Source organism: Haemophilus sputorum CCUG 13788 (assembly GCF_000238795.1).
GTDB classification, from domain to species: Bacteria; Pseudomonadota; Gammaproteobacteria; order Enterobacterales; family Pasteurellaceae; genus Haemophilus_A; species Haemophilus_A sputorum.
Window position 1 is genome coordinate 1 of record NZ_AFNK01000001.1, and the last position, 95,381, is coordinate 95,381.

Here is a 95,381-nt window from a genome sequence, read left to right on the forward strand (position 1 = left end):
GCGGGGTTTTTGTTTTTTAGGGGCGTTTTAGGGTTATTTAATTCTACTGTAGAGAGAGGCTAATTATTGCATTCTACTAGAAGGTGAAAAGCAATCTTTTGCAAAATGTTTTAAAAATCTTACCGCTTGTTATTGAGTAGTGAAAGAATTCGCACAATACAAAGTGGAATTACACCCATACACTGTGCGTAAAGATGCGTTACCTGAATTCTTCACTGACGTAAATCAAATGTACAATGCGTTATTGAATAAATCAGGTGCAACCAGTGTATTCACCGACTTCCCAGATACTGGCGTTGAGTTTTTGAAAAAACAAAAATAATACGTAAGTAAAAGTAATAAAAAGAGCGGTTAAAATTCGTTGTGATTTTGACCGCTCTTTTTATTAATTGATAAGGCTAATTTCCTAACTCTAATAATCTAGTCATTAAATTATCATATTTTAAATTACTTAATCTTTCTTCTAAAACATCAATCAAATCATTCAAGGATATTTCTTTAACCAAGATATTATCACTATCTTTGATTATTCTAGTTTTATTTTTAGTAATGATCCACACTTGCTTATTGTTAGTTGTGTTGAGACTAATCTCTTTAGTATCTATAGTTATTTGAGTCTTATTTAACCTAGCAATATAATTTTCTATCTGATCTTTTTTGTAATCCTGATAATACTCGGACAATGTACAATCATAAAGAACTTCAAGAGCCTTAATTTTAAAGAAACCATCTGCATTTCCTGCTTGCTTAGCTCTTGGATATTGATATGTATCAGTCAACCCTAGTAGCTTTAATATTGTGAAACAATAATCTTCAAAGACATATGGATCTGAAATCAGATTAGCATTATCCCTTACTGTCTTTATGATGTTATGTATTGTTTCCATTAAAGTAATATTCGTTTTTCCTCCAACTAATGAATTATCTTTTCTTATATTTATTGCAGATAGAAAGCCATCCTTGCCAACTCTAATCTCAAAAAAAACAATATCATCCTTATTTAGAGATGAAAAAGATAATCCATCAATGAGATTAGCTCTTTGGAAATATATATCTCTCTTTCCATCTACGCTAAGAATAAATCCACTTTCTTTTTCTACATTAATTATTTTTATTCGGCTCTGCTGAATATCAATAGGAATCGTACTTTCTATGCTATTCGCATAACATTGTTCACCAGATATATTGGGAATAAAACTAACTTCCATTCCTTCTGATAGTTGTTCAAAACTAATACTACTTAAATTAGACTCTATAAAATAAAAATCTTTTTCAGAAACCCCCTCTACTTTATGAATAAATCCAGAACGTTTATTCGCCAATAATTTCTTAATTTTCCCTTGAATTCTTTTTGACATAAATAGTCCTTATTAATAGAAAGATGGATAAAAATTATTTCCTAATAATATAATCAAAAACCATCCTAATACAACACCCAACATACCTAAAACCCGAATTTAAGCAATCATCCTTGGTGCTCACATTTTGGATAGCATGAATTATTCTCTACACTGGAATATACGATACATGATTCATCAATTTTTTAATAATAAAAAAGCTTGCCTTTTATCCCGGCAAGCCTTTTAAATAAACTAATTAAGCAAATTGCTTTTTATTCTCTAAATAACGTTTCGCACATTCTGCTGCAGCAACTAAGCCGCCTGCCATCATAATAATATCTTTAATCACGAGTCGGCCAGCACCTGAGAGATATGGGAAGCCATAATTAGGTGTTGGGAAGTCCCCACCTAAATTCGGCACCCAGGTTTCTGGCGTAAATATCAGGAACGACAGCGTGACTATCGACATGCCAAAGGTGAGTAAGCCTCCGAATAAACCTAATGTTGGAGACCAAATGCCCGCTAATACTAAAATACCAATTGTCACAATGATTGCGCCAATAATATAAGAAGCCGTATAGGTGCCGTTGGCTTTATGCCATTCGATATTTTTTGCGACCATTTTGCCTTCAGGGTTTTTATATAAGGTATATTCTTTCACTAAAACACCCTTATCATTTGTCACTTCATTTGCACCGTTTTTGTAAAGGAAACTTAAGAAAGGACTATTTGACACAAAGTGTGCGATACCATCTGCCTCATATTGGCAAACTTTTAAACCTCCAATCCAAACCATCACCACACAAATCGCAATGCGGATAAAGTTAATAAATTGACGTTGCAATGGCGCAACAATATTAGCTAGCAATGTAACTAATGCACTCATTCAGAACTCCTTATATAGTTCAATTGATATAACAGGCATAATGCCCAAGAATTTTTATATAAATACTTTATATAAATCATTAACAATATTACTCTCTAATATTGTTGGCATTTTTTTATTGATCAGATTTATGCAATAAAAAAAGAGATACCAATTTCTTAGTATCTCTTATTTTTAATTAATTTTCTGTGATCAATTTCACATTATTTGAAATTCACTCTCGCATTTCTAAAAATTCGCATCCAAGCGCCATCTTCAGACCAATCTTCTGGATACCATGAGTTGCTCACGGCACGGAATACACGCTCTGGGTGTGGCATCATTGCAGCAATACGACCGTCCACGTTAGAAATGGCAGTAATCCCTAATGCCGAACCATTCGGGTTGGCTGGATAGGTTTCCGTCACGTTTAAATGGCTGTCGATATATTGTGCCACAATCAAGTTTTGGGATTGAAGTGCGGTCAAGTTTTCTGGTGTTTTGAATTCTACGCACCCCTCACCATGAGCAACCGCGATTGGCATATGTGAACCTGCCATGCCTTTAAACCACAATGAGTTGGTGTCGTTGATTTTCACCATCGCAGCACGGGCTTCAAAACGTTCTGATTTATTACGTACGAAACGTGGCCAGTTTTCTACACCTGGGATAATTTCTGCCAGGGTGGAGATAAGTTGACAGCCGTTACATACACCTAATGAAAGGGTGTTTTCATTGGCGAAGAATTGGCTGAATTGATCGCGTAATTGTGGATTAAACAAAATGGATTTCGCCCAGCCACCACTTGCACCTAATACGTCACCGTAAGAGAAGCCACCACAGGCCACCATCGCATTGAAGTCGTTTAAGTTGTAACGACCTGTCATTAAATCGCTCATGTGAACATCAATCGCGGCAAAGCCTGCACGGTCAAAAGCGGCTGCCATTTCAACATGACTGTTTACGCCTTGTTCACGCAATACGGCTACTTTAGGTTTCGCGCCTTTGCTGATGTAAGGCGCAGCAATATCTTCATTCACATCATAGGTTAAGTGAGCAGATAAACCTTTGTTATCTGTTGCTTTTTTCGCTTCAAATTCTTGGTCAGCACATTCTGGGTTATCGCGTAAGCGTTGCATTTGGTGAGTGAGTTCTGCCCAAATACCGCGTAATTCAGAGCGTTTTTCGCTTAATAGTTTTTTACTGCCTCGTGTGATTTCAAAACGATCTTCTGAGCTTACAGAGCCGAGTTCATGCGTTAAACCAAGCAAGTCATGGGCTTTTAATACCTCACGCACGGCGCTTAATTCACTTTCTGATACTTGGATTACCGCACCTAATTCTTCGTTGAATAACACAGCTAAATCATTATCGCCTAATGCAGAGATATCCACATCTACACCGCAGTTACCCGCAAATGCCATTTCAGCAAGGGTGGTGATTAAACCACCGTCTGAACGATCGTGGTAAGCCAATAATTTACGCTCAGCCACCAATGCTTGCATTGCATCAAAGAAGTTTTTCAGTTTAGCTACGTTTACCACATCAGCTGGTTTGTCACCTAATTGCTTATACACTTGCGCAAGTGCGGTCGCGCCTAAGCGATTTTTTCTTTCGCCTAAGTCAATCAACAATAAGCGGCTAGCGCCTTTGTCTGTGCGTAATTGTGGTGTCACGGTTTTGCGGACATCTTCCACACGGGCAAAAGATGAAATCACTAAAGAAAGCGGTGCGGTAACTGATTTTTTCTCACCGTTTTCTTCCCAAGTGGTTTTCATCGACATAGAGTCTTTACCCACTGGAATGGTAATGCCTAATGCTGGGCAAAGTTCTTCGCCCACCGCTTTCACTGCTTCATATAAGCCAGCGTCTTCACCACCATGACCCGCTGCAGACATCCAGTTTGCAGAAAGTTTGATGCGTTTAATATCGCCAATGTTGGTGCCCGCAATGTTAGTAATGGATTCAGCCACCGCTAAACGTGCAGAAGCACCAAAGTCTAATAACGCTACTGGTGCACGCTCGCCCATTGCCATGGCTTCACCGTGATAGCTGTCTAATGATGCAGTTGTGACGGCCACATCAGACACCGGAATTTGCCATGGGCCGACCATTTGATCGCGCGCCACCATACCGGTTACCGAACGGTCACCAATGGAGATTAAGAACGTTTTTTCAGCCACCACCGGTAAGCGTAATACACGATGGAACGCTTCTTTTAATTGAATATTTTCTGTTGCAAGCGGTCGATTTTCGACAGTTTTTGACGAAACCTCACGCATCATTTTCGGGGTTTTGCCTAATAACACATTCATTGGCAAATCAATTGGGTTATTGTCGAAATGGCTATCGTGCAAGGTTAAGTGTTTCTCTTCCGTTGCCTCGCCAATGACCGCAAACGGCGCACGCTCACGTTCACAAAGTGCGGTAAATAATTCAAGTTTTTCTGGCGCAACCGCTAAGACATAACGTTCTTGCGATTCGTTACACCAAATTTCTAATGGCGACATGCCTTTTTCATCGCAAAGGATGGAGCGTAAATCAAATTTACCGCCACGTTCGCCATCGTGCACCAATTCAGGCATCGCGTTGGATAAACCACCCGCACCCACATCGTGAATAAAGAGAATTGGGTTTTCATCACCTAATTGCCAGCAGCGGTCAATCACCTCTTGGCAACGGCGTTCCATTTCTGGGTTTTCACGTTGAACAGATGCAAAATCTAGATCTTCTTTTGATTTACCGCTATCCATCGAAGACGCAGCCCCACCGCCTAAACCGATGTTCATGGCTGGGCCCCCTAATACGATCAATTTCGCACCAACTGGAATTTCACCTTTTTGAACGTGTTCGCCACGAATATTACCGATACCGCCCGCTAACATAATCGGCTTGTGATAACCACGCACTTCTTCACCGTTGAAGCTGTTGACTTTCTCTTCATAGGTACGGAAATAACCCAATAACGCAGGGCGACCAAACTCGTTGTTAAATGCTGCACCACCTAATGGGCCTTCAATCATAATATCTAAGGCTGAAGCAATACGGTTTGGTTTGGAGAGTGGATTTTCCCAAGGTTGTTCAAAGTTTGGAATGACGAGGTTTGATACGGAGAAACCGGTTAAACCTGCTTTTGGTTTTGCACCACGACCCGTTGCACCTTCATCACGAATCTCACCACCCGAACCTGTTGCAGCACCAGGGAATGGCGAAATCGCGGTTGGGTGGTTATGGGTTTCCACTTTCATTAAGATATGTGCATCTTCATTGTGATAGCGATATTGTCCGTCTTGATCCGCAAAGAAACGGCCGACTTTTGAGCCTTCCATTACCGCAGCATTATCTTTATAAGCTGAAAGCACGAAATCAGGGGTTTTCTCAAAGGTATTTTTAATCATCTTAAACAGGGATTTATCCTGTTTTTTGCCATCGATAATCCAATCCGCATTAAAGATTTTATGGCGGCAGTGCTCAGAGTTGGCTTGCGCGAACATATAAAGTTCAATATCGTGCGGATTGCGCCCTAATTGGGTGAAGTTTTCCACCAAATAATCAATTTCATCTTCTGCCAGTGCCAAGCCTAATTCTACGTTGGCTGTCACTAAGGCTTCACGTCCGCCTTTTAAAATATCCACCGTTTTAAACGGTTTCGGATCTTGATGGCGGAATAAAATCTCAGCATCTTGCGGATTGCGCACCACGGTTTCCATCATTCGGTCATGTAAAAGTGCGGTTAATTTTTCTGTTGTTTTTTCATCAAGCGGTTGGCTTAACTCAAAATAATATGCCAAACCACGCTCAATGCGCTCTACTTCATTTAAACCACAGTTATGCGCAATGTCCGTTGCTTTAGAAGACCAAGAAGAAATCGTGCCAACGCGTGGAATCACGATAAAGGTTTCGCCTTTGGCTTCATGCTCTGCCAAGGTTGGGCCGTAATGTAACAATGCTTTTAACTTAGCTTCTTGCTCGCTAACAAGCGGTCGATTTAATTCCACAAAATGCAAATATTCCGCGTAAACAGATTTTACCGGTAATTGATTTTGTTGGAATTTTTGCATTAAGCCTTGAATACGGAATTCAGAAAGGGCGGGTGAGCCACGAAAAGTTTGAAACATACGGGTACCTTTGAGTTGTGTTTGAGATGATAATCTTGGCTATTATAATGGATAACGCAAACGTTTGCATTGAGAAATTAGCGCTTAATCACGCGGTGAATGTTGCTGGCTTGTGATAAAGGTTAATGAGTTGTTGTCAGCTAATGTAAAGATTGTCTTTTTGTGCAAATTCAAGTTTGATTAAGGCATAAAACCTCCGTAAAATTGAAATTGAAAACGGTTCGTAACGCTGTTTCAAAATACTTCAATTGATAAAAGAGGATGTAATTATGGCATTATTCACAGAAGCATCTAAACGTCGCTATGGTATAGCGGTATTTGTTGGTATTGTGGCAGGGATTATCTCTGCATTCGTAAAATGGGGTGCTGAACACCCATTCCCACCACGTAGCCCACTCGATTTATTCACCGCGGCATGTAAAGACCCATCACAAGCATTAGAAGTTTGTTCGCGCGCATTCTTAAACCCCCCGCATGTTTTCTTACGTGATTATCTAGGTATTGATCCAACAGAAGCAGCATTCACTTTTGCTGATCATGCATTTAACTGGATTGGTGTAACGCACATGATTTTCTCATTAGTTTTCGCAATCAGTTATTGCATCGTGGCTGAAATCTTCCCGAAAATTAAATTCTGGCAAGGTATCGGCGCGGGTATCATCGCAAACATCTGCGTACACTACATTACTTTCCCTGCGCTTGGTTTAACACCACCAGTCGCAGAATGGCCATTATATGAGCACATTTCTGAATTAGTCGGTCATATTTTCTGGTTCTGGACAATTGAGGTTATTCGTCGCGATTTACGTAACCGCATTACCGGAGAACCTGATCCTGAAGAAGCAACACGTTATCCAAATGCTTAAGAGTTAAAATGGCAAAAGTTAAGGGGATGAGTTAATCATCCCCTTTTTTGTTTGATTTCGTAGATGCTAATAATGTTCTACTTGTTCCGTTTGCTGGATACGGGAAATGACAGGTTGCGCGGCATCACTCATGAAATAATCATAAGTGCTAGCTGGCACCATTTTTTGCACTTGAGCAAAATCGCCTGTTTTAATGCATTGACGCACTTTGGAGGCGCTAATGATTTGGTTAGCGCTACTTTGGCGGGGAATGACTACGCATTCAATGCCATGTTCAGGTAGTTTTTGCTGCATGATTTGGTTATAGAGATGAGTCACTCGGCTAAAAGGTTCTTCGCCTACATAACGGCGTTGAATACCAAGCGTTTTTGCGATTTGGCTGAAAATTTCTAGATCAAGCAAGGCATTGCTTTCAATGACGGCATTTTCATTTTCTTGGAAATAACTTGGAAAAGTTGCGCTGCTAATAATGTAATCGCCGCTGTCATGGCAAATTACGTTTGCTAAATGTGAAACACCTTGTTGTACGAGCATTTTTCGGACTGAAAATGGGACAAGGCTTTGATCTTCACTAACAATAAAGAGATGTACCCAATCATTTTCTAGCGCTGCTTGTTCAACTAAAAATTGATGACCAAGTGTGAATGGGTTTGCGTTCATTACAATGGCTGTAATGCGTTGGTTAGGTTGCATTTTTGGGCTGCAAGCGGTGAGATTTTGCAAATAATCTGCAAAACCTGACCGCTTGTTTTCCATAAAGACAATTTGATTTGGAATACGGGTGATTTCATGAAAACTTAGGCTTTCAAAAAATTTTGCCGTATCGCATTTGGTATAAAGAAAAATATGCGGATTGCCACGTGCGAACTGTTCGTCAATCAGATGTGTGACGACAATGTTCATTAGCCCTTCACCTTGATGTTGTTGGGAAACAGCTAAACAGCGCAAGCTATTGGCAAAACAGCTACCGGTTGCCACAATGTCGCCTTCTTCATCATAAACTGCACAGGTGTAGTCTAGATTCGGATCGCGTTTTAGCCCCTCGGCTTCGAGGAGCTTATCTACGGCAAGGTAACCTTTTTGGTCGTTATCGAGCAATTTGCCAATCGCGTAATCCGTCATATTTTGCCTTGTTTTACTCTAAACCAACTAATTTCCAGCGGTTATGAGACACGCCTTCAATTTTGCCTTTTTTCACGTTAGTGATGTAGTCGATCATCATGTTTTGGATAGTGCCTTTTTCACGGCCCATTGCCACTTTAGATTCCCAAAGTACAGGAATTTGTTGACCTTCCCAAATACCCCCTTTTTTGGTTAATTGACCGAAGCGGTAAGAGTTCATACCTAGTTTGATTTTCATATCGTCAGTCACAGGTGTGCCATCTGCTAATTTCAGATCAACAATTTTTTCGCCGCTTGGTTTACGTAAATCAATTTGATATTGCACGCCACCGAAAATATCGAAGGTAACATATTTAGATTTTTTACGTTCTGCGTTATAGCGATATTCAGTATCACCTGGTTGAATGGTATCGAAGTAATCAGCTGACCAGTTCATGTACTCTTTAAGTTGTTTACCAGTCACTTCATATACGGTCACATCACCACCTGCATAGCGGTAGTTAAAGATGATGTCTTTTTTCTTGATATCGCCTTTATCCATACGCGCTTTTTCGTGGTCGAATGCGAAAGAAACAACATCGGCATTGCTGTAGTGGCGCTCAACATCGGTAATGAATGAAGATAAACCCGTATCTTGTGAGAACGCAATTGAAACACCGTGTTTTCTCTCTTGTGGCACCATATCAATTGCCGTTTCACCGATTTTTACGTTGTTTAGACGGCGTAATTCTTCGTGGTATGGTTTGTAGATTTCAACGATTTGTGCATCCGCTTCGTAATCTTTTACAGGCACGGTTTTCGCTTGTTTAGAAACTAATTTCACTTTGCCGTCTTTATCCACATCAAAGCTTAAATCTACTTCAGAAACTACAGTACCGTAGCGGTGTGGTTCAGTGATTACCGTTTCTTTAATGGTTTCAGAAGACACGTTTTTGTGCATATGGCCTGCAATAATCACATCAATACCATCGACATTGTTGATTAAGTCTGCTACACCAGTATCTGGAATGTTATTTTCGTTTTCGATACCCATGTGAGCTAATACGACGATCGCATCTACACCTTTTTCTTTTAATGCTTTGATTTGCTCTTTGGTTTCTTCAGTTGGTGAGCTGAATTTCATGTCTTTTAAGTTGCCGGTATCTTCTTCAAATTTTGCCGACATTGGTGTACTTAAACCGATAATTCCTAATTTCACACCATCTTTTTCAATAATAGTAGTTGGCTCAACATAGCGTTTACCACTGTCTTTGTAGTAGAAGTTCGCGGTTAAGATTTTTGCTTTAATATCTTTTAAAATTTCATCTAATGCGGTCATGCCGAAGTTGAATTCGTGGTTACCTAAAATGAAAATGTCATAGCCCATAGCATTTAATACTTTCGGCACAGGGTTATCTTTGTAGTATTTTTCAGTTTTAGCGAATACTTCAACTTGGTTATCTTGAATCGCATCACCGATATCAACCAAGATAAGATCTGGATGAGCTTTACGAGCTTCTTTCACGTAAGTTGCAATTTGCGCATAAGAGCCAGATTTGTCTTCCACGTCTGCACCATAAGACCATGGTACGATACGACCGTGAACATCTGATGTCCCTAAAAATTTAAAATTCACCTCTTTGGCAACTGCCACAGAGACTGCTCAAAGGGTAAATAATGTTGCTAATAATTTTTTCATTCAAAGTTCCTTATTAGAATTAGAAAAACCGAAAGTTCGGTTTCGCTAGTTTAGCTGAAGGCGACCTAATAACCAATATCTCATATGGGAAAGCGGTCGAATTTTGCGAGAATTTTACTGATTTAAGGCTGTGCAAGGCATCATAGTTGGCTGAAAGAGAAGCGCAGTTTTTTAATACATCGAATATTTTAAATATGGAGGTAATTATGACCCAAGTTTTTATTACGCATGGTTATACCGCAAACGGGAATAAGCATTGGTTCCCTTGGTTAGAGGAAGAACTGGCTAAGTTAGGCATTCCTTGTAAGCGGTTAAATATGCCAGATAGCGAACATCCGACGCCTGAAGCGTGGTTAGCACATCATCAGCAAGAAATTGTTCTTACGCCTGAAACAATTCTTATCGGGCATAGTTTAGGCTGTATTGCGAGCTTAAATTTTCTCGCAACAGCGCAGAAACCGATTAAGGCATTGATTTTAGTTTCGGGTTTTGGTGAAAAATTACCACATTTGCCGGAATTAGATGCGTTTGCAAATTTTTTCCAAAATCTGACCGCTTGCGTGCCAAGTCAGTGCCACGTTATTGCAGCGAGAAATGATAGCATTGTGCCTGCGGAATTTAGCCAGCGTTTAGCAGAAAACTTACAAGCAAGTTATTTGTGCTTGCCTACAGGCGGCCATTTTTTAGATAGAGAAGGCGTGACAACACTGCCTGAAGTATTAGATTTAATTCGAAAAATTGAACAAATTTAATAAGTGTGAAACGGATCACATTTTATTTTTTAAAATAAAGATATAGTAACAAGAATGTTAAGAAAACGTTATCGTAAGGTGCATATGAAGTAGTCATGCGTAATTTATTGAGAGCGATTCTTAATACACAAAGTCAATTTTGAGGTAGATCAGAAAACACCTCTTTTTATGTAATAAATGGGGCGCGAAAGCTCATTTTAGTGGCAGAATAGAACTAATTCTTAAACGTGAAGTTCAATTTTTTGGAGTGAATATGCAAAGTGTTAATTTTGATGTAGCAATTATCGGCGCCGGTGGTGGCGGTTTACGTGCTGCGATTGCAGCAGCGGAAGCAAATCCGAACCTTAAAATTGCGTTAATTTCAAAAGTTTACCCAATGCGTAGCCATACAGTGGCGGCAGAAGGGGGTTCAGCAGCGGTCATTAAAGACACCGACTCTTTTGATAACCACTTTAACGATACCGTGGGCGGTGGCGACTGGTTATGTGAACAAGATGTCGTAGAATATTTCGTTGAGCATTCCCCAGTGGAAATGACCCAATTGGAGCGTTGGGGGTGTCCTTGGAGCCGTAAAGACGATGGTGATGTTAACGTTCGCCGTTTCGGTGGGATGAAAATTGAGCGTACTTGGTTCGCGGCAGATAAAACAGGCTTCCACATCTTACATACACTTTTCCAAACTTCAATTAAATATCCTAATATCGTCCGTTTTGACGAGCATTTCGTACTTGATATTCTAACTGACAACGGCGAAGCGCGCGGTTGTGTTGCAATGAATATGATGGAAGGTACATTAGTTCAAATCAATGCAAATGCAGTTGTTATTGCAACAGGTGGTGGTTGCCGTACTTATCGTTTCAATACTAATGGCGGCATCGTAACAGGTGATGGTTTATCTATGGCATATCGTCATGGTGTTGCATTACGTGATATGGAGTTCGTTCAATATCACCCAACAGGCTTACCAAACACTGGCATTTTGATGACCGAAGGTTGTCGTGGTGAAGGTGGTATCTTAGTCAATAAAGATGGCTATCGCTACTTACAAGATTATGGTCTAGGCCCTGAAACTCCAGTGGGCAAACCAGAAAATAAATACATGGAATTAGGCCCACGTGATAAAGTTTCTCAAGCATTCTGGCAAGAGTGGCGTAAAGGCAACACATTAAAAACCGCTAAAGGCGTGGATGTAGTGCACTTAGATTTACGTCATTTAGGGGAAAAACACTTAACCGAACGTTTACCGTTTATTTGTGAGTTAGCACGTGCATATGAAGGGGTTGACCCAGTTCATCAACCGATTCCGGTTCGTCCAGTTGTTCACTACACCATGGGCGGTATCGATGTGGACATTAATGCAGAAACCTCAATTAAAGGTTTATTCGCAGTAGGTGAGTGCGCATCTTCTGGTTTACACGGTGCAAACCGTTTAGGTTCTAACTCATTAGCAGAGCTTGTCGTGTTCGGTAAGGTGGCAGGTGAAAATGCTGCTCGTCGTGCTTCAGAAGCTAAACCTGCAAACCAAGCACACCTTGATGCACAAGCACAAGATATCGTAGCGCGTTTACATGCGTTAGCTAATCAAGAAGGTAACGAATCTTGGTCACAAATTCGTAATGAAATGGGTGATTCAATGGAAGAAGGTTGCGGTATTTATCGTACACAAGAAAGTATGGAAGCAACCGTCAACAAAATTGAAGAGCTTAAAGAACGTTATAAACGTGTGAGCGTGAAAGATAAATCAAGCGTATTTAACACGGATTTACTCTATAAAATTGAATTAGGTTTCATCTTAGATGTAGCGCAATCTATTGCATGTTCTGCTGTTGAACGTAAAGAATCTCGTGGTGCGCACCAACGTTTAGATGCGACAGAGCGTGATGATGTGAATTATTTAAAACACTCATTAGCTTTCTATAATGCAGAAGGTAAACCAACAATTAAATACAGCGATGTAAAAATCACGAAATCACAACCGGCAAAACGTGTTTACGGTGCAGAAGCTGAAGCACAAGAAAAAGCGAAAAAAGCGGCTCAGGCTGCAAAATAATGGAGGGTAACAAAATGGCAAATGTAAATACAATGACCGTCGAAGTGTTACGCTACAACCCTGAAGTGGATAGCGAACCGCATTTAGACAAATACCAAGTCCCTTATGATAGCCAAACTTCATTATTAGATGCACTCGGTTATATTAAAGATGAGTTACAACCTGAGCTTTCTTATCGCTGGTCTTGCCGTATGGCAATTTGTGGTTCATGTGGGATGATGGTAAATGGCAAACCAAAATTAGCTTGTAAAACGTTCTTACGTGATTACAGCGGACATATGCGTATTGAGCCACTACAAAACTTCCCAATTGAGCGCGATTTAGTTGTGGATTTAAGCCACTTCTTAGATAGCCTTGAAGCGATTAAACCTTACATCATTGATAATAAAGCACCAGCGCTTTCAGGAAATCCGGCACCGGATGCGGAATTGAAGAAAAGTCGTACCAAACAAACACCTGCACAGCTTGAGAAATATCGTCAATTCTCAATGTGTATCAACTGTGGTTTATGTTACGCCGCTTGTCCGCAGTTTGGTTTAAATCCTGAATTCTTAGGTCCTGCAGTATTAACGCTTGCTCATCGTTATAACTTAGATAACCGTGATAATGGCCGTGCAGAGCGTATGAAACTGTTAAGCAGTAAAAACGGTGTTTGGAGTTGTACTTTCGTGGGTTATTGTTCAGAAGTGTGTCCGAAACATGTAGGGCCGGCATCTGCAATTAACCAAGGTAAATTGGAAAGTGCAAAAGATTATGTAATTTCAATGATCAAACCAAAAGGCTAGGGGGAAATATGACAGCAACAACAAAACGCAAAGTCTATGTGCGTGAAATGAAAGCAAATTGGTGGCAAAAACTACCATTTTACAAAATGTATATGGTGCGTGAAGCAACCTCAATCCCAACGGTTTGGTTTAGCCTAGTCTTATTTTATGGTGTGATTACTTTAGGTAGAGGCACTTTTGCAACAGATTTTGTTAGCTTCGTACAAAATCCAATTGTGATTGTCTTCAATCTCATTTCATTAGCAGCCATTCTTTATCATGCTGCAACCTTGTTTGAAATGACACCACAAGCAATGCCAATTATGGTTAAAGGACAATTTTTACCAATTAACTTCGTGAAAAAAGTGTTCTGGGGCATTACTGGGGTAATTAGCCTTGTTGTCTTAGTATTAGCTTATATTTAAGGGGGAGATATGAGTAATAAAGTATTTGATACCAAACGTTCTAACGAGCCACCTGTTTGGTTATTATTCAGTGCTGGCGGCATGGTTAGCGCACTATTTTTCCCAATCTTGATTTTAGTATTAGGCGTTTTACTTCCGCTTGGTTTAGTTACACCAGACAATATCATTGCTTTTGCACATACCGGTATTGGTAAATTAGCGATTTTAATGTTCACTATTTTCCCAATGTGGGCAGGTATGCACCGTATCCACCACGGATTACATGACTTAAAAGTGCACTTCCCAGCGGGTAACTTAGTATTCTACGGATTATCTGCTATTTTTACCTTAGCAATTATTTGTTTAACGTTAAGTTTGTAATCTTACAAGCGGTCTAAAAAACATAAAGCCTTGCAAATTTTTGTTTGCAGGGCTTTTTTGCTTTTTGATTGAATCAATTTGATTTAGAATTTGATTTCTTGATACAGAAAAGGAAACACCATGAAAAAATTGATTATTGTGGCATTGCTTGCAGGGTTTGGTTTAACCGCTTGCGGCGTAAAAGGCCCGCTTTATTTTCCTGAAAAAACAGCAGAACAGCCTACACAAACAGCATAAATTGATCATCACAAGCGGTCGAATTTCGCAAAAGTTTTGCAAAATTTGACCGCTCTCACAAACACAACGGAAATCCAATGAATCATTTTGAATATAAAAACCAACAACTTTTTGCCGAAGAGGTGGCCATTGCAGACATTATTAAAGCGCATGGTACTCCTGCTTATATTTATTCCCGTGCTACGCTAGAACGCCATTGGCATGCCTTTGATAACGCATTTGGCGAGCACCCGCATTTAATTTGCTTTGCCGTAAAATCTAATTCTAATATTGCATTACTCAATGTCATGGCAAAGCTTGGTTCAGGCTTTGATATTGTCTCACAAGGTGAATTAGAGCGCGTGTTAGCAGCGGGTGGCGATGCTTCCAAAGTGGTGTTCTCGGGTGTGGCAAAATCACACAGCGAAATTGCACGTGCTTTAGAAGTCGGTGTGCGTTGTTTTAATGTGGAATCAATTCCTGAACTACATCGTATCAATGAAGTGGCGGGAAAAATGGGTAAAGTTGCGCCAATTTCTCTACGTGTGAATCCAGACGTGGATGCAAAAACGCACCCATATATTTCTACTGGCTTAAAAGAAAATAAATTCGGTGTTAGTGTGCAACAAGCACGAGAAGTGTATCGTTTAGCAAAAAGCTTACCGAATGTGAAAATTACCGGTATGGATTGTCATATCGGTTCACAATTAACCGAGCTTCAACCGTTTTTAGATGCGACCGATCGCTTAATTGTTTTAATGGAGCAACTCAAAGAAGACGGGATTGAATTGCACCACTTGGATTTAGGCGGTGGTTTAGGTGTGCCATATCATGGCGAGCAGCCTCCGCATCCTACCGAATATGCGAAGGCATTGTTGGAAAAACTTAAAGCTTATCCAAATTTAGAAATCATTCTCGAACCAGGGCGTGCGATTAGTGCGAATGCAGGGATTTTGGTCACAAAAGTGGAATATCTGAAATCAAACGAAGATCGTAATTTTGCGATTGTAGATACTGGAATGAACGATATGATTCGTCCAGCCTTATATGAAGCGTATATGGAAATTACAGAGGTTGATCAATCACTTAATCGCGAAGCTTCCGTTTATGATGTTGTTGGACCGATCTGTGAAACCTCTGACTTCTTAGGGAAAGCGAGAACCTTATCTGTCTCAGAAGGCGATTACGTAGCAATGCGCTCCGCTGGGGCTTATGGGGCTGCGATGTCATCAACCTATAATTCTCGCCCACAAGCGGTCGAAATTTTAGTAGATGGTGCAAAAGCGCACTTAATTAAGGCAAGAGCGGATTTTGCGGATTTGTGGCGCTTAGAGCGATTATTACCGCAAGACTAATCAGAGTAGAATAGAAAGGCGTGATCAAATATCACGCCTTTTTATTGTAATGAAGCTGATGTGCTGAATAAATAAAAAAACGGGAACCATAAGTTCCCGTTTTTAAGTTATCTTGAAGATTATTGTTTCTCAACTTGGTTGAATTCAAGTTCAACTGGCGTTGCACGACCGAAGATAGATACAGACACTTTAACGCGGCCTTTTTCGTAATCCACTTCTTCCACCGTACCGGTAAAGTCAGCGAATGGACCTTCAGTAACACGTACATTTTCACCAGGATGATATTCATTACGGTGACGTGGTTTTTCAGCTGTTTCTTGAACACGGTTAAGGATTAAGTCAGCTTCTTTTTTAGAAATTGGTGCGGGTTTATCTGCAGTTCCACCGATAAAGCCCATTACACGAGGTACACTGCGCACAAGTTGCCAAGTGTAGTCGTTCATTTCCATTTCAACTAATACATAACCCGGGAAGAATTTACGTTCAGTTTTACGGCGTTTACCACCTACGTTTTCAACGATTTCTTCGGTTGGCACTAATACTTCACCGAAAGAATCTTCCATTTTGTGAAGTTTGATATATTCACGTAAAGTAACTGCCACACGGTTTTCAAAACCAGAAAAGGCTTGTAATACATACCAACGTTTTTTTGCCGGTTCGCTAGAAGTTGTTGTTTCTAATTCGCTCATTTTAATGCCTTATTATAAGTTGGTTAAAAATGCGACCAATCGAACGATGATAGAGTCGATACCCCATAACACTAAAGAAACCACTACACACATCGCAATTACGATTAAGGTTGTTTGGGTCGCTTCTGGACGGGTTGGCCAAATAATTTTACGTAATTCGGTACGAGACTCTTTAATAAAGTGAATGGTTTTTTGACCTTGATTGGTAAGCGCAGCGGCTGCTACAGCGCCTGCACCTAATGCTACTAACGCTAATACACGTACAACTAATGAAAGTTGTGCGGCAAAGTAAGTATTGCCTACTGCTGCAACGATAATTAACGCTACTGCGATAATCCAAAGCAAGGTATTTGTGCCTTTGCTTTTTTCCCCTTTATCTTGAACTTGTTCAGGGGCTTTCTTTTTAATTTCTGTCGCCATATAAAACCTAAAATGATGTAAGAGAAAATATCTAATTTTTAAAAGCGTATGATTCTATCATTTCATGACCGATTTAGCACGATCTTTCTATTCGATTTCACACTAAAATTAAAGGCTGAATCTGTATTATATAGATTCAGCCTCAGTTTAATTACACCGTGTTTTATTTTTTACGGGTATGTAAGCCTTTTTTCTCTAATTGGCGGTAAATCCACCATTGTTGTACTAAGGTAATACAGTTAGAGGTTAACCAGTAAAGCACTAAGCCTGCAGGGAAGAACAGGAAGAATGCAGTAAAGATAACCGGCATAAACATCATCACTTTTTGTTGCATTGGATCAGCAACAGGGGTTGGTGACATTTTTTGTAATAAGAACATTGAGCCACCCATCAACAATGGGAAAATGAAGTATGGATCTTGGGCTGATAAGTCATGAATCCAACCGAAGAATGGTGCATGACGTAATTCTACAGCTTCCATGAATGTCCAATATAACGCGATGAAAATTGGCATTTGAATCAGAATCGGTAAGCAACCACCCATTGGGTTTACTTTCTCTTCTTTATACAATTTCATCATCTCTTGGCTCATACGTTGACGGTCATCACCAAAACGCTCACGCATTTCTTGGATTTTCGGCTGCAACATACGCATTTTTGCCATTGAGGTGTATTGCGCTTTAGTAAGTGGATAAAGTAAACTTTTTACCACGATGGTCACTAAAATAATCGCGATACCCCAGTTAGACACAACTTTTTGAATCGTTGTTAATAACCAGAATAATGGTTTCGCAATGAACCATGCCCAACCGTAATCGACGGTTAAATCAAGATGTTCTGCAACTTCAGCCATTTCGTGTTGGTTTTTCGGGCCAGTCCATAAAGCAGTTTGGATGGTTGCTTCGTTGTTTGGAGCGATTGTGGTAATTGCGCCACGGTAACCTATATTCGCAAAGCGTTTATCTTCAGAGATACGTGTAAACAAGGTCATATCTTGGTTTTGTGGTGGTACCCACGCAGAAGAGAAATAGTGTTGTAATAATGCAACCCAACCGGTTTTACTTTCAATAGATAAACCTGATTTTTCCATATCTTGGAAACTATATTTTTTGTAGTTGGTTTCCGAAGATGAGTAAGCGCCGCCAGTATAGGTTGGCATAGCTAAGTTGCCAGAGTTTTCTACGATAGTATGTTTTAACTGTCCGTAAGGCTGAACTTCAATCGTTTCCGCACTGTTGTTTTTCACGTTGAAATCAACGCCTACGTTATAGCTGCCACGTTTTAAAGTGAAGGTTTTGGTATAAACCACACCATCTTTCTCAACGGTTAATGGCACACGAATTTCATTTTGACCATCGGCCAATTTAAAGCTATCTGCGCTTGCTTGATATTGCGCACGACCTGCATTGGTATCGATCCCGTTTTTACCCACTAAACCACTTTGTGCGATATAAGTAAGGTTGCTGTTATCTTGTAACAACTCAAATGGGGTGTTTGATTGTAATTCAGCGTTAAGTTTTAATAAGTCAGAATCAACGACATCACCGCCTAGCGTGTCAACGGTTAAACGTAAAACATCGCTTTCGATGGTAATAGTTTTTCCTTTGCTCACCATATCTGAGGTGGTGGAGTCAGAAGAACTAGACGCCGGCACATCGCCTGATGATTGTTGCGCTTGGACTTGTGCTTGCTTCTGGGCTTGGATTTCAGGGTTGAATTCCTGCTGCCAGGTCGTAAATAATAGAAACGACACCAAGAACAGTCCCATGACCAATAAACTACGATTTGAATTCATGTGGAATTTCTCTTAAGTAAAGGAATGGATAAAAGAATAGCATTCTATAATAGGTTGTTCATATCTCCAACCGCCTTTTTAAACAGCGGTCAGATTTTCAAAGAATTTTGCAAAAAATTCACAAAATCTTACCGCTTGTCTAACACTTTTACCGATAAGCGGGAAATGGCACAAAGGTTGCCTTGTTCATCTTTGGTTTCAATTTGCCAAACTTGCACTTCTCGTCCAACTTTTAATGGAAAGGCGCGAGCAATCGCTTTTTCGCCCTCTTTGATGGATTTTAAATGGCTAATGTTTAATTCCATTCCCACCGCAATTTGATTTGGTTCGCAAAGCAATAAGGCACCTGCATTGGCGACGGTTTCTGCTAAGGCTGCAGAAACACCACCATGTAATACCCCAAATGGTTGTTTGGTGCGTCTGTCAACGGTTAATTCAGCGGTAATGTCTGAGGCGCCGATTTCTGTAAAAATAATCCCTAAATGTGCGACGGCTGTGCCTTCACATAGAGATGTTAATTGTTCTGGGGTAGCGGTTTGTTTCCAAATAGGCGTCATTTTTTCCTCTTTAAAATTGAATAATCATAAAACGCCCCGCAAGATTGCGGGGTGTTGAAATCGTTAGCTGATAATTTCTAGCAATGCTTGGACTGGGTGTTTAATGCCCTGATGCACCATACGTTTGACTTGTGAGCGGCAAGAATAACCAGTCGCTAGGCAGCGATTCATTGGTTTATCTGCCATTTTGACTTGCCAAGATTGCGCATAAATTGCCTTCGACATTTCAATATGCGCAGTTTCATGCCCAAATGTACCTGCCATGCCACAACAGCCAACATTTTGATTGATAAGCGTTTCCCCAAAATAGGCAAAAATTTGCTGCCAATCTTGTGTGGCACTTGGTAATTCAGTCGATTCAGTACAATGTGCAAATAAATGCCATGGCAAGCGGTCAGATTCTACGGCTTTTTTACTGACGTTGAGCGTTTCATTTTGAATGACGGATTTTAACCATTCATGGGCTAATTGCACATGGAAATTCCCTCGTTCTGCTTTGAGAATATCACGATATTCATCGCGATAGAGCAAGGTTAATGCTGGGTCAATCGCCACCATTGGCAGACCTAATTTTGCGACTCGATTTAAGAATTCTGCTTGGTTTTTGGCTGTTTTTGCAAATTGGCTTAAAAATCCTTTAATGTGTTGCGCTTTGCCACTTGGATTAAATGGTAAGACGATTGGGCGGAAACCAATTTTCTCTACAAACTTCACAAAATCGGCTACCACTTTAGCATCGTAAAAAGTCGTGAAGGGATCTTGTACAATTAGTACAGTTTTGCAATTTTCTGCAGAAAATTGACCGCTTGCAGCACGTTGTTCCAACGCTTCTAATGTTTCACCCTGATAGCCAATTGCTACTAATTGCTGGCGCAAATTCGGTACAGATAATGCTGGTAAGTAAGTCATGCCAATGAGTTTATTAGCAGCGACTTCTGCAAGCTGTGTTGTACTAAAGAAGTTAAAAAAGCGCGGGGCTTTCGCCATGATAGGCGCAATAAATTCTAAATTTGATACCACATAGTCTTTTATTGGACGGAAATAGCGCTGATGGTAAAGCTGATTAAATTGGCTGCGGAATGTTGGCACATCAATTTTAATCGGGCATTGGCTTGCGCATGCTTTACATGCCAAGCAAGTATCCATTGCAGCTTTTACTTCATGTGAAAAATCGTATTCTTGCTTTTTCTTCAATGAATGGCGGATTTTGGCAACAAAATCGGTTAGTTTTAACGAATTTTTGCTGGAGTCAAAAATTAACGTTTGTGGATCAACACCTTGCTCGGCTAATAAGCGCAACCATTCTCGAATCATTGCTGCACGCCCTTTAGGAGAAAAAAGACGATTTCCTGAAACTTTCATAGAAGGGCACATTGTGCTGTGAACATCAAAGTTAAAGCATAAGCCGTTTCCGTTACAACTCATCGCGCCTTTAAACTCATCGCGCACCTCAATTGGAATCGTGCGGTCGTAATCTGCGCGCATGGTCGAATCAATTGGATACAGGGTTTCGGCTGAATCTAGCGGCGTACAGATTTTGCCCGGGTTTAAGCGGTTGCTGGGGTCAAAGAGGGTTTTGATTTGGCGTAGTTCTCGCCAAAGCTGCTCGCCAAAGAAGCGCTCACCATAGTAAGAACGCATTCCTTTGCCGTGTTCCCCCCAAATTAAACCACCATATTTGGCAGTCAGTTCGACGACCTGATCTGAAATCATCTTAAAGGTTTTAACTTGTGCTTTATCGCATAAATCCAGCGCAGGGCGAACATGTAAAACTCCTGCATCAACGTGTCCAAACATTCCGTAGGCTAATTGATGACTGTCTAATAATGCACGGAATTCGCTAATGTAATCGGCTAAATGTTCAGGTGGCACGCAAGTGTCTTCAACAAAAGGAATGGGTTTCGCCCAACCTTTAGCATTGCCTAATAATCCCACTGCTTTTTTACGCATTGTGTAAATTTTCTCAATTGAAGCTAAATCATCACAGCATTGGTAACCAATAATGCCTGCTTCATTTCGAGCAATTTTGTCATCAAGCGAACGACATAATTCGGCAACTTGTGCTTCAATTTGAGCAGCATCGTGTCCTGCATATTCGACGATATTGATGCCTAGAATCGGGTTTGCCTCGTCTTCTTTTAATAAGTCTGAAACGGAGTGCCAAATAATGTCTTGTTTAGCCAGATTAAGCACTTTGGAATCGACGGTTTCTACAGATAACGCTTTTGCTTCTAGCATAAAAGGTGCAGCGCGTAATGCAGCATCAAAAGAGTTATATTTAATATTGATTAACGTGCGATATTTTGGAATAGGTAATAAATTTAATTTGGCTTCACAAATAAATGCAAGCGATCCTTCAGAGCCTGTCAAAATACGGGTTAAATTAAATTGACTCTCATCTTCATTAAATACATTTTTTAAATCATAGCCTGTTAAAAAACGATTTAATTGTGGCAAAGAAGAGAGCACTAATGGGCGTAATGTTTTGCAGCGAGAAAATATGGTTTCATGTAATTTTCGCCCGTACTCGGAAAGATTTAATTGGGTTAAATTTGCAGAAAATTGTTCAGAATTGATCGCTTGCGTTTCTAATACCTCTCCGTTAATTAACACAGATTTGAGTCCTAAAACGTGGTCGGAGGTTTTGCCATATTGTAATGAGCCTTGTCCTGAAGCATCAGTGTTAATCATTCCGCCTAATGTAGCACGATTGCTAGTGGATAGTTCAGGAGAGAAGAAGAGACCGTATGGTTTGAGATATTGATTTAATTGATCTTTTACGACACCAGCTTGAACACGAACCCAACGTTCTTCAACATTAAGCTCTAAAATTTGATTCATATGGCGTGAAAGATCAACGATGATATTTTGGTTCAATGATTGCCCGTTAGTGCCCGTTCCACCACCTCTTGGCGTGAACGTTAGCGCGCTAAACTCTGTTTTTTGCGCTAATTTCGTTAAAATTACAACATCAGCGATTGATTTAGGGAAAAGTAAGGCTTGCGGTAATTGCTGATAAACACTGTTATCTGTTGCTAAAGAGAGTCTATCTGAATAGCTAGAGGCGATATCGCCACTGAAATTTTGTGTGCGCAGGCTTTCTAAATAAGCGCTAACTATGGGATCTAAAGATGGTGTTTGCGAGAGTCTAGGTATCATTATATTTATTCCGAATAATAAATTTTGCTAAATATTAACAAGAAAAACGTAGATTGAAAACGAAAGTAAATAAAAGGCTGACTTTTGTCAAAGTTGTCATTTTGAGCTTAAATTTAGTTAAAAAAGACATTTATTTCAGATTTGTTTAGTAAATAACATTGATTTTATGTGATTGGGTACCCATAATAAGAATATTCTTGCTCATACTTTCATTATATGGAGAGTACAAGAATGTGATAGATGGTATATATGCCATTTATTTTTAGTGGCAGAATCTGTCATATAGGTCTCTTTATTCTCTAGTGAGATGGGAGCTTTCAATATTATCAATCTATGAAATATAGAGGATCATCCAAATGAAAAAAACATTAGTTGCATTAGCAGTATTAGCTTCAGCAGCAGCAACCGCAGCACCGCAAGAAAATACTTTCTACGCGGGTGCTAAAGCTGGTTGGGCATCATTTCATGATGGCATCAAACAATTAGATGCAAAAGATGGCGGTAAATACGGCATCAATAAAAACTCTGTAACTTACGGTGTATTTGGTGGTTACCAAATCTTAAACCAAAACAACTTTGGTTTAGCTACAGAAGTAGGTTATGACTATTTTGGTCGTGTTCGTGGTCACCAAAATACTAAAGCTGGTGGTGAGAAACAAACTTTCAAACATTCAGCACATGGCACAACTATTTCTTTAAAACCAAGCTATGAAGTATTACCTAACTTAGATGTTTACGGTAAAGTAGGTATCGCATTAGTAAATAACCGTTACAAAACAGTGAATGTGGTAACTAAAGCGCCAACAAAAACTCACCGTTTCCAAAGTTCTTTAATTTTAGGTGCGGGTGTTGAATATGCAATTCTTCCTGAGTTATCAGCACGTGTTGAATATCAATGGTTAAATAATGCAGGCAAAGCAAGCCAAGCTACTTTAAACCGCATGGGTGCAACAGACTACCGTCCTGATATCAGCTCAGTATCTGCTGGTTTAACATACCGCTTTGGTCAAGGCGCTGCACCAGCACCAGTAGCTGCGCCACAAGTTGAAACTAAAAACTTCGCATTTAGCTCAGATGTATTATTTGCATTTGGTAAAGCAAACTTAAAACCAGCTGCAGCACAAGCATTAGATGCAATGCAATCTGAAATCAATGCTTCAGGTTTAGGTAATGCAGCAATCCAAGTAAATGGTTACACTGACCGTATCGGTAAAGAAGCAGCAAACTTAAAACTTTCACAACGTCGTGCAGAAACAGTAGCGAACTACATCGTTTCTAAAGGCGCACCAGCTGCAAACGTAACTGCAGTAGGTTACGGTGAAGCGAACCCAGTAACTGGCAACACTTGTGATGCAGTTAAAGGTCGTAAAGCGTTAATCGCATGTTTAGCACCAGACCGTCGTGTTGAAGTTCAAGTACAAGGTACTAAAGAAGTAACTATGTAATAGTTAGTTCTTAACGGACTTAGCTAAATAAGAAAAACCCGCATTCTTGCGGGTTTTTCTTTATAATGGAGTTCTATCAGCTGGTTTGAGTGATTTATATCAATAAAACGCCCGAATTTTAATCAAATCAATAAAAATTGTTTGATTTTCGTTTTTTTTGTTTGATAGAATGTAACTGTAATAAGGGCTTTTACATATTTCTCATGTTGAGGAATTGAAAAAGGTAATATTCGGCTCATTATGAGCAGTTTTTAGATGACGAAATTGAAATAGAGGATCATCAAAATGAAAAAATCATTAGTTGCATTAGCAGTATTAGCAGCTTCAGCAGCAGCAACAGCAGCTCCACAAGAAAATACTTTCTACGTTGGTGCTAAAGCAGGTTGGGCGGCATTCCACCACGGCATTAAACAAATCGACGACAAACACGCGACCGATGCTCGTTATAATGCTAACACTAGCAAATTCGGTATCAACCGCAACTCTGTAACTTACGGTGTGTTCGGTGGCTACCAAATCTTAAACCAAAACAATTTTGGTTTAGCAACCGAATTAGGTTATGACTACTACGGTCGTGTTCGTGGTAACGACAGAGTTAACAATAGCGATGTTCGTGCTTACAAACACTCTGCACACGGTCTAAACTTAAGCTTAAAACCAAGCTATGCAGTATTACCTGACTTAGATGTTTACGGTAAAGTAGGTGTTGCATTAGTTCGTAACGACTATAAATTCTACGATGTAACTGGTGCAGGTAATCACTCTAAATACCACAACTTAAAACCATCTTTAACTTTAGGTGGTGGTGTTGAGTATGCAATTCTTCCAGAATTAGCATTCCGTGTTGAATACCAATACTTAAACAAAGCGGGTAACTACTCTAAAGCAGTTCGTAAAGCTGGCGGTCAAGATTTCACTAAATACAGTCCAGATATCCACTCAGTATCTGCTGGTTTAACATACCGCTTTGGTCAAGGTGCTGCTCCAGCACCAGTAGCTGAGCCACAAATCGAAACCAAAAACTTCGCATTTAGCTCAGATGTATTATTTGCATTTGGTAAAGCAAACTTAAAACCAGCTGCAGCACAAGCATTAGATGCAATGCAATCTGAAATCAATGCTTCAGGTTTAGGTAATGCAGCAATCCAAGTAAATGGTTACACTGACCGTATCGGTAAAGAAGCAGCAAACTTAAAACTTTCACAACGTCGTGCAGAAACAGTAGCGAACTACATCGTTTCTAAAGGCGCACCAGCTGCAAACGTAACTGCAGTAGGTTACGGTGAAGCGAACCCAGTAACTGGCAACACTTGTGATGCAGTTAAAGGTCGTAAAGCGTTAATCGCATGTTTAGCACCAGACCGTCGTGTTGAAGTTCAAGTACAAGGTACTAAACAAGTAACTATGTAATAGTTAGTTGCTAAAGAACTTAGCTAAATAAGAAAAACCCGCAGTAATGCGGGTTTTTTTATGCTCTTTTAACCTGAACGCGTTATTATAGAGATCTTCAACGTCGTTTATTTAATCATTAAGGAGAGGCTTATGTTTATCACAAGCTCAGCCATTAAAAATGGTGTATTTGAAGATAAGTATGGAAAAAGAGGGAATCAATTTAGCCCAAATGGTATGCCAACCTATTCTATTCCATTTGAGATTCATCAAGCACCAGAAAACACACAATCTTTTGTTGTAGTACTAGAAGATAAAGATGCAATCACAGCCAGTGGTTTTGTTTGGATTCATTGGTTAATTGCTGATCTTAAACGAACAAAGATTGAAGAAAATGAAAGCCAAACTGCAACCGATTATGCGCAAGGAGCAAATTCTTGGGCGAGTAAATTAGGGCAATTTGATATTCAAGAAGCCTCATTTTATGGAGGAATGGCGCCGCCAAATTGTTTACATCGTTATGAACTGATTGTTTATGCGCTAGATACAGAGCTTAATTTATCGTCTGGCTTCCGTTTTAATGATCTCCATTTTGCGATGCAAGGTCACATTTTAGCTCAAGCTAGCATTATGGGAACTTATGATGTTTAGGTAAGCTAACTAAAAAGGCATACACATAAAGTGTATGCCTTAACGTATTTGATATTTCCTGATTACAGGATATTTTTGAACTGTTCTAATGTAGCTTTTGGCCAAACGCTAGATTGTACTTCACCGATGTGTTGTTTACGAAGTAAGAACATCGCTAGACGAGATTGGCCGATACCACCACCAATAGATAGAGGTAATTTACCGGCAAGTAAATCTTTATGCCAATCCATTTCTAAACGAGATTCATCGCCAGTTAATGAAACTTGTAAGCGTAATGCTTTTTCATCCACACGAATCCCCATTGAAGAGAGCTCAAATGCAGTGCCTAACTGTTCGTTCCAAACTAAGATATCGCCATTTAAGCCTTTGTAGCCGCTTTCAGATTCAGTTGTCCAGTCATCATAATCTGGAGCACGACCATCATGTGGTTTACCATCAGATAATTTGCCACCGATACCAATCAGAAATACGGCACCAAATTCTTTACAGATTGCATTTTCGCGCGCTTTGCTGCTTAAATCTGGATAGCGTTTGACTAAATCTTCACTGTGAACAAAGGTAATTTGTTTTGGTAAGATGGATGGAATATCAAAACGCGCTTCTACTGCTAATTCAGTTAAACGAATCGCTTTATAGATTTCATTCACGGTTTCTTTTAAATATTCAAAGTTACGACGACCAGTCGGAATCACTTTTTCCCAGTCCCATTGGTCAACATAAACTGAGTGGGTTGCATCAAGAGAATCTTCATCTGGGCGTAATGCTTTCATGTGTACGAATAAACCTTCGCCTTCTTGGAAACCAAAGCGCGCAAGGGTATGGCGTTTCCATTTTGCTAAAGAATGAACCACTTCATAAGTCGCGTCCGGAATACATTTCACGTGGACTTGTACTGCTTTTTCAATTCCTGAAAGGTTATCTTGCATGCCGTTGCCGACTTCGCTCAGAATTGGGCCTTGAACTTCAATAATGCCGAGTTTATCAATTAAATATTGGGTAAAAGTGTTTTTAACAAAGCTAATTTCGTTTTGTTGTAAGATAAATGATTTTTTCATTGTTGCTTTCCTTTTGATAATTCATTGTCCATTAAAATGGTATGCACGTAATTTAACGGATTTCTTAAAAAACTCAATAGAAATTCAATAAAACTCTTTTTGTGTTATATAATATCTAAAAATAATTTATATTTTTTATATTTTATTTAAGTTTTTACAAAAGTGGAGGAAAATTTGACCGCTTCTCAACTTAATAAGCCTGTGCTCGATGCGTTAGATCAGCATATTTTACGTTCGCTAATTCAAGATGCTAAAACACCATATGCAGAAATCGCACGACATTATGGGGTGAGTGCTGGGACTATTCATGTGCGTGTGGAGAAAATGCGCCAATCTGGCGTCATTGAAGGAACAAAAATTAAGATTAACGAGCGCAAGCTAGGTTATGACGTTTGCTGTTTTATTGGCATTATTTTGAAATCAGCCAAAGATTATGAACAAGTTATTGCTAAACTGAATGCATTTCCTGAGGTGGTTGAGGCATATTACACCACGGGTAATTATTCGATTTTTATCAAAGTCATGACGCATACCATTGAAGAGCTGCATCAAGTATTAGCGGGTAAGATTCAAAGCATTGATGAAATTCAATCGACTGAAACCTTGATTTCTATGCAGAATCCGATTTTGCGTGATATTCAGCCTTAACAAGCGGTTTATTTTGATGAAAGATTTGCAAATGTTAACTTTTTGTTATTGATAATTGTATTTTAATTTGTATTTGCTATTGATTCTATCGAATCTATCGGCTTTTCAATAAAAAGTGAGGGCGTATAATGATGCCATCAGAAGATGAGAGACTGATAAAACATCAATTCATAACAATAGAGGAAACAAAATATGTCAAAAACAATTATCGGCTTAGATAAAGCACAATCATCAGAATTAGCAGCAAAATTAAATGAGTTATTAGCTACTTACCAAGTTTTTTATACCAATGTACGTGGTTATCACTGGAATATTAAAGGCGTGAATTTCTTTGAATTACATGCAAAATTTGAAGAAATTTATACGGATTTGGTTGAGAAAGTGGATGAAATTGCAGAGCGTATTTTAACTTTAGGCTATACACCGAATAATGCTTATAGCCAATACTTGAAAGTTTCACGTATTCAAGAAGATATCGCTATCAGCACTGCGCAAGATTGCTTAACTGGCACCTTAAAAGGTTTAACTGTGTTACTTGAGCAACAACGTGAAATTTTAAATTTTGCTGGTGAGGCAGAAGATGAAGGTACTGCATCTCAAATGAGCGATTATATTAAAGAGCAAGAAAAATTAGTTTGGATGTTCCAAGCTGCTTGCCAAACTTGCCACGCTTAATCGAAATCAATCCCGCCCCGTGCGGGATTTTTGTTAGATAAAAATATGATCTTCATCACACTTTACAGTTTCGTAGCTTGCGAAGTGTGATGTAACCTTTTATAGTTCCATGCCATAAGTCGGGGTGCCGAAAGGCTGAGATAATACCCGTGAACCTGATTCAGTTAGTACTGACGTAGGAAACTTACACCTTATTTTCAACCGTGCCTGCTTTCCTTTCAGTATGATTTCTTTGGAGGAAAAGCATGTCATTTCATTATTTAGAACAAATCCGTCAAACCAATCCACTCATTCATTGTATTACCAATTATGTTGCTGCAAATTTTACGGCTAATGGATTATTAGCGATCGGCGCATCTCCGTTGATGTCAGCCAATGTGGCTGAAGTTGCAGAGATTCAGCAATTTGCAAAAGGGTTATTGCTTAACATCGGCACACCAAATGGGCCAGAAAACATTGAAGCGATGATTCTTGCAGGCAAAGCGGCAAACAAAGCAGGGATTCCTGTTGTGTTAGACCCCGTGGGAAGTGGCGCAACAAGCTATCGCCGTCAAGTGGTAGAAAAATTGCTATCAGAAGTTAAGTTTGCGTTGATACGTGGAAATGCTGGCGAAATTGCGCCTTTAGCGCAAATTCAGTGGAGATCAAAAGGCGTTGATGCAGGTGCTGGCGAGGCTGACTTAGCTGAAGTAGCGAAACAAGTAGCACAACAATATCACTGTATTGTGGCTATTAGTGGTGAAACTGATTTTGTCAGCGATGGTCAACGGGTTGCGAAAGTCCAAAATGGGACACCGCTATTTCCTAAAATTACTGGTTCTGGCTGTTTGCTCGGTGCAGTCTGTGCTGCCTTTTTAAGTGTTGCACCAGCATCTGCTTATTTTGATGCCGTGGTGGAAGCAACAACGGTATATGCTGTTGCGGGAGAATTCGCTGCCCGTACTTTAAATCGCACACAAACAGGGGCTTTTGCGGTGAAATTTTTAGATCAGTTAGCTGAAATCAACATGACTTTGGCTGAGCAACAAGGGAGAGTCATTTATGCGTAATTATCCTCAAGCTTTAACTATTGCAGGTTCAGATAGTGGTGGCGGTGCTGGGATTCAGGCGGATTTAAAAACCTTCCAAATGCGAAAAGTGTTTGGCACTAGCGTCATTACTGCTGTGACGGCACAAAACAGTACTGGTGTGTTTGATATTCATGCAATTCCGCTTTCAACGATTGAAAGTCAGCTTAAGGGAGTCGCAAGCGATTTTGATATTCGCGCCTTTAAAATTGGCATGTTAGGCACCGCTGAAACAATAGAATGTGTAGCCGCATTCTTGCAAGCTCGTCCATTTGGGCAGTTAGTGCTAGATCCTGTGATGATTGCCAAAGGTGGGCAACCTTTGTTACCCAATAGCGCAGTAGCTGCACTTAAGCAGCATTTGTTGCCATTAGCTGATGTAATTACTCCAAACCTGCCAGAAGCTTATGCGCTCACAGGCGTGGAGATCGTCGATTGCAAAAGTGCGGAAAAATCTGCCCGCTTGTTACAAGCACAAGGGGTGAAAAATGTGGTAATTAAAGGAGGGCATCTACAAGATTCGCATAGTGAGATTTGTTTTGATTATGTATTTAGCGAGTCTGGCGATTTCACTTTACAAAGCCCGCGTTTTGATACTCCGCATACTCATGGCACAGGCTGTACTTTTTCTGCTTGTATCACGGCAGAATTGGCGAAAGGCTACTCATTAGATACCGCAATTCGCACGGCGAAAGCTTATATTACGGCAGCCATTAGCCATCCGTTAAATATTGGACACGGCCATGGGCCGACTAACCATTGGGCATATCAAGATGAATAAAATGAAAACTATTTTGCCAGTCTATTTTATCGCTGGCACGCAAGATGTACGTCATTTAAGTGGCGACCCTGCACAGAATTTATTGTCTGTGCTGAAGCAGGCTTTGGAAGCAGGAATTACTTGTTTTCAATTTCGCGATAAAGGCGAACATTCGTTGGCTAATCAACCTATTGCGCAAAAAGCGCTCGCGCAGCAATGTCAGGCATTATGCCGTACTTTTAATGTACCGTTTGTGATAAACGACGATGTAGCATTAGCACTTGAGTTAGCCGCAGATGGTGTTCATGTGGGGCAAGGTGATATGCCGATAGAAACAGTGCTTGCTCGCACGCAAGGAAAAATGTTCGTAGGGCTTTCAACGCATTCATTAGAACAAGCGCAACTGGCGCAAGCCAATCCTCACATTGACTATATCGGGGTGGGTCCAATTTTTCCAACGCAATCGAAGAAAGACCAAGATCCCGATGTTGGGCTTGATTTTGTCGCCTATTTACGCCAAGCGGGGATAACGAAACCGATTGTCGCAATTGGGGGAGTGAATGCAGAGTCTGCTCCGTGTTTATTAGGCGATGGCGCAGATGGTGTTGCTGTCATTTCAGCTATTGCGCAAGCAAGCGATATTGCTGCAGTCGTTAAGTCATTGAAAGGCTAACAGTGGCAATTTTAGATACAGAAAAGGGGCGGAAATCCGCCCCTGATTGTTTGACAAGCGGTCAATTACAATAAAATATTTGCAAATAATAGACCGAAGGCTAAACAGAATGCCATGCTTAATAAGCCTGGTAACATAAAGCTGTGGTTGAAAATGTATTTACCGATTCTGGTTGTACCGGTGGTATCAAAGTCGATAGATGCAATAATCGGACCATAGTTTGGAACGAAGAAGTAACCATTTACTGCCACAAACACCCCAATTAAAACAGGTGCTGGAATACCTAATGAAATACCAAGTGGGAATAAGGTTGCTACAGTCGCGCCTTGGCTGTTAACTAATACAGAAAGCACAAATAATGCAAAAGCAAACGCCCATGGTGCAGTATGAACTAAACCTTCCACTAAGCCTTTTACTTCAGTCATATGTGCTTGCATTAACGTATCACCTAACCATGCGATACCGAAGATAGCGATTACTGCACGCATCCCTGCATGGAATACAGAACCTTTAGTGATAGCAGTACCATCTGGTTTGCAAGTCATAATAATCAATGCACCGATTGATAACATGATGATTTCAATAGTATGAGCCATACCCATTGGTTTGCCATCAAATACTGGGCGAAGAGAAGGCATTGCACCCATGATTACTACTAATAACGCACCAAATAAGAAGAGTGAAACAGAAACTTTTGCAGTTTTGCTGATTTCGATTTCTTTATTGCTGGTTTGAGAAGCAAAAATATCTGCGTATTTTGGATCGCTTAAACGACGTAAATATTCTGGGTCATCTTTTAATTCTTTCCCCATTTTATTCACAAAAATACATGCAAGGAAAATCCCTAATAATGTAGATGGGATAGTTACCATCAATACATCACCTAAGTGAATACCTTGTGGTTCAAGGAAAGCGACAACTGCTACAACCGCTGCTGCAATAGGACTTGCTACAATCGCAAATTGTGATGCGATTACTGCCATAGAAAGTGGACGTTCTGGACGAATACCATTGTGACGGCTCACTTCAGCGATTACTGGTAATACAGAATAAGCTACGTGACCTGTACCAGCTAATACGGTGAAAGTCCAAGTTACAAGCGGTGCAATAAAGGTAATATATTTCGGATTACGGCGTAAAATGTTGGTTGCGAGTTTGATCATATAATCTAAACCGCCAGCAGCTTGCATCGCTGCAGCTGCAGAAACTACCGCCATAATCATAAACATTACATCAATCGGTAAACCTGCTGGTTTAAGTCCGAACCCGAAGGAGAGAATAGCTAAGCCTAAACCGCCAAAGACCCCTAAACCGATACCACCTGCACGTGCACCGACTAAGATACACAACAGGACGATCGCAAATTGCAAGAGAAACATTCCTGACATTATTTGATTACTCCATTGTAAATTAAAAGAAAAGACCTCATACTTATTGATCATATCAACATTAAAAAAATAAATAAATCTAATCATCAGGATTAGATTTAATAAAAGTCAAAAAATAAGGAAAAATATGCAATTTTCTAAAATGCACGGGCTTGGCAATGATTTCATGGTTATTGACGGCGTCACCCAAAGCGTATTTTTGACCGATGAGCTGATTCGCAAATTAGCCGATCGCCATCGCGGAGTAGGCTTCGACCAGCTGTTATTAGTTGAAGCACCTTACGACCCTGATTTAGATTTCCACTACCGTATTTTTAACGCTGATGGCAGTGAAGTTTCTCAATGTGGCAATGGCGCACGTTGCTTTGCTCGCTTTGTAAGCCTCAAAGGATTAACTGATAAGCAAGATATTAAAGTCAGTACCGCAAATGGCAAAATGGTATTAAGTTTGCAAGAAGACGGACAGGTACGCGTGAACATGGGCAAACCGATTTGGGAACCGGCAAAAGTTCCATTTATTGCCAACAAGTTTGAGAAAAACTACTTGTTGCGTACTGAATTGCAAACCGCGATTTGTGGCGTCGTATCGATGGGAAATCCGCATGCGGTGTTGCAAGTTGAAAATGTGCAAACAGCCCCAGTCAATGAGCTTGGCCCATTATTAGAAAATCATGAACGTTTTCCAGAGCGAGCGAATATTGGCTTTATGCAAGTGGTGAATCGTCATCATATAAAACTACGCGTTTTTGAACGTGGTGCGGGTGAAACACAAGCCTGCGGTAGTGGTGCGTGTGCGGCGGCTGCGGTCGGCATTATGCAAGGCGCATTAGATAGCCCGGTACGCGTAGATTTGCCTGGCGGTACGCTTATGATTGAATGGCAAGGCGAAAGCAGCCCACTTTATATGACAGGTGATGCGGAACATGTTTACGATGGCTTTTTAAAACTCTAATTTATCGGTGACAAGCGGTCTGATTTTTGTCAAATTTTGCAAAAATCAGACCGCTTGTATTATTCAGAAAAAGTGAGATTAAATTATAAAAACATGGTGCTCAAATTTTCGTAAAACCTTGACGAAAATATAGAGAATTTACTATAATACACAACCATTTTTGCAATAGATTGTTGGCTGACGAAAATCGTCAGCCTTTTGTGCTTTATAAAAATCGGCTGATTTTGTCATTTTAATCGCTGATATTTGCAAAATCCTCATCCGATTTAACCGCTTGCAGTAGTGATTTTTGACTGCAAGAGAGGAAGTCGGAAAATGACACTTCGTACCCTTTTAATGCCACTTCCAGCTGAGTCTTCTCATTTGGATTGTGAATCTCAACCATAACAAAAAATCAGAGGCTATCTAACAATGGCATACTCCTATTCCGAGAAAAAGCGTATCCGTAAGAGCTTTGGCAAACGCCCTCAGGTTCTGAACGTACCTTATCTATTAACTCTCCAACTTGATTCTTATGAAAAATTCATTCAGCAAGATCCAGAAGGACTACAAGGTTTAGAAGCGGCATTCCGTTCTGTATTCCCGATTGTAAGTAACAACGGTGCAACAGAATTACAATACGTTTCTTACGAACTTGGCGAGCCAGTATTTGATGTGCGTGAATGTCAAATTCGTGGTACAACCTACGCCGCACCATTACGCGTAAAATTACGTTTAGTGACTTTTGACCGTGAAGCCGCAGCGGGCACGGTAAAAGACATTAAAGAACAAAACGTGTATATGGGCGAAATCCCATTGATGACTGACAACGGTACTTTCGTTATCAACGGTACTGAGCGTGTTATCGTTTCACAATTACACCGTAGTCCGGGTGTGTTCTTTGATTCTGACAAAGGTAAAACCCACTCTTCAGGTAAAGTGCTTTATAACGCACGCATCATTCCTTACCGTGGTTCTTGGTTAGATTTCGAGTTCGATCCGAAAGATAACTTATATGCGCGTATCGACCGTCGTCGTAAGTTACCTTCAACTATTATCCTTCGTGCATTAGGTTATACCACTGAAGAAATCCTTTCGATGTTCTTCGAAAAAGTGAAATTTGAAATTACTGATGATAATAAACTTCAAATGGAACTTGTGCCTGAGCGTTTACGTGGTGAAACCGCGTTATTCGACATTGAAGCAGATGGTAAAGTTTATGTAGAAAAAGGTCGCCGTATTACGGCTAAACACACTCGTGATTTAGCAAAAGCGGGCGTAACCAAAATTGACGTACCAGTTGAATACATCGTTGGCAAAGTGTCTGCTAAAGATTACGTTAATTTAGAAGATGGCGAAATTGTTTGCGCAGCAAATATGGAAATCTCTTTAGAGATGCTAGCAAACCTTGCGCAAGCTGGTTACAAAGAAATCGAAGTGTTATTCACGAATGATTTAGATCACGGCCCATATATTTCTGAAACATTACGCGTTGACCCAACTTATGACCGCTTATCAGCATTAGTGGAAATCTACCGCATGATGCGTCCGGGCGAGCCACCAACAAAAGAAGCGGCAGAAGCGTTATTCGACAATATGTTCTTCTCAGCAGATCGTTATGATTTATCTGCAGTAGGACGTATGAAATTCAACCGTTCTTTAAACATTCCTGAAGGCGAAGGCACTGGCGTATTAAGCAATGAAGACATCATCCGCGTGATGAAAAAACTCATTGAAATCCGTAACGGTCGTGGCGAAGTCGATGATATCGACCACTTAGGTAACCGTCGTATTCGTTCAGTAGGTGAAATGGCTGAAAACCAATTCCGTATTGGTTTAGTGCGTGTAGAACGTGCTGTACGTGAGCGTTTATCTTTAGGCGACTTAGATGGTGTAACTCCACAAGATTTAATCAATGCGAAACCAATTTCAGCAGCAGTGAAAGAGTTCTTTGGCTCATCACAACTTTCGCAATTTATGGATCAAAACAACCCGCTTTCAGAGGTTACCCATAAACGTCGTATTTCAGCATTAGGCCCAGGTGGTTTAACGCGTGAACGTGCAGGCTTTGAGGTTCGAGACGTTCACCCAACTCACTATGGTCGTTTATGTCCGATTGAAACCCCAGAGGGTCCAAACATCGGTTTGATTAACTCACTTTCTGTATATGCGCGTACCAATAACTATGGTTTTTTAGAAACGCCATTCCGTAAAGTAGTAGATGGTCAAGTAACAGAAGATATCGAATACTTATCTGCAATCGAAGAAGGTAACTATGTTATCGCACAGGCGAACTCAAACTTAGATGAGAATTTCCGCTTTACCGATACTTATGTCACTTGTCGTGAGCAAGGTGAATCAGGTTTATACAAACCGGAAGAAGTTCACTATATGGATATCTCAACCCAACAAGTGGTTTCTGTGGCAGCGGCGCTTATCCCATTCTTAGAGCACGACGATGCGAACCGTGCGTTAATGGGTGCGAACATGCAACGTCAAGCTGTTCCAACATTACGTGCGGACAAACCATTAGTTGGTACTGGTATGGAAAAACCAATCGCACTTGACTCAGGTGTAGCGGTTGTTGCTAAACGTGGTGGTACAGTTCAATACGTTGATGCTTCACGTATCGTGGTGAAAGTTAACGAAGATGAAACCATTCCGGGCGAAGCAGGTATCGATATTTATAACTTAATTAAATATACCCGCTCAAACCAAAATACTTGTATCAACCAAATTCCTTGTGTGAATTTAGGTGAGCCAGTAGCACGTGGTGAAATCTTAGCTGATGGTCCTTCAACAGACTTAGGTGAGTTAGCATTAGGTCAAAACATCCGCGTGGCGTTCATGCCTTGGAATGGTTATAACTTCGAAGACTCAATGTTAGTGTCTGAGCGTGTAGTTCAAGAAGACCGTTTTACCACCATCCACATCCAAGAGTTATCTTGTGTGGCGCGTGATACCAAATTAGGTTCGGAAGAAATCACCGCAGATATTCCAAACGTGGGTGAATCTGCGTTAAGCAAATTAGATGAATCAGGTATCGTTTACGTTGGTGCAGAAGTTAAAGGTGGCGACATCTTAGTTGGTAAAGTAACACCAAAAGGTGAAACCCAATTAACCCCAGAAGAGAAACTTTTACGTGCAATCTTCGGTGAAAAAGCATCTGATGTAAAAGACTCTTCATTACGTGTACCAAATGGCACATCAGGTACGGTTATTGATGTTCAAGTCTTCACTCGTGATGGCGTACAAAAAGATAAACGTGCGTTAGAAATCGAAGAAATGCAACTTCGTGAAGCGAAGAAAGATTTAACTGAAGAGTTAGAAATTTTAGAAGCTGGTTTATTTACCCGTGTACGTAGCCTCTTAGTAGAAGGTGGCGTTTCAGAAGCGGAATTAGATAAAGTTAACCGTGAAAAATGGTTAGAACAAACGCTTGAAGATGAAGCGAAACAAAACCAACTTGAACAACTTGCAGAACAACACGAAGAGTTACGTAAAGAATTTGAGCGCAAACTTGAAATCAAACGTAACAAGATTATCCAAGGCGACGATTTAGCGCCGGGCGTGTTGAAAGTTGTAAAAGTTTACCTTGCGGTGAAACGTCAAATTCAGCCAGGGGATAAAATGGCGGGTCGTCACGGTAACAAAGGGGTTATCTCAAAAATTAATCCAGTTGAAGATATGCCGTATGACGAAAACGGTCAACCAGTTGAGATCGTATTGAACCCACTGGGCGTTCCATCTCGTATGAACATCGGTCAGATTTTAGAAACCCACTTAGGCTTAGCAGCAAAAGGTATCGGTGACCAAATCAATGCGATGATCAAACAGCAACAATCAGTGGCGAAATTACGTGAATATATCCAAAAAGCGTACGATTTAGGTCACGGTTCACAAAGTGTTGATTTAAGCACGTTTACTGATGAAGAAGTGATGCGCTTAGCAGAAAACCTCCGTAAAGGTTTACCGCTTGCAACACCAGTATTTGATGGTGCACATGAAAGCGAAATCAAAGGCTTATTAGAGTTAGGTGGCTTACCAACTTCAGGTCAAATTACCTTATTTGACGGGCGTACCGGTGAGAAATTCGAGCGTCCAGTAACAGTAGGTTACATGTATATGCTCAAATTGAACCACTTAGTTGATGACAAAATGCATGCTCGTTCAACAGGTTCTTATAGTCTTGTTACTCAGCAACCGCTTGGTGGTAAAGCACAATTCGGTGGTCAGCGTTTCGGTGAGATGGAGGTTTGGGCATTAGAAGCATATGGTGCTGCTTACACACTTCAAGAAATGTTAACCGTGAAATCGGATGACGTGAACGGTCGTACGAAGATGTATAAAAACATCGTAGATGGTACGCACTATATGGAACCAGGTATTCCAGAATCGTTCAACGTAATCACCAAAGAAATCCGTGCATTAGCGATTGATATGGAATTGGATGAGGCGTAATTAGAGATTAACGGAGAAAGAAAAGCGCCCTTCTTTAGCAAAGAGGGGCTGTGGGAGATTTAATAGCAATGTGAAATTTCCCAATGTACTCCGTTTTGATTACTGCCAAATCTCCCCTAACTCCTCTTTACTAAAGAGGGGGACTGGAACAAGCAGTCAAATTTGCAAAAAATTTTACAAATCGAACCGCTTGCAATCGAAAAAATTTTATAAGGTGGGCGAAGCCTGCCAAGCAAAACAACCTCAAACTAGGGGCAAAAAGTGAAAGACTTAGTTAAGTTTTTAAAAGCACAATCTAAATCAAACGATGATTTTGATGTAATTAAAATTGGTTTAGCCTCACCAGATAAGATCCGTTCTTGGTCTTTCGGTGAAGTAAAAAAACCAGAAACCATCAACTACCGTACCTTCAAACCTGAGCGTGATGGTCTTTTCTGTGCGCGTATTTTCGGGCCGGTAAAAGATTACGAATGTTTATGTGGTAAATATAAACGCTTAAAACACCGTGGCGTAATTTGTGAAAAATGTGGTGTTGAAGTTACTCAAACTAAAGTTCGTCGTGATCGTATGGGTCATATCGAATTAGCTTGCCCAGTTGCGCATATTTGGTTCTTAAAATCATTACCGTCCCGTATCGGTTTGATTTTAGATATGCCATTGCGTGATATTGAACGCGTACTTTATTTCGAAAGCTATGTAGTGACCGAACCAGGCATGACCGATCTTGAAAAAGGTCAGTTATTAACTGAAGAACAGTTCATGGACGCAGAAGAGCGTTGGGGTGATGAATTCGAAGCGAAAATGGGTGCAGAAGGTATCCAAGCATTATTACGCGACATGGATTTAGAACACCAATGCGAAGTGATGCGCGAAGAGTTACAAGAAACTAACTCTGAAACCAAACGTAAAAAAATCACGAAACGCTTAAAATTATTAGAAGCTTTCCAACAATCTGGCAACAAACCAGAGTGGATGGTAATGACTGTATTACCAGTGCTTCCACCAGATTTACGTCCATTAGTGCCACTTGATGGTGGTCGTTTCGCAACTTCAGACTTAAACGATTTATACCGTCGTGTGATCAACCGTAATAACCGTTTAAAACGCTTATTAGATTTAGTAGCGCCGGATATCATCGTACGTAACGAAAAACGTATGTTACAAGAGTCTGTAGATGCATTATTAGATAACGGTCGTCGTGGTCGTGCAATTACCGGTTCTAACAAACGTCCATTAAAATCTTTGGCAGATATGATCAAAGGTAAACAAGGTCGTTTCCGTCAAAACTTATTAGGTAAACGTGTTGACTATTCAGGCCGTTCGGTAATTACCGTAGGTCCATACTTACGTCTTCACCAATGTGGTTTACCGAAAAAAATGGCATTGGAATTATTCCGTCCATTTATTTATTCAAAATTAGAATCTCGTGGCATTGCATCAACAATTAAAGCTGCGAAGAAAATGGTTGAGCGCGAAGAGCCGATCGTATGGGATATTCTTGCAGAAGTTATCCGCGAACACCCAATTTTATTAAACCGTGCGCCAACGCTTCACCGTTTAGGTATTCAAGCGTTTGAACCGATTCTTATCGAAGGTAAAGCAATCCAGTTACACCCACTTGTTTGTGCGGCGTTCAACGCGGACTTCGATGGTGACCAAATGGCGGTTCACGTACCATTAACACTTGAAGCACAGTTAGAAGCACGTGCGTTAATGATGTCAACTAACAACGTACTTTCTCCAGCGAGTGGTGACCCGATCATCGTTCCATCTCAAGACGTTGTATTAGGTTTGTACTACATGACGCGTGAGAAAGTGAATGCGAAAGGCGAAGGCATGTACTTCTTAGACCCACGCGAAGCTGAAAAAGCTTACCGCACTGGTCAAGCAGAATTACACGCACGTGTTAAAGTTCGTGTGACTGAATATGAGAAAAATGAAGCAGGCGAATTTGAGCCAAAAACTTCATTAGTGGATACCACGGTAGGTCGTGCCATTTTATGGATGATCGCACCAAAAGGTATGCCATATAAACTCTTTAACCAAACATTAGGTAAAAAAGCGATCTCTAAATTGATCAACGAATGTTACCGTCGTTTAGGCTTAAAAGAGTCTGTATTATTAGCTGACCATGTTATGTACACTGGTTTTGCATACGCGGCACGTTCTGGTGCATCTGTTGGTATCAACGATATGGTGATTCCGGCACAAAAAGAAGAAATTATTCGCGCAGCAGAAGCAGAAGTTGCAGAGATCCAAGAGCAATTTAACTCGGGTCTTGTGACGGCAGGTGAGCGTTATAACAAAGTGATCGATATTTGGGCTGCAGCAAACGAACGCGTTGCAAAAGCGATGATGGAAAACCTTTCTACGGAAGAAGTGGTTAACCGTGAAGGTAACTTAGAGAAACAAGCCTCTTTCAACAGCATCTTTATGATGGCGGATTCAGGTGCGCGTGGTTCTGCGGCACAGATTCGTCAGTTAGCAGGTATGCGTGGCTTGATGGCACGTCCAGATGGTTCGATCATCGAAACGCCAATCACGGCGAACTTCCGTGAAGGCTTGAACGTTCTTCAGTACTTTATTTCAACCCACGGTGCGCGTAAAGGTCTTGCCGATACCGCATTAAAAACAGCGAACTCAGGTTACTTAACCCGTCGTTTAGTTGACGTGGCACAAGACTTAGTTATCATCGCTGATGACTGTGGTACATCTGAAGGTATCGTGATGACACCTCACATTGAAGGTGGCGACGAGAAAGTGCCATTACGCGAACTTGTATTAGGTCGTGTAGCAGCAGAAGATGTATTAAAACCGGGTACAAATGAAGTGTTAATCGCACGTAACACATTAATTGATGAAAAATTATGTGACGTGATCGATGAAAACTCTGTAGATAGCATCAAAGTACGTTCTGTTGTAACTTGTGATACTGACTTTGGTGTGTGTGCGAAATGTTACGGTCGTGACCTTGCACGCGGTCACTTAATCAACCAAGGTGAAGCAGTAGGGGTTATCGCGGCACAATCAATCGGTGAGCCGGGTACACAGTTAACCATGCGTACGTTCCACATCGGTGGTGCAGCATCTGCAGCAGCGAAAGAATCTAGCGTACAAGTGAAAAACAACGGTACGATTAAGTTAAGCAATGCGAAATTCGTTACAAACAAAGACGGTAAGTTGGTATTAACTTCACGTAATACTGAATTAACTGTTATCGATACTTTCGGTCGTACTAAAGAAAACTATAAAGTGCCTTACGGTGCAGTGTTATCGAAAAATGATGGCGCAGAAGTAACCGTTGGTGAAATCGTTGCAAACTGGGATCCGCATACCATGCCGGTTATCTCAGAGGTGGCAGGTCGCATCCAATTTAGTGACATCGTAGATGGCTTAACCGTTACGCGTCAAACAGATGAATTAACTGGTTTATCATCAATCGTTGTTCAAGATGTGGGTGAACGTGCAACAGCAGGTAAAGACTTACGTCCAGCATTACGCTTAGTGGATAGCAATGGTAATGACATCTTAATTCCAGGTACCGATGTTCCAGCGCAATACTTCTTACCAGGTAAAGCGATTGTGACGTTAGATGATGGTGTTGAGATTGGTGTGGGTGAGGCGTTAGCGCGTATTCCACAAGAGTCTGTAGGTACCAAAGATATTACCGGTGGTCTTCCACGCGTGGCAGACTTATTCGAAGCACGTAAACCGAAAGAGCCAGCAATCTTGGCGGAAATCTCAGGTATCGTTTCATTTGGTAAAGAAACCAAAGGTAAACGTCGCTTAGTGATTACTCCAGCAGAAGGCGAAGCATACGAAGAAATGATTCCAAAATGGCGTCAGCTCAACGTATTCGAAGGCGAAATGGTACAACGTGGTGATGTGATTTCAGATGGTGCAGAAACACCACATGATATCTTACGCTTACGTGGCGTACACGCAGTAACCGACTACATCGTTAACGAAGTCCAAGAAGTTTACCGCTTACAAGGGGTAAAAATTAACGATAAACATATCGAAGTTATCGTTCGCCAAATGTTACGTAAAGCCGTTATCACTAACGCTTACGACAGCGAATTCCTTGAAGGGGAACAAGTTGAAGTGGCACGCGTGAAAATTGCAAACCGCAAACGTGCAGAAGAAGGCAAACCATTGGTAGAGTTTGAACGTGAATTGCTTGGTATTACCAAAGCATCACTTGCAACTGAGTCATTTATCTCAGCGGCATCGTTCCAAGAAACTACCCGTGTGTTAACTGAAGCAGCGGTGGCAGGTAAACAAGACGAATTACGTGGCTTGAAAGAGAACGTTATCGTAGGTCGTTTAATCCCAGCTGGTACTGGTTTTGCATATCACAAAGCGCGTGCAGAAAAACGTGCCGCGGCAGCAGTAGGACAAGCGGTTGATTTTGCAGAAACTTTTGCAAATCCAACCAACAGCTTTGCTACTGATGCTGACATCGAAGCCGAATTTGAATTCGTTGCGGATGATGCAACCCAAAGCCTTGCTGCGTTATTAAACGCAGAAATGGAATCGGAAGAGTAATCTATAAGGTGGACTAAAAGCCCACCGTTAAGAGATAGAAAAGCCCTCAGAGCTTAAAGTCCTGAGGGCTTTGTCCTATATGCCTTATAAGAGTGAGCATAAGTCGGAATAATAGTCTATACGTTCATTATCTATTTCTAGGGTTTTATCTAGTAGTATAAAACTAGTTGAGATTAGATTATCTAATGGTAGACTTTTAAATAAACAGCGATGTCGTATAAATTGGCTGATTAGACTTACTAAAAAATGTCCTTTAATAAAGTGAAAAGGAACTTTCTCTATATTAGATATGTTTTCTTTTATGTAGTGTTCATTATTTATCGTGTTTTCTATAAACATTGATATTTTTTGATTATCTAATTCATTAGAGTTCCTCTTAAGAAATCTATCACATGAATTACCTAGTACCTGAATACCTCTTTGCTCAAATTGAAGAATAATATCTAGCTTAATTAATTCCTGTAATTGATCGTGTATGTTTTGTGACCAGATGTTAATTTCCTTCTTGGATATTTTCCCTCTAGAGTAGTTTTCAATTATTAAATCTAAAGCAATTTTAGAGAATAAACAATTTTCAATAGAATGCCCATAGGTATATAGGATATTCTTATGAGATGTTTTTTTATTGTGATATTCTAAATAATCAGAATCTCGAGCAACTATAATAGAATTATTTAACTTACCTGATTTTATTTGCTCGATTTTTTCATCTAGAATACTACATCCCGTGATATTTTCCTCATATCTAAAGCTGAAAGTTTTTCTTTTAGAGAATATAGAGAATATTTTTCCCCAAAAGAATTCATCATTTTTATCCTCAACATAAACGATATAATCTGTTTCAGTAAATTCGGATAAGCTATTTTCTGCATCGAGAGAGTATTCTAAATCATCTTTCATGTATAAAGCCTGTCAATTCACGAATGTCATTCATCTTAATAATTTTACTTTTATGTTTACCTGCGATTTCAGGTGAATGTGTTGCAACAATTATCTGAGCATTGGGATTTAAAGCTAAAACAGAAGAAATAATTTCTCTTTGCCATTCGATATGTAAAGATATTTCTGGCTCATCAGCAAGAAAGATACAACGCTCTTTTCTTTGTAATAATGTTTCGATTAGTAATATTAATAATTGTTTTTCTCCAGAGGATAGCTTAAATAGTGATATTGGCATTTTATCATTTTTAACAAAGTTTAATTCTCCTTTGTTTAGCTTGAAACGTTTATCTGTAAATTTAGATAGAGTGTCTAAAAATAAGTTATTGTTAGAAAATATTTTCTCATTTTTTGCCTCTGCTTCACTAGATAATTCTATGATTTTATCAAATATTTGTTTTGTTATAATTGCTTGGGATGGAATTTCAAAATCATCATTAATCCCGCTTTTTTTCTTAAACAATTCTATTGTTTCAATTTCATCAAAAACGGTATTAATGTAATTGTCTATTTTATGTTCTGTATCCTTGTCATTGAATCCAAAACGCTTATAAGTTCTTTTTAATTTTTGTCTTTCACTTTCCTTATTAGCAATACGTTTAATTGCCCTTTTATTGGTGTCTAGAAGAGATAATAGAACGTCTTTTTGTAGTTGCTCTGATATGGTTTGAGACTGTTGAGTAAGTTCAAGTTGATATTTACTAAATTGAGATAGTAATTCATCTAAATAGTAATCTACGGATGATGAAATTCCTTTTTTGTATAATTCATTTTTGTCTCTTTCGTATTTATAATTGTTTTTATTTCTATAGACTGATAGAGAATATAATTTTACATATTGATTCATATGTTCTTGTAAGTCGATATAACGCTCTTGCATCCTTTTTCGAATAAATAGACTTCTTCCCTCACTAAGGATTGGAAGTGTATATTCTCTACTATCTATTTTATATGTGATTGTTGGTATTCTTTCTTCATCTAAGTCATTCTTTATAATTTGTATAAATGCAGTTCTATGGGTGTTTTCTAATGTTATATTTATTTCTTGAAATTCACTTTCACTTAATTCAAGCATGTCAATAGATAAAGCAGCATGTAGAATGTTCATAAAAGTAGTTTTTCCAGATCCGTTTCTACCTATAATAATATTAATATCATCATTGAATTTATTATTACAAGTATATTCTTCCCAGAATCCTAAAATTTTTATAGATGTAATTTTATAATCAGACATACTATATCTCCATAATATAAACTTTTATTTATTATATCATTTAAATAATATTTAGACAGTGTTTAATATAATCTAGTCTAGTCATCCCAACTTATTTTGCCAATCCTCTGAACCTCTTTTATATTATGGTTTACCAACACAGCATTTATTGCCAAAGCATGACAGGCAATCCATAAGTCATTACTGCCAATCAGTGTACCTTGCTGTTTTAAGATATTCGCACATTTCGATATCTTGGATAAACAACAGGAATACGTTGCGTGATTTTGTTGATTTTCTCTAGTGCTTTTTCAGGGTTCGCACTACCATTCGCACCTTTAAGTAACTCGGCATAAGTCACAAAACTCATCACTAGTTGATCTGAGGAATTAGTTGAGCCACTTTTTGTGTAACTGAAAGCAGTCTATTTTTCATTAAATAAATCAAAATATTGGTATCAAGTATATAAATCATAGTGAACCACGCTCCTGTGGTGGCGCAAGATCTCGATTTTCTAACGCCTTAATAAAATCTTCATCAAATCCTTCAAATAAAGCCAAAAATTCCATATCTGCTTTAGGTTTAAACGGTCTTAAAATAATATCGCCATTTTCCCCATGTAGAATTTCTACAGTATCCACATCGAAACGAAAATCGACAGGAATTCTCACTGCTTGGCTGTTGCCACTTTGAAAAACTTTTGTCATCATAGCATATACTCCGTATATATTTATTTTTATCAGTATATACAATATAGCGCGATTTTATAAAAAATAGTCAATATTATAATTCTTGTAATTTAAAATACAGGAGGCTTCTATGTCCATCTCAACCAATTTCTCCCGTCTCCCAAATATGCCTATCACCTCCGCAGTTCTAACCCAGCTTGCAGAGCAACACTACCACGCGTATTTATCTGCTGAACAGGTCAAAACACTTTGTGAGCAATTTCAACTTTCTCAAATTGACTTTGCTTTAGCTTGTTTACCCGTTGCAGCGTGTTATTCCAAAGCGCCAATTTCTGAATTTTATGTAGGGGCGATTGCTATTGGCGAGTCTGGAAATTTTTATTTTGGGGCGAATCAAGAATTTGAAAGCGTCTCTATTGGGCAAACTGTTCATGCTGAACAATCTGCTCTGATGCACGCTTGGCAGATGGGTGAGAAGCGTATTACAGATGTGGTAGTCAATTACACGCCATGTGGGCATTGTCGCCAGTTTATGAATGAGCTAAATTCAGCACCAACATTGCGAATTCATTTGCCGCATAGTCAAAATAATGCGCTACATAGCTATTTGCCAGATGCGTTTGGCCCTCGTAATTTGAATATTACCGATTGTTTATTTGATGGGCCAACTCCAACAACACAACCTGCTAATTTGACGGAAGCAGCGATTGAGGCGGCTCGTTCAAGTTATGCGCCTTATAGTCATTTACAAAGCGCTGTTGCGTTACAAGCCGGGGAGCGTATTATTACAGGACGTTATGCGGAAAATGCGGCGTTTAACCCAAGTATGCTGCCGCTGCAAAATGCGCTGAATTTCTACCGCTTGCAAGGGGAAACAGCGCCGATCTCGCGAGTTGTGTTGGCAGAAAATCAGTCAAAATTAAGCACGAAAGAGAGTACTTTTGCATTGGTGAAAGCAGAATTAGGCTTAGAAGCGGAATACATTGCTTTTTAATTCTTTTACAAGAAATTAACGAAATCAGACCGCTTGCATTGTAAGCAAGTCTGAATTTCTGTATAATCTCTATCCTTTTGGTAAATGAATTCGCAAATTTCTGGAGAAGAACATGGCTCGTGTGACTGTTCAAGAAGCCGCTGAAGTAATCGGCAACCGTTTTGACTTAATTTTAATTGCAGCGCGTCGCGCAAGACAACTTCAACTTCACGTTCGTGAGCCGTTGGTGGATGAAGAAAATGATAAACCAACGGTCATTGCGTTACGTGAGATCGAACAACGCTTAATTAACCGTGAGATTATGGATCAAATCGAAAATAACGATGCGATTCAACAAGATATTGCAGAAAAAGAAGCGATTTCTTTCCTAGCGGATGTTCAAGCGAACGCTGAGTAAATTATATTTCATCAAAAATATTGATAATGGACAATAAATAGTCTTGCAAGCGGTCGGAATTTCCGTCAAATTTGCGACATTGATTGTCCATTTTTTTATCTTATAAGAAGTAAGAAGGTGTCCCGTGTATCTTTTCGAACCTTTAGAACGCATTATTAAAGGCTATTTGCCAGCAGAAAAAATTGAGTTAGTCAGACGTGCTTTTGTCATTGCGCGTGATGCACACGAAGGGCAAACTCGTTCAAGTGGTGAGCCATATATTACTCATCCGGTGGCGGTAGCATGCATTATTGCAGAAATGAAGCTTGACCATGAGGCGGTAATGGCGGCACTTTTGCATGATGTGATTGAAGATACACCTTACACTGAAGAACAGTTGGCGAACGAATTTGGTTCAAGCGTGGCGGATATTGTGCAAGGCGTGTCGAAATTAGATAAGCTAAAATTCCGAACACGCCAAGAAGCACAGGTAGAAAACTTCCGTAAGATGATTTTGGCGATGACCAAAGATATTCGTGTGGTGCTGATTAAGCTCGCAGACCGCACGCATAATATGCGCACATTAGGTTCATTACGTCCAGATAAACGCCGCCGTATCGCTAAAGAGACTTTAGAAATTTATAGTCCATTAGCGCATCGTTTAGGTATTGAACATATTAAAAACGAGTTGGAAAACCTCTGTTTGCAGGCAATTTATCCGCATCGTTATAACATCTTAAAAACGGGAATTGAGATGGCGCGTAGTTCGCGTCAAGATTTGATTGCGAAAATCACCCATGAAATTGAGAGCCGCCTTGCAGAAGTGGGTATTCCTGCACGAGTGTATGGACGTGAAAAACATCTCTATGCGCTTTATCAAAAAATGCTACGTAAAGAGCAGCATTTCCACTCGATTTTAGATATTTACGCTTTCCGTATTGTGGTGGATACCGTCGATAATTGCTACCGCGTGCTTGGACAAATGCATGCATTGTATAAACCACGTCCTTACCAAGTAAAAGATTATATTGCAGTGCCGAAAACTAACGGATATCAGTCTTTGCAGACTTCAATGATTGGGCACAAAGGTGTGCCGATTGAAGTGCATATTCGCACCGAAGAGATGGATCAAATGGCTGAACTGGGTGTGGCAGCATTCTGGCAATATTCGGAAGATAAATCGCATTCAACCAGTGTACAACAACGTGCGCAACGCTGGTTACAAAGCATTGTTGAATTACAACAAAGCGCGGGTAATACCGAAGAATTTATCGAGAGTGTGAAATCTGATTTATTCTCAAACGATATTTATGTCTTTACACCAAAAGGTCGAATCGTTGAATTACCAGCACGTGCAACAGCATTAGATTTTGCTTATGCAGTACATTCAGATATTGGCGATTGTTGTGTGGGGGCGATTGTTGATCATGCGCCTTATCCAATTTCTCAACCGTTACAATCAGGACAAACCGTAGAGATTTTAACCGAGCCAGGGAAGCATCCACATCCGTCTTGGTTGAAATTTGTGGTAAGTAGTAAAGCAAAAGCGAAAATCCGCCAAGCACTTAAACATAATGGTGAATGGTTGGAAGACGAGCAAGCGGTCGAAAAACCGGAATTTATTGAAACGAATATTGTATTGGAAATTAAAGATCAGCCGGGAGTATTGGCAAGTCTTACCAACACTATTGCGGCTTCAAACAGCAACATTGGTGAAGTGGTTAGTCGCCCAATGGAAAACGGAAATTATAAAGTGAGCCTCCGTATTGCTGTAACTGACAATGCGCATTTATATGTGGTTATTCAAAAATTGGCAAAATTAAGCGGTGTAGTAAAAGTCTCAAAAGCTTGATTAAAATTGGATTAAATAGATAAAAAATGGCAAGTGGAAACACTTGCCATTTTGTTTTTTTGAATTTCGAATTATTCTGCTTTTTTTCGACCTACGCTGAATAATAAAATCATTATGAGGCTTAATATAAAGCCAGCACCGGCACCACCGCCAATCCATTTAATATAATCAAACGGGACAGCCTCAATTTTAGGCATTTGTACAAAACGGAATGCGACTAACTGATTATCAAGCGGAGAAACAGATTGCATCATTTTCAATTTGTTTTCCCATGAAGCGTCAATTTTAGATTCAGCTGCAGCTTTGACTTGTTGGAAAAGTGCTTTCCATTTCGCCACTAAATCTTGGTTGAGCTTCTCTTTGGTTTTCGTGTTAATAAAACGAATGTAATCCCCAATTAAACTTTCAGCTTGTAGCGCATTTAGTGAGCTAACACTGAGCGTGTCATTTGTAAAAGAAATAGATTTTTCGACCGCTTGTACTAATGTAGCAACCGATTTATTTTCTAATGCAGCTTGTTGTTTGATTGGTTCATATTGCGTTAAAAATTCCTGACGAAGTTGAGCGTCATTTACCATCTTCTGGAATTCGGCATAACTTTGCGCGCCAGTTTGAGCCTCAATTTTACTTAAATCGGCGGCATTTTCTGCACCGCTGACTAAACTATAAGTCGATGATAAAGAAAGATAATTACCAAGTTCAGCGGTTTTTGGTGCTTCAAATTTAGTCACGGCTTGCCATTGTGTAGGTAAAATAAGGCTTGCACCGTATCCCACACCAGCACCTACTGCGGTAAGTAATAAAATGGCAAAAAATTGACGAAACATAATTTAATTCTCCTGAATTTGTTTTTTTCTTGCGCGGCGTTTCATACGGCGCACAAAACGAGTAATTTTCCAAGCGCGAACGATAGAGTAAGCATAAAGGAAGAACAGTAAAATGAAGCCTAATACCATCATCGATTGGCTCCAGTAATAAATTTCACCCATAACACCAATGGTTGCACAAATGGCGGCCCAGAAAACAATCACGGCAAGCGCTTGGCGTGAAGTCAATCCCGCGCGCATCAATAGGTGGTGTAAGTGCAAGCGGTCTGGTCTGAATGGGCTTTTACCTTTTTTAAGACGGCGGAAAATCACCGCAACCATATCAATTAGAGGCACAGCAATGAGCCAGAGTCCAGTGATTGGGCTAATGGCATGACCTTGACCTTGAGTGCTTAATAGCAACATCCAAATAATAGTAAAGCCGATTAAAGTACTTCCCGAGTCTCCCATAAACACTTTCCATTTTGCACCGAAAACGCTGAGGTTAAACATTGCATAAGGAATGAGTGTAAGGATAATTGCTAAACACCAGTAAGCGATAGCATGTTCTTGGTTTATCCACATCAGCGCACCAATACCAGCAAAGCTCACGCTAGATAGACCGGCTAATAAACCATCAATACCATCGACCATATTAAAGGCGTTAATTACGCCAATAGTGATGAATACCGTAAAAATTAGGCTGAAAAAGCCAAGTTTAATGCTAAAAGGTGCGATAATCTGCCCAAGGCTTTCGAGTTCCAGACCACTATAAATCATAGCGCCTGCAAGTATGGCTTGGATACCTGCACGTAGTGCGGGGCTGATGTCAAAACGGTCGTCAAGTACACCGATAATCAGCAAAATGGTCATAGAAAGCAGGTAAAGTCCAGGCAGCGGAAGCGTGTCGGCTTGGAATGCATAAAAAGTAAGAGTGCCAAGAAACAGCGCAATGCCCCCAATGAGGGGAATAAAACCTTGGTGGCGTTTACGAAAGTTTGGTTTGTCAATCAATCCAACTTTTTCGGCAACGGGACGCATAAAAATTAAAGTCGCAAAAGAAACGACGACTACCGCTAAAAAAGTGAGCCACATATTCCGTTTTTCTCATTAATGATTATTATGAAAATAGGGCGTCCAGCATAGCATAAAGGGCAAAATTTAAAAAATTCTTTTAGGCAAATTATAGGCTTTTACGTAAAATAGCGGTTAAATTTTAAGATTATTTTGCAAAGGGAAAATTATGTCAAAATCAGCACAACTATTTGAAAAAGCACAAAAAGTCATTCCTGGTGGAGTAAATTCACCTGTACGTGCATTTAAAGGCGTCGGTGGCACACCTGTTTTTATTGAAAAAGCAGAAGGTGCTTATATTACCGATAGCGATGGTAAAAAATATATCGATTATGTTGGTTCATGGGGCCCAATGGTGTTAGGGCATAACCATCCGGCAATTATTGATGCGGTTTTAAAAGCTGTGCCAAATGGCTTAAGTTTTGGGGCACCAACAGAAAGTGAAATTACCTTAGCAGAATTGGTCTGCAAATTAGTGCCATCTATTGAATTAGTTCGTATGGTTAGTTCAGGAACTGAAGCCACAATGTCAGCCATTCGTCTTGCTCGTGGTTATACAGGGCGCGATAAAATCATTAAGTTTGAAGGGTGTTACCACGGGCATTCAGATTCTTTATTAGTAAAAGCAGGTTCTGGTGCTTTAACATTAGGTCAACCAAGTGGCCCGGGTGTGCCAGCAGATTTTGCTAAACATACTTTAACTTGTACCTATAACGATTTAGATTCAGTTAAACAGGCATTTGAACAATATCCGAATGACATTGCTTGTTTGATTATTGAACCTGTGGCGGGCAATATGAACTGTATTCCACCAAAAGCAGGATTCTTACAAGGCGTGCGTGAGTTATGTGATCAATATGGTGCCGTTTTTATTATTGATGAAGTGATGACTGGTTTCCGCGTGGCATTAGGTGGCGCACAATCTTATTATGGCGTGAAACCAGATTTAACTACGTTAGGCAAAATTATCGGCGGCGGTATGCCAGTAGGCGCTTTCGGCGGTAAAAAAGAGATTATGGAATTTATCGCGCCAACGGGGCCGGTTTATCAAGCGGGTACACTTTCAGGCAACCCAATTGCAATGGCAGCAGGTTTGGCATGTTTAACGGAATTATCAAAAGCAGGCAATGAAGAAAAATTGGCTGCTCAAACTAAAACCTTAGCTGAAGGATTAAAAGCTTTAGCAGACAAACATGGTGTGCCATTTACTGTGCAATATGTTGGCGGAATGTTTGGTTTGTTCTTTACAGAACAACAAGAAATTACGGATTTCCAATCTGTGATGAAATGCGATGCTGCAAAATTTAACCGTTTCTTCCACTTAATGTTAGAGCAAGGTGTTTATTTAGCACCATCTGCTTTTGAAGCGGGCTTTATGTCGCTTGCGCATACAGATGCAGACATTCAAGCGACTCTAGAGGCGGCGGATCGCGCATTTGCACAGTTGAAATAACGACAAGCGGTTGAATTTTGTAGAAGTTTTGCAAAATAAAATCGTGATGTGAACCGAAAATCTCCATTGAATCTTAATTTAATGGAGATTTTATTTTTTAAAAGTTGTCGAATATGGCAGTTTACTTCAAGTTTTCTCCAAAAATTGCTTAGTTTTTGTTACAATTCTCCCCATTTACGATTTTAAATAGATTGACAGAAATTATGACGAATATCAGTACTTTTAACCGAACTTGGGCGCGTGTCATTTTAAACGCATTGTTACGCTATGGCGTCAAACACATCTGTATCGCACCGGGTTCTCGCTCAACACCTTTGACTTTAGAAGCAGTATTGCTTCAACAGCAACATCAAGTGACTTGTCATACGCATTTTGATGAGCGTGGGCTTGGCTTTTTTGCATTAGGGATGGCAAAAGCGAGCAATGCACCGGTCGTAGTCATTACGACTTCTGGCACGGCAGTGGCGAATTTATATCCGGCAGTCATTGAAGCAAGTCTTACCCAACATAAACTGATTGTGATTTCTGCGGATCGCCCACAAGAGTTAATCGGTTGTGGTGTAAATCAAGCAATTGAACAACCTGGGATTTTTGCAAATTACCCCGTGGCGACTTTAAATTTACCGAAAGCAAGCCCAGATTATGCACCAAATTGGTTAGTTGGAGCTGTGGAACAAGCTTGTGTCACGCAAAACCAACAAGGTGGTGTTGTGCATATTAACGCGCCTTTTGCAGAGCCACTTTATGAGGCGGATGAGTCAGCCATTGGAACCAATCCGTGGTTAAGACCGATTATTAGTTGGTTAAGCAATCCAGAAGCGAAATGGATTGATAGTCAAAAAATTCAAAGCGAAGTTTCTATGCATGCTAACTGGGATTACTGGCGCACCAAGCGTGGTGTGATTATTGTCGGTAAATTGCCAGTTGAACAAGGGCTAGGGATTAGAAACTGGGCGGAAACCCTCGGTTGGTGTATGTTGACCGATGTGCAATCTTCGGTAGATGCGAGTTTGCCATATGCTGACATTTGGCTTTCAAACAAAATTGTGTTTGATAAATTACAACAAGCAGACATCGTCATCCAATTTGGTACGCAAATTGTCAGTAAACGCGTCAACCAGTTCTTAGAAGCATTTAAAGGCGAATTCTGGCAAGTCGATGAGCATCCAAGCTATCTCAATCCATATTCGCATCAGCAAACGCGTTTTATTTCGAAAGCGCATCATTTCTTGCGTGTTCATCCACCGCTTCGTCAGAAACCGTGGTTGTTTGAACCGTTAGCGTTATCTCAGTTCTGCGGTAAGTTTATTGAAAGTCAAATTGGTGGCGCATTAAATGAAGCTTCACTTGCGCATCACATTCAAGATGTGTTAGCCGTAAATGGTAACTTATTCTTAGGTAATAGCTTATTTGTGCGTTTGGTTGATGCTTTATGTAAATTACCAGAAGGCTACCCAGTTTATACCAATCGTGGCGCAAGTGGCATTGATGGGCTAATTGCAACCATGGCTGGCGTGGCGGTTGTGAGTGAACGTCCGACTGTGGGTGTGGTAGGTGATATTTCTGCCTTACATGATCTAAATTCGTTAGCGCTACTGAGCCAAGTGCAACATCCTAGCATTCTGTTTATTGTGAATAACAGTGGTGGGGCAATTTTCGATATGTTGCCAGTTTCACCAGCAGTTAAAGACCCTTATTATCGCTTATCGCATAATTTAGAATTTGCGCAAGTTGCGGCAATGTTTGGGCTTGAATATATCCGTCCATTTACTTGGGCAGATTTGAAAGTCAAACTGAAACAGGCTTACGGACGTAAAGGGGTAACTGTCGTTGAAATTAAAGTGAATGAGAATGACGGCAGCAACTTGTATAAATCGCTGTTAAAACAAATTTCACAGGCGGAACTTGCCTAATGCTTGCCTATCAATGGCATGCAGAAACTGGGCAACCTATGGTATTTTTACATGGGTTGCTTGGTTCTCAACAAGATTGGCAAGCGGTGCTCACGATTTTGCAAAACTTTCCGCAAATCCGACCGCTTACTATCGATCTTCCCTTACATGGCAAGAGTGTGCAGACACATTGTCATAGCTTCGAACAAGCTCGGGCATTATTGCACCAAACCCTTTCTCAATTGATTCAAGAGCCGTTTATCTTAGTGGGGTATTCGCTAGGTGGACGATTGGCGTTGGATTATCACCTTAATCAGCCAAATCCTTATTTACAGCAGAGTTTTTTAGAAGGCGCGAATATTGGGCTAAAAACGGACGCTGAACGAAATGCGCGTCAGCAAAACGATGCTGCTTGGGCACAACGTTTTTGCAATGAACCCATGCCAGAGGTATTGGAAGCGTGGTATCAACAGCCTGTGTTTTCACATTTAAGCGCAGACAAGCGGTCAGATTTGATTGAAAAACGGCAAAATAATTGCGGTAAGGCGATTGCACAGATGTTAGAGGCAACGAGTTTGGCTAAACAGCCTGATTTTTCCCTTCAATTACCACAGTCAAACATACAATTTATTATTGGCGAGTATGATAAAAAATTTCGGCAGATGGCAGAACAGCATAGCTTGCCGATGCATTTAATTCCTAACGCGGGGCATAATGCGCACTTAGAAAACCCGAAAGCATTTGTCGAAGTGCTTTGCCAAGCGCTTCAAAAATAAAGCGTAATTAGCTTTGTGTTAGCATTTGCGTGAGCCAGATACCTAAAATCGTTAATAACACGCCACCCAAAAGATGAAGACCAAGTGTGAACGCGGCTTCGCCATATTTCCCAATCAATAATTTTTCGCTTAATTCGGCAGAAAAACTTGAAAAAGTGGTAAAACTGCCAAGAAAACCAGTAATAAACAACAATTTTTGATTATCGCCCAATGATAATCCCATCGCTATTCCAATTAAGAAACAACCTAGCCAATTTGCAATGAGTGTGCCTAATGCCACGCTAGAAAATAGTGGATTGAGTACGAGTCCGATTCCCCAACGTAGCAATGCGCCCATCACGGCACCTAATGAAATTAACAAGATATTCATTTTTACACCAAAAATAAGATGGGAATTAAATTCATCACACCCATAGTTGCAATGGCCAGTAATAAACGCGAAGCACCAAAAATAAAACCACGGTTGGTGCCGTTATCAAATTTTACCAACAGATTCGCAATCGCGGTCAGCGCATAAACCTCAATGATAGTAAATACTACCAGATAAGCATAAGCGGTATAAACGGATAAGAATTGCAGGGTAAGAAACCATGGCACAATCATGCCTAATGCTAATAGCGGTGCGACCCAAACCACTTGTGATCGAGTTAAGTTGATTCGGCGAGAGAATTCGCTTTGCAATAATACGGTTAATAAGCCATTAACGAATAATGCAATTGGGGAATGTTCCGGCATACCCAATTTCTGGTCAAATAAAAATGGAAAAAGCACGAAAAATGAAGTTGCAATCGAAAGCGGAATGAACAGCATTAAATGTACTTGTAAAAATGCTTTGGTAATGATTTCTCGAATTTGTGCAAAGCGAAATTTAACCAGTGTTTGAACGGTTTGGATTTGATAAAACGGCTTAATCATCAGTAAAAAAAGAATCAGCTCAATGCTAAAGCATAGCCAAATTAGCCAATCGATATGTTCAGTACGAATAAAAGGAATCACAAGCAATGGAGCAAACATGGAAGACATTGAGGTAACTTTTAAGTATTTACCTTGCAAGCGAGTTTTCTGAGCATATTCTTCTCCAGCAAGTGCAAGTAAACAGGCTTTGGCATTAGTGCCAAATAGGCAACTTCCTAGCCCAAAACAAGTGGTTGCAAGCAGGAGTATTAGGTAGTGGTTTGCGTTTAAGAAGAAAATGTAAGCGACCACATCAAGTAAACAGCCTAACAACATCATTTTCGCTAAACCATAGCGGTCACCTAAAATGCCAGCCAGAATGGCTAAAGCTTGGTTACAGAAAAAGAGCAATGAGAGTGAAAAGGCAATTTCACTATTGCTTAAACCTTTGCCTTTTAAATAAACAAAAAAGACGGTTTGCATTGAAAAAAAGGCCAATGTTGAGAAAAAGCGGCGTATGAGTAATAAATTTTGCAGTGGCATAAATAAGATAAATTTCCGAAAATAAGCACTGATCTTACCGCTTTTCGTTATAATTGGGCAATTTTTAGTTTGAGAGAATCGTATGAAATCGGATTTTTATCTTGGCATGATGTCAGGGACAAGCCTTGATGGTGTGGATTTAGCCCTCATGGATTTTGCAACATTCCCACCAAAATTGACCGCTTGTGAAATGGTCGCCATGCCAGTAGCGTTGAGACAAGCGTTAACGCTGTTATTAAAAGGGGAAACATCGTTACAAAACTTAGGGGAAATCGATCATCAGTTAGGTAAACTTTACGCCGATTGTGTCAATCAGTTTCTCGCTAAAAATGGCTTGAAACCCGAGCAAATTCAGGCGATTGGCTGCCATGGGCAAACGGTATGGCATGCTCCAACAGGGGAAAATCCGTTTACCATGCAAATTGGAGATATGCATTATTTAGCAGCGAAAACGGATATTACAGTCGTAGGGGATTTTCGCCGAAAAGATATGGCAATGGGAGGACAAGGCGCTCCGTTAGTTCCAGCTTTCCATGAGGGTATTTTTGCCGATAAAAATAGGCTCACAGTAGTTTTAAACATTGGTGGAATTTCAAACATTTCAGTATTAGCACCAAATCAACCAACCATTGGTTATGATGTGGGCGTCGGAAATGCGCTATTAGATGCTTGGATTGAGCAACATCAAGGCAAACGTTATGATAAAAATGGTGCTTGGGCGAGTAGTGGTAAAGTATTGGAACCATTATTAGCAGCATTGTTAGATGAGCCTTTTTTCCAACAAACTCCACCGAAAAGCACGGGGCGTGAACTGTTTAATTTGAAGTGGTTAGTGAAGAAAATCGCAAAAGTTTTTCCAAATTTGACCGCTTGTTTGCCACAAGATATTCAAAGAACGTTAGTCGAATTTACTGTGCAAGGTATTGCTCACCACCTAAAATTGCTTAATAGTGAAAAGTCTAACCTTTTACTTGTTTGTGGTGGCGGGGTTCATAACCCATTGATTTTAAATAGATTGTCAGAAATATTGCCTGATTGGACGGTTGCATCGACTTCAGAATACGGACTCGATGCAGACTATGTCGAAGCAGCCGCTTTTGCATGGTTAGCTTATCGTCGAATGCATAATTTACCGAGTAATTTGCCTTCTGTGACTGGTGCAAGTCGAGCTGTCAGTCTGGGGGCTATTTATCCTAAAAATGAATAATGAGAAAAATATGAATAAGAACGCATTATTACAACAACTAAATCAACTAATTACTGAACAGCGTAATCCGAACTCTATGCAATTAGATTCACTTTCAGCACAAGAATTAGTAGCTTTAATTAACCGTGAAGATCAACAGGTTGCTTTAGCCGTAGAAAAGTGTTTACCACAAATTGCCTCAGCGGTTGAAAAGATTGTTGCGGCTTTTGAACGTGGTGGACGATTGGTTTATGTGGGAGCAGGAACAAGTGGGCGATTAGGGGTGCTAGATGCTTCTGAATGCCCTCCAACTTATGGCGTGAAACCAGAAATGGTCGTTGGTCTTATTGCGGGCGGCGATCATGCATTACGCCACCCAATTGAAGGTGCAGAAGATAATGTGCAGCAAGGACAAGCTGATCTTGAGGAAATTGATTTTTCTGCTCGAGATGTGTTGGTAGGAATCGCGGCTAGTGGTCGTACGCCTTATGTGCTAGGGGCATTGAATTATGCGAAACAATTAGGTGCAACCACCGTTTCCATTGCAAGTAATCCAAATAGTAAAATGGCAGAAGTTGCTGATATTGCGATTGAAACCGTAGTGGGGCCAGAAGTATTAACAGGCTCAAGCCGAATGAAATCGGGCACGGCACAAAAGTTAGTATTAAATATGTTAACTACGGCTTCGATGGTGTTAATTGGCAAATGCTACCAAAATTTAATGGTGGATGTTCAAGCAAGTAACGAAAAACTTAAAGCGCGGGCGCTGAAAATTGTGATGGAAGCGACAGAATGTGATAACGAGACTGCAGCTAATGTACTCGCTAAGGCAAACGGACAAGTAAAATTAGCCATTTTGATGCAATTAAGCGGATTAGATGCGTTAGAAGCGCAAAGTCTGTTAGATAAATCAAACGGTAAATTACGCCAAGCGTTAATTAAATAAGAAAAATGGAAGGGGAAACCTTCCATTTTCTCTATTCATTACTACACTCGGAAATCGCGTTTACGAATCCCCAATGCGAATAAGGCACCAAAATAACAAATGGCAGCTAAGACAATCAACCATGCTAACCAATAAACTTTTGTGAAGGTTGCCATACTATGCCAGCCTTCTAGTGCTGGAGAGAAATAAGACACTGCTGCACCCATTAAGCTAGCAGCAATCGCCACTTTTAAGGTGAAGAAACCTGTTTTGCTTGAAAGCTGATAAATGCCTTGTTTATGTAACTGACGATATAATAATGAAGCATTAATGGCTGCTGATAATGCAGAGGCCATTGCTAATCCTAAATAACCAAAAGGAATAGCTAACAAGCCAAAACACATGTTACTGGCGGTCGCAATGAGTCCGATTTTTACAGGTGTCTTGGTATTCTGATTAGCATAAAATCCGTTAGCTAAAATGCTAATTAACATATAGCTATTAAGCCCTAAGCACATAATCCATAATGCATGTGAAGTTGAAACAACATCAGCAAGGGTAAATTTTCCTCGCATAAAAATGGTCATAATCATGGGTTGTGCTAAAACAGCAATGCCAATCATCGCTGGAATGCCAAGTAATAGCACCATGCGAATACCCCAATCTAGCGTATTTTGAAAATCTTCACGGCGTTGTGTTTCTGCTAAATCTTTTTGTTTTGCGATTTTAGAGAGTGTTGGTAACACGACGGTGGATATGGCAATACCGAAAATTCCAAGTGGGAATTCAATTAAGCGATCAGAATAATAAAGCCACGTAATTGAACCTGTAATAAGAAAACTAGCAATGACTTGATTCAGTAATAGATTGATTTGTGTGACAGAAACACCAAATAATGCGGGGAGCATTAAGGTTCTAACTTTTTTCACGCCTTCATCATTCCATGCCCATTTAGGTTTTACCAGTAAACCGGCTTTTTTCATAAATGGAATTTGGAATAAAAATTGTAGCAAACCACCTAAGAAAATCCCCCAAGCAAGTGCCACATCTGGGCGTTCAAAATAGTGAGCACCAAATAGAGCCATCCCGATCATCGCGATATTAAGTAAAACTGGGGAGAATGCCATGACCCCAAATTTACCAATAGTATTTAGTACCGCACCAGAAAGCGCCACGAAAGTAATAAACCAAAGGTAGGGGAAGGTGATTTTTAATAGTAGGGAAGCTTGCGTAAATTTTTCAGCATCTGCGCCATCATTTAGCCAATCAATAAACCAACCAGTACCAAAAAGCGCAGCAACGACGGGAGAGGCAACCATCGCAACCAAAGTCACAAGCGTGACAATCATTCCTAATGAACCATAAACCTTAGCAACAAATTCGCGCGTTTTATCTAGGTCATTTTCGGCATTGTATTCAGCTAACACAGGAACAAAAGCTTTAGAAAACGCACCTTCAGCAAAGAGGCGTCGTAGAAAGTTAGGAATACGGTTGGCAAATAAAAAGACATCGGAAACCGCACCAGCACCGAGCACTCCAGCGACAATCATATCGCGGACTAAACCCAAAATACGGGATACTAATGTTAATGCACTAACTAACACGCCTGATTTTAATAATTTTTTGCTCATAGAATTCTCTGTATAAGAAAGAAGCTTCTTTGGGTTTTCACTTTTTCTTGGTTTTTCGTGGCCATTAAATCTTCGGGTATCCTCTTTATATTAAAGGAAATAATAGTTAATTGAGATAAAGGGATATTACACGATCACAAAATAGATCCGAATTTTATCAGTTTTTTTATAGGAAAATCAGAAAAAAACTGATAAAATCTCGCCCTATCGTTTTCTGGCAAAGAAAAACGGTGTTATTTTCAAGCACGTGTCTCGTTGAAAATGAATTAAAAACTATCGATAGCAACATAAACCAATGTTTATGTTTTAATTATTTAACACAGATATTTTAGGAGTTTGACCTTGGCTAATATCAAGTCAGCAAAAAAACGTGCGGTTCAATCTGAAAAACGCCGCCAACATAACGCAAGCCAACGCTCAATGATGCGTACTTACATCAAAAAAGTATACGCAGCAGTAGCAACTGGTAATAAAGCAGCTTCAGAAGCAGCTTTCGTTGAAATGCAAAAAGTTGTAGACCGCATGGCGTCTAAAGGTTTAATCCACGCTAACAAAGCTGCTAACCACAAAGCAAAATTAGCAGCGCAAATCAAAAAATTAGCATAATTGGATTTTGCAAATTAAAAAAGAAAACCGACCGCTTGGTCGGTTTTCTTGTCATTGCATAGAAAATTTTTGCTTGAAAAGCGGTCAAATTTTCTATACAATTTGCAAATTATTACGCACAGGGAAACTTGTGCATATTTTTGTGTAGCACATCGTGCTTTTTATCATCGGGGAGCAAGTCAAGCTTGCGTTATCACCCACTTAGAGGAAACTTAAAAATGGCAAAAAAAGTCCAAGCATACGTTAAGTTGCAAGTTGCAGCTGGTATGGCTAACCCATCACCACCAGTTGGTCCTGCATTAGGTCAACAAGGTGTGAACATCATGGAATTCTGTAAAGCATTCAATGCTCGTACTGAGAGCTTAGAAAAAGGTTTACCAATTCCAGTTGTTATCACTGTATATGCAGACCGTTCATTTACTTTCGTCACTAAAACTCCACCAGCAGCAGTGTTATTGAAAAAAGCTGCAGGTATCAAATCTGGTTCAGGCAAACCGAACAAAGATAAAGTGGGTAAAGTAACTTTAGATCAAATCCGTCAAATCGCTGAAACTAAAGCAGCAGACATGACTGGTGCGACTATCGAAACTAAAATGAAATCAATTGCTGGTACTGCTCGCTCAATGGGCTTAGTGGTGGAGGAATAATACGATGGCTAAATTGACTAAAAAAATGAAAGCAATCAAAGCTGGCGTAGATTCTACTAAAGCATATGAAATCAACGAAGCAATCGCAGTATTAAAACAATTCGCGACAGCTAAATTCGTTGAAAGCGTTGATGTTGCAGTAAACTTAGGGATTGACCCTCGTAAATCAGACCAAAACGTTCGTGGTGCAACAGTATTACCACACGGAACAGGTCGTACAGCTCGCGTAGCAGTATTCACTCAAGGTGCAAACGCAGAAGCAGCGAAAGCAGCAGGCGCAGACTTAGTGGGTATGGAAGACTTAGCTGAAGCAGTGAAAAAAGGCGAAATGAACTTTGACGTTGTTATCGCATCTCCAGATGCAATGCGCGTTGTTGGTCAATTAGGTCAAGTATTAGGTCCACGTGGCTTAATGCCAAACCCGAAAGTTGGTACTGTAACGCCAAACGTTGCTGAAGCAGTTAAAAATGCAAAATCTGGTCAGATTCGTTACCGCAATGATAAAAACGGTATTATCCATACCACTATCGGTAAAGCGGATTTCTCACCTGAGCAATTAAAAGAAAACCTCCAAGCATTGTTAGCAGCTTTAACTAAAGCTAAACCAACAACAGCAAAAGGTATTTTCATTAAGAAAGTAAGCATCTCTACTACTATGGGTGCTGGTGTTGCGGTTGATCAAGCATCACTATAGTTTCTAAATAAAAGTGAAAAGACCGTACGTTTAGACGATACGGTCTTTTTATTGCAGAAAAATGCAATAATCGTTGCTTTTAAAGCAACTCGCTGATAGAATTATAAGACTGCCTGCATTGGGTAGGCAGGTTCGTCCCGAAAGGGTGTTTTTTTATTTAACGGAGCACTAATATGATCCAAGAACAGACTATGCTGGATGTTGCTGATAACTCAGGGGCTCGTAGCGTAATGTGTATCAAGGTTCTAGGTGGATCGCACCGTCGTTACGCTGCAATTGGCGACATTATCAAAGTAACCGTAAAAGAAGCAATTCCACGCGGTAAAGTAAAAAAAGGTGATGTGTTAAAAGCAGTTGTTGTGCGCACCAAGAAGGGTGTTCGTCGCCCAGATGGCTCAGTTATTCGTTTCGATGGCAATGCTTGTGTAATTTTAAACAATAACACTGAGCAACCAATCGGTACTCGTATTTTTGGACCTGTGACTCGTGAACTTCGTTCTGAGAAATTCATGAAGATCATTTCATTAGCTCCAGAAGTACTGTAAGGGGAATGTAATGGCTGCTAAAATCCGTCAAAATGATGAAGTAATTGTTCTTGCTGGTAAAGACAAGGGCAAACGTGGTAAGGTAACTCAAGTGTTACCAAACGGTAAAGTTATCGTTGAAGGTGTTAAAATTATCACTAAACACGAAAAACCGGTTCCTGCTTTAGGCAAAGCTGGTGGCTTAGTGAAAAAAGAAGCTGCGATTGATGCGTCAAACGTTGCAATTTTTAACCCTAAAACAAATAAAGCTGACCGTGTAGGTTTTAGATTCGAAGACGGCAAAAAAGTACGTTTCTTCAAATCTAATAATGAAATTATTTAATTAACTGGAGTAATGCGATGGCGAAACTGCATGATTACTACAGAGATACAGTAGTTAATGAATTAAAAGCTAAATTCAACTACTCATCTGTCATGCAAGTCCCACGAATCGAAAAGATTACCCTGAATATGGGTGTGGGTGAAGCATTGACCGACAAAAAACTTTTAGATAACGCAGTAGCGGATCTAACAGCAATCAGCGGTCAGAAACCTTTAATTACTAAAGCTCGTAAATCAGTTGCTGGCTTTAAAATCCGTCAGGGATATCCAATCGGATGCAAAGTGACCCTGCGTGGCGAACGTATGTGGGAATTCTTTGAAAGATTGATTACTATCGCTGTTCCACGTATCCGTGACTTCCGTGGTTTAAGTGCGAAGTCATTCGATGGTCGTGGTAATTACAGTATGGGTGTTCGTGAACAAATCATTTTCCCTGAAATCGACTACGATAAAGTAGATCGTGTACGTGGTTTAGATATTACTATTACCACAACAGCGAAAAATGACGAAGAAGGTCAAGCTTTATTAGCGGCTTTCAATTTCCCATTCCGTAAATAAGGTAGGTTATCGTGGCAAAACAATCAATGATTGCACGTGATGTAAAACGTGCGAAATTAGCTGATAAATTCTACGCAAAACGTGAAGAATTAAAGAAAATTATCTCATCTGAATCTGCTTCAGATGAAGAGCGTTGGGCAGCAGTGTTGAAGTTACAAACACTTCCACGTGATTCAAGCCCAATCCGTCAGCGTAATCGTTGCCGCCAAACTGGTCGTCCACACGGTGTACTTCGTAAGTTTGGTTTAAGCCGTATTAAGGTTCGTGAAGCTGCAATGCGCGGCGAAATTCCAGGCCTTAAGAAAGCAAGCTGGTAATAACCTCTTTTAATTTGGAATCATGGGAGTAAATACATGAGCATGCAAGATCCAATCGCAGATATGCTGACCCGTATTCGTAACGGTCAAGCTGCGAATAAAGTTGCAATCAGTATGCCTTCATCTAAGTTAAAAGTTGCTATTGCAAGCGTTTTAGCTGAAGAAGGTTATGTTGAGAGCTTCAAAGTTGTTGAAGGTTCAAAACCTGAGTTGGAAATCACTTTAAAATATTTCCAAAATAAACCAGTAGTAGAAAGTATCCAACGCGTAAGCCGTCCAGGTCTTCGTATTTACAAACGTAAAGACGAATTACCAAAAGTTATGGGTGGTTTAGGTATCGCAGTTGTTTCTACATCTAAAGGTGTTATGACCGACCGTGCTGCACGTCAAGCAGGTCTCGGCGGTGAAATCATCTGTTACGTAGCATAATAGAGAGGTAGGAAAAATGTCTCGTGTTGCAAAAGCACCTGTTAATGTTCCTGCCGGTGTTCAAGTTACATTGAACGGTCAGCTATTAACAGTTAAAGGTAAAAACGGCGAGTTATCTCGCGAAATTCATAATGCAGTTGAAGTAAAATACGAAGCTGATACATTAACTTTTGCACCTCGTGAAGGTGTTGTAAACGCAGATGCTCAAGCAGGTACTGCGCGTGCATTAGTTAATGCAATGGTTATCGGTGTTACTGAAGGCTTTACGAAGAAATTGCAATTAGTTGGTGTTGGTTACCGTGCACAAATGAAAGGCAACGTAGTTGCTTTAAGCTTAGGTTTCTCACACCCGGTAGAACATACGTTGCCAGCTGGTGTAACTGGTGAATGTCCATCACAAACTGAGATTATTCTCAAAAGTGCAGACAAACAGTTAATCGGTCAAGTTGCAGCTGATATTCGTGCATATCGCCGTCCAGAGCCTTATAAAGGCAAAGGTGTACGTTATTCTGATGAAGTTGTACGTACTAAAGAAGCGAAGAAAAAGTAAAGTAAGGTAACACTATGGATAAGAAAGTAGCTCGTATCCGTCGTGCAACCCGTGCACGTCATTTAATGAGAGAGCAAGGTGCTACACGTTTAGTTGTGCATCGCACACCGCGTCACATCTATGCGCAAGTAATTGCACCTAATGGCTCAGAAGTACTAGCAGCAGCTTCAACTGTTGAAAAAGTAATTAAAGAGCAAGTTAAATATACCGGTAATAAAGACGCCGCTGCAGTAGTTGGTAAATTAGTTGCAGAACGTGCTTTAGCTAAAGGTGTACAAGCGGTTGCATTTGATCGTTCAGGTTTCAAATACCACGGTCGTGTGCAAGCATTAGCAGACGCTGCTCGTGAAGCTGGTCTACAGTTCTAATAGAGGAATTTGAGATGTCAAACATCGAAAAACAAGCTGGTGAACTGCAAGAGAAGCTAATCGCGGTTAACCGTGTATCAAAAACCGTTAAAGGTGGTCGTATCATGAGTTTCACTGCTTTAACAGTAGTGGGCGATGGTAATGGTCGTGTAGGTTTTGGTTACGGTAAAGCACGTGAAGTTCCGGCAGCGATCCAAAAAGCGATGGAAAAAGCTCGTCGCAATATGATCAATGTAGCTTTAAACGAAGGTACATTACAACACCCTGTTAAAGGTTCACACACAGGTTCACGCGTATTTATGCAACCAGCAAGCGAAGGTACAGGTATCATCGCGGGTGGTGCAATGCGTGCTGTGTTAGAAGTTGCAGGCGTTCGTAACGTTCTTTCTAAAGCATATGGTTCAACCAACCCAATTAACGTTGTTCGTGCAACAATCGATGCACTTGAGAACATGAAATCACCTGAAATGGTTGCTGCAAAACGTGGCAAAACAGTTGAAGAAATTTTGGGGTAATTGAATATGGCAAAAATTAAAGTAACTCAAACTCGTAGCTCTATTGCTCGTTTACCGAAACATAAAGCAACGTTAAAAGGCTTAGGTCTTCGTCATATTCGTCACACCGTAGAACTTGAAGATACACCAGCAGTACGCGGTATGATCAATCAAGTATCTTATATGGTTAAAGTGGAGGAGTAATAGAATGCGTTTAAATACTCTTTCTCCGGCTGAAGGTGCTAAGCACAGTGCTAAACGTTTAGGTCGTGGTATCGGTTCTGGTTTAGGTAAAACTGGTGGTCGTGGTCATAAAGGTCAAAAATCTCGTACAGGCGGCGGTGTTCGTCGTGGTTTCGAGGGTGGTCAAATGCCTTTATACCGTCGTTTACCAAAATTTGGTTTTACTTCATTAAAATCATTCCGTGTTGCAGAAATTCGTTTAAGCGACTTAGCAAAAGTAGATGGCGATGTAGTCACATTAGAAGCATTAAAAGCAGCGAACATTATTACTAAAGATATTTTATCTGCAAAAGTTATTCTTTCAGGTAAAGTAGAAAAAGCAGTTAAAGTTCAAGGCTTAGGTGTAACTAAAGGTGCTAAAGCTGCTATCGAAGCTGCTGGTGGTTCTATCGAGGAATAATAGATGGCAAAGCAACCAGGGTACCAAGGTAGTACACAAAAAGGGACTGGCGAGCTTAAATCAAGATTGTTATTTGTTTTAGGTGCGTTAATCGTTTTCCGTATCGGTTCTTTTATACCTGTTCCTGGCATTGATGCTTCTGTTTTATCCGAGCTAATTAAGCAACAACAAGGCACCATCATTGACATGTTTAATATGTTCTCTGGTGGTGCATTAAGCCGAGCGTCTATTTTTGCGTTAGGTATTATGCCTTATATTTCGGCATCAATTATTATTCAATTATTGACTGCCATTCACCCTCCTTTAGCTGAATTAAAAAAAGAAGGCGAAGCAGGGCGTCGTAAAATTAGCAAATATACGCGTTATGGCACATTGTTATTAGCGTTTATTCAGTCTATTGGTGTTTCCATAGCGCTTCCTAATATGCAATCTGGGTTAGTAGTTAACCCAAATATGTTATTCTATATCACTTCTGTTATTAGCCTTGTAACTGGAACAATGTTCTTAATGTGGCTTGGTGAGCAAATTACAGAACGTGGTATTGGTAACGGCATTTCCCTCATTATTTTTGCCGGTATCGTTGCAGATTTACCTTCAACAATCGGGCAAACAATTGAGCAGGCAAGAGCAGGTGATCTTTCACCTATCGTGTTATTACTCATAGCTGTAATTGCATTCGCAGTAACATATTTTGTTGTGTTCGTAGAACGTGGACAAAGAAGAATCGTAGTAAACTATGCAAGTCGCCAACAAGGTAGAATGATGGCACCTGCAAGATCATCTCATTTACCATTAAAAGTAAATATGGCAGGGGTTATCCCAGCAATTTTTGCATCAAGTGTTATTTTGTTCCCTGCAAGTATTACGCAGTGGTTTGGACAAAGTAGTGAAGGCTTTGAGTGGTTATTTGATTTATCTCAGTTACTACAACCAGGACAACCACTTTACATTGTATTATTTACAATGGCAGTGATTTTCTTTGCTTTCTTCTATACTGGTATGCAGTATAATCCTCGTGAAACGGCGGATAATTTGAAGAAATCAGGTGCGTTTGTACCAGGTTATCGACCAGGCGAACAAACATCTCGTTATATTGATAAAGTAATGACGCGTTTAACCTTAATTGGTGCGCTATATATTGCTTTTGTTTGTTTGGTTCCTTATATCGCTATATCATTATGGAAAGTACCATTCCAATTAGGTGGTACTTCACTGTTAATCGTAGTGGTAGTTATTATGGATTTCATCGCACAGGTTCAAAGTCATATGATGTCATTACAATATGATTCTGTGTTGAAGAAAGCCAATTTAAAAGGCTTAGGGCAATAGACCCTTAGATCAGAAAGGATAAGCAATGAAAGTTCGTGCTTCAGTAAAAAGAATGTGCCGTAACTGTAAGGTTGTTAAACGTGAAGGTGTTGTTCGTGTAATTTGTAACGACCCTAAACATAAACAACGTCAAGGTTAATAGTATATTTCTTGCAAAGAACCCGCTGAGCAGGTATACTGCTCAGCTCATTCGTCCTGATATACTGTTTGAGTATCCTGAAACGGGCTTTTCAAGATCAGTATATCAATAAACTTAAATAATAGGAGTGCATAGTGGCCCGTATTGCAGGCATTAACATTCCTGATCAAAAACACACTGTAATCGCATTAACTGCAATTTACGGTATCGGTAAAACTCGTGCAAAAGCTATCTGTGCTGCAACGGGTATTGCTGAAGATGTAAAGATCAGAGAATTGTCTGAAGAGCAGATTGAAAAACTGCGTGAAGAAGTTGGTAAATTTACTGTCGAAGGTGATTTACGTCGTGAAGTAACTTTAAGCATCAAACGTCTTTTAGACCTTGGTTGCTACCGTGGTTTACGTCATCGTCGTAGTTTACCAGTACGTGGTCAACGTACTAAGACTAATGCGCGTACCCGTAAAGGTCCACGCAAACCGATCAAAAAATAGTCGGAGTAGATAAATAATGGCTAAAACACCAGTTCGCGCACGTAAGCGCGTTAAAAAACAGATTGCAGATGGCGTAGCTCATATCCACGCATCTTTCAATAACACAATCGTTACCATCACTGACCGTCAAGGCAACGCTCTAGCTTGGGCAACTGCTGGTGGTTCAGGTTTCCGTGGTTCTCGTAAATCAACTCCATTTGCTGCTCAAGTTGCTGCAGAGCGTTGTGCAGAAATGGTTAAAGAATTTGGTTTAAAGAATTTGGAAGTTATGGTTAAAGGTCCGGGTCCGGGTCGTGAATCAACAATTCGTGCATTAAATGCAGCGGGTTTCCGTATCACGAACATTACTGATGTGACTCCGATTCCTCATAACGGTTGTCGTCCACCGAAAAAACGTCGCGTTTAATTGACGTTAGAATAATTGGAGAAAGAAAATGGCAAGATATTTGGGTCCTAAGCTCAAGCTAAGCCGTCGTGAAGGTACTGATTTATTTTTAAAATCAGGCGTTCGTGCGATTGAATCAAAATGTAGAAATCGTCTTGATGTAGCCCCTGGTCAACATGGTGCTCGCAAGCCACGTTTATCTGACTACGGTAGTCAGTTACGTGAAAAACAAAAAGTTCGCCGTATCTATGGTATCTTAGAACGTCAATTCCGTAATTACTATAAAGAAGCTAACCGCTTAAAAGGTAATACAGGTGAGAACTTATTAGTATTATTAGAAGGTCGTTTAGATAACGTTGTTTACCGTATGGGTTTTGCTGCAACTCGTGCTGAAGCACGTCAGCTTGTTAGCCACAAATCTATCGTTGTAAACGGTCGTGTAGTAAATATTCCTTCATTCCAAGTTTCTGTTGATGATGTAGTTGCTGTTCGTGAAAAATCTAAAAAACAAGCACGTATTAAAGCATCGTTAGAATTAGCAACTCAACGTGAAAAACCAACTTGGTTAGAAGTTGATGCAACTAAAATGGAAGGTGTATTTAAACGTACTCCTGAACGCTCTGACTTATCAGCAGACATCAATGAACATCTGATCGTTGAGCTTTACTCTAAATAATAGTTAATTGTTAAAATTATATTTTTTATTTAGTAGTAATAAGCTTAAAAACAAAGAGAGGATAAAATGCAGGGTTCTGTGACAGAATTTTTAAAGCCGCACTTAGTGAATATTGAACAAATTAGTTCAACTCACGCAAAAGTGACTCTAGAGCCGTTAGAACGAGGTTTTGGACATACGTTAGGTAACGCACTTCGACGCATTTTACTTTCGTCAATGCCAGGTTGTGCCGTTACTGAGGTTGAGATTGATGGTGTATTACATGAATACAGCAGCAAAGAAGGCGTACAAGAAGATATTCTTGAAGTATTACTAAACCTAAAAGGTCTAGCGGTAAAAGTGCAAGATAAAGATGATATTATCTTGACACTAAATAAATCTGGAATTGGCCCTGTGACTGCAGGCGACATTACACATGATGGTGGTGTTGAGATTGTTAATCCTAACCATGTTATCTGTCATTTAACAGATAAAAATGCTACAATCAGTATGCGTATTCGCGTACAACGTGGTCGTGGTTATGTTCCAGCATCAGCCCGTGTACATACTCAAGATGATGATCGTCCAATTGGGCGTTTACTTGTAGATGCTCGTTTTAGCCCAGTAGATCGTATTGCTTACAATGTAGAAGCTGCACGTGTTGAACAGCGTACGGACTTAGATAAGCTCATCATTGAGATGGAAACAAATGGCACAATCGATCCAGAAGAAGCCATTCGTCGTGCTGCAACCATTTTAGCAGAGCAATTAGACGCATTTGTTGATTTACGTGATGTTCGTCAACCGGAAGTGAAAGAAGAAAAACCGGAATTTGATCCGATTCTTCTTCGCCCTGTAGATGATCTTGAATTAACAGTCCGTTCTGCTAACTGTTTGAAAGCAGAGACAATTCACTATATCGGTGATTTAGTACAACGTACAGAAGTTGAGTTATTAAAAACACCTAACCTCGGTAAGAAATCACTTACTGAGATTAAGGATGTATTGGCTTCTCGTGGTTTATCACTCGGTATGCGCCTTGAGAATTGGCCACCAGCAAGCATTGCTGAAGACTAATTTTAGGTAATAGATTTTCTAAGAAGGATATAGGTATGCGCCATCGTAAGAGTGGACGTCAATTAAACCGTAACAGCAGCCATCGCCAAGCGATGTTCCGTAATATGGCAAGTTCTTTAGTTGAACATGAAATCATTAAAACAACTTTGCCTAAAGCTAAAGAGTTACGTCGTGTAATTGAACCATTAATTACTTTAGCAAAAGAAGATAGCGTTGCAAACCGCCGCTTAGCTTTTGCTCGTACTCGCAACGTAGAAACCGTTGCTAAATTATTCAATGAATTAGGTCCACGTTTTGCACAACGTGCGGGTGGTTACACTCGTATTTTAAAATGTGGTTTCCGCGCAGGTGATAACGCGCCAATGGCTTACATTGAGCTTGTTGATCGTCCTGAAGTTGCAGAAGCAGCAGAATAATTCTTTATAAAGCCCGGCATTGTTCGGGCTTTATCTTTTCTATTATCACCCTCCATTTTTCCATTTAGGTCAAACTTTTTATAATTAATGGTTCAAATCTCCCTATTTTTCCGTTAGTCTATCGTGAACTATTCGTTAAATTATAGGGGAATTATTATGGATGCACTTTTTAGCAAAGCTCAAGATTGGTTGAATCAAGATCCTGATCAAGAAACTCGTGCAGAGTTAGAACAATTGCTTTCAGAAGCAAAATCAGGAAATGCTGAAGCTCAGGCAGAATTAACAAATCGTTTTGATGGACGTTTACAATTTGGTACAGCAGGTTTACGTGGTCGTTTACAAGCAGGTTCTATGGGAATGAACCGCGTATTAGTTGCTCAAGCAGCTGGTGGTTTAGCCGCGTACTTAAAAGACTATGATAAAACCCCTTCAATCGTAATTGGATATGACGGTCGTAAAAATTCAGATGTATTTGCACGTGATACGGCTGAAATCATGGCTGGTGCGGGCATTAAAGCATATTTATTACCACGCAAATTACCAACACCTGTTTTAGCTTATGCAATTCAATACTTTGATGCAACAGCAGGTGTTATGGTAACTGCGAGCCACAACCCACCAGAAGATAACGGTTATAAAGTTTATTTAGGTAAAGCAAATGGTGGTGGTCAGATTGTTTCGCCAGCAGACAAAGACATTGCAGCACTCATTGATAAAGTTGCAGCAGGTAATATTGCTGATTTACCACGTAGCCAAGATTTCACTATCTTAAATGATGAAATTGTTGATGCATATATTGCTAAAACAGCAAGCCTTGCAAAAGAGCCTCAAGCAGACATTAACTATGTATATACAGCAATGCATGGTGTAGGTTATGAAGTGTTAAGTAAAACCCTTGCGAAAGCAGGTTTACCACAACCGCATGTTGTTGCAGAGCAAGTTTGGCCAGATGGTACATTCCCAACCGTAAACTTCCCTAACCCGGAAGAGAAAGGCGCATTAGACTTAGCAATTAAAGTAGCTAAAGAAAATAATGCGGAATTCATTATTGCAAATGACCCAGATGCAGACCGTTTAGCAGTAGCTGTTCCAGATGCGCAAGGTAACTGGAAACCTCTTCACGGTAACGTGATTGGTTGTTACTTAGGTTGGTATTTAGCAAAACAATATCATGCACAAGGCAAAAAAGGCGTGTTAGCATGTTCATTGGTTTCTTCACCAGCCTTAGCGGAAATTGCGAAGAAATATGGTTTTGACTCAGAAGAAACTTTAACTGGCTTCAAATATATCGGCAAAGTAAACGGTTTATTATTTGGTTTCGAAGAAGCATTAGGTTACTTAGTAGATCCAGATAAAGTACGCGATAAAGACGGTATTTCAGCAGCAATTGTATTCTTAGATTTAGTACGTAGCCTTAAAAAAGAAGGTAAAACACTTGCAGACTATGCAGCAGACTTCACAAAAGAGTTTGGTGCTTATGTAAGCGGTCAAATTTCTATCCGTGTTAGCGATTTATCTGAAATTGGTAAATTGATGAGCGCATTACGTAATAATCCGCCAGCAGAAGTGGGTGGTTTCAAAGTGGCGACATTCTTAGATCATACTAAAACTGACCGTCAAAGCGATATTTTAGTATTCGTATTAGAAAATGGCAGCCGTTTAATCGCTCGTCCATCAGGTACAGAACCGAAAATTAAGTTCTACTTAGATGCGCGTGGTACTGATCCGAAAAATGCAGATGAAGTATTAGCACAATTCGATGAAAGTGTACGTGTTCTTCTACGTCAAGAACAATACGGTAAACAAGATTGCTAATTGCAAAATAAGTAAGAAAAAACACCGCTTGTAAAAGTGGTGTTTTTGTATTTAAGCACTTTTGCTTTCTAAAATTTTCCCTAAATTTGTTTCCAACCAATCCACCAACTCAAACATCTTATTAGAAGCCTCTGCTCCGAATTCTGTTAATGTGTAATCCACTTGCGGTGGCACGGTATTATAGGATTTACGGATTAACATGCCATCAGCCTCCAATTCCTGCAGGGTTTTAGTCAACATACGTTCGCTCACGCCATCAATCGCACGGCGAAGTTCACTAAAACGCTTGGTGCCAGAATGTAAACTCACTAACACTAATGCGCCCCAACGACTGGTTAAATGTTGCAAAATTTGGCGAGAAGGGCAAGCTGAAGCCAGAACATTCCCACGATTTAAATTTTTTTCCATTTTTAATTCCTTAAAAATCAACAATTTAAAAATTATTTTTAAAAAACCCCAAAACTTACGTTTATGTAAGTACTTCTCAAAAGTAAGCGCTGAAATATAATACGCCACATCAAGCGAACAATCAAATGTTCAACCATCATTTCGACTTAACGAGAAGGAAAACATCATGACAACTAAAACTATCGCAATTACTGGTGCAACAGGTCAATTTGGCGTAATTGCATTAGACTTATTAAAAGCAAAACAAGCGAATGTCATCGCGCTTGTACGCTCTCCAGAAAAAATTTTAGGTGCAGAAGCCCGCAAATTTGATTATTCAAAAACAGAAGGACAAGTAGAAGCATTACAAGGTGTAGATACTTTAATTCTTGTTTCAAGTAATGAAATTGGTCAGCGTTTTGTACAACATAACAACGTAATTGAATCAGCTAAAAAAGCAGGCGTGAAACATATTATCTACACCAGCTTACTCGGCGCGACCAACGACAACACAGTGAAATCTCTTGCCGGTGAGCACGTTGAAACTGAAGCCGCATTAAAAGCTTCGGGCATTACTTACACTATTTTACGAAATGGTTGGTACACCGAAAACTACACGGCTTCAATTCCGGCAGCATTAGCAAACAATGCTTTCTACGGTTCAGCAAAAAACGGCAAAATTTCGTCTGTACTTCGTGCAGAACTTGCTGAAGCAGCGGTAAACGTTGCCTTAGGCGAAGGGCATGAAAACCAAACTTACGAGCTTGCCGGATCAACCAGCTGGACATTAGCTGACCTTGCCGCAGAAATCAGCAAACAAACAGGTAAAGATATCCCTTATGTAGATATTCCTGCAGCAGATTATGCCGCTGCACTTGTGCAAGCAGGATTAGATGAAGGCTTTGCAGGCTTAATAGCACAATGGGATGTAGATGCGTCAAACGGTGCATTATTCTCAGAAGACAAAACCCTTGAGAAATTGCTTGGCCGTCCAATAGCAGGATTGGATGTAGCAGTGAAACGAGCTTTATCCCACTAATAACATTTGACTAAAACAAGGTGCGGTTATTATCGCACCTTTTAAAATGGTGTTTGTTAAGAGATTGATTTAGCGATTTCACAAAAGCTATTTCAGGAGAAGCATCTAGCGCATCTTCGCGACATCGTCCTTTTTCCTTGCATTTTTGCAAAAAAGCGGTAAAATTCTACCGCTTATTTTCTATATAAATAGAGATAAGTTTCGTACCCTCACCTCGAACGAGGGTTTATTTTTTTACTATCAACAATTTAGAGGAAGGTTATGGTAACCATTCGTTTAACTCGTGGCGGAGCTAAAAAACGCCCATTCTATCAAATCGTGGTAGCGGACAGCCGTTCACCTCGTGACGGTCGTTTCATCGAGCGTATCGGTTTCTTCAACCCATTAGCAGCAGGTCAAGCTGAACGTTTACGTTTAGACGTGGCTAAAGTTGATGCTTGGGTTGCTAAAGGTGCTTCACTTTCAGATCGTGTAGAATCTTTAGTAAAAGAAGCTCGCAAAGCAGCTTAATAAGCGGTTAAATTTTTAAAAAATTTTGCAAAAGGTGACGAATATGAGCGAACAAAAAATTGAAGTTGTCGGAAAATTAGGGTCAACCTATGGTATCCGTGGCTGGTTACGTCTCTATTCTTCCACCGAAGAAGCAGAAAGCATTTTCGATTATCAGCCATGGTTCTTAAAAATTAAAGGTCAATGGCAACCTATCGAGCTAGAAAGCTGGCGTTATCACAGCAATGATTTGATTGTGAAATTAAAAGGCACAGACGACCGTGAAGCCGCACAATTATTAACTAACGCTGAAATTGGCGTAGATTTAAGTGTGTTTCCAGAACTGGAAGAAGGTGATTATTACTGGCATGATTTAATCGGCTGTTCAGTAGTAAACCTTGAAGGCTACACTATGGGCGTGGTAACTGAGTTAATGGAAACAGGTTCAAATGATGTGCTAGTGGTTAAAGCAAATAGCAAAGATGCTTTCGGCAAACAAGAACGATTAATTCCGTTCTTATACGAACAAGTAGTTAAAAGAGTAGATCTCGCCACCAAAACAATTACGGTGGACTGGGACGCTGGTTTCTAACCTCAGGTATGCGGTGTGAGCTTTCGCTTTTAAGAGCAAGAACGTTGGGGGACAAATAATGTGGATTGGTATTATTTCACTGTTTCCCGAAATGTTTAAAGCAATCACTGATTTTGGGGTAACAGGTAGAGCAGTTAAACAAAATCTTCTGCAGATTCAATGTTGGAATCCGCGTGATTTTACAACAGATAAACATAGAACCGTGGATGATCGCCCTTATGGTGGAGGCCCGGGAATGTTGATGATGGTGCAGCCGCTTCGTGATGCAATTCATGCAGCAAAAAAGGCAGCACAAGCAGAAGAGGGCGCAGAGGTTAAAGTGATTTACCTTTCGCCACAAGGTCGCAAACTCGATCAACAAGGTGTACAAACGCTAGCTTCAAATCAAAAACTGATTTTAATCTGTGGCAGATATGAAGGTGTTGATGAGCGATTGATTCAATCGGAAGTTGATGAAGAGTGGTCAATTGGCGACTATGTTTTAACAGGGGGCGAATTACCTGCAATGACATTAATTGATGCTGTTGCAAGATTCGTACCGGGTGTATTAGGTAAACAAGCTTCCGCTTTGGAAGATTCGTTTGCTGAGGGTTTACTAGATTGCCCTCATTATACTCGCCCTGAAGTGTTAGATGGCATACCTGTGCCTGAAGTGCTGATGTCTGGACATCATGAAGAAATCCGAAAATGGCGATTATCGCAATCTTTGGAAAGAACTTGGTTAAGACGCCCTGAGCTATTGGATAGCCTAGCTCTGACTGACGAACAACAGAAGTTGTTGCGAAAAATTAAGCAGCAACACAAAATCAGTTAATTCTAGGATTTAGAAGGTTTATAAAATGAGTAACATCATCAAACAACTTGAAACAGAACAGTTAAAACAAAACGTACCTAGCTTCCGTCCAGGTGACACTTTAGAAGTTAAGGTATGGGTAGTAGAAGGTAGTAAAAAACGTTTGCAAGCGTTCGAAGGCGTGGTTATTGCAATTCGTAACCGTGGCTTGCACTCAGCATTCACTCTACGTAAAGTATCAAACGGCGTAGGCGTTGAACGTGTATTCCAAACTCACTCACCAGTAATCGATAGCATCTCTGTTAAACGTAAAGGTGCAGTACGTAAAGCTAAACTTTACTACTTACGTGAGCGTTCAGGTAAATCTGCACGTATCAAAGAGCGTCTTGGTGCATAATCAAGATTGCTTTAATGCCAAAAATCAAAAGCCTTGGGGAAACCCAAGGCTTTATTCTATAATGAATAAAAGTTAGAGAATAAGGACTTATGACTATTGAAATTTTTTCTCATGATGAGCTTCATCCTTTAGTAGATATTGAGCAATTTGAACAAGAGCTAAAAGATATAATTCAATATGAACGTTATAAACAAAATGTGAAGGTATTTTTTATTAATAATCCTAGGATTAAGGGATTAGTTAATACAGATATTGATTTGCTTCTGATTATTGCTTTAGAAAATAAAGATAGATGTTTCTATAAATTAAAAAATTATTCAGCTATTAGCAACAATGAAATAGAAAATAATAATTTTCCTCGTGATATTTATTTTAACAACCTAATCATCCCTATTAAGTTTATAGATTATTTAGAAAATGTTCAAAAACCTGAAATAGATGGTAAAATTAATTTTCTTTATACAGATAAATATGAGGAGAATATTGGTCAATATACTAAGGAATTATTTTTTCAAACTAAAAAATATCTTGAAAGTATTTGGAAAGAACATCAATTAAAATTAATAGATAAAGATGGTTCTTTAACTAAGTTTAACATTTTCCCTAATCCGATTGTTTGGGTAATTAGTCCTAATCATGCACAATATGATTTTACTAGACCTAATTTTATTTATGCGTATAAATTTGGTTTTAAAGAATTGGATGCCTATTTCAGATTCTCTCCTCTTTTGTCTAATTCATTTACCTCTAATTATCATTGGTCTAAAGAAAGAAATAATCATGAGGCTTATAATATTATAGATACGCATATTGACTTGCTTAAAGAACAGATTGAAAAAGATAATAAAATTGGTTCTTTAACAAAAAAGAAAATAGATAGAATAAATAAACAATATGCTGAAGATCTTGATATTTATAATAGATTTTTATTAGAAAGAAAAGAGGAAATTAATGACCATATTGAAGATGACTTTTTTCTTTCTTCCGATACTAATCTTAAAAAGAAAAAAATAATGAACCTTCCTGAAAGGGTAAGGGCAAAAAATGAATTAAATAAGAATTTAATTATTATTAGTGGGAAGGCCGGTTCAGGCAAAACTTTCGAAATGATGTCGTTAATTAAGAAATCTTATGAAGAATCTAAAAAAGGAGATTGTAATGGGGTTAGTGGTTATTATTTGACTTATAATAAATTGCTAGCAAATGATGTTAAGATTATTAGAGATAATTATCAAGGAAAAGAAAAAGAAAAAGGAAAACCAAAAACAGTAATAAAAACTATTCATAAGTATTTCTATGATCTGACAGATAGCATAAGAATACTTCATATTATGAATCAATCCAGAATATTAGAGTTACAAGGAATACAAGATAAACGTTATTTATTAATTAAAGATCACGATTCTGATATACCTGACGAAACCTGGGATATAGGGACAAGAGAATTTTTTCTTAGATGGAAAGAAAAATATTCAAAAGATTCTAAAGACTCGAAAGATTCTAAAGACTCGAAATATTCTAAAGACTCGAAATATTCTAAAGCTTTAGCTGATTATGTTAATAAAATTAAGAAAGCTATTGAAAGAAAACTGGAAAAGGAAGTCTTTTTAACTGATTATTATCAAGTACTACGTTATTTCATGCTAGCAATAAAAGCTCCAGAGAGGCTTTATACAATTTTAAATATTGATTCAATGTCAGATGAAGATTGGTATAGAGCAATTAAAAGAAAAGATAAAGTCTATCCTAAAACAGTAAAGGGATTCTCAGAGTTATGTAACAGGGCAATAGGTTCATCAGTAAGTCGAGGGCGAGTTTTGTTTATAGATGAAGCACAAGATTGCCATCCATTAGAAAGAGATATTTTTCTTAGTTTATGGAAAAATAAAAATATTGTTGTTTGTACTGGTGGTAGAGAACAGCTAATACGACATAATATAGAATGCAATTGGAAATATAATGATGAGGAAAATAAAGTCATTTATAATATAATTGAGATTCAAAAAAGAAATAGAACATTTAGATTAAAACAAAATATTGTTAATTTATGCAATTTTATTGCTAATGAGTTTCAGATTAATTTGGATTTGAGTGCAATTCGTTCAGATAAAGATTACGGTACAGTAATTATAGAAATGCAAGATCCTAACTATACTAAGCTCGAACGGGTAGTTAATAAGTTAATAACTGTGGGTAAAGATAATGGGTTATCAAATTATGAGAGTATCTTATTTCTAGAAGAATCAGATTCTAATTTATTTCTAGAAGAATCAGATTCTAATTTATTTCTAGAAGAACCAGATTCTAATTTATATCTAGAATCAGGTATTACGGTGGATGCTAATAATAATATCCTTCTTTCTTCAAAGAAAAATAAATATTCTAGATTATCTGAATTAACAAAAATTGCTGAAGATGAATTATTTCTACATAAGCAAAATAAAAAAAAGGATATTCAAGAAGATAGTGAAGATTATAATTTCATTCAAGATGAGGAGAATGAGCCTACACAAAATACTTACCGGGGTATTTTTTATGAATCTTGTCGGGGGCTGGAGGCATGGTCAGTCATCTGCTTAGACCTAGACACTTTTTATCAACGAAAGAAAAATGAAGAAATTGCAGCAAGCTATATGAGTGATGATCTTTTTTTAACAGAAGATGAACGTAGAACAAAATATGCAGCAACATGGGTTTTAATGGCATTGACTAGACCACTTGATACGCTTTATGTGCATATCCGTGATCCTGATTCTGAGCTAGGTAAAATATTTCAGAAATATTTGGATCAATAAAATTGATATAATATAAAGCTTTGGAATAATCATAATTTTTTTGTGAAATTTATATTTCGAATTATAAAAATAAGGATTGAACCAATAATTGTTGTTAAAGGTACTGTACTACGGAATAATTAAAGCCTGGTGTGATTTGTTCGATTATGAATGCGTGTTTAGAGCTACTCACTGAATTTCATAGGCCAGAATTTGATTATATCCGTTCCATTGAAGCGATTATTAAATCCGAAACTAGCATTCACTTAAAGCTGTATGTTTAATCACAAGCGGTCTAATTTGTAAAAAAATTTGCAAATTAGACCGCTTTCTCTTCGACCGCTTCTCAAATTCAGCTATAATTGATCGAATTTTTTACACTGATGAAAGGAATTTTTTCATGCAAAATCCAAAAGATGATGTACTTTATGCTCCAGTTCAATGGGTTGATCACAGCGAAGGTTATACTGATATTCTTTACCATAAATCAGTTGACGGTATTGCAAAAATTACGATTAACCGCCCGGAAGTGCGTAATGCATTCCGTCCACAAACGGTAAAAGAGATGATTCAAGCTTTTTCAGATGCACGTTTTGATGAAAAAGTAGGTGTAATCGTATTAACTGGTCAGGGCGAACATGCGTTCTGTTCTGGCGGTGACCAAAAAGTGCGTGGTGACTACGGCGGTTATAAAGATGATAGCGGCGTACATCATTTAAACGTGTTGGATTTCCAACGTGATATTCGTACTTGTCCGAAACCAGTTGTTGCGATGGTTGCAGGCTATGCAATCGGTGGCGGTCATGTGTTACATATGATTGCAGACTTAACTATTGCGGCAGAAAATGCGGTATTTGGTCAAACTGGCCCGAAAGTTGGTTCATTTGATGGCGGTTGGGGTGCAAGCTATATGGCTCGCATCGTTGGTCAGAAAAAAGCGCGTGAAATTTGGTTCTTATGCCGTCAATATAATGCACAAGAAGCATTAGAAATGGGTTTAGTTAATACTGTTGTGCCTTATGCGGATTTAGAAAAAGAAACCGTGCGTTGGTGCCGTGAAATGTTGCGTAATAGCCCGATTGCATTACGTTGCTTAAAAGCGGCATTAAATGCAGACTGTGATGGCCAATCTGGTTTACAAGAATTAGCGGGTAATGCGACCATGTTGTTCTATATGACAGAAGAAGGTCAAGAAGGTCGTAACGCATTTAATGAAAAACGTGCGCCAGACTTCAGCAAATTCAAACGCAATCCATAATAAACTTCCTTGATAACAAGCGGTTGGATTTTGCGAATTTTTTGCAAAATTCGACCGCTTACTTTTAAATAAGATTGTACTCTATGCCTAATACTGAACGCCTAGAACAAGACGAACAACTTGAACAGCCTGTTAAGCAAACTAAGCGTGCTTATTTATTAAATACGGTAGTGAAGCTAATGATCGTTGTAGTGGCATTTATCACGTTTTATGCGATCTATTTGGATGGGAAAATCCGCGCAAAAATGGATGGTAAAACTTGGGAATTGCCAGCGGAAGTTTATGCTCGTATTGAGAGCATTAGTATTGATGATAATTTGACGCTTGAACAAGTCAAAACCGCTTTATTAGATAATGGTTATCGCCAAGTTTCTCAAATTGCAACACCAGGGGATTTCAAAATTGAAGATGATACTCTCGTGATGTTGCGTCGTGCTTTTGCGTTCCCAGAAACGCCTGAAGCGCAGCGGGTACTTCGTTTGCGTTTTACTCAAGATAAGCTGTCACATATTGAAGATTTGGTGCAAGGTAAGTTGGTTGAAAGCTTCCGTCTGGACCCAAAATTGATTGCAATGTTGCATTCAGATAGCGATGAAGAGCGCCAAGCGCTTCGTTTGCAACAATATCCTTATTTCCTGATTCAAGCTTTGTTATTAACGGAAGATAAACGTTTTTATCAGCACGATGGGATTAGCCCGATGGGGATCGCACGTGCGTTAATGGCAAACTATCAAGCCGGTCGAACCGTACAAGGTGCAAGTACGCTAACTCAACAGTTGGTGAAAAATATCTTCTTAAGTAGTGAAAAATCGTTAAGCCGTAAGGTCAATGAAGCCTTAATGTCACTGATTTTAGATTATCGCTACGATAAAAACCGTATTCTAGAAACGTATCTCAATGAAATTTATTTAGGGCAAAATGGTAGCTATCAAGTGCATGGCTTTGCGCTAGCGAGTCAGTTCTATTTTGGGCGTCCAATTCAGGAAATCACGCCTTCACAAATGGCACTATTGGTGGGAATGGTAAAAGGCCCTTCATTGTATAATCCATGGCGTAGTCCTCAAGCTGCGATGGATCGTCGTAATGTGGTATTAAAATTATTGGAAGAAAATGGCGCGATTACATCAGACGAATATCAATTCTTAGTCAAACAGCCATTAGGGGTAAAAGAAAAAGGCTCGATTTACCGTCAACAACCCGCATTTATGCAGGTGTTAAGCCAAGATTTAAAAAATGAATTAGGTGAAAATAAAGTTGCCCAGTTATCTGGTGCAAAGATTTTTACTACGCTTGATCGTAAACAGCAGCGTTCAGCAGAACAAGCCGTGATTAACGGATTGGAAGAGTTAGAAGCTACGGATAAACGGATTAAAGATCTACAATCTGCGATTGTGGTCGCTGAATATAAAACTGGTAAGGTGCGTGCAGTAGTGGGTGACCGCTTAACACAGTTCGCAGGTTTTAACCGTGCGTTGCAATCGCGCCGTCAGATTGGCTCTTTGGTAAAACCGTCGATTTATGCCATTGCGCTCTCTGACCCGAAAAATTTCCGTCTAAACACGCCGATCAACAATAAACCCATTACCATCCAAGTGAAAGGTTCGGCACCTTGGACACCGAAAAACTATGATAAACGCTTTAGTGGCTCGGTAATGTTAATGGACGCGCTTGTTCGTTCTTTGAATATCCCAACGGTAAATATTGGGATGAAGGTTGGGCTGAAAAAAGTGATCGCCAAACAAAAAGAGATGGGCTGGGATAATGTAGATATTCCAACATATCCTTCTATGTTACTTGGGGCTTACTCAATTTCGCCTTATGATGTAACAAAATCTTATCAGGTGTTAGCAAATTCTGGCTTAAAAACACCACTGACAACGATTGAGTCGATTACTGCTTTTGATGGTTCACAGATTTATCAGCGTGATATTGAAGAAGTGAGTGAACAAGTTTTACCACCAGAAGCTGCGATTCAAACGCTTTATGCTATGCAACAAGTGGTTGAACGCGGTACAGCGCGTAGTCTTCAAAATGAGTTTGCGCATTTGAAATTGGCGGGAAAAACCGGGACAACCAATAACGCACGTGATACATGGTTCGTTGGTGTTGATGGTGAAAATGTGACGACCGTTTGGCTAGGTAAAGATAACAACAGTGACACCTACTTAACAGGTTCAAGTGGTGCATTATATGTGTATAAAGCTTATTTACATCGTGCGTCACCAACGGTATTCCGCTTGCCAAAATCAGCCAATCTGCAATGGGTGGGGATTAACGGCTTTGGCACAATTAACTGTGACCCAAATCGCCAAATTCCAATGTGGCGAGACCAAGGGCAACGTTATTGCACCAGTGCAGGTAACGTCGTAGAAAGTAAACCAAGTGTATTAAATGCCATCTCATTAGGAAAATCTAAAACAGAAAACACCACAGCCGATGTTTCTGAAGATCAACAAGCGATTCCGAATGAAGAAATTGCCCCAACTGAATAATTGGAAAATAAATTAGGCTAATCGAATGATTAGCCTAATTTTTTTATGTGATTAACAGTTTGCAAATTTTTCCCAAAATTTGACCGCTTGCAATTTAAGATACCACGCTCACACCTTGTGAAGCGGTGCAAACATAGAAAGATGGCGTTAAACCTGTTTGTTTTTGGTAGTTATCTTCAATGATTTTACGCACGGCTTCTACTTTATCGTGTGGGGCTAGGGCAACGATACAACCGCCGAAACCGCCGCCAGTCATCCGTGCGCCGCCATTTTTCCCGATCACTAATTGCGCCAATTCTACCAGGTAGTCAATTTGTGGCACGGTAATTTCAAAATCATCACGCATAGAATCATGTGATTGCCCCATCAATTCCCCTAAACGGCTGAGATCGTTATGTTTCAGTGCTTCAACTGCATCAAGAACACGTTGATTTTCGGTAACAACATGTCTAGCGCGTTTAGCCACAACAGGATCTAACGCAGTTAATTCAGCTTCTTTGGCTTTAAATTCGTTGACTGAAACATCACGCAATGCTTTGACACCAAAAAATTGTGCAGCTTGTTCGCATTGTTGGCGGCGAGTATTGTATTCGCCAGTCACTAAATCATGTGGAACGTTAGAGTTCACAATAATTACAGAAACATCTTGTGGAACTGGAGTTGGCAGGGTTTCTAGGCTACGGCAGTCAATCATCAAAAGATGATCTTTTTGACCTAATGCGGAAATGAGTTGATCCATATTACCACAGTTTGCACCAACAAATTGGTTTTCAGCTTGTTGCCCAATGAGTGCAATATCAGTATGTGTTAGCGGTAATTGTCCAAGTTGTTGGCAGAATTTACCTACAGATACTTCCAATGCTGCAGAAGAGCTTAAACCTGAAGAAAGTGGCACATTACCAGAAATGACAATATTCGCACCTTGTTTGAAATCAGGACAACGTGCTTGAATAAATTTCACCACACCACGGACATAGTTTGCCCATTTATGTCTGCTTTGAGTAATGGATTCAGCTAAAGAAAACTCATCTTTTGCATTTAAGTCGGCAGCATAGACTTTCCAAGTTGCGTCTTCTCTCGGTGTGCCGGTAACCGCAGTACCAAAGTTAATCGCACAAGGCATAACGAAACCATCATTATAATCAGTGTGTTCACCGATAATATTTACGCGCCCTGGTGCATAAACTGTTAACGTAGGAGCTTGATGGTAAAGTTCTTGGTATTTTTGCTGCGCTTGTTGAATTGGGGTCATATTACTTATCCTTTTAAATTATCTTTCTTTGTAATGCACTTCATTTAATGCACGCAGGCGGTCTGCTGCTTGTTCTGCAGTTAGGTCGCGTTGACTTTCGCCTAACATCTCATAACCCACCATAAATTTGCGCACCGTTGCAGAGCGCAATAGTGGCGGATAGAAATGTGCATGAAGTTGCCAATGTTCGTTATCTTCTCCATTAAACGGTGCGGCATGGAAGCCCATGGAATAAGGGAAAGAAGTTTCAAATAAATTATCGTATTTGGTTGTGAGTTTTTTCAAAATCACAGCTAAATCTGCCGATTGTTCTGTGCTTAATTCAGTTAAGCGTTTTACATGTGCTTTCGGTAGCAGTAAGGTTTCAAATGGCCATACCGCCCAGTAAGGTACGACAGCCAGCCAATGTTCGGTTTCCACGACAATGCGTTCTTTTAATTCGAGTTCACGTTTGGCGTAATCAACCAATAATACGGAGCCATGTTTTTCAAAATATTGGCGTTGAGCTTTATCTTCACGAGCGACTTCATTAGGTAAAAAACTATTTGCCCAAATTTGTCCATGTGGATGTGGATTTGAACAACCCATTGCAGCACCTTTATTCTCAAAAATTTGTACCCATGGATATTTTTGACCGAGTTCTTCTAATTGGCTTTGCCATACGCGGATAACTGCTTCAATTTCTGCCACACTTAATTGTGGCAAGGTTTTACTGTGATCTGGAGAGAAACAAATCACGCGGCTTTCCCCTCTAGCTTGCGCACTTTTGAATAGTGGATCATCACTTTCAGCGGGTGCTGGCGTATCAGTCAGTAAAGCGGAGAAGTCGTTTTGGAATACATAAGGTTGTTGATAATTCGGATTCTTCTCACCGGTAATACGGGCATTACCTGGACAAAGATAGCAGTGCGGATCATAACTTGGTTTTTGTTCCTCACTCACTTTCTCTTGTTGCCCTTGCCAAGGTCGTTTTGCACGGTGTGGTGAAACTAACACCCATTGGTCAATTAACGGGTTATAGCGGCGATGTGGATGATCTGTGGGTTCAAAAACAGCGGTATTCATACTCTATTCCTCACATTGTAATCGGTTACATTTCTAGCCGAACAAGATACGGGAAATTATTAGAAAAAACTGTGATATAGCTCACAAAAATGAAATGTAAGCGGTTAATTTTTGGGATTTTTTTGCAAAATGATCTATGATTAAACGATATTATTTTCTGCGGAGAAATCATCATGACGACAATTAGAGATGTAGCTGAATTAGCTCAAGTTTCTGTTGCTACGGTTTCGCGAGTATTGAATCACCATTCAGCCGTTAGCAATAAAGCTCGTGTGGCTGTTGAATCTGCGATGGCGCAACTTAATTATCAGCCAAACGCGAATGCCCAAGCATTAGCAGTGCAATCGACTGATACCATTGGTGTGGTGGTTACCGATGTGACAGACCCATTTTTTGCTATTTTAGTTAAAGCGGTGGATCATGTTGCAGAAGAATATAATAAGACGATTTTAATCGGTATTGGGTATCACCACGCAGATAAAGAGCGAAAAGCAATTGATACGTTATTACGTAAACGGTGTGGGAGTATGGTGGTTCATTCCAAAGCTTTATCTGATGATGAATTGCGACAATATTTAAGTCAGCATGAAGGAATGGTGATTATCAATCGGGTAATTAAAGGTTTTGAACACCGTTGTGTGAGTTTAGATAATCGTCAAGGGACATATCTTGCAACAGAAATGCTGATTCAACATGGACATCAGCATATCGCTTATATTGGTTCTAATCATAAAATTTTAGATGAATTCGAGCGAGAAAGCGGTTATTTACAAGCCTTAAAAGCACATAATTTACCTGTGTTAGACCAATCGATGGTGCATCATACGCCAGACTTTGAAGGCGGCGAAAAAGCGATGATTGATTTATTAAGTTATAACAAGAATCTTACTGCAATCGTAGCTTATAACGATTCAATGGCGGCAGGCGCCATTTCAGTGTTACATGAAAATAATATCGCTGTACCAAGTCAGTGTTCGATTATTGGTTTTGATGATATGCCGATTGCTCGTTACTTGATTCCTAAACTAACTACTATTCGGTATCCTATTGATTTAATGGCAAATTATGCTGCTAAGCTAGCACTGAGTTTAGCGCATAAAGAGATTAAACCACCACCATTTATTCAATTTAATCCCACTTTAGTTCGGCGTTTTTCAGTAGAAACACACCGGTAAAATGTGATCTAGTTCACAAAATTTGATTTTTCTTTGTATTTTTTTGTAAACGTTTTCATATTTGTGAGGTGGATCACATTTTAAAAATAGGTTGTTCAGTATCATAGTGCGCAAAAGGTACAACCTCTTTTACTTACCTCAGTATTCCAAACAGGAGCGTTATTATGAAAAAAACAGCTATTTTAAGTGCAATCGCGTTAGCAGTTGGTTTTGCAACTGCAGCACAAGCCGCAGATACCCGTATCGGTGTAACCATTTACAAATATGATGATAACTTTATGTCTTTAATGCGTAAAGAAATCAATAAAGAAGCAAAAGCGTTAAATGATGTTGAGTTGCTCATGAATGACTCTCAAAATGCGCAATCTATCCAAAATGACCAAGTAGATGTATTGCTTTCTAAAGGTGTAAAAGCATTAGCAATTAACTTAGTTGACCCAGCTGCTGCACCAACCATCATTGGTAAAGCAAAACCAGATAACATTCCTGTTGTGTTCTTTAATAAAGACCCAGGCGCAAAAGCAATTGGTTCTTATGAAAATGCTTATTATGTAGGTACTGACCCGAAAGAATCAGGCATTATCCAAGGTGATTTAATCGCAAAACAATGGAAAGCCAACCCAGCTTTAGACTTAAATAAAGACGGTAAAATCCAATATGTATTATTAAAAGGCGAACCGGGTCACCCTGATGCAGAAGCTCGTACTAAATATGTTGTAGAGCAATTAAACGCAAAAGGTATTCAAACCGAACAACTCTTTATTGATACTGGTATGTGGGATGCTGCAATGGCAAAAGACAAAGTTGATGCATGGTTATCTAGCTCTAAAGCTAATGAGATTGAAGTGATTATCTCTAATAACGATGGTATGGCAATGGGTGCATTAGAAGCAGCACGCGCACATGGTAAACAATTACCGATTTTCGGTGTGGATGCTTTACCTGAAGTGTTACAGTTAATCAAAAAAGGTGAAATTGCAGGTACTGTATTAAATGATGGCGTTAACCAAGGTAAAGCTGTAGTTAACTTAGCCAACAACCTCTCTCATGGAAAACCTGCCACGGAAGGTACCAAATGGGAATTAAAAGATCGTGTTGTACGCATCCCTTATGTAGGCGTTGACAAAGACAATCTTTCTGAATTCTTAAAATAATTAAATAATATTTATCGTATTGAAAGGGGGAAAGCGATTTCCCCTTTTTTTGACGAGGTTGGATATGACAGCACAAAATTCTAGTCAACCGAGCGAAGTCTTACTGACCATGACGAATGTCTGTAAGTCCTTTCCTGGGGTAAAAGCCTTAGATCACGCGAATCTTACTGTCCGCTCGCACTCCGTGCATGCGTTGATGGGGGAAAATGGCGCAGGCAAATCGACTTTGCTCAAATGTTTATTCGGTATTTATGCTAAAGATGAAGGCGAAATTCTTTTTTTAGGTAAACCTGTTAATTTTAAAACCTCTAAAGAAGCGCTTGAAAATGGGATTTCCATGGTGCACCAAGAATTAAACTTGGTTCGCCAACGTAGTGTAATGGATAACCTTTGGCTTGGCCGTTACCCACTAAAAGGCCCATTCGTTGATCATGCAAAAATGTATCGCGATACTAAAGCGATTTTCGATGAGTTGGATATTGATATTGATCCAAGAGAAAAAGTAGCAAAACTTTCGGTTTCTGAAATGCAGATGATCGAGATTGCTAAAGCCTTCTCTTACAATGCCAAAATCGTGATTATGGATGAACCGACTTCTTCCCTTTCTGAAAAAGAAGTAGAACATCTCTTTAAAATTATTCAAAAATTAAAAGATCGTGGTTGTGGCATTATCTATATTTCACACAAAATGGATGAGATTCTCAAAATTTGTGATGAAATCACTATTCTTCGTGATGGTAAGTGGATTAACACCGTTCCAGTGAAAGAAACCACCATGGAAAAAATTGTTTCTATGATGGTAGGTCGTGAATTAACTCAACGTTTCCCAGAAAAAACTAACGTACCAAAAGAAGTTATCCTAAAAGTAGAACATTTAACCGCGGCAAATCAGCCTTCAATTAATGATGTTTCTTTCGAATTACGTAAAGGTGAGATTCTTGGTATTGCGGGTTTAGTAGGGGCAAAACGAACCGATATTGTTGAAGCAATTTTCGGTGTACGTGAGCTAAAAAATGGTAAAGTCTTCTTACATGATAAAGAAGTTCGTAACCATTCTGCATTTGATGCTATCAATAACGGTTTTGCTTTAGTAACTGAAGAACGCCGTTCAACAGGGATTTATGCGAATCTCAGTATCGAATTTAACTCGTTGATTTCAAATATGAAATCTTATCTTACACCATGGAAATTGCTTAGCAATAAAAAAATGCGTAGCGATACTCAATGGGTAATTGATTCGATGAATGTAAAAACGCCATCGCATAAAACCTCAATTGGTTCATTATCAGGTGGTAACCAACAAAAAGTAATCATTGGACGTTGGTTACTTACTCAACCTGAAATTTTGATGCTTGATGAACCAACTCGCGGTATTGATATCGGTGCAAAATTTGAAATTTACCAACTTATTCAAGAGTTAGCGAAAAAAGACAAAGGCATCATTATGATTTCATCTGAAATGCCAGAGTTATTAGGGGTTACCGACCGCATTTTAGTAATGAGTAACGGTAAAGTGGCTGGTATTGTTGAAACGAGCAAAACCTCACAAGAAGAAATTTTGCAGCTCGCCGCAAAATATTTATAGAAATAAGGGATTCACTATGAGTGCTTTCGAAAAAAATAAATCTTTCGATTTTCTAAAACAAAATGCTATTTATTTTGTGTTGTTAATCTTACTTTTTGTCATTATTGCGCAAGATCCTTCTTTCTTGAACTTAATGAACTTCAGTAACATTCTTACTCAATCATCTGTGCGCTTAATTATCGCTCTTGGTGTAGCAGGCTTAATCGTAACACAAGGTACCGACTTATCTGCCGGTCGTCAGGTGGGCTTAGCTGCGGTAGTTGCAGCAACTATGTTACAAGCGGTGGATAATGTGAACCGTGTTTTCCCTGAAATGGGGCAAGTTCCAATTCCAGTTGTGATTCTAGCTGTTTGTGCTATTGGTGCTTTAATTGGTTTATTTAATGGCTTAGTGGTTGCTTACCTTAACGTAACACCATTTATTGCAACCATGGGGACTATGATTATCGTTTACGGTGCAAACTCACTTTATTACGATAGCGTTGGTGGTTCTCCAATTGCTGGCTTTAGCCAAGAGTTCTCTGATTTTGCACAAGGCTTCTTCCGTTTTGGTAGTTTCAAACTTTCTTACATCACCATTTATGCAGCTATCGCAACCTTATTTATGTGGGTGCTTTGGACTAAAACTCGCTTTGGTAAAAATGTGTTCGCTATCGGTGGTAACCCAGAAGCAGCAAAAGTTTCTGGTGTAAACGTAGCGAAAAACTTAGCGTTAGTTTACATGCTTTCTGGTGCATTCTATGCTTTTGCGGGTATGTTAGAAGCAGGTCGTATCGGTAGTGCAACGAACAACCTTGGCTTTATGTATGAAATGGATGCTATCGCAGCTTGCGTAGTTGGCGGTGTATCTTTCGCAGGTGGGGTAGGCTCAATCATTGGGGTTGTAACGGGCGTGTTAATCTTTACGGTAATTAACTATGGCTTAAGTTACATCGGGGTAAATCCTTACTGGCAATACATCATTAAAGGTAGCATCATTATCCTTGCGGTAGCGATTGACTCTTTAAAATATGCGAAGAAAAAATAACGCTTAAATGCGTAAATGTTAGCGAAGACGGAAGTGGAATATCACTTCCGTTTTTATTTTGTAAATTCTCTACAAAAAACGACCGCTTACACTTTGGAAAATATTGCTAAATTCGCTATACTTCACCTAATTTCACCAGATTTTCTCTTATCATTAGGTCTATTATGTTAAAACTTCTTCGCATCATTGCGATAATTATTTGTGCTATTTTTATTTGTTTAGCTGGCGTAGTTTATGCGATTGTTCGCTTACGCAATCCAAACTGTGTAGGAGATGTCGCTAGAATGTTTAGTTCTATGCGCCACCTACTTGGTATCAATTTGATTCGCCGAACGAAAGCCCCTTTAGACACGCCTGCGATTTATATTGCTAATCACCAAAACAATTATGATATGGTGACTATTTCATCAATGGTACCACCTAATACAGTGACTATTGGTAAGCGTAGCCTCATTTGGATTCCTTTCTTCGGTTTAGTTTATTGGGTAACGGGTAATATTCTTATCAACCGAGAAAAACGCACCAGTGCGATTGGAACCATGACTAAAGTAGGTGAAATTATCAAGGAGCGTCAAGTGTCGATTTGGATGTTTCCGGAGGGCACACGTAGTCGTGGGCGTGGTTTACTACCATTTAAGACAGGAGCTTTTCATACCGCGATTGCAGCGGGAGTACCAATCGTACCGATTGTTTGCTCAACATTGCATAATAAAATAGATTTAAATCGCTTAAATAATGGAACAGTGATTTGTGAAACGCTTGAGCCGATTGATACCAGTGGCTATAGCCGTGAAAATATCAAAGAATTGATTGAAAAATGCCATGCTATTATGCAAGCGAAAATAGAAGCGTTAGATAAAGAAGTTGCTGAGTTGGAGAGCAAAGCCTAATGGATGCTTCATTTACACGAAGAGAGCTATTACAACGTGCAACATTGGCGGGCGCAATGCTTTCATTGCCACAATCACTTTTTGCTGGCGAACGAAAACCTTTATATATTCCACCGCTTATTGACGTAGGAAGAGGACGTCCAGTCCGCTTAGATTTACGTACAGCACAAGCGCAATTTGAGCAAGGAAAACTTGTAGAAGTGTGGGGTGCTAATGGACAGTATTTGGCACCAACAGTGCGGGTTCGCGCTCAAGATTTTGTTAAACTCACTTATGTGAATAATTTAACCCAAGCTATTTCAATGAATATTCAAGGTTTATTAGCGCCAACAGAAATGGTTGGTTCTATGCATCGAACTTTGGAGCCTAAAAGTAGTTGGTCACCCATTGTGACCATCAATCAACCTGCCTGCACCTGTTGGTATCACGCTGATACCATGTTTAATAGTAGCTTGCCACTTTATCGTGGGCTTGCTGGTCTGTGGATTATTGAAGATAAAGCGAGCAAAGAAGCAAAATTGCCGAATCAATATGGTGTCAATGATATTCCGCTAATTTTGCAAGATCATCAATTTAATAAGCAAGGCATGCAAGTGCTAGATATGAATCAAGCACAATTTTTTGGTAAAACCTTATTAGTAAATGGTCGCCCAGCAACTTATTTCAACGCAAATCGAGGTTGGATTCGTTTACGTATTCTCAACGCTTCTCTTTCTCGCCCTTATGAATTACGTTTAGATAACGGCCAACCACTTCATCAAATTGCTACGGGCATGGGGATGTTTGCAGAACCTATTGCTCGCCCAATGATTCGCCTTGCCCCAAGTGAACGAGTAGAAGTGTTAGTTGACCTAAGTCAGGGAGAAGCAATTTCACTTATTAGTGGCGAAACTCGAGGCATGTTAGATCGTGCTCGCCGATTATTCAGTGATGATAAAGAGCTCGACGATAATGTTATTTTAGAACTTAGACCAGAAGGTGCGGCGGCTGTTGTTAATGAAAAACCGCAATTGCCACCATTTGAATTAAGCGAATTTGAAATGAAAATTGCCAAAGAGCGCCATTTTCAATTTCGTCCATTAGATAGACTTATTAACCAAAAGCAATTTGATCCGAAACGTATTGATGTAGAGGCGAAAAAAAGCACCGTTGAACGTTGGTATCTCACTAGTACAGAAGCTATTGGATTTACCTTACAAGGTGCTAAATTTTTGGTAGAAACGCGTAACCGCCAAAAATTAGCAGTAAAAGAATATGCTTGGAAAGACACGCTGTGGCTAGAACCTAATCAAGAAACGACTATTTTAGTTAAATTTGAACATACGGCTAGCGCAGAATTGCCATTCAGTTTTGGTGTGGCTGATTTTATGCTGCGTGACCGTGGCGCAATGGGACAAATGACGGTAAGCGAATAATTATGTTCCAACAAGCGGTCGGATCTGTATAGAAATTTGCAAAAAAATCAGGAAAAATGACCGCTTTTTCCCACAACTTGTTCTCTATCAGGTAAAATACCTCACAATTTTCTCTGGAAAACAGAAGGACTAATCATGAGCCAAGAATATTTAGATTTTGAACTGCCGATTGCTGAATTAGAGGCAAAAATTGAATCGTTACGTGCGGTGGCAGAGCAAGATGACAAAATCAATTTAGATGATGAAATCGCTCGCTTACAAAAGAAAAGCGAAGAACTAACAAAAAAAACCTTTGCAAGTTTAGATGCATGGCAAACTTCAAAAATGGCGCGCCATCCAAATCGTCCTTATACATTAGATTACATTGAACACATTTTTACTGAGTTTGATGAACTTGCTGGTGATCGCGCTTTTGCAGATGACAAAGCGATTGTTGGTGGCATTGCGCGTTTAGATGATCGCCCAGTGATGGTAATTGGTCATCAAAAAGGTAGAACAACTAAAGAAAAAGTAAAACGTAATTTTGGAATGCCAGCACCTGAAGGTTATCGTAAAGCATTGCGTTTAATGGAAATGGCAGAACGCTTTAACTTACCAATTATTACATTTATTGATACGCCAGGGGCTTATCCTGGCATTGGTGCTGAAGAGCGCGGTCAGGCAGAAGCGATTGCGCGTAATTTGCGTGAAATGTCACAATTAAAGGTTCCTGTGATTTGTACCGTGATTGGTGAAGGTGGCTCTGGTGGCGCGTTAGCGATCGGCGTAGGCGATAAAGTGAATATGTTGCAATATTCTACTTATTCAGTTATTTCGCCTGAAGGTTGTGCTTCTATTTTATGGAAAAGCGCAGAAAAAGCTTCAACAGCGGCAGAAGTTATGGGATTAACCGCACAACGCTTAAAAGAGTTAAATCTTATTGATAGCATCATCGCAGAGCCGTTAGGTGGTGCACATCGTGATTATGTATCAATGGCGGAAAACCTTAAAACGCAAATTCTCGCCGATTTAGCTGAGTTAGATACGCTTGATCAAGAAGCGCTACTTGCTCGTCGTTATGAACGCTTAATGAGCTATGGATATTGCTAATATAGAATAAACAATGCGAAGTCCCTTAATGAATATTAAGAGGCTTTTTTATATCCTATATGCCTGAAATAAAAAACCGACCAAGCGGTCGGTTTTTGTTTGCTTTTTGCAAATTAGTAGTACATTTCAAATTCTACTGGGTGTGGAGTCATATTTAAACGTTCCACTTCTTTACGGCGAATACCGATGTATGCATCGATAAATTCTTTAGTGAATACGCCACCTTGTGTTAAGAACTCAAAGTCTACCGCTAATGCATCTAACGCTTCACTTAATGAACTTGCTACCGCTGGAATATCTTTTAATTCTTCTGGTGGTAAGTCATATAAGTTCTTATCCATAGCATCACCTGGATGGATTTTATTAATGACACCATCAAGACCTGCCATTAATAGTGCAGCAAAGCATAAATATGGGTTGGCAAGTGGATCTGGGAAGCGAGCTTCTACACGTGTTGCTTTCGGGCTAGTTACCGCAGGAATACGGATTGATGCTGAACGGTTACTTGCTGAGTAAGCTAATAAAACCGGTGCTTCAAAACCAGGCACTAAACGTTTATATGAGTTAGTTGATGGGTTAGTAAATGCGTTCAATGCTTTCGCATGTTTGATAATACCACCGATGTAGTAAAGCGCAGTTTCAGAAAGGCCTGCATATTTATCACCCATAAAGACGTTCTTACCATCTTTACTTAATGACATATTACAGTGCATACCTGAGCCGTTATCACCTGCAAATGGTTTTGGCATAAAGCAAGCCGTTTTCCCGTGTTCAAGTGCAACGTTTTGTACTACATATTTATAAATTTGAGTTTCGTCTGCTTTTAACGTTAGGCTGTTAAAACGGGTTGCAATTTCGTTTTGTCCTGCTGTTGCTACTTCATGGTGATGTGCTTCAATAACAAGGCCCATTTCCTCCATAATTAAGCACATTTCAGAACGAATGTCGTGTGCGGTATCAATTGGTGCAACTGCGCAGTATCCGCCTTTTTTCAATGGACGATAAGCATTATTCCCGTTTTCGTATTTACGGTTGGTATTCCACATCGCTTCAATATCATCAATATGATAAGAAACATTTTGTGGATCGGTTGAAAAACGAACGTCATCAAATAAGAAGAATTCTGGTTCTGGGCCAAACAATACGCTATCTGCGATACCAGTTGATTTTAAGAAGTTTTCTGCACGGATCGCAATTGAACGAGGATCGCGGTCATAGCTTTGCATAGTGTTTGGATCGTAGATACTGCAGCGTAGAGAAAGGGTAGGAATTTGTGCGAAAGGGTCAACAACAGCGGTTTCTGCGATTGGCATTAATAACATATCTGCTTTATTGATGGCTTTCCAACCTTCAACGGATGAACCGTCAAACATTTTACCTTCTTCAAAAAGGTCCTCAAGGTCATCTGCAACAAGGCTGACAGGAAGTGATACTCCGTGTTCTTTGCCTTTAATGTCAGTAAATCTTAATAAGACGAATTTAATATCATTTTCACGAATTAGCTTCGCCACGTTTGCAATTGCGGTTGCATTTGACATGTGTGTTAGTCCTCTATGGGTTATTTTTAAATAAAAAAATCGCAAATATCATAGCATTTTTGGCCAGAAATTTGTGATTTTTTTCATACAAATTTGTTACAATCAAAGTCCATATTATAAGGATAAGACATGAAAAAAAGCATTCTGTTCGCACTCTTTATGCTCAATGCATGCAGTAGTGGAAATAGCGATCCACGAATAGGAAAAGCGGAATTAACTAAACTCAAACGTTGGGAAGCCCAAACGAATATTGATGCCAATATTGAAATAGAATTGAACCGACGTAACCCACAAACTGATGAAAGTTTCATGCAAATCGTTAATGAAACGGTAAAGCGCAGCGTAGAAAAAGAAAAACAGCAAATTAGAGCACTTAAGCTAGAACATCGTGAAGTGAGAAAAATCGCACAATTATATGAAGAAATGCTAACAATCACACCAGAGTTATATCAGGCGACTTTAACAAGTGATAAAAAACGTGTTGTTATGCTACAAGCGAAAATAGAGCAGCTTAACCAGCAATCTGTTAAGTTAGAAAAGCAAATATTTCAATAAATTTGTAAAAGCTCTAATAAAAATGACCGCTTCCATGGTGTAAAAAACAGCAAATTATGTAAATAATCGCCTTTTTGATGAAAATAAAGACTTTTAGCAAGAAAAGTGAAATTTTTTGAAAAAAAAACTAGACAAGCATAATTGAAATCTATAATATACGCCTTCGTTGCGACGCACTGATTAAACAACGCGTTCGTAGCTCAGTTGGATAGAGCGTTGGCCTCCGGAGCCAAAGGTCGCAAGTTCAAATCTTGTCGAGCGCGCCAGAAGCAATGCGATATCAACTCTTTGGTGGCTATAGCTCAGTTGGTAGAGCCCTGGATTGTGATTCCAGTTGTCGTGGGTTCGAATCCCATTAGCCACCCCATTTAAAAATCTCGAAAGAGAATCAGACGGCGAGTAGCGCAGCTTGGTAGCGCAACTGGTTTGGGACCAGTGGGTCGTAGGTTCAAATCCTATCTCGCCGACCAC

At 39.6% G+C, this 95,381-nt stretch carries 90 protein-coding genes, 3 tRNA genes, 1 pseudogene and 1 riboswitch; of the genes and pseudogenes, 68 read left to right on the forward strand and 26 right to left on the reverse strand.

Annotated elements, in window-relative coordinates; translation table 11 throughout:
• Positions 1-136: 136 nt before the first annotated feature.
• Positions 137-322 (forward strand): annotated as a pseudogene (locus tag HSP_RS10785) (glycerophosphodiester phosphodiesterase family protein); the annotation flags it as partial.
• Positions 323-398: 76 nt separating this feature from the next.
• Here HSP_RS10785 and HSP_RS0100010 read toward each other — a convergent pair.
• The 3 genes from HSP_RS0100010 to purL form a co-directional block, all read right to left on the reverse strand.
• The gene (locus HSP_RS0100010; protein WP_010128061.1) at positions 399-1,358 is read right to left on the reverse strand and encodes a cold shock domain-containing protein; all 960 of its coding nucleotides are present in this window, start codon (positions 1,356-1,358) and stop codon (positions 399-401) included.
• A gap of 238 nt (positions 1,359-1,596) precedes the next feature.
• Entirely contained in the window at positions 1,597-2,226 is a 630-nt protein-coding gene (locus HSP_RS0100015; protein WP_005697450.1) for a YkgB family protein, read from the reverse strand.
• 203 nt (positions 2,227-2,429) lie between these two features.
• Positions 2,430-6,323, reverse strand: a complete 3,894-nt coding sequence (gene purL, locus HSP_RS0100020) for a phosphoribosylformylglycinamidine synthase (protein WP_010128063.1) — start codon at positions 6,321-6,323, stop codon at positions 2,430-2,432.
• A gap of 269 nt (positions 6,324-6,592) precedes the next feature.
• Here purL and HSP_RS0100025 point away from each other — a divergent pair, with 269 nt between their 5' ends.
• On the forward strand, positions 6,593-7,189 hold the full coding sequence (locus HSP_RS0100025; protein ID WP_010128064.1) for a YagU family protein: 597 nt from the start codon (positions 6,593-6,595) through the stop codon (positions 7,187-7,189).
• A 66-nt stretch (positions 7,190-7,255) separates the two neighbouring features.
• Here HSP_RS0100025 and citC read toward each other — a convergent pair whose 3' ends face one another.
• Together citC and HSP_RS0100035 are read right to left on the reverse strand one after the other, a co-directional pair.
• Entirely contained in the window at positions 7,256-8,311 is a 1,056-nt protein-coding gene (citC, locus tag HSP_RS0100030; RefSeq protein ID WP_010128065.1) for a [citrate (pro-3S)-lyase] ligase, read from the reverse strand.
• A gap of 13 nt (positions 8,312-8,324) precedes the next feature.
• Positions 8,325-9,944, reverse strand: coding sequence for a bifunctional metallophosphatase/5'-nucleotidase (locus HSP_RS0100035; RefSeq protein WP_010128067.1), 1,620 nt, complete (start codon positions 9,942-9,944; stop codon positions 8,325-8,327).
• Positions 9,945-10,195: 251 nt separating this feature from the next.
• Here HSP_RS0100035 and HSP_RS0100040 point away from each other — a divergent pair, with 251 nt between their 5' ends.
• From HSP_RS0100040 to lysA, 7 genes are all read left to right on the forward strand, one after another.
• Positions 10,196-10,741, forward strand: coding sequence for an RBBP9/YdeN family alpha/beta hydrolase (locus HSP_RS0100040; RefSeq protein WP_007527016.1), 546 nt, complete (start codon positions 10,196-10,198; stop codon positions 10,739-10,741).
• A 253-nt stretch (positions 10,742-10,994) separates the two neighbouring features.
• The gene (gene frdA, locus HSP_RS0100045) at positions 10,995-12,791 is read left to right on the forward strand and encodes a fumarate reductase (quinol) flavoprotein subunit (protein WP_007527028.1); all 1,797 of its coding nucleotides are present in this window, start codon (positions 10,995-10,997) and stop codon (positions 12,789-12,791) included.
• A gap of 14 nt (positions 12,792-12,805) precedes the next feature.
• The gene (locus tag HSP_RS0100050; protein WP_007527035.1) at positions 12,806-13,576 is read left to right on the forward strand and encodes a succinate dehydrogenase/fumarate reductase iron-sulfur subunit; all 771 of its coding nucleotides are present in this window, start codon (positions 12,806-12,808) and stop codon (positions 13,574-13,576) included.
• A gap of 8 nt (positions 13,577-13,584) precedes the next feature.
• Positions 13,585-13,980 carry a fumarate reductase subunit FrdC gene (gene frdC, locus HSP_RS0100055; RefSeq protein WP_007527022.1) on the forward strand — a complete coding sequence of 132 codons (396 nt, stop codon included), beginning with the start codon at positions 13,585-13,587 and terminating at the stop codon, positions 13,978-13,980.
• 9 nt (positions 13,981-13,989) lie between these two features.
• Positions 13,990-14,340 carry a fumarate reductase subunit FrdD gene (gene frdD, locus HSP_RS0100060; protein WP_007526999.1) on the forward strand — a complete coding sequence of 117 codons (351 nt, stop codon included), beginning with the start codon at positions 13,990-13,992 and terminating at the stop codon, positions 14,338-14,340.
• 120 nt (positions 14,341-14,460) lie between these two features.
• Positions 14,461-14,577 (forward strand): LPS translocon maturation chaperone LptM, encoded by a 117-nt coding sequence (gene lptM, locus HSP_RS11110; protein WP_007527013.1) that lies wholly within the window; start codon positions 14,461-14,463, stop codon positions 14,575-14,577.
• Between the two features lie 77 nt (positions 14,578-14,654).
• Positions 14,655-15,911: a diaminopimelate decarboxylase gene (gene lysA / locus HSP_RS0100070; RefSeq protein ID WP_007527011.1), complete on the forward strand. Its 1,257-nt coding sequence runs from the start codon at positions 14,655-14,657 to the stop codon at positions 15,909-15,911.
• Positions 15,912-16,030: 119 nt separating this feature from the next.
• Here lysA and nusG read toward each other — a convergent pair whose 3' ends face one another.
• From nusG to ydiJ, 5 genes are all read right to left on the reverse strand, one after another.
• On the reverse strand, positions 16,031-16,600 hold the full coding sequence (gene nusG, locus HSP_RS0100075; RefSeq protein ID WP_007527009.1) for a transcription termination/antitermination protein NusG: 570 nt from the start codon (positions 16,598-16,600) through the stop codon (positions 16,031-16,033).
• 12 nt (positions 16,601-16,612) lie between these two features.
• Positions 16,613-17,020, reverse strand: a complete 408-nt coding sequence (gene secE, locus HSP_RS0100080; protein WP_007527025.1) for a preprotein translocase subunit SecE — start codon at positions 17,018-17,020, stop codon at positions 16,613-16,615.
• A gap of 163 nt (positions 17,021-17,183) precedes the next feature.
• A complete protein-coding gene (yidC, locus tag HSP_RS0100085; protein ID WP_007527033.1) occupies positions 17,184-18,815 on the reverse strand; it encodes a membrane protein insertase YidC in 1,632 nt (543 codons plus the stop codon).
• A 128-nt stretch (positions 18,816-18,943) separates the two neighbouring features.
• The gene (locus tag HSP_RS0100090; RefSeq protein ID WP_007527019.1) at positions 18,944-19,372 is read right to left on the reverse strand and encodes a hotdog fold thioesterase; all 429 of its coding nucleotides are present in this window, start codon (positions 19,370-19,372) and stop codon (positions 18,944-18,946) included.
• Positions 19,373-19,435: 63 nt separating this feature from the next.
• Positions 19,436-22,531 (reverse strand): D-2-hydroxyglutarate dehydrogenase YdiJ, encoded by a 3,096-nt coding sequence (gene ydiJ, locus HSP_RS0100095; protein ID WP_010128069.1) that lies wholly within the window; start codon positions 22,529-22,531, stop codon positions 19,436-19,438.
• A 356-nt stretch (positions 22,532-22,887) separates the two neighbouring features.
• Here ydiJ and ompA (HSP_RS0100100) point away from each other — a divergent pair, with 356 nt between their 5' ends.
• The 3 genes from ompA (HSP_RS0100100) (at position 22,888) to HSP_RS0100110 (ending at position 26,016) form a co-directional block, all read left to right on the forward strand.
• Complete coding sequence (ompA, locus tag HSP_RS0100100; RefSeq protein ID WP_010128071.1) at positions 22,888-23,976, forward strand: porin OmpA; 1,089 nt, start codon at positions 22,888-22,890, stop codon at positions 23,974-23,976.
• A gap of 285 nt (positions 23,977-24,261) precedes the next feature.
• Positions 24,262-25,386, forward strand: a complete 1,125-nt coding sequence (gene ompA, locus HSP_RS0100105) for a porin OmpA (protein ID WP_010128072.1) — start codon at positions 24,262-24,264, stop codon at positions 25,384-25,386.
• A gap of 132 nt (positions 25,387-25,518) precedes the next feature.
• On the forward strand, positions 25,519-26,016 hold the full coding sequence (locus tag HSP_RS0100110; RefSeq protein ID WP_007525758.1) for a YbhB/YbcL family Raf kinase inhibitor-like protein: 498 nt from the start codon (positions 25,519-25,521) through the stop codon (positions 26,014-26,016).
• A gap of 62 nt (positions 26,017-26,078) precedes the next feature.
• Here HSP_RS0100110 and asnA read toward each other — a convergent pair whose 3' ends face one another.
• On the reverse strand, positions 26,079-27,071 hold the full coding sequence (gene asnA / locus HSP_RS0100115; RefSeq protein WP_007525680.1) for an aspartate--ammonia ligase: 993 nt from the start codon (positions 27,069-27,071) through the stop codon (positions 26,079-26,081).
• Between the two features lie 174 nt (positions 27,072-27,245).
• Here asnA and asnC point away from each other — a divergent pair, with 174 nt between their 5' ends.
• The 5 genes from asnC to thiE all read left to right on the forward strand — a co-directional run bounded on the left by asnC (position 27,246) and on the right by thiE (position 30,894).
• On the forward strand, positions 27,246-27,719 hold the full coding sequence (gene asnC / locus HSP_RS0100120) for a transcriptional regulator AsnC (protein ID WP_007525700.1): 474 nt from the start codon (positions 27,246-27,248) through the stop codon (positions 27,717-27,719).
• Positions 27,720-27,911: 192 nt separating this feature from the next.
• On the forward strand, positions 27,912-28,394 hold the full coding sequence (locus HSP_RS0100125) for a Dps family protein (protein ID WP_007525643.1): 483 nt from the start codon (positions 27,912-27,914) through the stop codon (positions 28,392-28,394).
• 110 nt (positions 28,395-28,504) lie between these two features.
• A riboswitch (TPP riboswitch) is annotated at positions 28,505-28,593 on the forward strand.
• Positions 28,594-28,639: 46 nt separating this feature from the next.
• The gene (gene thiM / locus HSP_RS0100130; RefSeq protein WP_007525632.1) at positions 28,640-29,443 is read left to right on the forward strand and encodes a hydroxyethylthiazole kinase; all 804 of its coding nucleotides are present in this window, start codon (positions 28,640-28,642) and stop codon (positions 29,441-29,443) included.
• A complete protein-coding gene (thiD, locus tag HSP_RS0100135) occupies positions 29,436-30,242 on the forward strand; it encodes a bifunctional hydroxymethylpyrimidine kinase/phosphomethylpyrimidine kinase (protein WP_007525689.1) in 807 nt (268 codons plus the stop codon). The genes thiM and thiD overlap by 8 nt, the downstream gene beginning before the upstream one ends.
• Complete coding sequence (gene thiE, locus HSP_RS0100140; protein WP_010128074.1) at positions 30,235-30,894, forward strand: thiamine phosphate synthase; 660 nt, start codon at positions 30,235-30,237, stop codon at positions 30,892-30,894. The genes thiD and thiE overlap by 8 nt, the downstream gene beginning before the upstream one ends.
• A gap of 65 nt (positions 30,895-30,959) precedes the next feature.
• Here thiE and HSP_RS0100145 read toward each other — a convergent pair whose 3' ends face one another.
• A complete protein-coding gene (locus HSP_RS0100145) occupies positions 30,960-32,282 on the reverse strand; it encodes an anaerobic C4-dicarboxylate transporter (protein WP_007525759.1) in 1,323 nt (440 codons plus the stop codon).
• A gap of 127 nt (positions 32,283-32,409) precedes the next feature.
• Between HSP_RS0100145 and dapF the strand changes: the two genes are divergently transcribed.
• Positions 32,410-33,234 (forward strand): diaminopimelate epimerase, encoded by an 825-nt coding sequence (dapF, locus tag HSP_RS0100150; protein WP_007525742.1) that lies wholly within the window; start codon positions 32,410-32,412, stop codon positions 33,232-33,234.
• A gap of 232 nt (positions 33,235-33,466) precedes the next feature.
• Here the strand turns inward: dapF and HSP_RS11390 are convergent, their stop codons facing one another.
• On the reverse strand, positions 33,467-33,619 hold the full coding sequence (locus HSP_RS11390) for a hypothetical protein (RefSeq protein WP_155819767.1): 153 nt from the start codon (positions 33,617-33,619) through the stop codon (positions 33,467-33,469).
• Between the two features lie 26 nt (positions 33,620-33,645).
• On the opposite strand from HSP_RS11390, the gene rpoB reads away from it, so the two are divergent.
• Positions 33,646-37,674 carry a DNA-directed RNA polymerase subunit beta gene (gene rpoB / locus HSP_RS0100160; protein ID WP_010128075.1) on the forward strand — a complete coding sequence of 1,343 codons (4,029 nt, stop codon included), beginning with the start codon at positions 33,646-33,648 and terminating at the stop codon, positions 37,672-37,674.
• 261 nt (positions 37,675-37,935) lie between these two features.
• Entirely contained in the window at positions 37,936-42,222 is a 4,287-nt protein-coding gene (gene rpoC / locus HSP_RS0100165) for a DNA-directed RNA polymerase subunit beta' (RefSeq protein ID WP_010128076.1), read from the forward strand.
• 84 nt (positions 42,223-42,306) lie between these two features.
• On the opposite strand, the gene HSP_RS0100170 is transcribed toward rpoC, so the two are convergent.
• The 4 genes from HSP_RS0100170 to HSP_RS0100180 form a co-directional block, all read right to left on the reverse strand.
• Positions 42,307-43,122, reverse strand: a complete 816-nt coding sequence (locus HSP_RS0100170; RefSeq protein ID WP_007525728.1) for a DUF4435 domain-containing protein — start codon at positions 43,120-43,122, stop codon at positions 42,307-42,309.
• The gene (locus tag HSP_RS0100175) at positions 43,112-44,395 is read right to left on the reverse strand and encodes an AAA family ATPase (RefSeq protein ID WP_007525635.1); all 1,284 of its coding nucleotides are present in this window, start codon (positions 44,393-44,395) and stop codon (positions 43,112-43,114) included. Before HSP_RS0100175 ends, HSP_RS0100170 begins: the two co-directional genes overlap by 11 nt.
• A 208-nt stretch (positions 44,396-44,603) precedes the next feature.
• Entirely contained in the window at positions 44,604-44,744 is a 141-nt protein-coding gene (locus HSP_RS11485) for a PIN domain-containing protein (protein ID WP_007525658.1), read from the reverse strand.
• Positions 44,745-44,844: 100 nt separating this feature from the next.
• Positions 44,845-45,084, reverse strand: coding sequence for an AbrB/MazE/SpoVT family DNA-binding domain-containing protein (locus HSP_RS0100180; RefSeq protein ID WP_007525744.1), 240 nt, complete (start codon positions 45,082-45,084; stop codon positions 44,845-44,847).
• Between the two features lie 109 nt (positions 45,085-45,193).
• Here HSP_RS0100180 and cdd point away from each other — a divergent pair, with 109 nt between their 5' ends.
• The 3 genes from cdd (at position 45,194) to HSP_RS0100195 (ending at position 48,285) form a co-directional block, all read left to right on the forward strand.
• Positions 45,194-46,057, forward strand: a complete 864-nt coding sequence (gene cdd / locus HSP_RS0100185) for a cytidine deaminase (RefSeq protein WP_010128079.1) — start codon at positions 45,194-45,196, stop codon at positions 46,055-46,057.
• A 112-nt stretch (positions 46,058-46,169) separates the two neighbouring features.
• Positions 46,170-46,454, forward strand: coding sequence for a DNA-directed RNA polymerase subunit omega (rpoZ, locus tag HSP_RS0100190; RefSeq protein WP_007525722.1), 285 nt, complete (start codon positions 46,170-46,172; stop codon positions 46,452-46,454).
• Between the two features lie 124 nt (positions 46,455-46,578).
• Positions 46,579-48,285 (forward strand): bifunctional (p)ppGpp synthetase/guanosine-3',5'-bis(diphosphate) 3'-pyrophosphohydrolase, encoded by a 1,707-nt coding sequence (locus tag HSP_RS0100195; protein WP_010128080.1) that lies wholly within the window; start codon positions 46,579-46,581, stop codon positions 48,283-48,285.
• 71 nt (positions 48,286-48,356) lie between these two features.
• Here the strand turns inward: HSP_RS0100195 and HSP_RS0100200 are convergent, their stop codons facing one another.
• Positions 48,357-49,112, reverse strand: coding sequence for a hypothetical protein (locus tag HSP_RS0100200; protein ID WP_010128081.1), 756 nt, complete (start codon positions 49,110-49,112; stop codon positions 48,357-48,359).
• Positions 49,113-49,115: 3 nt separating this feature from the next.
• Positions 49,116-50,186 (reverse strand): UDP-N-acetylglucosamine--undecaprenyl-phosphate N-acetylglucosaminephosphotransferase, encoded by a 1,071-nt coding sequence (wecA, locus tag HSP_RS0100205; RefSeq protein ID WP_010128082.1) that lies wholly within the window; start codon positions 50,184-50,186, stop codon positions 49,116-49,118.
• A gap of 148 nt (positions 50,187-50,334) precedes the next feature.
• Here wecA and hemL point away from each other — a divergent pair, with 148 nt between their 5' ends.
• From hemL to menH, 3 genes are all read left to right on the forward strand, one after another.
• Complete coding sequence (gene hemL, locus HSP_RS0100210) at positions 50,335-51,618, forward strand: glutamate-1-semialdehyde 2,1-aminomutase (RefSeq protein WP_010128084.1); 1,284 nt, start codon at positions 50,335-50,337, stop codon at positions 51,616-51,618.
• Positions 51,619-51,821: 203 nt separating this feature from the next.
• The gene (gene menD, locus HSP_RS0100215) at positions 51,822-53,531 is read left to right on the forward strand and encodes a 2-succinyl-5-enolpyruvyl-6-hydroxy-3-cyclohexene-1-carboxylic-acid synthase (RefSeq protein ID WP_010128086.1); all 1,710 of its coding nucleotides are present in this window, start codon (positions 51,822-51,824) and stop codon (positions 53,529-53,531) included.
• The gene (menH, locus tag HSP_RS0100220) at positions 53,531-54,286 is read left to right on the forward strand and encodes a 2-succinyl-6-hydroxy-2,4-cyclohexadiene-1-carboxylate synthase (RefSeq protein ID WP_007525724.1); all 756 of its coding nucleotides are present in this window, start codon (positions 53,531-53,533) and stop codon (positions 54,284-54,286) included. The genes menD and menH overlap by 1 nt, the downstream gene beginning before the upstream one ends.
• Before the next feature lie 7 nt (positions 54,287-54,293).
• Here menH and HSP_RS0100225 read toward each other — a convergent pair whose 3' ends face one another.
• Complete coding sequence (locus HSP_RS0100225; protein ID WP_007525727.1) at positions 54,294-54,656, reverse strand: CrcB family protein; 363 nt, start codon at positions 54,654-54,656, stop codon at positions 54,294-54,296.
• Between the two features lie 2 nt (positions 54,657-54,658).
• On the reverse strand, positions 54,659-55,723 hold the full coding sequence (locus HSP_RS0100230) for an MFS transporter (protein ID WP_007525764.1): 1,065 nt from the start codon (positions 55,721-55,723) through the stop codon (positions 54,659-54,661).
• Between the two features lie 82 nt (positions 55,724-55,805).
• Between HSP_RS0100230 and HSP_RS0100235 the strand changes: the two genes are divergently transcribed.
• Both HSP_RS0100235 and murQ read left to right on the forward strand, forming a co-directional pair.
• On the forward strand, positions 55,806-56,930 hold the full coding sequence (locus HSP_RS0100235) for an anhydro-N-acetylmuramic acid kinase (RefSeq protein ID WP_007525757.1): 1,125 nt from the start codon (positions 55,806-55,808) through the stop codon (positions 56,928-56,930).
• Positions 56,931-56,940: 10 nt separating this feature from the next.
• Positions 56,941-57,855 (forward strand): N-acetylmuramic acid 6-phosphate etherase, encoded by a 915-nt coding sequence (gene murQ, locus HSP_RS0100240; RefSeq protein ID WP_007525710.1) that lies wholly within the window; start codon positions 56,941-56,943, stop codon positions 57,853-57,855.
• A gap of 41 nt (positions 57,856-57,896) precedes the next feature.
• Here the strand turns inward: murQ and murJ are convergent, their stop codons facing one another.
• Positions 57,897-59,465 (reverse strand): murein biosynthesis integral membrane protein MurJ, encoded by a 1,569-nt coding sequence (gene murJ, locus HSP_RS0100245; RefSeq protein ID WP_010128088.1) that lies wholly within the window; start codon positions 59,463-59,465, stop codon positions 57,897-57,899.
• A gap of 342 nt (positions 59,466-59,807) precedes the next feature.
• Here murJ and rpsT point away from each other — a divergent pair, with 342 nt between their 5' ends.
• The 21 genes from rpsT (at position 59,808) to HSP_RS0100350 (ending at position 71,944) form a co-directional block, all read left to right on the forward strand.
• Entirely contained in the window at positions 59,808-60,071 is a 264-nt protein-coding gene (gene rpsT, locus HSP_RS0100250) for a 30S ribosomal protein S20 (protein ID WP_007525704.1), read from the forward strand.
• A gap of 218 nt (positions 60,072-60,289) precedes the next feature.
• Complete coding sequence (gene rplK / locus HSP_RS0100255) at positions 60,290-60,718, forward strand: 50S ribosomal protein L11 (RefSeq protein ID WP_005542594.1); 429 nt, start codon at positions 60,290-60,292, stop codon at positions 60,716-60,718.
• Between the two features lie 4 nt (positions 60,719-60,722).
• Entirely contained in the window at positions 60,723-61,412 is a 690-nt protein-coding gene (rplA, locus tag HSP_RS0100260) for a 50S ribosomal protein L1 (protein WP_007525720.1), read from the forward strand.
• A 173-nt stretch (positions 61,413-61,585) separates the two neighbouring features.
• Positions 61,586-61,957 (forward strand): 50S ribosomal protein L14, encoded by a 372-nt coding sequence (gene rplN, locus HSP_RS0100265; RefSeq protein WP_005619403.1) that lies wholly within the window; start codon positions 61,586-61,588, stop codon positions 61,955-61,957.
• 10 nt (positions 61,958-61,967) lie between these two features.
• The gene (gene rplX, locus HSP_RS0100270) at positions 61,968-62,279 is read left to right on the forward strand and encodes a 50S ribosomal protein L24 (protein ID WP_007525706.1); all 312 of its coding nucleotides are present in this window, start codon (positions 61,968-61,970) and stop codon (positions 62,277-62,279) included.
• Positions 62,280-62,296: 17 nt separating this feature from the next.
• Positions 62,297-62,836 (forward strand): 50S ribosomal protein L5, encoded by a 540-nt coding sequence (gene rplE, locus HSP_RS0100275; RefSeq protein WP_010128099.1) that lies wholly within the window; start codon positions 62,297-62,299, stop codon positions 62,834-62,836.
• A gap of 11 nt (positions 62,837-62,847) precedes the next feature.
• On the forward strand, positions 62,848-63,153 hold the full coding sequence (rpsN, locus tag HSP_RS0100280; protein WP_005705950.1) for a 30S ribosomal protein S14: 306 nt from the start codon (positions 62,848-62,850) through the stop codon (positions 63,151-63,153).
• A 36-nt stretch (positions 63,154-63,189) separates the two neighbouring features.
• Positions 63,190-63,582, forward strand: a complete 393-nt coding sequence (gene rpsH, locus HSP_RS0100285) for a 30S ribosomal protein S8 (RefSeq protein ID WP_005705955.1) — start codon at positions 63,190-63,192, stop codon at positions 63,580-63,582.
• A 16-nt stretch (positions 63,583-63,598) separates the two neighbouring features.
• Positions 63,599-64,132, forward strand: coding sequence for a 50S ribosomal protein L6 (rplF, locus tag HSP_RS0100290; protein WP_007525726.1), 534 nt, complete (start codon positions 63,599-63,601; stop codon positions 64,130-64,132).
• Positions 64,133-64,146: 14 nt separating this feature from the next.
• Complete coding sequence (gene rplR, locus HSP_RS0100295; RefSeq protein WP_007525634.1) at positions 64,147-64,500, forward strand: 50S ribosomal protein L18; 354 nt, start codon at positions 64,147-64,149, stop codon at positions 64,498-64,500.
• A gap of 14 nt (positions 64,501-64,514) precedes the next feature.
• Entirely contained in the window at positions 64,515-65,015 is a 501-nt protein-coding gene (gene rpsE / locus HSP_RS0100300) for a 30S ribosomal protein S5 (protein WP_005705945.1), read from the forward strand.
• A 6-nt stretch (positions 65,016-65,021) separates the two neighbouring features.
• Complete coding sequence (gene rpmD / locus HSP_RS0100305; protein ID WP_006250021.1) at positions 65,022-65,198, forward strand: 50S ribosomal protein L30; 177 nt, start codon at positions 65,022-65,024, stop codon at positions 65,196-65,198.
• 4 nt (positions 65,199-65,202) lie between these two features.
• Positions 65,203-65,637: a 50S ribosomal protein L15 gene (gene rplO / locus HSP_RS0100310; RefSeq protein WP_007525702.1), complete on the forward strand. Its 435-nt coding sequence runs from the start codon at positions 65,203-65,205 to the stop codon at positions 65,635-65,637.
• 3 nt (positions 65,638-65,640) lie between these two features.
• The gene (gene secY / locus HSP_RS0100315; protein ID WP_007525663.1) at positions 65,641-66,966 is read left to right on the forward strand and encodes a preprotein translocase subunit SecY; all 1,326 of its coding nucleotides are present in this window, start codon (positions 65,641-65,643) and stop codon (positions 66,964-66,966) included.
• Positions 66,967-66,991: 25 nt separating this feature from the next.
• Positions 66,992-67,105, forward strand: coding sequence for a 50S ribosomal protein L36 (rpmJ, locus tag HSP_RS0100320; protein ID WP_007525755.1), 114 nt, complete (start codon positions 66,992-66,994; stop codon positions 67,103-67,105).
• A 134-nt stretch (positions 67,106-67,239) separates the two neighbouring features.
• Entirely contained in the window at positions 67,240-67,596 is a 357-nt protein-coding gene (gene rpsM, locus HSP_RS0100325; protein ID WP_005599322.1) for a 30S ribosomal protein S13, read from the forward strand.
• Positions 67,597-67,612: 16 nt separating this feature from the next.
• Positions 67,613-68,002 carry a 30S ribosomal protein S11 gene (rpsK, locus tag HSP_RS0100330; protein WP_005705959.1) on the forward strand — a complete coding sequence of 130 codons (390 nt, stop codon included), beginning with the start codon at positions 67,613-67,615 and terminating at the stop codon, positions 68,000-68,002.
• 28 nt (positions 68,003-68,030) lie between these two features.
• Positions 68,031-68,657, forward strand: coding sequence for a 30S ribosomal protein S4 (gene rpsD, locus HSP_RS0100335; RefSeq protein ID WP_005705947.1), 627 nt, complete (start codon positions 68,031-68,033; stop codon positions 68,655-68,657).
• A 66-nt stretch (positions 68,658-68,723) separates the two neighbouring features.
• The gene (locus tag HSP_RS0100340) at positions 68,724-69,713 is read left to right on the forward strand and encodes a DNA-directed RNA polymerase subunit alpha (protein ID WP_007525648.1); all 990 of its coding nucleotides are present in this window, start codon (positions 68,724-68,726) and stop codon (positions 69,711-69,713) included.
• A gap of 35 nt (positions 69,714-69,748) precedes the next feature.
• On the forward strand, positions 69,749-70,129 hold the full coding sequence (gene rplQ / locus HSP_RS0100345) for a 50S ribosomal protein L17 (RefSeq protein WP_010128113.1): 381 nt from the start codon (positions 69,749-69,751) through the stop codon (positions 70,127-70,129).
• 156 nt (positions 70,130-70,285) lie between these two features.
• On the forward strand, positions 70,286-71,944 hold the full coding sequence (locus HSP_RS0100350; RefSeq protein WP_010128115.1) for a phospho-sugar mutase: 1,659 nt from the start codon (positions 70,286-70,288) through the stop codon (positions 71,942-71,944).
• Positions 71,945-71,995: 51 nt separating this feature from the next.
• Here the strand turns inward: HSP_RS0100350 and HSP_RS0100355 are convergent, their stop codons facing one another.
• On the reverse strand, positions 71,996-72,352 hold the full coding sequence (locus tag HSP_RS0100355; protein WP_010128118.1) for a winged helix-turn-helix transcriptional regulator: 357 nt from the start codon (positions 72,350-72,352) through the stop codon (positions 71,996-71,998).
• A gap of 166 nt (positions 72,353-72,518) precedes the next feature.
• On the opposite strand from HSP_RS0100355, the gene HSP_RS0100360 reads away from it, so the two are divergent.
• The 8 genes from HSP_RS0100360 (at position 72,519) to mrcB (ending at position 82,165) form a co-directional block, all read left to right on the forward strand.
• Entirely contained in the window at positions 72,519-73,370 is an 852-nt protein-coding gene (locus HSP_RS0100360) for an SDR family oxidoreductase (protein WP_010128120.1), read from the forward strand.
• Between the two features lie 261 nt (positions 73,371-73,631).
• Positions 73,632-73,880, forward strand: coding sequence for a 30S ribosomal protein S16 (gene rpsP, locus HSP_RS0100365; protein WP_007525753.1), 249 nt, complete (start codon positions 73,632-73,634; stop codon positions 73,878-73,880).
• A 43-nt stretch (positions 73,881-73,923) separates the two neighbouring features.
• The gene (gene rimM / locus HSP_RS0100370; RefSeq protein WP_005708635.1) at positions 73,924-74,451 is read left to right on the forward strand and encodes a ribosome maturation factor RimM; all 528 of its coding nucleotides are present in this window, start codon (positions 73,924-73,926) and stop codon (positions 74,449-74,451) included.
• A gap of 58 nt (positions 74,452-74,509) precedes the next feature.
• Positions 74,510-75,265: a tRNA (guanosine(37)-N1)-methyltransferase TrmD gene (gene trmD, locus HSP_RS0100375; protein WP_010128121.1), complete on the forward strand. Its 756-nt coding sequence runs from the start codon at positions 74,510-74,512 to the stop codon at positions 75,263-75,265.
• Positions 75,266-75,290: 25 nt separating this feature from the next.
• Positions 75,291-75,641 (forward strand): 50S ribosomal protein L19, encoded by a 351-nt coding sequence (gene rplS, locus HSP_RS0100380; RefSeq protein ID WP_007525695.1) that lies wholly within the window; start codon positions 75,291-75,293, stop codon positions 75,639-75,641.
• Positions 75,642-75,730: 89 nt separating this feature from the next.
• The gene (locus HSP_RS0100385) at positions 75,731-78,436 is read left to right on the forward strand and encodes a UvrD-helicase domain-containing protein (protein WP_010128123.1); all 2,706 of its coding nucleotides are present in this window, start codon (positions 75,731-75,733) and stop codon (positions 78,434-78,436) included.
• Positions 78,437-78,815: 379 nt separating this feature from the next.
• Positions 78,816-79,673: a 1,4-dihydroxy-2-naphthoyl-CoA synthase gene (menB, locus tag HSP_RS0100390; RefSeq protein WP_007525665.1), complete on the forward strand. Its 858-nt coding sequence runs from the start codon at positions 78,816-78,818 to the stop codon at positions 79,671-79,673.
• An 83-nt stretch (positions 79,674-79,756) separates the two neighbouring features.
• On the forward strand, positions 79,757-82,165 hold the full coding sequence (gene mrcB / locus HSP_RS0100395; RefSeq protein WP_010128124.1) for a penicillin-binding protein 1B: 2,409 nt from the start codon (positions 79,757-79,759) through the stop codon (positions 82,163-82,165).
• A gap of 94 nt (positions 82,166-82,259) precedes the next feature.
• On the opposite strand, the gene galK is transcribed toward mrcB, so the two are convergent.
• Entirely contained in the window at positions 82,260-83,417 is a 1,158-nt protein-coding gene (gene galK / locus HSP_RS11300; protein WP_010128125.1) for a galactokinase, read from the reverse strand.
• Positions 83,418-83,435: 18 nt separating this feature from the next.
• Positions 83,436-84,482: a galactose-1-phosphate uridylyltransferase gene (gene galT / locus HSP_RS11305; RefSeq protein WP_010128126.1), complete on the reverse strand. Its 1,047-nt coding sequence runs from the start codon at positions 84,480-84,482 to the stop codon at positions 83,436-83,438.
• 173 nt (positions 84,483-84,655) lie between these two features.
• Between galT and HSP_RS0100410 the strand changes: the two genes are divergently transcribed.
• The 7 genes from HSP_RS0100410 (at position 84,656) to accA (ending at position 92,817) form a co-directional block, all read left to right on the forward strand.
• Positions 84,656-85,657 carry a substrate-binding domain-containing protein gene (locus tag HSP_RS0100410; RefSeq protein ID WP_010128127.1) on the forward strand — a complete coding sequence of 334 codons (1,002 nt, stop codon included), beginning with the start codon at positions 84,656-84,658 and terminating at the stop codon, positions 85,655-85,657.
• Positions 85,658-85,821: 164 nt separating this feature from the next.
• Positions 85,822-86,811, forward strand: a complete 990-nt coding sequence (gene mglB / locus HSP_RS0100415; protein ID WP_010128128.1) for a galactose/glucose ABC transporter substrate-binding protein MglB — start codon at positions 85,822-85,824, stop codon at positions 86,809-86,811.
• Between the two features lie 64 nt (positions 86,812-86,875).
• On the forward strand, positions 86,876-88,396 hold the full coding sequence (gene mglA / locus HSP_RS0100420) for a galactose/methyl galactoside ABC transporter ATP-binding protein MglA (protein WP_010128129.1): 1,521 nt from the start codon (positions 86,876-86,878) through the stop codon (positions 88,394-88,396).
• 16 nt (positions 88,397-88,412) lie between these two features.
• Positions 88,413-89,423, forward strand: a complete 1,011-nt coding sequence (gene mglC, locus HSP_RS0100425) for a galactose/methyl galactoside ABC transporter permease MglC (RefSeq protein WP_007525649.1) — start codon at positions 88,413-88,415, stop codon at positions 89,421-89,423.
• A 164-nt stretch (positions 89,424-89,587) separates the two neighbouring features.
• Complete coding sequence (locus tag HSP_RS0100430; RefSeq protein WP_007525640.1) at positions 89,588-90,313, forward strand: 1-acylglycerol-3-phosphate O-acyltransferase; 726 nt, start codon at positions 89,588-89,590, stop codon at positions 90,311-90,313.
• Entirely contained in the window at positions 90,313-91,728 is a 1,416-nt protein-coding gene (locus HSP_RS0100435; RefSeq protein WP_010128131.1) for a multicopper oxidase domain-containing protein, read from the forward strand. Before HSP_RS0100430 ends, HSP_RS0100435 begins: the two co-directional genes overlap by 1 nt.
• A 135-nt stretch (positions 91,729-91,863) precedes the next feature.
• The gene (accA, locus tag HSP_RS0100440) at positions 91,864-92,817 is read left to right on the forward strand and encodes an acetyl-CoA carboxylase carboxyl transferase subunit alpha (protein ID WP_007525723.1); all 954 of its coding nucleotides are present in this window, start codon (positions 91,864-91,866) and stop codon (positions 92,815-92,817) included.
• Between the two features lie 113 nt (positions 92,818-92,930).
• On the opposite strand, the gene glnA is transcribed toward accA, so the two are convergent.
• Entirely contained in the window at positions 92,931-94,355 is a 1,425-nt protein-coding gene (glnA, locus tag HSP_RS0100445) for a type I glutamate--ammonia ligase (RefSeq protein WP_007525713.1), read from the reverse strand.
• A 129-nt stretch (positions 94,356-94,484) separates the two neighbouring features.
• Between glnA and HSP_RS0100450 the strand changes: the two genes are divergently transcribed.
• From HSP_RS0100450 to HSP_RS0100465, 4 genes are all read left to right on the forward strand, one after another.
• Positions 94,485-94,910, forward strand: a complete 426-nt coding sequence (locus HSP_RS0100450; RefSeq protein ID WP_007525719.1) for a hypothetical protein — start codon at positions 94,485-94,487, stop codon at positions 94,908-94,910.
• A gap of 189 nt (positions 94,911-95,099) precedes the next feature.
• Positions 95,100-95,176: transfer RNA gene (locus tag HSP_RS0100455), tRNA-Arg, on the forward strand.
• Positions 95,177-95,201: 25 nt separating this feature from the next.
• Positions 95,202-95,277 (forward strand) — tRNA-His (locus tag HSP_RS0100460).
• A 26-nt stretch (positions 95,278-95,303) separates the two neighbouring features.
• Positions 95,304-95,380 (forward strand) — tRNA-Pro (locus tag HSP_RS0100465).
• Position 95,381 lies beyond the last annotated feature (1 nt).

What these genes read in the sequence shown, in the direction of transcription:
- HSP_RS0100010 (WP_010128061.1), bottom strand. Translation starts at nt 1,358, where the DNA reads ATGTCAAAAAGAATTCAAGGGAAAATTAAGAAATTATTGGCGAATAAA.
- HSP_RS0100015 (WP_005697450.1), bottom strand. Translation starts at nt 2,226, where the DNA reads ATGAGTGCATTAGTTACATTGCTAGCTAATATTGTTGCGCCATTGCAA.
- purL (WP_010128063.1), bottom strand. Translation starts at nt 6,323, where the DNA reads ATGTTTCAAACTTTTCGTGGCTCACCCGCCCTTTCTGAATTCCGTATT.
- HSP_RS0100025 (WP_010128064.1), top strand. Translation starts at nt 6,593, where the DNA reads ATGGCATTATTCACAGAAGCATCTAAACGTCGCTATGGTATAGCGGTA.
- citC (WP_010128065.1), bottom strand. Translation starts at nt 8,311, where the DNA reads ATGACGGATTACGCGATTGGCAAATTGCTCGATAACGACCAAAAAGGT.
- HSP_RS0100040 (WP_007527016.1), top strand. Translation starts at nt 10,196, where the DNA reads ATGACCCAAGTTTTTATTACGCATGGTTATACCGCAAACGGGAATAAG.
- frdA (WP_007527028.1), top strand. Translation starts at nt 10,995, where the DNA reads ATGCAAAGTGTTAATTTTGATGTAGCAATTATCGGCGCCGGTGGTGGC.
- HSP_RS0100050 (WP_007527035.1), top strand. Translation starts at nt 12,806, where the DNA reads ATGGCAAATGTAAATACAATGACCGTCGAAGTGTTACGCTACAACCCT.
- frdC (WP_007527022.1), top strand. Translation starts at nt 13,585, where the DNA reads ATGACAGCAACAACAAAACGCAAAGTCTATGTGCGTGAAATGAAAGCA.
- frdD (WP_007526999.1), top strand. Translation starts at nt 13,990, where the DNA reads ATGAGTAATAAAGTATTTGATACCAAACGTTCTAACGAGCCACCTGTT.
- lptM (WP_007527013.1), top strand. Translation starts at nt 14,461, where the DNA reads ATGAAAAAATTGATTATTGTGGCATTGCTTGCAGGGTTTGGTTTAACC.
- lysA (WP_007527011.1), top strand. Translation starts at nt 14,655, where the DNA reads ATGAATCATTTTGAATATAAAAACCAACAACTTTTTGCCGAAGAGGTG.
- nusG (WP_007527009.1), bottom strand. Translation starts at nt 16,600, where the DNA reads ATGAGCGAATTAGAAACAACAACTTCTAGCGAACCGGCAAAAAAACGT.
- secE (WP_007527025.1), bottom strand. Translation starts at nt 17,020, where the DNA reads ATGGCGACAGAAATTAAAAAGAAAGCCCCTGAACAAGTTCAAGATAAA.
- yidC (WP_007527033.1), bottom strand. Translation starts at nt 18,815, where the DNA reads ATGAATTCAAATCGTAGTTTATTGGTCATGGGACTGTTCTTGGTGTCG.
- HSP_RS0100090 (WP_007527019.1), bottom strand. Translation starts at nt 19,372, where the DNA reads ATGACGCCTATTTGGAAACAAACCGCTACCCCAGAACAATTAACATCT.
- ydiJ (WP_010128069.1), bottom strand. Translation starts at nt 22,531, where the DNA reads ATGATACCTAGACTCTCGCAAACACCATCTTTAGATCCCATAGTTAGC.
- ompA (WP_010128071.1), top strand. Translation starts at nt 22,888, where the DNA reads ATGAAAAAAACATTAGTTGCATTAGCAGTATTAGCTTCAGCAGCAGCA.
- ompA (WP_010128072.1), top strand. Translation starts at nt 24,262, where the DNA reads ATGAAAAAATCATTAGTTGCATTAGCAGTATTAGCAGCTTCAGCAGCA.
- HSP_RS0100110 (WP_007525758.1), top strand. Translation starts at nt 25,519, where the DNA reads ATGTTTATCACAAGCTCAGCCATTAAAAATGGTGTATTTGAAGATAAG.
- asnA (WP_007525680.1), bottom strand. Translation starts at nt 27,071, where the DNA reads ATGAAAAAATCATTTATCTTACAACAAAACGAAATTAGCTTTGTTAAA.
- HSP_RS0100125 (WP_007525643.1), top strand. Translation starts at nt 27,912, where the DNA reads ATGTCAAAAACAATTATCGGCTTAGATAAAGCACAATCATCAGAATTA.
- thiM (WP_007525632.1), top strand. Translation starts at nt 28,640, where the DNA reads ATGTCATTTCATTATTTAGAACAAATCCGTCAAACCAATCCACTCATT.
- thiD (WP_007525689.1), top strand. Translation starts at nt 29,436, where the DNA reads ATGCGTAATTATCCTCAAGCTTTAACTATTGCAGGTTCAGATAGTGGT.
- thiE (WP_010128074.1), top strand. Translation starts at nt 30,235, where the DNA reads ATGAATAAAATGAAAACTATTTTGCCAGTCTATTTTATCGCTGGCACG.
- HSP_RS0100145 (WP_007525759.1), bottom strand. Translation starts at nt 32,282, where the DNA reads ATGTCAGGAATGTTTCTCTTGCAATTTGCGATCGTCCTGTTGTGTATC.
- dapF (WP_007525742.1), top strand. Translation starts at nt 32,410, where the DNA reads ATGCAATTTTCTAAAATGCACGGGCTTGGCAATGATTTCATGGTTATT.
- HSP_RS11390 (WP_155819767.1), bottom strand. Translation starts at nt 33,619, where the DNA reads ATGGTTGAGATTCACAATCCAAATGAGAAGACTCAGCTGGAAGTGGCA.
- rpoB (WP_010128075.1), top strand. Translation starts at nt 33,646, where the DNA reads ATGGCATACTCCTATTCCGAGAAAAAGCGTATCCGTAAGAGCTTTGGC.
- HSP_RS0100170 (WP_007525728.1), bottom strand. Translation starts at nt 43,122, where the DNA reads ATGAAAGATGATTTAGAATACTCTCTCGATGCAGAAAATAGCTTATCC.
- HSP_RS0100175 (WP_007525635.1), bottom strand. Translation starts at nt 44,395, where the DNA reads ATGTCTGATTATAAAATTACATCTATAAAAATTTTAGGATTCTGGGAA.
- HSP_RS11485 (WP_007525658.1), bottom strand. Translation starts at nt 44,744, where the DNA reads ATGAGTTTTGTGACTTATGCCGAGTTACTTAAAGGTGCGAATGGTAGT.
- HSP_RS0100180 (WP_007525744.1), bottom strand. Translation starts at nt 45,084, where the DNA reads ATGATGACAAAAGTTTTTCAAAGTGGCAACAGCCAAGCAGTGAGAATT.
- cdd (WP_010128079.1), top strand. Translation starts at nt 45,194, where the DNA reads ATGTCCATCTCAACCAATTTCTCCCGTCTCCCAAATATGCCTATCACC.
- rpoZ (WP_007525722.1), top strand. Translation starts at nt 46,170, where the DNA reads ATGGCTCGTGTGACTGTTCAAGAAGCCGCTGAAGTAATCGGCAACCGT.
- HSP_RS0100200 (WP_010128081.1), bottom strand. Translation starts at nt 49,112, where the DNA reads ATGTTTCGTCAATTTTTTGCCATTTTATTACTTACCGCAGTAGGTGCT.
- wecA (WP_010128082.1), bottom strand. Translation starts at nt 50,186, where the DNA reads ATGTGGCTCACTTTTTTAGCGGTAGTCGTCGTTTCTTTTGCGACTTTA.
- hemL (WP_010128084.1), top strand. Translation starts at nt 50,335, where the DNA reads ATGTCAAAATCAGCACAACTATTTGAAAAAGCACAAAAAGTCATTCCT.
- menD (WP_010128086.1), top strand. Translation starts at nt 51,822, where the DNA reads ATGACGAATATCAGTACTTTTAACCGAACTTGGGCGCGTGTCATTTTA.
- menH (WP_007525724.1), top strand. Translation starts at nt 53,531, where the DNA reads ATGCTTGCCTATCAATGGCATGCAGAAACTGGGCAACCTATGGTATTT.
- HSP_RS0100225 (WP_007525727.1), bottom strand. Translation starts at nt 54,656, where the DNA reads ATGAATATCTTGTTAATTTCATTAGGTGCCGTGATGGGCGCATTGCTA.
- HSP_RS0100230 (WP_007525764.1), bottom strand. Translation starts at nt 55,723, where the DNA reads ATGCCACTGCAAAATTTATTACTCATACGCCGCTTTTTCTCAACATTG.
- HSP_RS0100235 (WP_007525757.1), top strand. Translation starts at nt 55,806, where the DNA reads ATGAAATCGGATTTTTATCTTGGCATGATGTCAGGGACAAGCCTTGAT.
- murQ (WP_007525710.1), top strand. Translation starts at nt 56,941, where the DNA reads ATGAATAAGAACGCATTATTACAACAACTAAATCAACTAATTACTGAA.
- murJ (WP_010128088.1), bottom strand. Translation starts at nt 59,465, where the DNA reads ATGAGCAAAAAATTATTAAAATCAGGCGTGTTAGTTAGTGCATTAACA.
- rplK (WP_005542594.1), top strand. Translation starts at nt 60,290, where the DNA reads ATGGCAAAAAAAGTCCAAGCATACGTTAAGTTGCAAGTTGCAGCTGGT.
- rplA (WP_007525720.1), top strand. Translation starts at nt 60,723, where the DNA reads ATGGCTAAATTGACTAAAAAAATGAAAGCAATCAAAGCTGGCGTAGAT.
- rplN (WP_005619403.1), top strand. Translation starts at nt 61,586, where the DNA reads ATGATCCAAGAACAGACTATGCTGGATGTTGCTGATAACTCAGGGGCT.
- rplX (WP_007525706.1), top strand. Translation starts at nt 61,968, where the DNA reads ATGGCTGCTAAAATCCGTCAAAATGATGAAGTAATTGTTCTTGCTGGT.
- rplE (WP_010128099.1), top strand. Translation starts at nt 62,297, where the DNA reads ATGGCGAAACTGCATGATTACTACAGAGATACAGTAGTTAATGAATTA.
- rpsH (WP_005705955.1), top strand. Translation starts at nt 63,190, where the DNA reads ATGAGCATGCAAGATCCAATCGCAGATATGCTGACCCGTATTCGTAAC.
- rplF (WP_007525726.1), top strand. Translation starts at nt 63,599, where the DNA reads ATGTCTCGTGTTGCAAAAGCACCTGTTAATGTTCCTGCCGGTGTTCAA.
- rplR (WP_007525634.1), top strand. Translation starts at nt 64,147, where the DNA reads ATGGATAAGAAAGTAGCTCGTATCCGTCGTGCAACCCGTGCACGTCAT.
- rpsE (WP_005705945.1), top strand. Translation starts at nt 64,515, where the DNA reads ATGTCAAACATCGAAAAACAAGCTGGTGAACTGCAAGAGAAGCTAATC.
- rpmD (WP_006250021.1), top strand. Translation starts at nt 65,022, where the DNA reads ATGGCAAAAATTAAAGTAACTCAAACTCGTAGCTCTATTGCTCGTTTA.
- rplO (WP_007525702.1), top strand. Translation starts at nt 65,203, where the DNA reads ATGCGTTTAAATACTCTTTCTCCGGCTGAAGGTGCTAAGCACAGTGCT.
- secY (WP_007525663.1), top strand. Translation starts at nt 65,641, where the DNA reads ATGGCAAAGCAACCAGGGTACCAAGGTAGTACACAAAAAGGGACTGGC.
- rpmJ (WP_007525755.1), top strand. Translation starts at nt 66,992, where the DNA reads ATGAAAGTTCGTGCTTCAGTAAAAAGAATGTGCCGTAACTGTAAGGTT.
- rpsK (WP_005705959.1), top strand. Translation starts at nt 67,613, where the DNA reads ATGGCTAAAACACCAGTTCGCGCACGTAAGCGCGTTAAAAAACAGATT.
- rpsD (WP_005705947.1), top strand. Translation starts at nt 68,031, where the DNA reads ATGGCAAGATATTTGGGTCCTAAGCTCAAGCTAAGCCGTCGTGAAGGT.
- HSP_RS0100340 (WP_007525648.1), top strand. Translation starts at nt 68,724, where the DNA reads ATGCAGGGTTCTGTGACAGAATTTTTAAAGCCGCACTTAGTGAATATT.
- rplQ (WP_010128113.1), top strand. Translation starts at nt 69,749, where the DNA reads ATGCGCCATCGTAAGAGTGGACGTCAATTAAACCGTAACAGCAGCCAT.
- HSP_RS0100350 (WP_010128115.1), top strand. Translation starts at nt 70,286, where the DNA reads ATGGATGCACTTTTTAGCAAAGCTCAAGATTGGTTGAATCAAGATCCT.
- HSP_RS0100355 (WP_010128118.1), bottom strand. Translation starts at nt 72,352, where the DNA reads ATGGAAAAAAATTTAAATCGTGGGAATGTTCTGGCTTCAGCTTGCCCT.
- HSP_RS0100360 (WP_010128120.1), top strand. Translation starts at nt 72,519, where the DNA reads ATGACAACTAAAACTATCGCAATTACTGGTGCAACAGGTCAATTTGGC.
- rpsP (WP_007525753.1), top strand. Translation starts at nt 73,632, where the DNA reads ATGGTAACCATTCGTTTAACTCGTGGCGGAGCTAAAAAACGCCCATTC.
- rimM (WP_005708635.1), top strand. Translation starts at nt 73,924, where the DNA reads ATGAGCGAACAAAAAATTGAAGTTGTCGGAAAATTAGGGTCAACCTAT.
- trmD (WP_010128121.1), top strand. Translation starts at nt 74,510, where the DNA reads ATGTGGATTGGTATTATTTCACTGTTTCCCGAAATGTTTAAAGCAATC.
- rplS (WP_007525695.1), top strand. Translation starts at nt 75,291, where the DNA reads ATGAGTAACATCATCAAACAACTTGAAACAGAACAGTTAAAACAAAAC.
- HSP_RS0100385 (WP_010128123.1), top strand. Translation starts at nt 75,731, where the DNA reads ATGACTATTGAAATTTTTTCTCATGATGAGCTTCATCCTTTAGTAGAT.
- menB (WP_007525665.1), top strand. Translation starts at nt 78,816, where the DNA reads ATGCAAAATCCAAAAGATGATGTACTTTATGCTCCAGTTCAATGGGTT.
- mrcB (WP_010128124.1), top strand. Translation starts at nt 79,757, where the DNA reads ATGCCTAATACTGAACGCCTAGAACAAGACGAACAACTTGAACAGCCT.
- galK (WP_010128125.1), bottom strand. Translation starts at nt 83,417, where the DNA reads ATGACCCCAATTCAACAAGCGCAGCAAAAATACCAAGAACTTTACCAT.
- galT (WP_010128126.1), bottom strand. Translation starts at nt 84,482, where the DNA reads ATGAATACCGCTGTTTTTGAACCCACAGATCATCCACATCGCCGCTAT.
- HSP_RS0100410 (WP_010128127.1), top strand. Translation starts at nt 84,656, where the DNA reads ATGACGACAATTAGAGATGTAGCTGAATTAGCTCAAGTTTCTGTTGCT.
- mglB (WP_010128128.1), top strand. Translation starts at nt 85,822, where the DNA reads ATGAAAAAAACAGCTATTTTAAGTGCAATCGCGTTAGCAGTTGGTTTT.
- mglA (WP_010128129.1), top strand. Translation starts at nt 86,876, where the DNA reads ATGACAGCACAAAATTCTAGTCAACCGAGCGAAGTCTTACTGACCATG.
- mglC (WP_007525649.1), top strand. Translation starts at nt 88,413, where the DNA reads ATGAGTGCTTTCGAAAAAAATAAATCTTTCGATTTTCTAAAACAAAAT.
- HSP_RS0100430 (WP_007525640.1), top strand. Translation starts at nt 89,588, where the DNA reads ATGTTAAAACTTCTTCGCATCATTGCGATAATTATTTGTGCTATTTTT.
- HSP_RS0100435 (WP_010128131.1), top strand. Translation starts at nt 90,313, where the DNA reads ATGGATGCTTCATTTACACGAAGAGAGCTATTACAACGTGCAACATTG.
- accA (WP_007525723.1), top strand. Translation starts at nt 91,864, where the DNA reads ATGAGCCAAGAATATTTAGATTTTGAACTGCCGATTGCTGAATTAGAG.
- glnA (WP_007525713.1), bottom strand. Translation starts at nt 94,355, where the DNA reads ATGTCAAATGCAACCGCAATTGCAAACGTGGCGAAGCTAATTCGTGAA.
- HSP_RS0100450 (WP_007525719.1), top strand. Translation starts at nt 94,485, where the DNA reads ATGAAAAAAAGCATTCTGTTCGCACTCTTTATGCTCAATGCATGCAGT.